Genomic DNA, 115,343 nt, shown 5'->3' with positions numbered 1-115,343 from the left:
GCCAGCGCGCTCGCGGCACCCATCGTGTGGCCGAGCATCGACTTCAACGAAACTGTCGGCGGTGGCCGGTCACCGTAGACGTCCAAGATCGCCGCCGTCTCGGTCACGTCGTTCGCCGTGGTCCCGGTGCCGTGCGCGGAGATGAGGTCGACTTCATGAGGTTTGACACCGGCATCGGCCAGGGCCAGTCGAATACATTCCTTGATGCTCGCCTGGTCGGGCGCCACGGGATGGTGCGCGTCGCAGTTGAGTGCATAACCGAGCACCTCGGCATAGATAGGCGCCCCTCGGCGCTTCGCGGAAGCGACACTTTCGAGCACGAGCATCCCGGCGCCCTCGCCGGTGAGAATCCCCTTGCGGTCTTTGTCGAACGGCCGGCAACAGTCGGGCGCCACGGTGCCGAGCCGATAGAACCCCGCGAAAGTCTTCCGGCACATGGCGTCCGCGCCACCACACAGGACGAAGTCCGCCTCACCCGCTCGAACCGCGTCGAGGCCGGTCCCGATCGCGTAGTTGCCCGCCGAGCAGGCCGTCGCCACCGTGAGGGCCTCCACGTCGGTCAGTGCCAGCTCACGGGCCACGGCGGCGGACAGCCGGCTGGCCGGGGAGCGCCGGGCCCGGACCGGGTCCATCGCCGCGGGGCCGTTGGCGATCTCCATTTCGACCAGGTGATCCAGGTCGTAGGCCTCGCCGTCAGTGGTACCGATACAGATCAGGCCCCGTCGCGCGCGCAAATCGTCTTCCGACAGCCCAGCGTCTTCGACCGCCATCCGAGAGGCGGCGATGGCGAACCGCGTGGCCCGCCCCGCCTCGTCTGGATCCCCTCTGCGGATCCAAGGTCGATGGTCGAAGTCCGCGACCTCGCACCCCATCGTGTGCTCGAAACCTTCGGTGTCGAACACGGTGATCGGACGCGCGCCACTGCGGCCGGCGCGCAAAGCGTCGGCGAACGCGACGCGGCCGATGCCAATGCTCGACACCACGCCGAGTCCGGTCACCACCACCCGGCTGTCCATCAGATGGATTTCGCCTCGGTGACGACCTGGTAAACGCCGTCGAGGGTCAGCATGATTTTCAGCTGTGCCTCTTCGATCTCAATTCCGTAGCGCTTCTCACAGAGCCCGACCAAGGCGATGATCGACAGCGAGTCGATCCCGTGATCGTCGACGAAAGAACTCGTCGCGGTGACCTCCTCCGGTTCCAGTTCGAGTACGTCACAAACAATGTCCTTGAGCTCGGTGTAGAGCTCGACACGCACGTGGGTCATGAGTAACTCCTATTCACTCATCGCGCGGACCAGGCTGGCCGGCCGCAAGTCGGTCCAATTTTCTTCAACGTAGGCAAGGGCGGCCTCTCGGCTCGCATCCCGCAGGACCACGTTCCACCCGGCGGGCACTTCGGCGAACGCGGGCCACAGCGAGTGCTGGTTTTCGTCGTTCACCAGCACTAGGAAAGTGCCGTCGGGGTCGTCGAACGGATTACTCATCATTCTCTCCTACGTCAAGGAATTTCACACACGAACCAGTGCGAGGTCAAGTATTTTGGCGATTTTTCCGAGCGATTCCGGCTGGGTCATGTCGGCATGCGCACAATCAACGGGGTGAACCTCGATCCCCGCGACGTGCGGCCCCCAGAAAGTGACCGGATCCTCGTTGTTGTCCGACGCGGCGAAATACACCATGCTGCCGTCGAAGGTCCCCGGGACATATCGCCGGGACAACTCGTCGTTGTTACGCCACACCCGGACCAGCCGCCGCAACTGGGCTTCGTCGAAGGCGACCGGCAGGCCGGACGAGGTGACGAGCGCCGCGACCTGCCCGGCGCTCAGCTCGCCCGGACCCGGCGGCACCCCGACGGCTCCGAGAATGGTCGCGTAGATCTCCTGCTCGCCGACCGCTTCGTCGTCGGAATCGCGTGGGCGGCTGTCAAGACTGGCCAGCAGGGCGACGTCTTCCCCCCGCTGCCGCAGCAGTTCGGCGATCCGATGCGCGACGAGGCCGCCGAACGACCAGCCGAGCAGATGGTAGGGGCCGACCGGCTGGATCCGCCGGATCCGCTCGAGGTAGTCCTCCGCCATCTCTTCGACGGACGTGGGCAGTGGCTCGTCCTCCTCCAGACCTCGGGCCTGCAGTCCGTACACCGGGCGATCCGGGTCGAGGTGCGGCACCAGTCCGATGTAGGACCAGCTCAGCGAACCGACCGGGTGCACGCAGAACAGCGGTGGCCGGGATCCACCGGGACGCAGAGGCAGCACGACGTCGAACGCGCTCTCGGCGGTCATGGGCTGGCTGAGGCGTTGCGCGAGCCCGGCCACCGTCGGCTGTTCGAACAACGCGCGGACGCCGATGTCGGTTCCCAGCACCGTTCGGATCCGGCTCACGAGCCGGGTCGCCGTGAGCGAGTGCCCTCCCAGGTGGAAGAAATCGTCGTCGACGCCGACTGACGGCAAGCCCAAGACCTCGGCGAACAACACGCTGAGGGTGTGTTCGGTCAACGTCCGGGGCTCCCCTCCTCTCGCCGTCGCGGCCGGAGCTGGCAGCGCCGCGCGGTCGAGTTTCCCGCTGGCGTTCACCGGGAAAGCATCGAGCACCACGTAGGCGGAGGGCAGCATGTAGGGCGGCAGCCGGTCAGCCGCGTGCGCCCGCAGCACCTCGGGGTCGCACCCGCCCAGCAAGTACGCCACGAGCTGGTAGTCACCGTCGGCGGCCGGCCGCGCCAGAACGACCACCTCGTCGACGCTGGGATGGCTCCGCAGCACCGCCTCGATCTCACCCGGCTCGACCCGAACACCCCGGACCTTGACCTGCTGGTCGACCCGCCCCAGGTACTCGACCTGCCCGTCACGGCTCCAGCGGGCCCGGTCACCGGTGCGGTACAGCCGTCCGCCGGACGAGCTGAACGGATCGGCGACGAACCGCTGCGCGCTCAACGCAGGCTGCCCCCAGTAACCTCGGGCGAGCTGCACCCCCGCGAGGTACAGCTCGCCCACCACTCCCGGTGGCACCGGACGCAGCCACTGGTCCAGCACGAACACCCGGGTGTTCCACACCGGCCGGCCGATGGGGACGACCGGCACATCGCCGGGCGGTGACGTCCACGACGTCACCTCGATCGCGGCCTCGGTCGGGCCGTACAAATTGTGGAGTTCGGCGTCGAGCGTCGAGTGGAATCGATCACGCAGCACCACGGGAAGCGCTTCACCGCTGCAGAACACGCGACGCAGCCCGGTGCACTCCCCCGCCTCGGAGAGGAACTCCCGCAACATCGACGGGACGAAGTGGACGTCGGTGACTTCGTACCGCCGGATGACGTCGGCGAGGTACCGCGGGTCCCGATGGCCTCCCGGGCGGGCGACCACCAAGGTGGCGCCGGTGATCAGCGGCCAGAAGAACTCCCACAAGGAGACATCGAACCCGCAGGAGGTCTTCTGCAGCACCCGCCCCGCCGCCGGCAGGTCGAACGTGTCCCGCATCCACAAGAGCCGGTTGACCAGGGCTTGGTGCGAAACGACCACTCCCTTCGGCTTGCCCGTAGAACCCGACGTGTACATCACATACGCCGCTCCCGAGCCGGAAACGGGGCCGAGCGGACTTGCCGATTCGCCGGTGATGTTCACCTCGTCGAGCAGGAGCACCGGCCGGGCGTCTTCGATCAGGTGGGCCACGCGTTCGGGCGGGTAGTCCGGGTCGATCGGCAGGAACGCCGCGCCGGTGCGCAGGACAGCCAGGAGCGCGACCACCAGATCGACCGAACGCGGGAGCTCTACCGCCACGACCCGCTCCGGGGCGGCGCCCAGGCGCGCCAGCCGGCCCGCCAGCCGCTCCACCCTGGCGTCCAGCTCGGCGTAACTGACCTGATCGTCCTCGAACAGGACCGCGACGGCGCCTGGGGTGGCAGCGCTCTGGGCACGGAACAGCTCCGGCACCGTGACCTTCGGTGTCACGTGGGCGGTGCTGTTCCACGAGCGCACCACCTGGCCGCGTTCGGTGTCGTCCACCAGCTCCAGCGCACCAACGCGCTGGGCCGGATCGGCGATGACGATCGCCAGCACCTTTCCCAGCCACCCGGCGATCCGCTCGGCGGTATCGCGATCGAACAGGTCGGTGCTGTACTCCACCGTCCCCGCGATCCCGGCCGGCGACCGCCCGTCATGGTGTTCCGCGTAATCGACGAGCAGGTCGAACTTCGCCGTCGCCATCTCCACCTCTTCCACCACCGCGTGGACGTCGGTGAAATCGTCGTCGCCCTGCGGCAGGTTCCGGGCCACGAGCATGACCTGGAAGAGCGGGTTCCGAGCCAGCGAGCGTGCCGGGTTCAAGGCGTCCACGACCAGCTCGAACGGCACGTCTTGGTGCGCAAACGCCGCGAGGTCGGCCACACGGACGCGGGAGACGAGATCCTCGAAAGCCAGATCGCCGGAGACATCCGTGCGCAGGACGAGCGTGTTGACGAAAAACCCGATCAGGTCGTCCAGTGCCGGCGCGGACCGTCCAGCGATCGCGGTGCCGATCGGGATGTCGGTGCCGGCCCCCAGCTTCGCCAGGGTCACCGCGAGCGCGGCTTGCACGACCATGAACACCGTCGCCCCCGCGCGGCGGGCCAGTTCGGTCAGCGCGACGTGTGTCCTGGCGTCGAGCTCGAACGGCACCCGGCCGCCCTTCAGCGACAAAGCGGGTGGCCGGGGCCGGTCGAACGGCAAGGTTAGTTCGTCGGGGACATCGGCCAGGGCCCGCCGCCAGAAGTCGAGCTGGGCAGTGACCGCGCTGTCCGGATCGGTCTCATCGCCCAGCCTCTCGAGCTGCCAGAGCGCGAAGTCGGCGTACTGGACGGGTAGCGCGGTCCAGTCGGGCGCGCTACCACCCGCACGGGCGCGGTACGCGACGGCGAAGTCGGCAGTGAGCGGCCCGAAGGACCACGCGTCGCCGGCGATGTGGTGAAGCACGATGGCGAGGACGTATTCGTCACCGTCCTGGAAGAGCCGGGCGCGGATCGGCAGGTCCGCGGCCAGGTCGAAGGTCTCTTCGGCGAAGGCCTCGACCGCGGGGGCCCCGGCGAGGTCGAAGCGCAGCCCGGCCAGCGCCTCGGCGGGTGAAAGGATCCGCTGGTACGGCGCGCCCTCGTGGAGCGGGAACACGGTACGAAGACTTTCGTGCCGGACGACCACATCCGCGAGTGCGACTCGCAGGGCGTCCAGCTCGACGACTCCGGAAAGCCGCACAGCCGTGGGAATGTTGTACGCCGAGCTCGATTCGCCGAGCTGGTCGAGGAACCACAACCGTTGCTGCGCGAACGAAAGCGGGATTCGCTCCGGCCGCTCGACGGCACGCAGGACGGCCCCGGCCGGGTGGCTGCCGGTGTCGATGAGCTGGGCGAGAGTGGCCGGTGTCGGCGCTTCGAACACGGCCGACACCGGCAGATCGACGCCGAACGTTTCGCGCACCAAGCCGGCCAGCCTGGTCCCCAGGAGGGAATGCCCGCCGAGGTCGAAGAAGCTCTGGTCGACGCCGATCCCGGACTGTCCCAGCACCTCTTCGAAGAGCCCGCACAGGATCTGTTCGCGCGGGGTGCGGGGCCGGTTGCCCGCTTGGCCCTTCAGCTGCCACGACGGTTCAGGGAGGGACTGACGGACGATCTTGCCGTTCGTGTCGAGGGGCAGCGCGGTCATCGCCACGAGCGCCGACGGCACCATGGCCGCGGGAAGCTTGGCCGTCAGCGCAGTTCGCGCCGCCACCGGGTCGAACTCGCCGTCCGGCACCACGTACCCGACAAGTGAGGGCTGACCGGCGGGATCGACGCGGACGGTGGCGACCGCTTCGCGGACCCCGTCCAGGGCATGCAGCGCGGCCTCGACTTCACCGAGCTCGATCCTTACCCCACGCACCTTCACCTGGTCGTCGACCCGCCCGAAGTATTCGAGCTCGCCGTCGCGGCCCCAGCGGACACGGTCGCCGGTCCGGTACACCCGCGATCCGGGCGGCCCGAACAGGCCCGCGACGAAACGCTCGGCCGTACCACCGGCCCGGCCCACGTACCCGCGTGCCAGACCCGCACCACCGACGTACAGCTCGCCGATCACCCCCGGGGGCACGGGCTGCAGGTCGGCGCCCAGTACGTAGAGCCGGGTGTTCCGTACCGGCCGTCCGATCAGGACTGGCCCGTCGACGCCGACGAACGCGTGCGTCACGTCGTCGGAGCATTCTGTCGGCCCGTAAGCGTTGATCAGTTCGATGCCGGGGAAGCGCGCGAACCAGGCGTCACGCAGGTCGGGAGGAAAGGCTTCACCGGTGACGAGCAGCCGGCGCGTACCGGGCAGCGTCAGCCGCTCGTCCCATTCTTCCAGGGCGGCCCGAAGCAGTGACGGGACGACTTCGACCACGGACAGCCGCTCCGCGTCGACCACTTCGAACAGGCGGCGGGGGTCCGCCCGCAGATCGGCTCCCACGACCCGGACGGTCCCCCCGGTCACCAACGGCGCGAACATCTGCCACACCGAGATGTCGAAGGTGAGCGGCGCGTTCTGCAGCACAGTGTCTGCGTAGGACAGATCCACATCCTCGACCTTCGCGAGCAAGTGGTTCACCATGCCGCCGTCGCAAACGACGACGCCCTTGGGACGTCCGGTGGAACCGGAGGTGAACAGCACGTACGCGGCATCATCCGGTCGCCGCGGCACCAGCGGGAGATCGGGCACACCGGTCTCGGGGGTCACCACCAGCAGTCCGGGCACCGCCGCCACGATTTCGTCGGCCAGCGCAAGACGGCGCGGGGACGCGACCAGCCACGTGGCACCGGCGTCGGCAAGCATTCCGGTGATCCGTTCCAGGGGAGCCCGCGGATCCAGCGGCACGTAAGCGCCGCCCGCGGCCCAGATCCCGAGCACGGATCCAACGAACTCCCGGCCAGGGTCGGCGAGGACGCCGACGACGGCGGCGCGCTCTCGCAGCGGCGCGGCGACGCCGCAAGCGAACTTCCACAGCTCGCCGTAGGACCACTCCCCCTCGTCGTCGGAGACGGCGACGCGATCCGGGGTGGACCGGGCGATCTGCCGCACCCTGGCCACGACGTCGACGAACTCGACGTCGCGTGTCGTGTCGTTCCACGAGGTCAGCACCTGGTGTTCTTCCACCGCGTCGAGCAGTGTGAAGGAACTGATCGGGCGGTCCGGTGTCGTGGCCAGCTCTTCGAGCAGCCGGCCGAGACGTTCGGCGATCCGGCGGGTGGTGTCCTTGTCGAACAGGTCGGCGCCGGCTTCCAGGAACGACCTGATCCCGATCGGCTGTCCGGTTTCATCGTGCTGTTCCCGCATGATGAACATGAGGTCGTAGTCCATCGCCTCCAAGGCCTGCTGTTCCAAGCCACCTTCGAGGTCCTCGAACTCGAAATGGGCTTCGTCGAGGTTCTCGAACTCGAGCATCACCTGGAACAGGGGGTGCCGGGCCGGCGATCGCACCGGGTTCAGTGCGTCGACCACCCGTTGGAAGGGCACGTCCTGGTGGCCGAAGGCAGCGAGGTCGGTCTTGCGGACGCGGTCAAGCAGCTCTCGGAAGGTCGGATCGCCGCCCAGATCGGTGCGCAGCACGAGAACGTTGACGAAGTTGCCGATGACGTCGTCGAGTGCTTCGTCAGTACGGCCGGCCACGGCGGTGCCGAGCGGGATGTCCGAACCCGCGCCGAGCTTGCTCAGCAACACGGTGAGGGCCGCCTGCACCACCATGAACGCCGTCGTACCGGTCTGCCGGGAGACCGCGGTGATCGCCTGGTGGGTTCCTTCGCCGATTTCGAAGTCGAAGCCATGGCCGCGGTAGGTCGGCACCGCGGGCCGGGGGCGATCGACCGGAAGCGTCAGTTCCTCCGGCAGACCCGCGAGCGTTTCCGTCCAGTAGCCGAGTTGGCGCGCGATACCACTGTCCGGGTCGGCTTCGTCGCCGAGAACGACCCGTTGCCAGAGTGTGTAGTCGGCGTACTGCACCGGCAGCGGGGACCACGACGGTTCGCTTCCGGTGTGACGCGCGTGATAGGCCTCCGTGAAGTCGCGCGCCAGCGGGACCAGGGACCAGCCGTCCACCGCGATCTGGTGCAACACCAGGACGAACACGTGTTCGTCCTGAGCAACTTTGAACAGGACCGCGCGCAAAGGGAGTTCCGTCGCGGTGTCGAACCGCTTGTTCACCGCGCTGATGGCCTTGTCGACGTCGTAACCTTCGACCTCGGCGATCTCCAAGCGGGCCAGCTCACGAGCCGGGTCAACGTCCAGGACGAGCTGGCGAGGTTGTCCTTCGACAACCGGGAACAAGGTGCGAAGCGCTTCGTGCCGTTCGACGATGTCCGCCAGCGCCGCGTCGAACGCCTCGACATCCAGCTCGCCGCGCAGGCGGATCGCGAGCGGTGGCATTTCGATCGAGTCTTCCGTTCCGGCCAATTCGTCCAGGAACCAGAATCGCTCTTGGACGTAGGACAACGGCAGGTGCGTCGCGGGCCGCGCCATGGGCGTCAGCGCGAGGCGTTCGCCGGACGAGTCCGAGATCCTCGACGCCAGCTCGGTGACGGTCGGGGCCTCGAAGATCGTCCTCACGTTGAGATCGGCCCCGAGAGTCGATCGGATGCGCCCGGTGAGCCGGGTGGCCAGGATCGAATGTCCACCGAGGTGGAAGAAGTTGTCACCGACGCCCACCACGGGGGTCTTCAGCACCTCGGCGAAGAGCCCGCACAGGATTTCCTCAAGAGCGGTTCGCGCGTGCTTGCCTCGCTCGCTGGAGATGTCCGGATCGGGCAACGCCCGGCGGTCCACTTTCCCGCTCGGTGTGAACGGGAAGTTGTCCACCACGACGAACGCCGAAGGCACGTGCGACATCGGGAGCCTGCTGGCCAGTCGCTCGCGCAGCTCGTCGGGCTCGGTGGTCCCGGTCACGTAGGCAACCAGACGTCGATCTCCCTCATCACCCCAAGCGAGGACGAGTGCGCCGGTCACGCCGTCCAAGGCGCCGAGTTCCGCTTCGACCTCCCCGAGCTCGATGCGGAAGCCGCGGACCTTCACCTGCTCGTCCGTGCGACCGCGGTACTCCAGCTCACCGTTCTGCCACCGGACCAGATCACCGGTGCGGTACATGCGGCTGCCCGGCGGGCCGAAGAGATCCGGCACAAAGCGCTGGGCCGTCAGGCCAGGACGGTGCAGATAGCCGCGCGCGACCTGGGTGCCGGCGACGTAGAGCTCGCCGGGAACGCCGGGGGGCACCGGCCGCAGCGCGTCGTCGAGCACGTAGGCGGCGGTGTTGGCGATCGGCCTGCCGATGGGCGGTGCCTGCTCCCGATCCTCCGAAATCCCGAACACCGTGGCGTTGATCGTCGTTTCGGTGGGTCCGTAGTAGTTGACGACTCCGCGGGCCGCCGCGCGCAGCCGGGCCGCGAGGCCGGAACCGACAGCCTCCCCGCCCACGAGTGCCAGCACCGCGCCCAGCGCGGTCGGGTCCTCGTCCAGCACGTAGCGCCACAACGTGGGGCTGGCGTCCATGATCGTGATGCCCGCGTCCCGGATGAGTGCTACCAGCTCCGCGGGGTCACGGACGACGTCCCGGTCGGCGATGACGACCGTGGCACCGGCGACAAGCGGCGCGAACAGCTCCTCGATCGACGCGTCGAACGTCGGCGACACGACGGCCAGCACCCTGTCACCCGGGGCGTGACCGCAGGTCCGGACGACTTCGCTGATCGCGTTGACGAACGCGCGTACCGGGACCACGACCCCCTTGGGGCGGCCGGTCGAGCCCGAGGTGGTGATCAGGTAGGCCGACTGCTCCGGCGAGGCCGTCCGGCCAGGGTTGCTTTCCGACCAGCCTCCCTCGGCCTCGGCGTCTCGCAGCGTCACCAACGGCCGGGTGTCCTCGACGAGGGCCGCGAACCGGGCCGGTGGGTACTCGGGGTCCATCGGAAAGTACACCGCGCCCGCCTTGGCCACCGCGAGCGCGGCGACGACGAGCTCCGCGCAGCGTGGCAGCACCACGGCGACCACTTCCTCCGGCCCGGCGCCCGCGTCGATCAGCCGATGGGCCAGCCGGTTCGCCTGCGCGTTGAGCTGCCGGTAGGTCAGCGAGACGCCGTGGTGCTCGACCGCGGGCGCGTTCGGTGTCCGGCCGGCTTGCGCCTCGAACAGTTCCACCACAGAGGCGGCGGTGGAGTGCGGTGGACCACGGCGGGTCGCCCGGACGGCTTCCTCCTCGGCCGGGGAAAGGAGTTCGAGCCCTGCCAGCGGGCGATCGGAGTCGGCGACCACGGTGTGCAGCAGGTGGATCAGCCGGTCGAGGGTACGGCGGGCGAGATCGGCGTCGAGGACGTCGTCGCGGTACTCGAAGCGCAGGTGCAGGCACCGGTCGGGGACCGCGGTCAGGCTCAGCGCGTAGTGGGTCGCATCCCGGGCCTCGGCGGCGCTCAACCGCACCCCGTCGATCACTTCGTCGACGCCTTCGGACGCGAGCGGGTAGCTCTCGAACACGAACGCCGAATCGAACAGTTCCCCGAGGCCGGCCTGGTGCTGGATCTCCCACAGCGCGAGGTGCTGGTGCGGGAGGAGGTCGAACTGCGCGTGCTGCAGCCGGACCAACGTTTCGGCGAGCGTCGAGGCCGGGTCGAGCCGGACCCGGACGGGAATAGTGTTGATGAACAAACCGACCATGTCCGAGATGCCCGGGACCTCGGGCGGTCGGCCCGCGGTCACCGCGCCGAACACGACGTCGGACCGTTCGCTCAGCTGCCCCAGCACGATCGCCCAGCACCCTTGCAAGACAGTGTTCAGGGTCATCCCGTTGGCTCTCGCCCACGCGGTCAGCTCGTCAGTCAGCTTTTCGGGCACCTGGGTGACCAGCGCGTCGGGCAGCTTCGGCGTGCGGAGCAGACCCGGCCGGGCGACCAACGTCGGCTCGGCGAGGCCGTCGAGGACGGCCCGCCACGCGTACTCGGCCGCTGCGCGGTCCTGCCCGCGAAGCCACTCGTAGTACCGGTGGTGGTCGGGCACCGGCCCCACCAGGTTGCCGCTGTAGAGAGCGAACAGATCACGCAGGATGAGCGGCATCGACCAGCCGTCCGCCAGCACGTGATGATTCGTCGACACCAGCCGGTACCGCCGCTCGTCCAACCTGAGCAGCAAGAACCGCATGAGGGGTGGCTTTTCCATGTCGAACCGGAGTAGACGTTCCTCGTCGACGACGTCCTCCGCTTCGGACTCCGGGCGGTCGCGGAGATCCACCTCTCGCCAGGGCAGCAGGGCGCGGGCCGGGATGACCTGCACCGGCTCGCCCGAACGGAGCCGCCGGAAACAAGCGCGCAGCTGCGGATGCCGGTCCAGCACGGCCTGCGCGGCCGCGTGCAGCGCGTCTACGTCCACCTCACCTTCCAGGTCGACCACGAGCTGAACGTTGTAAACGTCCACCCCGTCGAGTGCCGCGTGGTAGAGCAAGCCCTCCTGAAGCGGGGTCAGGGGGAGGACGTCCTGCAGTCCCTTGTTCGTCACAGCGTTTCCTCCGATGCGAGGCCGAAAGCGAGCTCTTCCAGCTCGTCCTCGGCGAGTGCGGTGAAGGTCAGTTCGGCGGTCCTCGGTTCGGGACCGGCCGATCGGGCGATCAGGTTTTCCACCGCGCGAAGCCACCGCGTGGCGAGACGCCGCGCATCGGCGTCCGCCAAGACGTCGCCGGCCCAGATCCATTCGGCGACGAGCCGATCGTCTTCGATCGCGGCGTTCACCACCAGCACATGGGGCAACGGCATGTCCGGATCGGCTTCCGCGACCGAGACGGCTTCCGGAGTCCAGTCGCCGACCGCGTTCGCGCCGAACCGGCCCAGATAGTTGAAGCAGATCTGGGGTACCGGACGGCCGGCCAGGCCGGATTCCGGGTCGAAGTGCCGGAGGATGCCGTAGCCGATCCCGTTGCCCGGCACCGCCCGCAGCAAGTCCTTCACCCGGCGCAGGGCGTTGTCACCGGCTTCGAGCCGCACGGGGTAGACGCTGGTGAACCAGCCCACCGTGCGGGACAGGTCGACACCGTCGACGACCGGCTCGCGCCCGTGTCCTTCCAGGGCGACGAGGCGCGGCCGGCCGAGCGCTTCGGCGAGACCGGCCAGCAGGATGTCCCGGACACCAGCTCGCAGCTTCACGACCGCGGTGTCGAGAAGCTCGGCCGTCTTGCGCGGGGACAACTCGAGCCGGGTACGTCGTGCCGTGAGTGTGGTGTCGTGAGCCGGGTCGAGTGGGCGGCGGCCCAGGAGCGGGTCGGGACCTTCGTGGACCTTGAGCCAGTACTCGGATTCACTGGGACGCTGCGCCGCGAGCAGCAGGGACCACTGCCGCAGCGACGTGCCGACCGGTTCCAGAGTCTCACTCCGCCACGCCGTGGCGAGGTCTTCCGTGAGGATGCGCCAAGACACGCCGTCGACGACGAGGTGATGCAGCACCAGCAGCAACCGTCCGGGTTCGTCCGGGCCCGCGTCGAACCACACGGCCCGCAGCACGTCACCCTTGACCGGGTCCAGCTCCGCCCTCGCCGCCGCGCCGTATCGTTCGATCTCGGCGTGGAGTTCGTCCGCCGCGGCCGTCACCCGGCGGACGTCCACGTCGACCGAACCCCTTGGCCGAACGTAGATCTCCCAGCTGTCCGTCAGCTGCAGCCGCAGGGCGTCGTGGTGGTCCGCCAAGCTCCGCAGCACTTCCCGGAGCCGAGCCGTGGTGGCACCGAGCGGGGTGGTGAACACCATCGCCTGGTTGTACCCGGCGAACGGGCCGCCGTGGTCACGCAGCCACGCGACGATCGGAGTCGGTTCGACACGGCCTACGCCGTCCACCTGGGGAAGTTTCGCCGCGCTGCCGACCGGGAGCGCGAGCTCCGCTATGGCGCGTGGTGTCCGGCTCATCAGGATGTCGCGAGGCGTGATGACCCACCCCGCCTGCCTCGCCCTGGCGACGACCTTGAGCGCGATGATGCTGTCGCCACCGAGGTCGAAGAAGCTGTCGTCGGCCCCGACCGCGGATAGGCCCAGGACATCCGCGAGCACGTCGCAGACGGCACGTTCAACCTCCGTGCCGGGCAACGCCGAGCCGGCCACGAAAGTGGGGTCGGGCAGGGCCGCGCGGTCCAGCTTCCCGTTCGGAGTGAGCGGGAAGGCCGCCACTGTCGTGATGGCGGCGGGAACCAGGTGTTCGGGCAGCCTGCCACGCAGGTACTCGCGCAACTCGTCCGGCTCGGCGCCGCCGATGACGTAGGCCAGCAGCCTTCCGTCACGTGCGGTCGCGGCGGCGTGGGACACACCGGGGTGCCCGCCGAGCACGGATTCGACCTCACCCAGCTCCACCCGGAACCCGCGAATCTTGACCTGCTGATCAGCGCGTCCGAGATACCGCAGTTCGTGGTCCGCGGTCCACGCGGCGAGGTCCCCGCTGCGGTAGAGCCGTGCGCCGGCGGGCCCGAACGGATCGGCGACGAACCGGTCGGCAGTTCGCGCCGGGTCGCGGTACCCACGTGCGACCTGCGCGCCGCCGAGGTACAGCTCACCGGAAACGCCCGGTGGCACCGGCCGCAACCACGGGTCCAGGACATAGGCGGAGGTGTTGTCGAGCGGTCGGCCGATGGTCGGTTTCGTGCCGGGTTCCAGTGCGCCGGTGATCGTCGCCGTCACCGTCACCTCCGTCGGCCCGTACGCGTTGATCATCCGCCGCCCAGACGCCCAGCGGTCGACCAGCTCCGGCGTGCACTCCTCACCTCCCACGATCAGCGTGATCCCTTGGGGCAGGCCATCGTCGGGCAACGTGGCGAGCACGGTCGGCGGAAGCACCACGAGATTCGCCTTCGTGTCGGCGACCAGCCGGGCGAGCGACTCACCGGGGAGACGCTCGTGCGCCTGCGGCAGCACCAGCGTCGATCCGCTGAGCAGCGCCACCAGGATCTCGCCGAGCGCGGCGTCGAAGCTCAGTGGCGCGAACTGGAGCAGCCGGGTGCCCGGACCCGCGTCGAACCTGCGGTGGTGGTCGGCGGCCAGCGCGATCACGTTGCGGTGCTGGACGACGACGCCCTTCGGGGTTCCCGTCGAACCGGACGTGTAGACGACATACGCGGCGTTGTCCGGGGACAACGGGGCCGACCTGTCGTTGTCGGTCGGAGCGATCGGTGAGGCAGCGTCGAACTCCGGGCCGATCTCGTCAAAGACGAGGACCGGCGTATCGAAAACGCGCTGGACGCCGGAGGTGACGAGGGTGAGGACCGGGCGGGCATCCCGGATCAGGTGGGCGATGCGGTCCCGCGGGTAAGTGGGGTCCACGGTCAGCACCGCCGCGCCGGCCTTGAGCACCGCGAGCAGCGCCACCACCAAATCGGTCGACGGCGGCATCATCAGCGCGACCACGGCTTCGGGCCCGGCGCCCGCTTTGATGAGCACGTGGGCCAACTGGTTCGCGAGCTTGTCCAGTTCGAGGTAGCTGGTCTCGACGCCATCGCACAGGACCGCAGGCAACCGGGTCCGCAGACGCGTCTGGTATTCGAAGACCTCGGGCACCGCGGCCTTCGGCAAATGCCGGCTTTCGCCGTGCTGACCGACGTTTTCGCTGACGTCGAGCGTGCCCAACACGGTGTCCGGCGCGGCGGTGCCCTTGGCCAGGAGATCGATGAGGCGATCGGCCAGTGACCGTGCGGTCGCCTGGTCGAAAAGGTCGGTGTCGAACTCAAGGTAGCCCTGCATACCTTCGCTGTCCGGCGTGAAGGAGAACGACAGGTCGAACTTGGCCGTGCCCGTGGGAACGGGAGTGACGGCCGCGACCAGACCGGGCAGGCCGAGGTGCGCCTCCGGAACGTTCTGGAACGCCAGCAACACCTGGAACCTCGCCGCCATGCGTTCGAAGGGCAGGTCCTGGTGGGCGAAGGCGCTCAGGTCGGCCTCACGCACCCGAGCCAGGACCTCGCGGAAGGTGGGGTTCCCCGACAGATCAGTCCGGAGCACGAGGGTATTGACGAACAGCCCGACGAGGTCGTCGAGCCCGCTGCCCGACCGACCGGCCGTGGGCGTGCCGATCGGGATGTCAGTGCCCGCGCCGTGTTTGGCGAGCAACCCGGCGAGCACGGCCTGGACGACCATGAACTCGGTCGCACCGCTCGCTTCGGCGAGACTCGCGACGTTCTCCCGCAGTGCGCGGTCGACGCGGAACGCGACGACCGCACCTCGCCGGGTGGGCGCGGCCGGGCGCGGCCGGTCGATCGGCAGCTCGATCTCTTCCGGGAGACCGGCCAGTGTGGTGTTCCAGAACTCCTGCTGCTCTCGCATCTCGAGAGTTCGTTGCCAGCAGGCGTACTCGGCGTACTGGAGCGGCAGTGCAGGCCAGTCCGGACTGATCCCCCGGAGGCGCGCCGAGTACGCGTGGGAGAGGTCGCGTGCCAGCGGGCCGAACGACCAGCCGTCGGCCGCGGCGTGGTGCACGACGAGCAGCAGGACGTGCTCGTTCTCGCCAGACTCGTACAGCTTCAGGCGGATCGGGAGGTCGACGCCGAGGTCGAAGGGTTCGCTGGCGTTCCCGACCAGCTCCACTTCGATCGGCTCCCTCCCGACCACCGTCAGTTCGGGAGCGGCTTCGAGAATGACCTGGTGAGGTACGCCGTCGGTCTCGGTGAAGATCGTGCGCAGACTCTCGTGCCGGGTGACGAGGTCGACAAAGGCGGCGTGCAGCGCGCGCCGGGCCAAACTCCCCGTCAGCCGGATCGCGACAGCGATGTTGTATGTGCCCGACGGACCCGAGATCCGCTGCTCGACCCACATCCTCTGCTGCGCGTAAGACAGTGGCAGCCGGTCCGGCCGGGGGGTGTCCGCGTCCAGTCGCGGAGCCTCGGGCTTCACGGCCAGGAATTCGGCGAGGCCTGCCGGGGTCGGGCTGTCGAAGACAGCGCGGATCGGCAGCTCGGCGTTCAGGCGGGTCCGGACCCCGTTGATCAGCCGGGTCGCCGTCAGCGAGTGTCCTCCCAAATGGAAGAAGTCGTCGTCGACGCCCACGAACGGTACTCGGAGAACGTCGGCGAACAGTTCGCACAAAGCCGCTTCGGCAGCCGTCCCAGGCGGTCGCCCGCTGCTGGTCACCGCCGGCGCCGGCAGCGCACGCCGGTCAAGTTTTCCGTGCGGCGAGAGGGGAAGACTTTCGATGGACACGAAGAACGCGGGCACCAGGGCGCGAGGCAGGTTCGCGACCGCGTGCGCTCGCAGCGCACTCGGGTCGACGTCGCCTATCACGTAGGCGACGAGCTGAAGATCGCCAACCGCCGAGGGACGGGCCAACACCACCGCTTCCGTGACGTCCCGGTGTTCCCGCAGCACCGCCTCGATCTCGGCGGGCTCGACCCGGACCCCGCGGATCTTGACCTGCTCATCGACCCGGCCGTGGTAGCGCAGGTCGCCACCGTTCCAGCTGGCGCGGTCACCAGTGCGGTACATTCGCGCGCCCGCGGCGCCGAACGGACAGGCGACGAACCGCTCGGCACTGAGGTCGACCCGGCCGAGATAACCACGGGCCAGCTGGGCACCGCCGAGGTACAACTCGCCCACGATGCCCGGTGGGACCGGCCGGAGCCACTGGTCGAGAACGTACACCTGGGTGTTCCAGACAGGACGCCCGATCGGCACGACCGCGGCCGGACCAGGAGGTGAAGTCCACGCGGTCACGTCGATGGCGGCCTCGGTCGGGCCGTAGAGATTGTGCAGTTCGGCGTCCAGCGTTCGATGGAAGTCGTCGCGCAGCACTGGCGAGAGTGCCTCGCCACTGGTGAACACCCGGCGCAGCTCCAGTCCCTTGGCCTCGGGCAGGAACTCCCGCAGCATCGAGGGCACGAAGTGGACGGCCGTGATCCCTTCCCGGCGCACCAAGTCAGCCAGGTAGGCCGGATCCCGATGCCCACCGGGTCGCGCCACCACCAGGGTCGCACCCGTGATCAGCGGCAGGAAGAACTCCCAGACGGACACGTCGAAACCGCAGGACGTCTTCTGCAGCACCCGGTCCGAAGACGACAAGCCGTAGGTCTCCTGCATCCACAAGAGACGGTTGACCAGCGCCGCGTGGGACACGACCACGCCCTTGGGGTTCCCCGTCGAACCCGAGGTGTAGAGCACGTAGGCGGCGTTCGACCCGTGAAGGCGTGGGATGAACGGCGCCAGCGGGGTGCCGGCGGGTGCGGCACCTTCGAAGGGGGGCACCAGCGGCTCGATGTCTGGAGGCAAGAGGCTGGACATCTCGGCGTTGGTCACCACGACCACCGGAGCGGCGTCGCCGAGGAGGTGAACGATCCGTCCTTCGGGATAGTCTGGATCGATCGGCAGAAAAGCCGCGCCGCAGCGCACGACGGCGAGCAGCGCGACGATGAGCTCCACCGAACGCGGCAGCAGCACCGCCACCACGCGTTCGGGCCCGGCGCCCCTGGCCGCGAGTTCGCCGGCCAGCCGATCAGCCCGCGCCGCGAGGTCGGCATAGGTGAGGCACTCGTCCTCGAAGACGACCGCGGTGGCGTCCGGGATCGAAGCCACGCGGGCGTACACGAGATCCGAAACCGTCAACGCCGGCACCGGGAAGTCCGTCGAGTTCCATTCGTCCACGACGAGAGCGCGCTCGGCGGGTTGCAGAACATCGATTTCCGCGATCGGCCGCCGGGGATCCGCCATGACGTCATGGATGAGTGAGCGCAGCCGTGCGACGAGCATTTCCACCGTCGCACGGTCGAAAAGATCGGAACTGTACTCGACAGCGGCCGAGACACCCGTGGGAACCCCAGCGGCGTATCGCTCGACGTACTCGACGAGCAGATCGAATTTCGCCGTTCCCGTGTCGATTCGCTCGACCGGCACTCCAGCCAGTTTCTGTTCGAACTGAGCGGCGAGCATGACCTGGAAAAGCGGGTTCCGTGACATCGAACGGGTGGGGTTCAGCGTGTCGACGACGAGTTCGAAGGGCACATCCTGGTGCGCGAAGGCCGACAAGTCGGTCTCACGCACCCTGGCGACCAGTTCTTCGAAAGTCGGCGCCCCCGACAGATCGTTGCGCAACACGACCGAATTGACGAAGAATCCGGCCAGCTCATCGAGAACAGGATCGGGGCGGCCACTGACGGGTGTTCCGATCGGGATGTCGTTCCCTGCGCCGACCTTCGCCAGCAGCAGCGCCAGAGCTGCTTGGAGGACCATGAACACTGTCGACCCAGTCGCACGAGAGACGTCCACAAGGGACGCATGGGTTTCCGGGTCGAGTTCGAACGTCACCCGGTCACCGGCGAGGGACGGCCCGGCCCGGCGCGGCCGGTCGAACGGCAGAGCCAGCTCGTCGGGGACTCCGGCGAGCGTCCTTCGCCAGAACTCCAGCTGGGTATGGGCGACGCTACCGGAATCGGACTCCTCCCCCAGCAGATTCCGCTGCCACAGGGTGAAATCGGCGTACTGGACCGGCAACGCCGACTGATCGGGGGCCGTGCCGGCGACGCGAGCTTCGTACGCCGCCGCGAGATCCCGCGCGACGGGTTGCCATGACAACGCGTCCGCGGCGATATGGTGGACCACGAGCGCCAGGGCGTGCCCCCCGTCCTGGCCCGGCAACAGGCGGGCGCGGACCGGTAGGTCGACGGCCAGGTCGAAGGGCTCGTGGGCGAATGAGGCGGCCGCGGCCGCGGGATCTTCTTCCGGACCGGGCGCGACGTCGAAGCTGAAGCACTCGCGGGCCTCCGACGGGTCCATGACGCGCTGGTGCGGCACCCCCTCGTCGACAGGGAACACCGTGCGGAGGCTTTCGTGCCGCGCCATCAGGTCGCACAGAGCCTCACGCAGGGCGTCACACAGAGCCGGCTCGTCGAGGCTTCCTGGCAGCCTCAGCAGCATCGGCACGTGGTACGCCGCGCCGACCTCCCCGAGCTGGTTCAAAAACCACAGTCGCCGCTGCGCGAACGAAAGCGGGATCCGCTCGGGCCGGATGGCCGGGCGCACGGGCGGCCTGGCGGTGTCCCCCGTGGCGAGTGCGGGTGCCAATCCGGCGACCGTCGGATTTTCGAACACCGTCGACACCGGTAGCTCGATCCCGAAAGCGAGCCGGATCTCGCCGACCAACCGGTTAGCCAGCAGCGAATGGCCACCCAACGCGAAGAAGTCGTCCCCGATGCCGATGCCGGGCAGCTCGAGAACCTTGGCGAAAAGACCACAGAGGATCTCTTCCCGAGGATCGCGTGGCTGCTCGCCGTGCGCGCGCCAGACCGGATCCGGCAACTCCGCCCGCTTGACCTTCCCGTTGCCGTCCAGTGGGATGCCCTCGACCACGATGAGCGTCGCCGGGACCAACGCGGCCGGCAGCCTTTCGGCCAGGTCCCTGCGCGCGGCCGCGGCGTCGAACGCACCGTCCGGGAGCACGTAGCCGATCAGGCACGACTGGCCCGTCGGGTCGGGCCGGACCGCCGCCACGGCGTCGACGACGTCGCTCAACGCGCGGATCGCGGCCTCGACCTCGCCGAGTTCGATCCGGACGCCGCGCACCTTGACCTGGTCATCGGCGCGGCCGAGGTATTCGAGTTCCCCCGTCCAGCGCACCCGGTCACCGGTGCGGTACATGCGCGTGCCCGGCGGCCCGAACGGATCCGCCACGAACCGTTCGGCCGTCCGGCCGAACCGACCGGCGTATCCACGGGACACACCCGTGCCGGCGACGTACAGCTCCCCCGCCACGCCCGGCGGAACCGGCCGCAACTCCGGGCCCAACACGTACAGGCGGGTGTTCCGCACGGGACGGCCGATCGGCACCGGGCCACCCGCCCGCAGGACGGCGTGCGTCACGTCGTCGGAGCACTCCGTCGGGCCGTAGGCGTTCATCAGGCCACTGCCGGGGAACCGCGCCTTCCAGGAGTCGCGCAGATCGGCCGGGAACGCCTCACCCGTCACCACGAGCCACCGGGGGGCGGGTACTTCCGCGTCCCATAGGTCGAGGGCGACACGCAGCACGGACGGGACGACCTCGACCACGGACACGCCCTCGGCAGCCGCGAGCCGGAACAGCGCGGCGGGGTCCGACCTGAGTCCGGCACCCACGACCCGCACCCGGCCGCCGAGCAGGAGCGGTGCGAACATCTGCCACACGGAAATGTCGAACGTCAACGGCGCGTTCTGCACCACGCCGTCCGTGGCCGAAAGGTCGAGATCCTCGACCTTCGCCCAGAGGTGGTTGACCAGCCCGCCGTCGCAGACGACCACGCCTTTCGGACGGCCGGTCGAGCCCGAGGTGAACAGCACGTAGGCCGCGTCATCAGGCCGGCGCGACACCAGGGGGAAGTCGTTACCTGGAGCACGCTCGACGACCACGCGAAGGCCCGCGACCGCCGCGGCGATTTCCTTCGCCAGGGCGAGCGATCGGGTCGGACTCACGAGCCACCCGGCACCGCTGTCGGCGAGCATCCCGGCCAGCTGATCCAGCGGCATCGACGGGTCCACCGGAACGTACGCCCCGCCGGCACCCCACACCCCGAGAACCGACCCGATGAACTCACGGCCCGGCTCTCCGATGATGCCCACCACGCCGCCCCGCCGCAGGCCTGCGTTCACCAGGCCAGCCCCCGACGCGGCGGCGAAGGTCCACAGGTCCGAGTAAGACCAGGTCCCTTCATCGTCCGTGACGGCGACCATCGACGGTGCGACGTCCGCGAGGTCCCCTATCCGCGCCAAGACTTCGTCGATGCTGCCGGGATCATCGTGCGAGGTACCCGCGTGCACGTTGGCGGGCGCGACGTCGATGCGCGCGAGCCGATCCTGCGCGCCCAGGCCGGCGAAGTCCGTCAGGTACCGCACGAGTTGCGACACGTGCTTGACAAGGTCTTGTTCCGAGTAGAGCGCAGGATTCGCATACACGTGCAGCGTGAAGTCGCCCGCCGCGTTTTCGCCGAACATGAACTCGATGTCGTCGACCGGACCGGAAGTAAGGTCGTGCGCGGTGGCCACGCAGTTGGCAAACGAATACTCGCCGCCAAGGCCGAGAATGTTCACCGTGGGCCCGAAGGGGCGTGAGTCACCGGGTAAGCCCATGTGGTTGCGAACGAGCGCCACCGGATAGCGCTGGTGCCGGACCGTCTGCTTGATCTCGTCCGCAGCGTGCGCGAAAAGATCGGCGCGGGTCATGTCCGGCCGGATGACCATCGGCAACGGCAGGGAGTTCGCGACCATACCGGGCACAGTCCTCATCACCGCGCCTTTGCGCGCGCTCGCGATCATGTTCACCAGCACGTCCGACGTGCCGGTCATTCGCTGCACGTACGCCACGGTGGCGGCGATGAGCGCCTCCGGAACGGCGATCCGTGCCGCCCAGGCCGCGGCCTCGAACTTTTCCCGGACCGAACGCGGGAGGATGCCGCACTCACGGATGAAGTCCGTCGCCGGTACGGCCGCACGACCGGAAAAGCCGGCCAGTTCCGGGGTGACCGGAAAGCGCTCGCTCCACATCGCGCGATCACGCTGATACTGGGCGGACCCGTCGTGGTACGCCACATCGTCGTCGATCAGCAACCGCAACGACCGCAACGCACCCTCAGACAGCGGCTGGTCGCCGTCGATCGCGGCGTACACCTCCGTGAACCGCCGGAAGAGGAGGCCGTGGCTGAAACCGTCAGCGCTGATGTGGTGGAAGGCCCCGTAGAAGAGGTGGTGCTCGGCGGAGAGCCGGATCAAGGTGAAGCGCGGCAGCATCGGCGCGTACAGGTCGAACGGCTTGCGGGCGTCGGCCCACATCCAGTCCTCGGCTGACGTGCGGCTGAGCTCCAGGATCTGGACGTCCGGCTCGGCGGGCACGATCAGCTGCCGCGGTTCGCCGTCGTCGAAAACGAAGTGGGTGCGCAGGCACTCCGCCTCTTGGCACACCGAGTTGACAGCGGTGATCCAGCGCGTGGCGTCGAGGGGGCCACGGATGTCGTAGTAGCCGGCGATGTTGAACACGGCGCTGTCCGGCTGGCTGGCGCAGCGTTGCCACATCGCCCGTTGCGCGGAGGTCAGCGGCAACGCAATTTCCGACATCGCGGCACTCCTGTTCGTGGTGGGGACCAGAACAGCCAGTATTCGCAGCGACTGACTGGCAATCCGCAAAAAACCTGTTGGCCCTGTGCCAAGGCGGATAGCGCGAAGCTCCCGTCGTCTGCCAACATCAGGAAGGAGGCTGGCGTGGACGCGGTCGTGGAAACCCACCAGTTACGCAAGCGCTACCGAGGCCACGAGGCTCTCCGAGGTGTCGATCTCACCGTGCCCGCCGGTACGGTACTGGGCCTGCTGGGCCACAACGGTGCCGGTAAGACCACAACGGTCGGCATCCTCACGACGCTGCTGCGGCCCGATGGAGGGTTCGCCCGGGTCGCCGGCTTCGACGTGGCCCGCCAGCCACACGAGGTCAGGAGCAGAATCGCCGTCGCCGGGCAGTACGCCGCGCTCGACACTCGGCTCACCGGCCGGGAAAACCTCGTCCTTCTCGGCAAGCTGTGGCACCTCGGTGCGCGGAAAAGCCGTCAACGCGCCGAGGAGCTGCTGCAGCGCTTCGATCTCGGGCAGGCCGCGAACCGGATGGTCGAGACGTACTCAGGTGGCATGCGCCGCCGGCTCGACCTCGCCTGCTGCCTGGTGACGCGCCCGGCGGTGCTCTTCCTCGATGAGCCGAGCGCCGGCCTGGACCCGAGCAGCAGGCAGCTGTTGTGGGACGAGGTGAGGGAACAGGCACGCGACGGCATCACCGTGGTGCTCACCACCCAGTACCTCGAGGAAGCCGATGAACTCGCCGATCGGATAGTCGTCCTCGACTCCGGTGCGGTCATCGCGGAGGGCACGCCAGAAGAGCTGAAATCCAAGGTCGGCGGCGAATGGCTCGGTATCTCGCTGGAGATCCCGGCTCAGGTCCCGGCCGCGCTGGCGGCGCTCGCGCACATCGCCGCCGACAATCCTGAGGTGGACCGCGACGGCGGGCGCATCTCGCTCCCCCTGGCCGACGGCATGGCCACGATCGCCGCGGCGGCGGCCGCGCTCGACCGCGCCGGTCTGGCCGTGACGGAATTCGCCGTTCGCCGCCCTTCACTCGACGACGTCTTCCTGACCCTCACCGGCAAGAGCAAATCGGAGCGTCCCGCATGATCTTCACCGAAACAATCGCGCTGACCGGACGGCGGTTGCAACGGCTCCGTCGCTCTCCTGGCGAACTGCTGGCCGTCACGCTCACCCCCGTGACGATGGTCTTCGTGCTGGGTTACCTGCTCGACAAGACGATCGTGCTGCCGGGCGGTGTCGGCTACCTCGACTTCATGATGGCCGGGGTGGGTGCGCAGGTCGCACTGACCTGCTTCGGAACGAGCGCTATCGCCATGTCGGACGACCTGCGTGGCGGCATGCTCGTCCGGTTCCGCTCGCTGCCCATCAAAAGAATCCCGGTGCTGATGGCGCAGTCTCTCTGTGACCTGCTGCTCACGGCGGCCGGAATGGTCGTCGCCTCCGGGGTCGGCTGGTTCCTCGGCTGGCGCATCCACACCGGGTTTCTGCCGGCGCTGGGCGGATTCTGCCTGCTGCTCATGTTGACGTTTCTCATGTCGTGGGCGGGCATTCTGGCCGGGCTGTGGTTCCGGGGACCGTCGACGGTCAACTCGTTGTCCGGTCTGGTGCTGGTCGCGGGCTCCTTTCTTTCGACTGCCTTCGTCCCGCCGGACGGCCTTCCGCCGTGGCTCCGGGTTCTGGCGTCATGGAGCCCGGTGAGCACAGTCGCGACCACCTGCCGGCGGTTGTGGGGCAATCCCGTGGCCGACAGCGGATCAAGTCTTGCCGTGGTTCACCCGGCGCCGGTCGCGCTGGTGATGATGAGTGTCTTGCTGGCTGTCGCGATGATCTTCGCCCGGCACGTTTTCGGGTCGACTTCGGAGCGGGCCGGCTGAGACGGCCGCGGCGACTACCCCCGAGGACACACCAATTCCACGTTCAGTTCGGCGAGCACTCGCCGACGGAGCTCGGCATCGACCGGTCCGCCCATGATGAACAGCAGGCGCAGCGACGTGCAGGACCCGAAAGACGGCTGAGCGACCAGCTGTCTTAGCGCGTCGGGCACCACCCGCAACACCGTCACCTGGTGCCGCAGGACGCTGTCGATCGTCCCCACCGGGTCCTGCGCCGCTCTGGGCGCATCGAAGACGAAGCGCCCTCCGGTGACAAGCGATGCGAAGACCTCCCAGAAGAAGGTGTGTGAGTCGCCCGAGGTGAGGTGCAACAGGCCGTCCGCAGCGCCGAGCCGGTAGCCCTCAGCCGTCACACGCACCCGGCCGGCGATGCGTCGGTGGTCCAGCGCCACGGCCTTGGAACGGCCGTCCGAGTTGTAGGTGCGGCGGACGTAGGCGGCGTCACCAGGCTCGACCGGCGCCAAGGGCACGCGCACACCGAGCGCGACGTATGCCCTGACCAGCGGTTCGTCGAGCACCAAGTCGACATCGGCGTCGGTGCGGTTCTCCATCCCGGCGGCATCGACTCCGCGGGACCGGATGGGCAGCATGGCAGCCCCGGCCTTCCAGATGCCCAGGATGCCGACGATCAGGCCCACCCCGCGGGCCATGGCGGTCCCCACAACGCTGCCGGCACCGTATCCCTCGGTGAGTAATACGGTGGCGACGGCATCAGAAGCCCGGTCGAGGGCTGCGTAGCCGATTTGTTCCGTACCGCAAGCGACGGCAACGGCGTTCGGGCTCTCGGTCACTCGTGTGGCGAACTCTTTGAACAGAACAGCACGCATCTTCGGCTCCTCACTCAAGGCGCGCAAGCTGATGACGTCCCGTCTCGAGTTTCGCCAGCAACGGCGCAAGAGTAGAATTACAACTCCTTGCCCAAGAGTTGGCTATCCGCCGAACTTGAGTACTCGGCCACGCGACTGCGGGCTCCCCCGCGCAACCGAGGAACTCCGCTCGACGCTGGACGTTCTTCCACCGAGAATTTAGGCAGCAGACTTGGCGCACGACATTTCACCGCGTTCTACCAGTGGGGGCGCCTGATGATTTCGACATCCCCAGCCAGTTTGGTCGACGACAGGATCGCAGTCACGTGAATTTCGTCAGAACCGAGAGTCCGGCCGAGCACCATGTGCCCAACGAGCCCGCTTCACGGACGGCTGGCCGCGTGGTGGTGGTTTCCCTGCAACGATCAGGAACACATTTGCTCAAAGAAGCGATGACCGCGCTCGGGTATTCGCTCATCGGCCGACTCGGCCGACAACCTGGGAAATTCGTGGAGAATCCGGCCTTCACCAGGAGGATCGAACGAAAACTTCTGCGGGCGGTCTACCCGGAAGACGAACTGAGCAACCCGGTCGACTCAAGGGACGAGACCCTGATCGAGCGAACGACCGCTCAGGCCGGAGACGCTCTTCTGGAAAGCTGGAAAATCCATTTGGGGCTAAGGGAACGCCCATCCGCGGTAACCGACGATTCCCTCACGGCGCTGACAACCCACGCTCTGACATCCGACGCCGCTCACAGGTTCCGCGACACCCCGGCAGGCCTTTGCTGGTTCCTGCCGGAGCTCGCCCTGAACCGCGTAGATCGAGTGTTCCTGGACGAGTGGATCGAGACCGGAGAGCCAAGGATCGTATTCAACTACCGAGATCCCAGGGACATGGTGCTGTCCATGGTCAATTTCTTGGCCACGCATCGCCGGGCGGACCTGGTCGAACTGCCGATCCACCAGGCGTACGCCGAACTCCTGCAGAAAATCCCCACCACCGCGGAACGTTTGGCGTTCGCGTTGCGCGACTCGTCTTTTCCCGGCATAGACGGACTTGAGCGTGCACTATGGCTCCGGTATCATCCGAAGGTTTGCGCACTTTCGTTCGAAGATCTGGTGGGCTCCGCAGGTGGCGGCTCCGAAGTGGCGCAACTCGCCGGCGTCACCCGGCTGGTCGAATTTCTCGGCACCGACATCAATCCTTCTGTTGTCGCTTCCCGCCTCTTCAATCCCCGCTCTTTCACCTTCCATCGGGGGCAAACAGGTTCCTGGCGCAAGGAGTTCACTGCGGACCACGAGAAGCTGTTCTCCGAGCGCTACGGAAATCTTGCCGCCCTGTACGGCTACCGATGAGCGCGGACGTCGACTTTCGAAAGCTATGAGTGGTCGACGATCTTCAGAAATTTCTTGACTATCTTTTGGGCTTCCGGACGCGCAAGGTTCTCCGCCGCCAACCTGCGTGCGGCGATGGTATACTTGGCGTTGAGAATTACTTCGAAGACAGCTTCGCGAATGCGCGTGGGATTTGCCTCGCTCCGCGGCACGACTACCCCGGCGCCACTCTCGAAGACCGCCGCACCGTTCATGACGTCATCCGCGGCACAGGGGATGACTACCTGTGGAACCGCGGCGGCCATTGCGTCGAACGTCACGCTCGTGCCGCCGTCGTGCACCACGACGGCGCACGTGGGCAACACGCGCGCGAGAGAGAGCCACGGAACCGCGATCACGGACTGAGGAATCCCGCCGGTGCCGCAGTTGCCCGTCTCCATGACGACTTCCATTTCCGAGCCGGCCAGTGCCAGACCGGCCATGCGCAGCAACCGGGGCTGCAGCGGCCCCGCACCAAGCACCACGCACACACGGGGTTTCTCGAACTGTGCCGGCGGTCCCGGGATGCCCGCGGAGGACACGCTGCACGGGGTGTAACGCATGGCCCAGTTGTCGTCGTGGGATCGGCCCGCCAGCCCGCCGGGGCAGATCGAAATCGTGGCGGTCGGAGACGCACCAGCGATACCCCGCTCCATCACAGCCAGCGCGCCGCCGAATGTCGGCATCGGCAGACCAGTACCGTGGAGCACCGATGGGACACCGCTGAGCACCGAAGAAACCAGGCCAGCGACGTGATAAGGCTCGTAGATCACCACGTCCGGACGATGGCGCTCGATCACTTCCAGCATGCCGTCCAAGGTGAGGTCCGCGATCTTCGCCCATCCGGCCGCTCGCCGCTCACTCCAGTCCTGCGACGACAAACCGGGCATATTTCTTTCTTCGATCAGCCGCCGGTGCACGCCCGCCACATCCCTGCCAGGAGCCATGTCGACGACAGTGAGCCCGTAGTGGCACAGACGTTCGAGATTTCTCTCAGTCGAGGCGAAAGTGACCTGGTGCCCGGAACGTTCGGCCGCAAGCGCGGTCGGAACGAGCGTCCGTATGTTGGCCTCACCGATCGCGGCCGCGAAAACAATCTTCATCTGAACCACCAAGAGTTTCTGACAAAACAGTTCACGCAGCACGCTGGGCCGCAGGTACTGGACAGGTTATCCGAAAGGGTTCAACAAACCAGAAGATTCATTCAATTGCGAAGATTGTTCCGCGACAAGTGGCATGACAACCAGCTAGTGCTATCCGTCACCAAATCGATTCAGATCGGAGAAGAAGCCAGGGACGGTCCTGAGGTTACCCTCTTTCGTCAGGTAGTCGTAAACGTGCTTGGCGACGGCCAAGTCAAGGATTCCCAGACCGAACGGTGAAAAAATCACGGTTTGATCAGCGGGCAAGCTGACTTCTTTGTCCAGCACTTGACATAAAGTCCCATGAACGAAGTGGCGATCTCCGATATCCTGTTCCGCGAGATGCAATGATGTACCGGCCTTCAGACAGTGATCGACGTCATCCACGATGTTGCGCGCCCTCAAGACGACTGCCGGCGACAGATCCCGGAGAGAGATGTGCAACACCAACGGGGCATGCCCGAACCATCCTGGTTCGGATACGTGCGGGACCCCGGCAACCGTGGCGAAGACGATCATGTCGGAGTTCTCGACGATGGATCGAGGATTTGAGTGCCGCACGATCGTTCCCGGCGACTCACTCCGCTCGAGATAGGACTGGAAGCCGTCGAGTGACCGAGCGTCGGTGTCGTAGAGACCGATCTCATCGAATTGCCAGCCCGTGCGCTCGAGGTACGTGTGAATGTAACGGGCGATCAATCCGTTGCCAAAGAAGCCGATCCGCTTGGGCCACACATTGCGAGCCCGGGATATTTGGTCGGCCGCCAGTGCCGCGGAGGCAGCCGTGCGCGTGGCACTGATCACCGATGCTTCCAGGACGGCAAGGGGGTATCCAGTTTCAGGATCATTCAAGAGTTGCACCGCAGAGGCCCTGGGGATTCCGGCCGCGGTATTTCCCGGATAGCTGGCGATCCACTTTATTCCATTTACCGCGGCGTTTCCTCCCAGCGATGCCGGCAATGCGATGATCCGGTCCGACGGACGATCCGGGAAACGCAGGAAATACGACGGAGGATTCACCGTCTTGCCCGCACCGTGCAAGCGATAGGCGCCTTCGATAATCGAGACGACCGATTGTTCGTCGCCTTCGAGAACCGCACGCACTTGAGTGCCGGTGATCACGGCGAACGACGGCTCGCTGACCGATTCAGACAACAGATGTCCCTTCACTATCGCATACGTCAGTATCGGGTTGCCGGTGCGACCGGAGTCAGCTCACAACGCCGGTGCACCGGCTGCGCACCTCCGCGAGCCGGTGCAGGGCGGACGCCGTCGCGAGCACTCGCAGGCCACGGATGGTGCACGGAGAATGGCCGGTCTGCTGCGCGATCCGCTGCAGCCGGTAGTCGACGGTGCTGCGGTGCAGCACCAGGCGATCGGCGACCCGGCCGCGGTTACCGTTCTCTTCGATGATGGCTTGCAGCGTCTCCCACAACAACGGCTGGGAGAGCAAGGGGTCGATCACCTTCAGGAGGACGTTGGCGATCAGGGGGTCGCGAGCGACCGCGAACTCGAGCAAGACGTCGTCGAGCAAGTGCAGCCCAGGCTCGCGACCGAGGGCTTGCGTCTCCGCGAGCACGTCGTCGGCGACTGCCCGCGACTCCGCGACACCTCGTTCTCCCGACCAGACCAAAGCCGCCCTGCTGATTGGCTCGAGCGCGGCCAAAGCTCGCCGGCCCCGGCCGATCGCGTCAGCTTCGTCAGTTGCGTGCAGCAGTACGTGGCCGCCTTCTTCGGCGAGAAAGCTGAGCGTGTGCTCACCACCTTCGGCCTGAAACGCCGCGTCGACCCGGGTCGGATCCTGACCGCCGGTCGATAGGGCGACCACCGCGTAGCCGATACCGGCCGGAAAGCCGGCCTCTCCGGCCAGCAACAGCTGGGCGCGCCGGCGTTGGGTGAGCTCCTCGTCGGCCCGCGGCGCCACGCAGGCCTGACGGAAACCCTGCGTAAGCTCAATCAGCACTTGACTGCCCACGCGACTGAACTTCTGAACAGCCGCGCAATAGCGTTCCGGCACTTGAAGATCACAGTGGTTCAAAGCCCGGTCCACCAGATCGGCGGTCAGCGAACTCGTCGCCTCGAGCATACGGGCAAGGGTGCGGCCCGACTCGGCCCAAGCGGCCCCAACCTTGCGAGCGGTGAGCACGTCGAGTTCGAATTCCGCGGACAATACGTCCGAATAGAGCGGTAGCACGTGACGCACCACAGCCCGCCGTGAACCATCGGACTCCCGCGTGCGCTCGGCAGAGCTTGCCCGCCTGGCCGAGGTGGCAGCGCGCCCTGGCCCGCGAGATTCGGCGGCGGTGACTACAGTATCCACACCCAGATCCGCACCGGAAAGAGTCATGTCAAGTCCCAATCGTCACTGTCCGTGAGCATTTCCGCGAAGAGTCGCCATCTTGCTCACCCATCCTGACTCGACTGTGGTACCTCGAACCTCGTAAGTTGCTCAAAGTTGAAATTCACATTTCATAGTTCCGGTACGGCGCCGAGCGCCAGGCGATCATGGCATCTGACCAGATTCTCAAGGGATTTACTTCGTTGTTTCGCGGATGTTCACCTGCGCTGTGCCGTGCGAGTCTCATCGGGATGGGACCACCGTCCGCTGCGACAGGGCGCTGAGCGAGATGGGATTTTTGCGTGATCTGCCTCGGAACGATGAACTTCGGGACTGTCGTCGGGCCGGAGACAGCTTTCGGCATCATGGATCGCTTCGTCGACGCCGGTGGGGTCGCCTTCGATACGGCCAACTGCTACGCGAGCTGGCTCGGAACGGGCGACGAAAGTGAGCTGGTGATCGGTGAGTGGCTGAGGCGACGTAAAACCCGTGGCCTCATCCGTCTCGCCAGCAAGGTCGGAGCACGACCAGCACCCGACTCAGGACGCCCTGACGGTGAAGGGCTCGCCGCGAAAACCATCCGAGCGGCCGCGACTGAGACTTTGAATAGGCTCGGGACTGACTACCTGGACATCTACTACGCACACATGATCGACACGTCGGTGCGGCTGGAAGAGTCCTTGGGAGCGTTGGACGACCTGGTTACGTCGGGGAAGACACGGGAAGTCGGCCTCAGCAACCACGACCTCGACAGAGTGCGGCAGTCCCGCTCGATCACGGCTGAGCGCGGGTGGACCCCGGTGACCTGGCTCCAACAGCGTCACAGTTACCTCCGTCCGCAAGAAGGCACGTCCTTCGGGCCGCAAATCGCCCTCACGCCGGAAACAGCCGACTGGGCCGAGGCGCAACCGAACCTGACCCTCCAGGGGTACTCGCCGTTACTCTCGGGGGCGTACACGCGGAACGATCGCGAATTCTGGCCCCACTACCGGACCTCCTCGAACTCCTCTCGGCTCGTCGCACTCCGAGAGGTCGCCGATCAGCTTCGTGTTTCACCGAACCAGGTGGTCATCGCCTGGATGCTGGGATCCGTACCTTCAGTCGAACCGGTAGTCGGTGTCAGCTCGGTCGGCCAGCTGGAGGAAGCACTGGCCGCCACTCACCTTGTACTGCACGAAGACCACTGGCGCCGTCTCGAATCGCCATGCTGAGCTCACTCGCCAGAGGATCGCACAGACGATCAGCTGTCGTGCTGGGCGTCTCGGTGACCTCGACGGCTGTCACGGTCGCGACAGCCGGCGACGACCTGATACCCCGGGTCGTCGTCGAACAGCAGATCGGTTCCCGTTTCTCGCGCCCGGCCACGGCCCGCGTCCGCCCCGCGGTTGTCCTCCACGCGGTGGTGTCCGCCGTGCGCGAGGCCGCCGGTATTTCGGCCGCCTTCGGTGAGCACGTGCTGGCGCTCTCGATAACCTGCGAAGGGCGTGGGCTGATCCGGCTCGACGAGGACGGTTGCCCTCTCACCGATGACCTCGCCCGCGACTCGGCGCCCCTGGCTGTGGAACGCGCAGCGGACCAGGGACCGGTTCGACGACCGCGGACCGGACCCGCGCCCGGTGCGGGCTCACCGATGATCGAAATGATCACCCTCGCCGCGGACTTTCCGGACGCGTTCCGGGACACGTATCGCTGGACCAACCTCAAGGGCTTCCTCGTCGGGCAGTTGACGGGCGAGATGGTGGCCGACACCTCGACGTGGTCCGGCAGTGGCCTGCTCGACGAGCATGATCTGGATTGGGCCGAAACCACACTCGACGAAGTCGGCGTGCGACGGGCACAATTGCCGGAGCTGACCTCGGCGTTGACGGTCATCCCGCTCACCACTTCGTCTGTCGTCGCGCTTGACGTGCCCTGGGGAACGCAGCTGATCGTCGGCGGGTCCGCGCAGGTGACCACCCACCTCGGTACCGGAGCGGGTGCTCCCGGCACGATCGCGTTGGACATGCGTCGCGTCGCGGCACTGAGCGTCCTGGGCGATCGCACGGCGGAGAACGGACCCGGTCGGCCATCGTCGCACATCTTTGCCGACGGCCTCTGGTTCAAGCGACTGACTCTCGGCCACGCACACGACGACGGCCCGAACTTCGCGACGGAGCCGCTGGGCGCGCCCAGCCCGCGGCTTCCCGGATACCATCCGGATGAACCGCAAGGGCACTGGATCTCTGAGAATTTCGGCCAGACCACGATAACCGAGCCGCTCTTCGAAACGACCAGGACGACTGCCGCCAGAAGCCGGATCGAAAGCATTGCGCGCCGGATCGCGAGGTTGCGTGACGAGCTCACGCCGACCGGCGAACTGCCCGCGACAGTTCACGCGACAGGGAACATCCTGGGTTCTCCGCTGTGGAGCGAGTCCGTCGCCGCGGCTCTCGACGCCCCGCTGGCAGTCGTGGCGTCCAGCACCGTCCCGGCACTGGGCGCGACGCTGGTGGCCCGTCGAGGGCTCGGCCTCCTGCCTAACTTTGCCGAGCCGGCGCGGCAATCGGTCCACCTGGTACAACCGGATCCGGTGACAGTGGCGTTCTTGGCGGCGACACGAGTGCTGACCGAGCGGCAAAGCCGGCCATGGTGGTGATCACTGCCGCACACCGAGGACATAGCCGACATTGCGCGTCGTGCTGATGAAAGTCTCCCTGGACTCCCCCAGCTTGCGTCGTAAGTAGTACACATAGGTTTCCACGACTCCGAAGTCCCCGCTGGCGGCGTAACCCCAGACACCCGCTAGCAACTCGGACTTGGACACCGGTGTTCCGGCCCGGACCATCAGATATTCAAGAACCTCGAACTCGGTTGTGGAGAGCCGGATCACCGCGCCGTCTTTCCAGACGTCCCGCGTGCTCCGGTCGAGTTCGAGGCGACCGACTCTCAGCCTTCTGCTGAACGCCCGCGGTTGCGCTCCCCGACGAAGGAGCACTTCGACCCTTGCTACAAGCTCCTCGACTTCAAAAGGCTTACAAACGAAGTCGTCGCCACCCAGGGCCAGCCCTTTCACCAAGTCATCCGTAGAACGACGTTTGCTCAAGAACAGCACCGGCGCGGTCACGGAGGCCCCACGAAGGCTCTCGTAGACGTCGAATCCACTGACGTCGGGGAGAGCTACTTCGAGTACGACGACGTCCGGCCGCGCACTGGTGGCCATCCGAATGGCCTTCCGGCCGGTTCGAGCCGTCGCGACATCGAAGCCCAGGAATCGAAGTGTCGTGAACAGCGTAGCTGCCACGCTGACGTCGTCGTCGACCACGAGGATCCGCCCGCGCGGTACCTGTTCCCGGCCTGCGTCAGCGAGTGCTTCCATCTGGTTTCCTTCGCGCGACGAAGAATCAGTTCTTTCTTCGTTCATCGTTTTTCCGTGATCGCGAGCACGAGCTCCACGCCGCCGCAATGAGGCCGGCGGCAAACTCGACTCCTCGTCGCCGTGGTTTCCGGCCATGGTGACGCGGGCAAGCCGAAAGTTTTCACTCAGCCGATGACAGGCGCTCGGACCACGCCGAAATTACGTGCGCCGCGACAGCGGTGCTGAGAATATTGATTCCTCGAACGCCACCGGGATGGAAGCCCGTCAGCTGTTCGATTCGCTGAACCCGATAGTCCAATGTGCTACGATGAATTATCAATTTTTCCGCTGCCTGACTTCGGTTTCCGTCGGTGGCTATCAGCACCTTGAGAGTATCAAGTAGAGCTGCATGCACTATCAACGGTTCGATGATTTTTCCGAGTTTTTGAGTGACAACGGATTGCCGGACCACTGCGTATTCCACCAGCACGTCGTTGATGCGGTAGGCACCAGGCTGACGCTCCGTCGCCAAGACCAACGAGAGAATCTTGCTCGCTTCCCGCCTGCCGAGCACGATCTCGGCTGTCGTTCGCCAGGAGACCGCCATCCAGGCCGGTTCGGAGAACGACCCGTGCACGCGCTCGGTGAGTTGGTACGCCCGCGCTTCATCTTCGGCTGGCAGCAGCACGAATCCACCGGACGATCCCAACGCACTGAGCACGCCCTCACCACAGAACTGGGCAAAGTTGAGATCGACTTGAGCGACCTCCATGCCCGTGAAGCGGGTAGCGATGACAGCGTAAGCGGGCGCAAGGTCATAGGTATCCTCAAGGGCGATCTTTTCGCCGTTAAGCAGCTCACGCGCTCGCTCAAGACGTCCTTTCGCGCCAACCCCTTGGAGTGTGGTACCCCGTGCCGCGTGTGCGCCTGCCAGCAAACTGGACAGAAGTCTGCCTCCGGTGGCGCTGACCTCACGCAGGGCTTCGTTGAACTCGCCGTGGGAATCTTCCGACAGCAAGCGTAGTAGATCGGCCACAACCTCACGTAGCCCGCGGACGAGGGAATCCACTCCCGGTTCGACCACGGCGATCTGAGCGGAAAGGTCACGGATCCGTGCGCTGGCATCGGACAGCCAGGTGAACTCGCCCGCCGCGGCGGCGGTCAGGACTGAAATGCTAGTGTCCAACAGTTCCCGGCACGCCGCCTGGGTGGCGGCAGAGACAGTCGTGAGCATCGGGGCTATCGATGCACGCAAGCGTGCTGTAGCTCTCTCCTGCGAGAACGCCGACGTCATTTGGACTCCCGGTTCGCCTAGTCGTATATCCGGGCTGGGTTGCCGCCACTATAAGCAAACCTGCTGCCATGCGAATACCAGCACTATGCGGAAAGGGTTCAGCACTCCGCGTACCGACCTGGAATAGCCGGAGCTAGATCGATTCAGCCCGCGAAAATCGTATAATACCCATACTTTCGCCGCGACCGGCGACGGGGCCGGTGTTCCACCGGAGGAGCTGGTCATCGCCGGCTTTCCGCGTTGTGCGGATAAGTTCCCTCAAAGCGCGACACCACCTGCCCTTGCACCTAACCTCATGCTCCGGAGCCCGAACCGGACACCGTCGTAAGTGCGAGAAGACCGAATTCGGTCAGCGTCGCGGTGACCCGTTCGCCGAGCACGCCCAGCCGAGCCGGCGCTATCAGCCCCTGCCGCGCCAGGCTGTGGGCGGCATCCTGGTGGCAGCACGGCATCCCGTCGACATAGAAATCGGGTTCGCAACTGAGCGTGATCTGAGCCCTGCCATCTCTGACAGCGCGTAGCATGTTCAACGCACGGAAACTCAATTTCTCGTTTCGGAAAGCCGTTTCTTCGGCACGGTGCATGATTAAGCCTTCCTCTGAGGAAACTCGATCGACGCCCCCGCCACCGGTGACAAAGTAACCGTCAATGACGATGTCACGTCATCCGTATCGACCAGAACTCACCTCCTCATCCGGCGGAGAGCCGCGGAGTCCTCCCTGACCGATCACCCTGCCGAACTGCTTGCGGACAGTGCCGAAAGATGGAGCCCCCGTCTGCCTGCGGTAAGACTTCAAAAGACCACCGCGATGCGGTTTGCGAGTCTTACTAACATACGATCGATGCTTCACGACTCGCATCTCTTGGATAAATGGCGAGGCGGACGCCGATCTGCTCGGTCTGCCGCAGGCGGTACTGATGCCGTGGAGCTCCTTCGCCAAGGACCAGTGCCCGTTCGTCACCGTGCTGTCGCACCTGGGCGTGCCCGCCACGGGCGGCGTGCCGAACCTGGCCGTGCCCACCGCGGCGAGCCGGCCGGACCGGCCGTCAGAGCTTCAGTGCGCGCCGGTCGTGTTGATCCGCCGACGGACGGTGTCCAGGTGCTCCAGCCCCTCCAGCACCTTGTCGGCCGGCAGGCCGAAATCGATCAGGCAAGCGATCTCGTCGACACCGGAGCCGCGTAACCGCCCGACCGTCTCCACCGCGCGGTCGACGGAACCGAACAGGCCCACCGTGCGGAAATACCGCTCGACACTCACGTCGATCATCCGCTCGCGCATCTGCGGGGTGATCGGCCTGCCCGTTCCCGGCCCCCGCGTTTGGGCGGAACCGAAAAGTCCGAGAGAGTTGGCCACATACCGCCTCAACGGCTCGCGTGCCTCTTCGAGCACGCTGTCATCGGCGCCCACGTAGGCGTGCATCATGAGCGTGACCTGGCCGGGTGCGGCGATACCCCCTTCGGACGGACGAAACCTACTGCGGTATTCGACGATGTTTTTCGCGAGAACGTCGACCCCTTGCTTGACCAGGTGGGTCAGCAGACCGGCGCCCGCCGCTCCCGCGGCTCGGCAGGTTTCCGGAGTTCCAGCGCTGGTCAGCCACACCGGCAACGCACGTTGTACCGGCGGCGGATACACCCGCGTCAGGATTTCCTCCCCCCTGCCGTTCATCCGTGGCACGGGTTCGCCACGCCACAGCGTGCGGACGGTTTCCATGGTCGACAAAACGACGTTCCGGCGGTCCGCGTACCGAGCGGGGTCGAACACGAAGTCATGCGGATGCCAGCCCGACCCGAACGACACCGCCGCGCGGCCACCGGAAAGATTGTCGACCACGGACCACTCCTCAGCGATCCGGAGGGGGTCGTGCAGTGGTCCGATCACGCTGCCTGCCCGGATGCCCACGCGGCTGGTGACCGCGGCGATCGCGGCGCCGGTGACCGCGGGGTTGGGGTAGAGGCCGCCGAAGGGGTCGAAGTGGCGCTCAGGTGTCCACACGGCACTGAACCCATGACTGTCGGCGAATCGCGCGGCCTCGAGGAGCAGCCGGTACCGGCTGCCGGCCGCGACGGCTTCGGACGTGCTGTCATCGGCGAAGAAGAAGAGGCTGAATTCCACGTCGGACGGCTTTCTCTGGAAGTGCGATGCCGGAGGTCCACGCTCGGTGACACGGGGCACCGCTACACATCGGGGGCATCCGGGGACCCGACGAACAGCGTTGTTCCCGAAGGTGGCAATGCGCCTGCCGCGACGTCCGCCACGGCCGAAGCGAAGTCGTCGACGGTGAGCAGCTCACCGACCTGCGCCCGCCGCCGCGCCAGCAGGCCCGGATACTTCCGCTCCAGCAGAACCGCGGTGACCGTGCGGTCGATCACGTCACCGCTGACGACCACGAGGCTGATGCCCTGGTCCGCGAGTACCGGGATCCGTGCTCGCAGCGCGTCTTCACCGGCTCTCTTACTGGCGGCGACGGGCTCGTAGGCCTTCAGGGTGGATCGCCGGCCGTAGAAGTGCGCCTCGTGACTGGTGACGAAGATGATGCGGCCACCGTCGGGCATCAGCGGCGTCGCGAGATCGACCGCGCGGACCTGGCCTTCGACGTTCAGTCGTGTCACGTAGTCGGCGGGCTTGCCCTCTTCCAGCCCACCACTGGCGTTGAGGATGAGCGCGTCCAGTTTTCCGAAGGCGTCCGCGGTCTTGTCGAACATGCTCCGGACCGCGTCGGCGTCGGTGAGGTCCGCCTGGACGGTCATCACCGTGCCGCCCAGCGCGGTCGCGGACGCGGACGTGCGTTCGGCCAGTTTCGCCCGCTGGCGGTAGTTGATCACCACGTTGGCCTTGGCCTTGGCCAGCAGGGTGGCGACTTTGGCGCCGACTCCGCGTGACGCACCGGTTACGAGGACCGTCTTGCCCATCATGGGTGCCACTCCATCAGTTGCTGACCGCTCAGATCGAATGCTCGGGAATCGTGGTACCGGCGAAGCAGTTCGCCGAACAGGTGGGACTGGACGTGGTCGGGGATCGCCTGACGTGGTCGTCCGAGACGAGCCGCCAGCCGGGTCAGGACAGCGATCAGCCATGAGGGATGCCGGAGGAACGGGTCGGCGCCATCCTGGCTCTCGAGCCAGACGCCGACACAGCAGCCCGCGGCCAGTAGCAGGGCATAACGATCGGCCAGCCGGTAGCTGAGCGGACTCGCGGTCACGGTCAGCTCCCGGGGTGGCAGGCCGGAACAGGCTTCGCTGAGCCGCGACCACTCACCGGCGAAAAGATCGACCAACGACTGAACTTCCCGGTGCGCCGCCGAGCCGCCGGGCAGCTTGCCGGCCAAAGCAAGCAGGGAGGCCCCGAGATGGTCCTGTCCCCTCGAAGAAAGCGAAAGCTCTTCGAACCGCAGTGGCGGAAGGGAGCCACCCGGACGGAACACCTGAGCCGGGGCGGGCACGCCGGACGACCAGCCGCGTCTGGCCAGCAACGGCAGCTGCGGCAGGATGCTCATCCGGCACGCGGAGCGCGAGGCGTGCACGAACGCACTGGGCTGGCTGTCGCGTACCAGCTTCTGCATCATCGAGTACTCCCCGGAACGCAGGTAGAATTGGGCGCCGAGCAGCGCCGACAGTCGCTTCGTCGCCTCCACCAGTACGGTCGGGACGAGCAGCTTCACCGCTGCGGTCGGCGTACTTCCCTCGCCGGGCAGCACGTGCAGTGCGCGGGTGACGCTCATGGCGAAGCAGTCGCTCACCAGCAGGTCCGCGAACGCATCACCGAGAATTCCCCGCGGATACGGCAAGTCGGCGACCTTGCGGCCGTACAGCCTCCGGCCGAGCGTGAAACGCACCGCCGTGCGGAGAGCGGTGTCCAGGATCCCGGCCGAACTACCCGGCAAAGCCACCTTGGTGATCTGAAAAGCACGGAGGGCGGTCTCCAGCGCATGACCCTCGACGCCGACGACGGAACTTGCGGGAACTGGACAGTTCAGGAACTCGATGCCGCCCAGCGCCATCCCCCGCAGGCCCGAGGTGTGAAACCGCGGCAGGTAGCGGTAACCGTCCCGGGGCAGAGTGGCCATGTCGAGCAGTAGCAGCGAATGACTCCGGCTACCCGGCCCCTGACCAGTGCGGGCGAACAGGACAATGGCGTCGGCGCGTTCGACGTTGCCGATGACCTGCTTGCGGCCGGAGAGCACGAAGGAGTCGGCACCGGGGGCTCCCGATGGTGTCGCCACGAACTCCGCGCGCGCCAGGTCGTTACCGTGCTCCAGTTCGTGGAAGGCGCAGGCCAGCTTCCGGTTGCCGAGCAACAGTTCGGCGACCCGCTCCTGTTGCCTTCTGCTCCCCGAAGTCCACACGTTCACCGCGGCCATCAGGGAACTCATGCCGTAGCCCAAGCCCAGAACCGGGTCCCGGCGGCACGCCGTGCGAAGCACGTACACCATGCGGTCCAGTCCGCTCAGTCTGCCACCGTGCCCAGCCGGCACGAATTCGGCGTTGAGACCGTAGTCGTCCAGCACCCGCTCGCCGGCTTCGAGCACCTCGGCAAGTTCGTCGGCAGCGAGCACAGCGGTGAAACCGAGCGGGTTGTCCTCGGCCATCGGGAGACCGAGGCGGTGTTCCAGGTCGTCCGGCAGCGGCGGGAAGACGCCGCGCCGCGGCGGGTTCCGCCCGGCCCCGGTGGTCACGCTCGTACCCTCGGCTCAGCTGTCGGGACGTCGGTCAGAATACTCGGCACCGCCCCGCCCTCGGTCGCCAGCAGAACCTCCGCCAAGCTCTCGTAGGCGCGTGCGGCGTCGGCTTCTTGCCCGGCGCCGAGAAGAGCCAGCACGCGCGCCAGGCATCCCGACAGCCAAGTCGCGTCACGCCAGAGTGTGGCCCGGTCAGTCGCCACACCGACGTTGTGCAGCCACAACCTGAGGCAAGCGGCACCGGCGAAGCACGCTTCGTAGCGTTGAGCCAGTGCGAACGCGCCGGCCGGGACGTCGTGCCGCTCCGGGCGATGCTCGGCCAGCTCGGCGAGCACCCCGTCGACAGCCTCGCCGAATTCCCGCGCCTGCCGGACGACCGAGTCCGGCGCCGCCTCCTGTGCCCCGAGCCGCCGGATCTCGGCCACGGCCTTGGGCACGCTCTGCACCACACTGCACCCGGCTTTCGACAGCAACGTGAGCGCGCTCGTGTCGAGCTCGGGCAAGGAGCCGGTGAGGTCGGCCGCACGATTCAGCCCGGGTTCGTCGTAGCCGCCTTTTCGATACCGGCGATCGAGTACGGGGAACTGGTTGATCAACGCGTTCCGGTTGACGGTCGTGCTGCCGTCGAAGATCGCGACGATGCGGTGATCCCGGTCGAGCTTCTGGAACAGACCGTCCGCATACTCGTCGATGAGCTGACCCCGGGCGCCGAGCAACTCGCCGACGGCCGTGATCAGGTCTTCCACCAGCTCGGGCACCAGCGCCTTCACGATCGCCGAAATCACGCTCATCTCACCGGTCAGGGTGTGGATCGAACGCGTCGCCACCACCGTGACCACTTCCGCGAGCAAAGCGCCGGCGATGGCCTCGCCGAGTACCCAGCGGACACCGGGCAGCTCGCTCAGTCTCCGGCCGTACACCATTCGCCCCTGGGTGAAATCCGCGGCGAGCCGCAGCGCGTGGTCCGCCGCGCCCAACGACAACGCGGTGCAGACCGTCCTGGTCACCTGCAAGGACTTCAGGACGATCTCGAATCCGGTGCCCGCGGCGTTCACGACGGCGTCAGCGGGCAGTTTCGCCTCGTGGAAGTCGATGCCGCTGATGTCGGCCCCGCGGATTCCGTGCAGCGGTTCCTTGGGCAAGCAGGTGTAGCTGCCTGGTTCCAGGGAGCGCTTGTCGACCAGGAAGAGGCTGAAACCGCGCGGGCCGCCGCCGGCGTCGGTCCGGGCGAGCAGCAAGACCAACGGGGCACGGGTGGCGTTGTTGATCAGCCACTTGGCTCCGTCGAGCTGCCAGCCGTCCGCCGTGCGAGTCGCGCCGACCTCACCGGACATCAGGTCGGCGCCGTGGCCCCGCTCCGTCAGCGCCCAGGTCACCATGGCGTTCTCCAGTACTTGCCTGGCGAGCCACGCCGACTGCTCGCTGGTCCCGCCCGCCCAGACGGGCGTCACACCGAGGAACGTCTTGCCGTAGGCGATCGCGACCGTGAGGTCCCGGCGTGCCACGGCACGAAGCAGGTCCACCACCTCGGGCAGCTCGGCTTGCCGGCCACCGAATCTCGCGGGGACGAAGTACCGGTGCACGCCGAACTCGTCGAGGACGCGGACGGCCTCGGCAGGAAACTCTTCCGTTCGATCCAGGCGGGCGCTGTAGGACGGCGAGAACGGGCCACCATGGCACGCTGCGGCGTCCATCAGCCGGTCCAGTTCGGCCACCGACGAGACGCTCCCATCTCGCGGAAGCCGAGCCACCCCGGTCATGTCACCGTCCATGTCACCGTCAGTTCAGCCTGGCGGGCCGGCTTGAGCTCGCCTGCCAGGTAAGCCTCCCGCATCGCGGCACGGCGGACCTTTCCGCTCGTGGTGCGCAGCACGGTGTTCGGCCGGACCAGGACCACGGGCGCCACTCGCACGCCGAATTCCCGGGCGACGGTGGCTCTGATGGCGATCGCCATCAGAGCCACCAGCTCGGCGTCGTTGCTCCGGATCTCCTGGACGACGACGATCTGCTCGCGGTCGGTCCCGTCGACGGCGAAAACCGCGCCGGCGAGAGAGGCGAGTTCTTCGTGCTGGGCAACGATTTCGTACTCGATATCCTGGGGGTACAGGTTGCGCCCGTTGACGAGCAGCATGTCCTTCAGCCGACCGGTGACGTAGAGTTCGCCGTCGAACATCGCGCCCAGGTCACCAGTCCGCAGGAAACCTGTTTCGCCCCCCGAGGTGACCACGTCGAAAGTCGCGGCGGTGGCGGCCGGATTTCTCCAGTAACCCCGAGCGACACTGTCACCCCGTACCCAGATCTCGCCGACTCGATCGGGCGGCAATACTTGCCGGGTCTCGGGGTCGACGATCCGGATCTCAAGCCCTTGCTGAGCTCCGAGGCCGACCAGTTCACGTTCCGGAACGTGAGAGGTCGACGGAACGAAAACGTGGTCTTCCAGCAAATCGCTGACGACCCGCTGAGTCACCGGTGCGCGTCCTGCTTCTCCCGTGACGAGCAGGGTCGCCTCGGCCAGCCCGTAACAAGGGAAAAAGGAGGTAGCCCGGAATCCGGCAGGGGCGAGCCGTTCCACGAAGTCGCGCAAAGTCGAGGCTCGTACCGGTTCGGAGCCACAGCAGGCGAACTCCCAGCGCGAAAGGTCCAGGCTCGAGACTTGGGCGTCGGTCAGCTGGCGCGCGCATCTTTCGTAGCCGAAGGTCGGCGCCGCGGAGACAACGACGTCGTGCTCGTCGATCACCTGCAACCAGCGGAACGGCCGCTTGAGGAAGGCGGTGGGGTTGATCAGGGCGCTGCCGCCCCCCAACAGCAGTCCGGGCAGCATGAGCCCGATCAGGCCCATGTCGTGGTACATCGGGATCCAGCCCCCGAAACGCACCGGCTCCGCCGCACCGAACGCGTTCATGAGGCTGTCGATGTTGTGCAGCAGGTTCCGGTGACTCACCGCGACAGCCTTCGGCTCGCTGGTCGAGCCCGAGGTGTACTGGAGCAAGGCCAGTGCTTCCCGTGGCGTGCCGGGATCACTCCAGGCCTCCGGGTCGGCCGCGCCGCGGTCGTCGGTAGCGAGCAGCGCGCACTCGGCAAGACCATGGTCGCGAGCCCACTGGGCCACCGACGACAGCTCGGCGGATTCGGTCAGGACAGCGGCGATGCCGGCGTCGTGCGCGATGCGGATCAGCCTCCGCTGCTGGCTCTGATACCGGCCGGGCATCGGCGCCGGCACCGCGATCATCCCCGCGTACAGACAGCCGATGAAGGCAGCACCGAACTCCACGCCGCCCGGCTGGAGCACCAGGACACGGGCACCAGGTCGGCAGCGTTCCTGCAGCCAGGACGCGATCCGCCGGGCCGCCTCGTCCAGCTCGCGGAACGTCAGCGAGACGTCCGCGTCGGCCGCGGTCTCGCCGGCGACGAGCAGCGCCGGACGGGTGGACCGGGCCGCAGCCTGCTCGCGGACGAGTTCGATCATGTTCGCTGCGCGGCCGAGATTCGGAAACGGCAAATTGTCCAGCCCTTCTGTTCGCGTGCTGCCGAATCAGACGGCCACGGCACGTCAGCTGAGACGTGCGGGTGGGGTCAGATAGCCGGTGGCGGCGAGGTGACCCAGGTAGAGTCCGAGCAGCTCCTGGTCCACCGCCCGGCAGGTGATACCGGTGGCGTGCAACGCTCCCGCCATGGCCGCGGTCTCGACCCGAGGGTGGTGTCCGCCGGTAGCGAGGTCCGCGCTGGGCGCGTCGGCTCCGAACAGCGGCAGGTAGGGCGCCATCGCGTTCGCCGGGCCCGCGTCCCGCACCTGGCGCAGCCAGTCTCGGTACAGGACCCGGCGCACCGGGTACCCGCACGCGGTCAGCATCCCGATGACGTCATGCCAAGGGACCGGCCTGGCGCCGGGCAAGTGGTACACGCGTCCGTGCGCCCTCCCCGCCAGAGCGTTGTGCGCGGTGGCCGCGGCGAAAAAGTCGACCGGCACCAGCAAAAGCTGGATATCCCACTCCGGTGCGACGCCAAGCTGGAGACAACCCTTCAGCAACGCGTTGACGATCTGATCAGGTCCCACGACACCCGTGGTCTGGGCGCCCATGATGTTGCCGGGGCGGTAGATCGAAACAGGGAGCCCGCGCTCCCCTGCGGCACTGACGAGCCGGTCCGCGACCCACTTCGACTGCCGATAGCCACCGACCAGGCAACCGGGATCCTCCGGGAGTGGGGCCTCGGGGTAGTGGTGGACGCCCTCGGGTTCGGCGTGCACGCCCATCGACGAAACGAAGTGCACCGGCTTCATCCTGCCCCGGCAGGCCAGGCGCAGGATTTCCGTCGTCCCCAGCACGTTTGCCGGCTTGAGCTGATCGTAGGACTGCACGAAACTCACCACAGCCCCGTTGTGCACGATCATCTCGATCTGTTCGGACAGCTTTTCGTAGTCTTGGTCGGACACGCCGAGACGTGGCAGCGCCAGATCACCGGCCACACCCGTCAACCGGCTCTCGAAAGAGTCGTCCCACAAGCCGTACGAGTCGAGATTCTTACGCACCCGGTTCAGCGCGTCCGTCCCGTCCTGGGCCCTGACCAGCGTGAACACCACAGCGGACGAACGAGTCAGCAACTCGTGCAGCAAGAATCCGCCCGCGAACCCGGTCGCGCCCGTGACCAAGATCGCCTGGTAAGGCGGCTGCGCCACGGGTGCGCCAACGACGCCGGGCACGATGTCGGCGGGCAGGGCGGCCGCCTCCTGAGCCAGCCTGCCCGCCGGCAGGCTGCGCGCCTCACCGATCGCTCCCGGGGACCGTCCGCCAAGTCCGCCCGCGATAAGGCCGACCAGTAGATCGGCCAAGGCATCCACCGTCGGGTAGTCCCACATGATCACCGGATCAAGGGACAGTTCGAACCTGTCTTCGATCGCGGCGCAGACCGCCAAGGCGTAGACCGAGTCAAGGCCGTATTCGGAAAGGAGAATATCACACTTGATCTCACTCGGTGGAGTTTCGAGATAGGACGCGATTTCTTGGACCAGCAGGCCCCGGACCAAGTCCGGGGTCAGCAGTTCACTACCGCTCTTCAAGGCTCGTTCAACCTCTCCGCCGCTCGTAAGGACACAAGATCAATAACCACGAAGATTCACTACAAACGACACGATAGCAAGGTGCACGCCACCATTTCAGCACTTTGCTGACACATTTCCGGAAACTACGGAAGAGACCGACGGCGTGCCAATCCGCCAGAGCAACTCGATGAAAGGTCCAGAAAGGGTCCACAACGGTGTCACCGGAGATGACACTCGCCGCTTTTCGAACTAGGGTGACCTTATGACGACTTCCGTGGAGCACACTGGCGCCGGTGACACAAGGCCGGTGACCCTGATCAACGCTTTCTCGGTGCCGTTGACGCAAGCGGAACTGTTCCTGCGCAGGTGGCGGGACAACGCGCGTTTGATGGCCGCGGCAGAGGGGTTTGTCCGAGCCCGGATGTTCCAGGCCGTGAGCGATCGTGCGGAACTGACTTTCGTCAACGTCGCGGAGTGGTCCAACGGCACCGCTCTCGACTCGGCTCGGACGAATCCAGCGTGGGTTGCTTCGATCCAGCGAATGATCGGAGATCCGGAGCTGGATGTGACAGCGCGCCCCATGGTCTACAACACAGCTCTCGATGTCGCTCCCGGCGATCTGCTGCCCTAGCGTCGCGTGATCGATCGTGCGCGACTCGAGAGCAACCGTCAGACACGTCACGCCGAATCCGAACTCAAGTCACCTCCGGCCACACTGATTTCATCTACGGCCCCAAACCGAGAAGAGAAGCATGGCTACGTCCTGCATCTCCGGCGTATCCACCGATTCGATGAACTCGGCGACATCCGCTTCGGCCACCAGTTCGCTCTCCACGAACGAGCGCCCCAGCAGTTTCATCCGTGCGCGGATCAGTTCATTCCCCTCCGCGCTCTGCCCTGGCCCCAGGGGGCGGACACGATGTTTGACATCTTTGAATCCGGTTCGTGCCAGAGTTGACGGCAACTGTCGCGCGAATCGCCAGTTGACGCCCGCGCCGGCGGCGGCCTTGACGTACCCGTCGACGACTCGTCGAGCCAGTGGAGTGGCGGAGTCCTCGCTCGGCAGGTGGTAGAAGTCTTCGACGATCAGCTGCCCTCCAGGCGCGAGCCACTCGTACGCCCGCGCGACCACAGCCTCTGGGTCGGGCAGGTAGGACAGCGCCGCCCGGGCTACGACGAGATCAAACGAGCCTGGAGGGAAGTCGACCGCGACGAGATCCGCGCGGCGGACGGTGAGGTTCGAGGACCAGGTGTTCTCCAGATAACGAACGTCCTGGTCGAGCGCTATGACCCAGCCGTCCGGGACCTTGTCGGCCAGCCAGCGCGACGTCGAACCGTGTCCTGCCCCGAGTTCGATGCATCTCCAGTCAGCCCGGACTGGTAAACCATCGAGGATTTCGCGGGTGCCAGGGTCGTAGATACGTTCCCACAACCGGGCGATTTCCAACTCGGCTTTCTCTCGCCGGTCCTCGGCATCTTCGGCCATCAGGCGCTCCTTTCTTGGTCTGCGGCAGAGATCCGCAACGGACGCTGTCAACCCGGCGGAATAATTTCACCGTGACGGTCATTCTCGATTTCCACTCGACCGGGCTACCTCGGAGCGAAAATAACAGGGCAGTATCTCGGGTTCGGCGGCTTCGAGACGGGCGATGTCCGGCTGGCCCGCGGCATTGCGCGGATCGGCCACGAACGCTTCGAAGACATTCTTGCTCGTCCATTGCGGATAGTTGATGAACGTCGCACCGTCCGCGCTGATGGCCACCTGCGCCGAGATGAACCCACTGAAGTCGTGTTTCCACACCCGGGTGTTCTCCAGCGTTTCAAGCAGCGCCAGCGCGTTCCGGCGGTTGCCGACGTGACGGACCGCCAGCACCACGACCTCAGGTGAACGGCCGGCGTCCGGGCCGCAAAGGGGTGCCAAAAGCTCGCCGCCGCAGCAGCGCGGGTCAGTTACCCCCGCCCGGCCGTCCAGGAGGCGCAACCGCTGGGCGAATTCGCTTTCGCGGAACGAGTCGTGGGCCTGGGAACTGCTCCACTCCAGCCGGAGCAGCACCGTCGTGGTGTCGAAGCCGACATGCAGGCGAGCGGAGCGGAAGCCGGCGGTAGCGAGCACCTCTGGAAACTCACCGTGGAGCCGGCCGATCAGCGAGTCCGCCGCGGCGGCGTTCACGGTGGGCAGTGTCCAGAACTCGACGTATCCACGGGTGTTGGTCATCACGGCAACCTCACTGGAAGAGGGACGCATTCTCACTGACCCAAGAGCGGAAAGTCCGGGCTGACCGGCCGAGCACCTCGGCGACGGTGTCCGTTCGTGTCTCGGGCTGCTCCGTCAGAGCCGCGAAGTAGTCGAGGGCACCATCCGCGTACGCGGGTGGCCAGCCGCTCTCGACCATCGTGCCGCGCGCGGCACCGTGCGGAAGCTCAATCCACTTCAGCTTTCGACCGAGCACCTCGCCGATGATACCGAGCTGCTCCGCCTGGGCCAGCTGCTCGGGCCCGGTGACGACGTATCGTCGATTCTCGTGTCCCTGCTCGGTCAGCGCGCGAACCGCGACCGCGGCCACGTCACCCTCATGGATCGGAGAGCGGACGGCGGCGCCGTAGGGGAATCGCACGGAATCACCGTCGGCGATCTGGCGAGCCCAGCCGGCCGCGTTGCAGGCGAACCCCGTGGTCTGGAGGAAGGTCCAGGTCAGATCGGCCTTTTCGATCTGCTGTTCAAGGTACGCGTGGCAGTTGTTGTCAACCGGCTCCAGCCCGATGTGCACGCCGATCGACGAGACGAAGGCGATTCGCTTGGTGTACCGGCTGATCACTTCCAGCACCTGCGGCACGGTAGTCACATCGAGAGTGAAGAACGGCCACATGAGGAACACGCCGGTGACCCCGCGGAGAGCAGGGACCAGGCTTTCCGGGTCGGCGAGGTCCCCGGAGAAGATCTCGACGCCCGCCGGCACGCGGTCGGCCGCCGGGTCACCCGGCCGAACCAGCGCGCGGGCGGTCACCCCCGCACCGAGAAGCTGGGTCAGGGCGTGGGGGCCGACATTGCCGGTGGGGCCGATGACAAGGATGGTATGAGAACTCGTCGGCACGGTGTTCCTTTCTCTGGAAGATCAGGTCGCGCGGGGTCGGTACCGTCGTCGCACACGGAGACGACCCGTCGCCGTGCACCTGAGACGTCTAGCCTGTCGATCAAGACGCGGTGGATCCTGCTGAAGGACACCACACCCAATTCGCCGTCAGCGAAGCGGAGATCGTGAGCCCAGGTATGCACCGGCCTCCCAGCCATTGAACCAAGCACGGTGAGCACGCCCTCCCCATACTCCAACCCGCCGAAAGTGGCGTGATTCAGCAGCGAGGTGACCCACTTCCGTGATGAAGTGATCGGGGGTCTGTTGGCTTATCCGATTCCTCCTCGATTCTCGGCCGTTGGGAAATTGCGCACGCCGACGAGCGCGGCGTAGGCACCCGCCGCACCCACGGCCGTAATGACCATCCACAACGGACCGTCAAGACCGACCATCGCGACCACCCCGACCAGCAACGCCACGGCCCCGAACTGGACGCAACTCTGGTAGAGCGGCACGACCCGGCCGCGGTCGGCGGCCGGGACCGCGGCCAGTACCTGCATGTTGAGCGCGCCGAACGAAAGTGCGAACCCGAGGCCGACCAGCAGCAATGTCGGAAGCAGCCGTGAATAGCCCATGTCGATCGACGGCGATAGTTGCCACGCGTACCCGGTCACGGTGGCCACGGCCCCAAGCGCGATCAGCCGCGCCGTCCCGGCGACGGCGACGAGGCGCGCGGCGAACGGGGAGACGAGAGCGACCGGCAAGCACGCCGGCAGACAGCCGGCCGCAACGGCGAGAGGGCTCCAGCCCTGCCGTTCGTGCAACGCGTAGGTCGTCGTCACCAGGGTGGCCAGGTAGGTTCCGTTGAGCGTGGCCGCGCCGAACGCCGATCTCAGGAACACCCCCTCGCGCGCAGACCTCCACGAGAGCTGCGCTACCGGGACGCGCAAGCCATCCGCCGGCACCACCGCGATGGCGCACGCCAAAAGCACGAGTGCGGCCGGAGCCGGAAACAGCAGGACCCACCGCGTACCCGAGCCGGCGAGAATTCCGGACGCCAGCAGCCCCGCGGTGAACCCCGCCGCACCGAACGCGGCGTACTGGGCTACCACCCGGCGTTGTCGCGGCCCGTCCGGCACCGCGGCCGCCAGGACGGCCAGACCTCCGGACGCCGTCAGCGCCGCGCACGCGCCCTTGATCAGCCGGCAAGCGATCAGCACACCGAAGTCGCCGGTCACTCCGGCGACTGTCGAGGCGACGGTGAAGCAGACGAGCGCGGCCAGGTAGACCCGCCGTCTGCCATACCGGGCGGCCAGCCGCGGACCGGCTGGCAGGACGAGGCCGAAGCCTAGTGCGAACCCGCTCATCAACCACTGTGCCTCCCCCGGCGCTACATCGAACTGCGGGAGCACCGGCAGCAGCACGGAGACTTCCAGCGCGTCCAGCAACATGGTGCCGGCGAGCACGACGACCAGCAGTCTCGACGTTCCCGACCGTCCGCGGCGGAACCGTTGGGCCACAGTGCTCACCCACCCAGCAGGGTGCCGCCGCTGGCGTCCACATAGGACCCGGTGATCCACCGGGCGCCGGCGCCGGCGAGAAATTCGACCACGGCAGCTACGTCGTCGCTTTGGCCCACCCGGTTGAACACCGAGAGAGCACTCATCTGCGCAACCGCTTCGGCGTTGTCGAAGACCGGCGAGCCGTTGTCGGTGATCCCGGGGCCGACGCTGTTCACCGTGATCCCTCGCGGTCCCAGGTGCTTGGCGAAGTGCAGGGTGAGCTGATCGACCGCGCCCTTGGTCATCGCGTAAGCCACCTCCTGCGGGTTCGCGAACCGGGTGAGCCCGGACGAGATGTTCACGATCCGACCCCCGTCGGTCAGGTTCCGGAGGGCGCGTTGGATGATGAAGAAAGGCGCCTTGGCGTTCACCGCATACAGGCGGTCGAACTGCTCCGGCGTGATCTCCTCGGGAGCGACACCGCCCATCACCCCGGCGTTGTTGACCAGGATATCGAGTTCGGTTCCGCCCGTCCGCTCCTTCAAGCCCAGCTCCAGGCCGAGGAAAAGCTCGTGCACACCACCCGCCTCGGCGAGGTCGGCGCGCACCGGGAACGCCCGTCCGCCATCACTCTCGATCGCGGCCACGACCTCGGCGACCGCGTTCTCGTTCTCCGCGTAGTGCACGGCGACCAGCGCGCCCGCGCGAGCCAGCCGTACGGCCGTCGCCCGTCCGATGCCGCGGCTGGACCCGGTCACCAGCGCGGTCTTACCGCTGAGCTGAACCATGTCACTCCTTCTTCGTGTCAGACCAGCGTGAGAGGGCCGGCCGTGGGGTGTCGAGCGAACTGATCGTGGAAGCGAGATGTGCCCGGACCGCGCCCAGTTCCAGGAGTTCGCCGAACACTTCGCGCAGCGCCTCGACCTCGGGACCGCCGAACAGCAGATGGGCCTGGGCATCGATGTTCGCCAGGACCCGCCGCCCGACCGCGTGCCGCACGTCGTGGTAGCCGTCCAGCACCGAGTCGTCAGGCCGTTCACCGAACTGCGCGGCCAGGCGAGGTGCGAGCTCCGCGGCGTCCTGCAGGCCGAGGTTCATCGCCTGGCCACCCACGGGAAGCTGGGCGTGTGCCGCGTCGCCCGCCAGCAGGATCCGGTCTTTGCGGTAGCGCTCGACCTGACGTCGTGCATCACCAAAAGCATTGACCCACAGGGGTTGTCCGTGGTCGACGTCCTCCCCGGTGACTCGCCGCCACACCTCGGCGAACTCGGCGTAGTCCGGATCGCCGGGTCGTTCCCGGGGGCCGCGGCCGTACTCGTGGACCATCAGGCGGGTCGTCCCGTCCGGCCAGCGCGAAGCGATCGCCAGCCCGTTCGGCCGTCGTTCGAAGCGCCGGTTCGGCACGTCGACGCCACGGACGTCAGCCCTCAGCAGCTCCCGGCCCGCGTCGCGTCCGGGGAACTCGAAGCTGGCCAGCCGGCGGACGGTGCTGCTCTCGCCATCGCAACCGACGACGTAGGAAGCCCGCAACCGGCGTTTCCGGCCTGGGCCAGACACCTCGACCTCGACGTGGGTCGGCGACTCGACGATCCCAGTGACGCGGTGACCACGACGCACGATCGCCCCGTCCACCATCGCACGCTGGGCGAGAACCGCCTCCAGCATGGTCTGCGGTACTTTCCATTGCCCGGCGTACGGATGGGAGGGATCAGCCTCCGCCAGGTCGAGCGCAATGCCGCCGAAGTGCCCTGCCCCACCTTTCGGCGGCGGCCCCAGTTCCTCGAGCAGGCCGCGTTCGGCGAACAGTTCCATCGTGCGGGCGTGCACAGTGGACGCGCGGGACTCGGAGTGCGGCTCGAGCCGTTGTTCCACGATGACTACGCCGACACCGGCAGCGCGCAGGTCGTGCGCGAGGAGCAGGCCGACCGGACCGGCACCGACGATGATCACATCGGCGGACGGCGTGGGATCACTGTGCACCGCCATGGTTTAACGCCGCGCTTCCGCGTAGTCCTTGGCGTGACCGAGCGTTGCCCGGCTGTTGGTGCCCAGCGCTTCCCGGATGAACTTCCGTGCTTCCGGGATACCTGCGTCGTTTCCGAGTACCTTGCCGATATTCGCGGTCTTCAGGACCACGGTGTGCTCCGAGGACGCGGTCGTGCTCCCATCTGCCTCCTCGATGAATTCCCAGCACCCGGTGTGCACCGCCATCAGGTCCGGCAGCGTGGTCTGCTTGTAGACGATCTTCCGGTGCGGAAAACAGACCCGCACGGACTCGGTGGTGTGAAGGGATCCGTCCTTCGTGCGGGTGTCCATCCTGAGCACTTGCACTCCGGGCGTCGGCTCGCGCAAATCCACAGTCGCCACGTGCGGCAACCGATCTGTCCACGCTCCGGCTTGGTTGATGAAGTCGTAGACGTCCTTGGCCGGGGCGGCGATCCATATGCTGTCGACAAAAGAAATCGTCCGGTCCGGGTCCGCCGCCATTTCGATGTTCTGCTTGAGCGCGGCCAATTCCGCACGGCTGTTCCGGTCCACGGCGCGGTCGATCCAAGCCAGACCGGCCGGATCGTCCTCCACCGCGCGGTAAGTGTGCTGCAACCGCACCTTCGCTGTGGTGGGCGATACCGGTTCGACGGACCAGACACCGCTCATCTCGGCGACCGGCGGCACCGGCACTTCCTGGCGGAAAACGATCCGGCGCGCGGCCGGGTCCAGATTCCTGTGTGATGTCCAGTTCTTGGGCTCGCCGTTGGCGGTGGCCCAGATCCGGATCCTCTCGGTTGCCGTTGTGGTTCCCCGTTCGAGGTGATCGACGAACACCGTAGGCGGGAAGATCCGCGGCCAACTGGCCACGTCGTCGATGAGCCAGTAGATGTCGTCGGCCGGAGCCTGGACGAGGATGTCGTGCTCCACGTCGCGCCTGGTCACGATCGAGTTCCTTTCCCTGCTTCAGAAGTTTCCAAGTCCGCCGCAGACGTTGATGGCCTGGGCGGTGATCGAGGCCGCGGTGTCGGTCACGAGGTAACCGACGAGCCCGGCGACCTCTTCGGGCGTCGAGTAACGACCGAGCGGGATCTTCGACTCGAACTTCTTCAGCACTTCGTCCTCGGAAGTCCCGTACGCGGTCGCGTAACCCTGACGTACCCGCCCGGCCATCGGAGTTTCGACATAGCCTGGGCATACCGCGTTCACGGTGATCCCGGTCGGTGCCAGCTCGTTTCCGAGCGCCTTGGTGAATCCGACGACACCGTGCTTCGACGCCGAATAAGGGGCCCCGAGGACGACCCCCTGCTTACCCGCCGTCGACGCGATGTTGACGATGCGCCCGCGGCCGGCCGCCAGCATGCCACCGGCCGTGAGCACTTCTCGCGTCATCCGGAAGACACTGTGCAGATTCGTGTCGATGACGTCGAGCCAGAGCTCGTCAGTCAGTTCCGCCGTGACGCCACCGCCCGACCGGCCCGCGTTGTTGACGAGCACGTCGACCGAACCGAACCGGTCGACTGCCGCGTGGACAAAGGCGGTCACGTCGCCGCCGGAACGCACATCGCAGGCCACCCCATCGACGTCATACCCGGCGGCGCTCAGCTGCCTCACCGAAGTAGCGACGTTCTCGGCGGTCCGGGCGCCGAGGAAGACCCGATAGCCCTGCTGAGCTAGCAGCTTGCTCGCGGCGAGCCCGATCCCGCTGGTGGCGCCGGTGACCAGCGCGGTGCGCCGTTCCTGCTCGTTCATGTCTGTTCCCGTCGTCGTGAATCTCTTTCAGGCGGCGGAATCGGCCGTCGCCAGGTGGTCGTTCACCAGGTCGACCAGCGCTCGCGGGGTGATCGCCTCGGCCAGCGCCACCTCGTCGAGACTGATTCCGTACTCCCGTTCGATCCGCCCGCTGGTCTCCAGGAGAGCCAGCGAGTCGTAGCCCAGATCGGCGAACTCGGTGTCGCCGGCCGCGGACACGGAGGGTGCACCTTCTGCGGTACCCGAGCCCTCCCGCAGGATCCGGGTGAGGTCTTCGATAGTGAACTCGTTGGCAGCCATTTCTTCCTTTCAGGTGAGGTCGCTATTCGGTTTCGCTGTGCATAGTGCGGATGAGCATGGCGGAGTTGAACCCCCCGTACCCCCTGGCGAGCACTAGGGCTGATCGCAGCGGTCCGGGGCGCGCGGTGGTGACCAGATCGAGGTCGTACTCTGCGGCCGGCCGGACGTTCGTGGTCGGCGGGATTGCGCCGTGTCGTAAAGCCAGGAACGCGGTGGCGAGGTCGAGCGCGGCGGCACCGGAGTTCAGCCGGCCGGTCATTGTCTTGGGAGCGGTCACCGGAACCCCGCGCGGCCCGAACACCTCACGGATCACCCTGGCCTCCTCCCGATCGAGCTCCGGCAGTGCTGCCGCGTCCGCGAACACGACATCAACCTCCCCTGGCGACACGCCGGCGTCGGCCAGCGCGAGCTCGGCAGCCTGGCGCAGACGTGGTTCGCCGTTACTGTCCGGTGCCGGATCGAAGGTTGACGCGTACCCGGCTATTTCGCCGTAGACCTCGGCACCCCGGGCCCGCGCGTGCTCGAGGCTTTCCATGATCAGCAAGGCGCCGCCCTCACCGGACACCTGGCCGGCCGCCGCCGCGTCGAACGGCAGGTATGCCCGTCGCGGGTCGTCGCAGGTGCTCAGCCGGCCGCTCGCCAGCTGAGCGGCCCAACCCCAGGAACAGATCGACGCATCCATCCCGCCGGAGACCACCAGGGCGGTGCCCTTCCGGATCTGACGGCGTGCCTGGGCGACGGCGTCCAGCCCGCCCGCCTGGTCGCTCACGATGACGCCGCTAGGGCCGCGCATCCCGTGCCGGATCGAGATCTGCCCGCTGTTGACGGCGTAGAACCAGGCGAAGGACTGGTAGGCACTGACGTACTTGCCACCGCGCGACCACAGGTTGCGCAGCTCGTTCTGCCCGAACTCGAACCCGCCGGACGAGCTCGCCGTGACCACGCCCATGCTGTAGCTGGGCAGTTCATCGGGCCGCACCGCGGCATCCGCCAGCGCCTCGTCGGCCGCCATCAGTGCGAGCTGGGTCATGCGGTCGGTCTGCGGGAGGAGCCTCTCAGGCAAGTGCTTGGCCGGATCGAACCCGGCAATCTGCCCGGCCAGCCGCGCCGGGTAGCGGGTCGGGTCGAACCGCGTGATCCGGCCGATTCCGGTGACTCCACTCCTGGTCGCCGCCCAGTGAGAGGCTGAGCCGATCCCGGTGGGCGCCGCGACGCCCAGCCCGGTCACCACGACCGGCTCGGCGGCCGGCCGGCTCGGCAGGACCGCGGCCTGCTGGTTCACGATCGCAGTCACGCCGCCTCCCCCTGCGGACGTGCCAGCACAATCGCGCTCTGGAACCCGCCGAATCCGCTGCCGACCGAGAGCACTGTGTCGGTCCGGTGCTCTCGCGCGATCCGCGGAACGTAGTCCAGATCGCACTCGGGATCGGGGGTGTTCAGGTTCGCGGTCGGCGGAACGACGTTCTCCTGGATCGCGAGGATCGACGCGGCGATCTCGATCGAGCCAATCGCACCAAGGGAGTGACCGACCATCGACTTCACCGAGCTGATCGGCGTCCGGCGGGCGTGCTCACCGAGACTCAGCTTGAACGCGGCCGTCTCGTGCCGGTCGTTCTGCTTGGTACCCGAGCCGTGCGCGTTAACGTAGTCAATCGCCTCGGGCGGCAGGCGAGCCTCGTTCAGCGCGACCCGGATGGCCTCCGCCATCTCCTTGCCGTCGGGACGCAGGCCGGTCATGTGATAGGCGTTGCACCGAGACGCGAACCCTGAGATCTCGGCGTAGACCTTCGCACCGCGTCGCCGCGCGTTCTCGAACTCTTCGAGGACGAACATCGCCGAGCCTTCGCCGAGCACAAACCCGTTGCGCGTCCGGTCGAACGGACGTGAGGCGTGCTCGGGGTCGTCGTTGCGGGGCGTGGTGGCCTTGATCGCGTCGAAGCACGCCACCGTGATGGGACTGATCGGCGCTTCGGTGGCTCCCGCCACCATCACGTCCACGCTGCCCTCGCGAATCAGCTCGGTCGCGTGTCCGACCGCGTCGAGCCCAGAGGTGCAACCGGTCGACACGACCGCCACCGGACCACAGGCTCCAACCGTCCAGGCGACTTCCGCCGCGAACGAACTCGGAACGAAATAGTTGTACAGGTGACGCACGGCGTACTCGTGGTCGACGAGTTCCAGCCGGCCACCGTCGGAGACCGCGCGATACTCCTGGTCGAGCCCCATAGTGGCACCGACGGCACTACCGACGGTCACGCCGACCCGCTGTGGCGGCAGGTCGGCGAAAACCAGACCGCTGTCGGCGGCGGCTTCGCGCGCCGACACCACAGCCAACTGCGCGGCCCTGTCCATTCGCCGGATCTCCTGCGGTCCCAGACCGGCGAGCTCGGGGTCAAAGTCGATCTCCGCGGCCACCTGGGACCTGAACGGTGACGCGTCGAAGAAACTGATTCGCCGGGTCGCGGTGCGGCCCTCCGAGAGAAGACCCCAGAAGTCCTTTTTTCCGATCCCGCCCGGCGCGGTGACGCCGAGCCCCGTGATGACGACCCGCCGCCTTGTCACTGTGCGCTCCAGCGATAGAAGCATTCGGCCATGGCATCCTTGGGAGAGCGCCACGTCTCCGGATCGTAGGCGGTGATGTGGGGCAGGAGATCTTCACTGATCCGAACGAAGCGAGGATCGGTTTTGGCGGCCTCGATCCGCTCGCCGCCTTCGTCTGAGTCGAAGTCCTGCACGTGGAAGTACAGGCCTCGATAGCTGAACAACTGCCGCCGCCGAGTGCCCATGCGATGGGGCATGTCACCGGCGTCGAAGGCACCAAAGGCCTCGGCGACGTTTTGGTCCGCGCCCGGGTTCAGCCGGGCGACGATCAGAGTGCTGTGCATCGTATCTCTCCTTCTCCTTTCCGCTAAAGCTTCGCCGGGCCGAACCAGCGTTCCAGGGCCATCGGCAAGTCCCCGTGCGTTCCCGGCGCCGCCCAAGCGACATAACCATCCGGGCGAAGCAGAACCGCGGTAGTAGTGATGGTGGTCGGCAGCGGTCCCTTCGCCAGGCGCGCGGTCACGACATCGATCCGATCGATCCACGCTGCCGCCCGGTCGTGGAGCACCGGGTTACCGGCAAGGTCCAGCAGGACACCGCGCCCGGGGTGCAGCAGTTCGGCGGTGGATACCCCGCGGCCGTTCCGATCCAGGTCCATCCGAGGCAGGCGCCGTCCCAGGAGCGGGTGGCTGCCGCCACCGACGTCGTACCGAATCTCCAGGCCACTCACCATCCCGGCCAGGTGCCGGGCGACATCCGGGAATCCGCTGAGCTCCGCTACCAGCTCGCGCAGGGGTTGCATGTCCTCGCCATTGAGGAAGAGCAGCCCTTGCGCCCGGGTGTTCATCAGCAACCGCGCCCCGACCCGGTGCCGTTCGTCGTGGTAACTGTCCAGCAGGCCGACCGGCGCCGAGCCGCGTACTACCGCGGCCAGTTTCCAGCCGAGGTTCACCGAATCCTGGATGCTCACGTTCATGCCCTGCCCGCCGGCGGGCAGGTGGATGTGCGCCGCGTCGCCGACGAGCAAGATCCGGCCACGGCGGTACTCCGTAACCTGGCGGGTGGCATCGCCGAACGCGCTCGTCCAAACCGGCTCGGCATGTGAGATGTCAATCCCGGTGATGCGCTTCCAGGCGTCGGCCACTTCGTGGAACGGCGGCGCTTCGGTCCGGCGCCGCGGCGGCGCGTCCCGCTCGCAGACAATGATGCGAGTGATCCCGCCAGGCAACGGTCCGACCATCACCATCCCGCCCGGCAAGGTCTCACCGATCATCCGGGGCTCCAAGTCAACGCCCCGCAAGTCGGCCAGGAACATTTCCCGGGATGCAGCCGTACCCGGAAAGTCGAACCCCGCCAGCTTGCGCACGGTACTTCGGCCGCCGTCACAACCCACCAGCCAATCGGCTCGCAGGACATAAGTACTCGATGGACCACGCACAGTGATTTCCACACCATCGCCGAGGTCTCGAACATCCACCAGTTCGTGCCCCCGGCGAATGTCAGCTCCGAGCTCACCGACCCAGCCCTCGAGCACGGATTCAGTCACCGACTGCGGAATGGTCTTGGCGGCTTGGTGCGCACCGTCGAGCAGGCCGAAATCGACGGGAACTCCGCCGAAATGACCTTGGGCACTGGTTTCGATCTCACCGAAACGGCTCAGCAGCCCGCGTTGGTCGAATACTTCCATGCTCCTGGCCGTGAAGCCGAGCCCCCGCGACTCACCGGTGCGCTGGGGCAGGCGTTCGAGCACGATGACATCGACTCCGGTCAGGCGCAGTTCGCCTGCCAGCATGAGGCCCGCCGGACCCCCACCGGCGACGACCACAGGCGCGTCCATGTTCTCTCCTCGGTCCGATGACACGTAACAGTGATGCGCGGAATCTGGTGCGCAGACGGCTTTTGGCAGCACCTGCACAGTTCCAAGTTCTCAATCAGAGTGGACCGCTACTCACCATCAGTCAAGGAAAAAACAGCTTGCCGACCTGCGCAATAAAACGAACTTCTTCATGCAGATAACCAACTATCGATTTACCAGATCCGAAATAGTTGCACTACCGTCAGAGGCAAGGAATTGCAAGATGTTCTCGTGTGACCCTAAAAACATCAGTAAAGAACCTTTACTTGACGACTCGATTAACATGATCAGGAATACAAATAATATGACCTATGCCACAATTGCAATTTGCGGAACTGTGGCATAGGTCATATTAGACCGAGGGTTGACGAAGCGCCGGCGGCGGGGTGTCATGTTGTCGTGCATGACACCATGACCGCACTGAACAGGCCGGGCTGTCCAGTCACCTTAACCCGCTTTCAAGTTGGCGGCAGTGCGGACGCCTCTCATTAAGATCTGACGGAGTGCACCACCCTTCAACTTCTCGGCGTCACAGCCGGACCAACGACCGTACTGATGACAAAGGTTCCGAACTCGACAATCATTGGAGTGTAACCAGCCAGGCGCCGATCGTCGCCTCTCACGAGAGGAGTAAAACGATCAGCATTAGCTCGCGCGCAAGCCTCGACTCTTTTCATTCGCGCCTCCATATTTGCGATAAGTGATCCGTGACCGAACACTCCATCAGACATCGAAGGCGAATTCGATTCGTCACGTCAATTTTGCCACCTCGTGATCCAGGTCGATCCAGCGGCATTCTTCACCTGCGGGTACTAGTGCATGTGTTCGGTAAAGAAAATCGGTGACCACGAACATCTGCCCACGGAGCAACGTAGTTCCACTGCTTCCACCCAGTTCGAAGTTGATCCACCGTCGATCATCTGTCGGAGCGATGCGAACATCACCCCTGCCAGCCTCCGAGCGCATTCCTTCGTCAAGTAGTTCACGACTGAAAAGCCACCGCAAAGGACTGGTCGGACCGCCGATCACCAGGCTTAGCGCAAACGGATCCTTGCTGTTGTAGCTCAGATTGACGAGCGCCCAGCCTTGCGTAGGGAACAATCGCTCGAAGGTCTCCACCATGTAAACAGTGCTGTGCGCAAAAATTGCCAGCACCTCCTTAAATATTCCGCGTGCCCAAGCAACTTCGGCCAGTTCTCCGAACTGTCAACACAACCAGCGTGTCGGCAGTCGCAACACGCTGTCCAGTAGACGTGAAGAAATCTCGAAATTTTCGGATGGATTTCCGCAGGATTCAGTACAGAAGGATCCACCTTCTGCCGTGACACAGAATACCTTCATCAGCGGGGCTTCTTAGCAGCCGCAAACCACAAAGTAATAGGCCGGACAGCTCAGGTAAAACCATCAAATGGGCTACTGAAGGCCAGCTCGTATGCCCACTGGTCACAGAACGTGAGGCCGCTGCAGGGCTCATCTTGATCACGTCAAAAAAATTTGAACGGGCGAGGTTGCGCGTACCCGGAGGCCAGCGGATACTATCGCGCGACACTTCATGCCCGATGAAACTAAATAGCCACCGCTCTGATTCGATGAAGGGCCACTGTTCCATGGCGCGGAAAAACCAGTTTGAGATCGTTGATGATCTTGACGGCAGCGAGGCGACTCAGACCGTGCTGTTCGCACTGGACGGTGTCACATACCAGATCGATCTTTCCGACGGTAACGCCCAGGCACTGCGTCCCGGGTTCGCTCGCTACATCGAGGCCGGACGGCGAACCGGCGGGTGTTTCGCTCGAGTGTGGGACTCGGCTCCCTGGGTGTGGGACTCGCGGAGGAACTGCGCGCCGTGCGGCGAGTCCCACACTCAGGCGTGCGAGTTCCACATTCACGGGGACGAGTCCCACACTCGGACACACGAAAATCACCAAGACCCCCGAAGAACCTCCGAAACCAACCACTAAGACCGCGAGTCGCGGTTTACAACAAAAGGGTCCGTTCCTGGGCAAAGCCAACGGCCATCGCATCTCCGAGCGAGGCCGTATTCCCGATGAAGTCACCGAAGCGTCGCCGACAAGAGCTGGCGAGTTGAGCGCTGTGCAACGGACCTGTCGACGCACTTTCGACGACTAGTGCGCTCGATCCGAAGCGTGACTGCCGTGCAGGGCCCACTGTTCCAGGTACGTCGCCGCGGCGAGGCTCCCGCCAGCGGCGCGGAACGACGCTGAGAGGGTCTCTGCGGCCATGCGGTACGACGGCTCGGTCAGCACCTCGTCGACGGCCGCGCCGATACGGTCCGCGTCCGCGCGGCCGAACCGCAGGCGGACACCCGCGCCCGCCGCGACCACTTGGGCGGCCACGATCGGCTGGTCGTCGCGAATCGGCGCCACCACCAGCGGCAGGCCGTGCCAGAGCGTCTCGCAGACGGTGTTGTGCCCCGCGTGGCACAGGACAGCGTCGACGCGCGCGAGCAGCGGCAGTTGCGGAACGCGCGGGCGCACCAGGACGTTCGGGGGAACAGCCCCGAGCACTCCACCGGGATCGACGAGGATGGCTCGGGCTTCGCGGCCGGCGAACGCGTCCGCAGTGGCCGTCAGGAATACCGCGCCCGCGTCGGTGTTCGCGGTGCCGAGCGAAACGAGCACCGTGGGCCGCGGCGGCTCGAGCCACTCCCACGGGAACTCCGTTGTGGACGGACGGCCGGTGGTGGACGGCCCGACCAGCCGGACGTTCGGGGGCAACACGGCCGCACCGACCAATTCGCGGGTGGTGAAGGCGAGTACACCGAACGGCGAGAACCGGGGGTCCGCCGGGCCGCCGTCGATTCGCGCGCGCAGCCCGTCCAGGAGCCCGGCCACCCAAGCCGCGACCTTCGGCATCCCGGCGAGGGGGTCGACCAGTTCGGCCGACGTCGTCGCGGAGGTCACCCACGGCAGGCCACGGGCGTCGGCGAGCAGGCCGCCGGCGAGGGCCTGCTGGTCGGCGACGACCACGTGCGGCCGGAACGCGTCGATCGCCGAGGCGGCGCCGGGCGCCATCGCCTCGGCCAGTGGGACGAGGAAGTCCTGCCAGAGGAACCGCAGCGCGGCTGGCCCCTTCAGCTCGGGCGGCCGCTGCGGCGCGTCCGGCGGCAGGGCGCAGGAAAACACGAGCGCGTCCGGGCCCGCCAGGTGCCATAGCAGCTCGTCGTGCCCGGCCCAGGCGATCTCGTGACCGCGCGCCATGAGCTCCGCGGCCACCCCGGCGGCCGGGTTGACGTGCCCGACCAGCGGCGGGACGACGAACAGGAACCGGGCCACTACCGCACCTGGGCGGCGAGACGCGACGTATCGCGGACCCACTCGAAGATCAGCTCGATGGTCTCCGCGGTCCGCTCGACGAGGACAGAGTGCCCTTGGTCAGCCAGCACGACGGTGCGGCAGTCGGCCAAGTGATCGTGCAGATACTGCGCCTGGGGTGCCATGCCTGATTCATCACCGTAGATCGCGAACACCGGACAGCGCAGCGTGGAGAGATCGGTGCTGATGGTGGTACTGCTCAGGATGTCGTCGGCGATCGTGGTCGTCCGCAGGATGCGGTTACCCAACTTGATCAACCGGGCCGTGTGCGCACCGTGGTCTTCCTTGATCTGATCGTAGATTCCATCCCGGCCGAGGGTGTCGTGGGCAACCGCGAAGCCAGTGTCCATGCGTTGTTTCCACTCGGCGGTGGGCGGTTCGGCCTCGATCGCGATGACGCTGGCCACGCGGTCGGGCCGCGCGGCAGCCAGTCCGAAGGCCACCGAGCCGCCGAACGAGTTGCCGATGACGTGCACCGGCCGGGTGATCTCCAGCGTGTCGAGCACCGTGACCAGGTCGTCGATGAACGCTTCGAGACGGTAACCGCTCTCGGGGCGGGTCGTGCGGCCGTGCCCCCGCAGGTCGTACATCAGCACGTCGAGTCCGCGTTCGGCGAACGCCGGTCCCAGGGTGAAGTAGTAGCTGGCGAGGCTGTCGGTGAGCAGGCCATGGACGCACACCACGATCGGCGCGTCGCCGTCGAGCGGCACCTCGGGTGTCAGCCGCTGGACGTGCACGTCCAGCTCACCGGCCCGGATCCGGCTCACGGCCGTGCCCGCAGTGAGGCGACGATGTACCACACGAGCTCCCCGACGGTCAGGGCGATGATCTCATCGAGGTCGCGCTCGGCGATGAACGTCGCGAAGTTGACGCGGTCGCCGTAGTGCTCGCGCAGCTGCCCGGACAGCGCCACCAGGTCGACGCTCTCCAGTTCGAGGTCGTCGTGGAACATCGTGTCCATGGTGATTTCGGCGTCGTCGAGGCCGTACTCTTCGAGCAGCTCGCGCAGCATCGCGCCGAGCCGGGCGAGGACGGCCGCCTCATCTGTAGCCGTAGTCTCGATGCTCATCTCGTAGTCTCCTTCGTCTCCTCGGTCCAGGCCACGACGTACCGGCGCGGCAGTGCGCTCGGCAGGTTCGCGGTCCCGGTGCAGCGGACGTGGTGGTCTCGCCCTGCCACCCGGACGGTCAGCTCGTCAGGGGCGGCCGTGACGACCTCGAAGTCCCGGGGCTCGCCAAGCAGCCCGGTTCCGCGCAGTTTCGCGACGGCTTCCTTCGCGGTCCAGAACCGGGCAAACCAGAGTTCCGGATCACCGTCCTGGGCCTCGAAGAGGGCTCGTTCGGCCGTTCCGAAAGCCGCGTCCACAGTGGACTCAGTGCGGGGCGCGACCTCTTCGACGTCGATGCCGCACAGGCCGAACCGCGCGATCGCCACGCCGATCTCGGCGCGGTGCGCGACGGAGATCGTCAGCGGCGGCAGCTCTCGGCCGTACGCGCCGGTCGCGAGCGGGCGACCAGCGTCGTCGTTGCCGATGCGCAGTTCGGCCGGGAACATCTCGGGTTCGCCGCGAGCCCAGAGGAACTGGCGGACGGCGTCCTTCGCGGCGATCCGGCCGAGCAGCCATTGGCGGCGCCCGCGCGGCGGGCGGGCGCCGTAAACGTCGCGTTCCGGGCCGGCGAGGTAGTTGCGCATGATCAGCTCCCGGGTGGCGAGGTCGGGCCACTGCTCGTGCACCAGGGCCCAGCCCCCAGGCTGTTCCTTCGACAGCGTTGAGCGTTCGGGCGTCCGGTCGGCCTGGCGGATCTCCGGGTTACTGTCGAACCGGCGGTCGCGCCAGCCGGTGAACTCGGCCCAGACCTGTCCCTTGTGGACGAGCTGCATGTCGGCGTCGAGGAACTCGCCGGTCAGGGAGGTGATCTTGACCAGGCATTCCAGCCGCTCCCCCGGCGCCGGGTGCGGACCGTGGAACCGGATCTCACGCATGGCGACCGGAAACACGGTGGTGCGTTCGCGCAGCCGCGCCATGATCCAGTAACCCAGCACCTGGCCGACGTTGTCGAGCAGCGCGCCGGGCGCGGCCGGGGTGGTGAGCACGGCGCGGACGTGGCGTTCGCCGACGGCGGTCAGCTCGGTGACGCCCTGAAAGCACGGGCCGTGGAACATCCAGCGGTCGTCGTACAGTTCGGCCGCCTTGGTCTCGGGCACCTCCTCGGCCGATGCCGGGAAGCGCCAAGGCGCGGGAGCGTCCGCCGGGTAGGCCGCGGCCAACTCGACGACGGCCTGGGAATAGCTGCCGAGCGAGGCGAGCACGCCATCGCCTCGAGGCACGACACGCACCGGCACGGTGACCGCCGGGATCGCGGTGATCCACTGGTTGAACCGGACGTCGTGCACCGCGACGGCGGCCCGGCCCGGCGCGGCCTGCTCGGCGAAACCCATCAGGTGGTCGATCACCGTGGTGGCCGGTACGACGGGCCACCGGTCGCCCGGGTCGGCTTGCGGCGGCTGCTTGAAGAAGCAGTGGTCGAGCAGGTAGGGCATCGCGTCGACGGAGACGGCCAAAGTGGTGTTCAGCTCGACGGGCGGTGGCAGTCGGCGCGGCACCTCGGCCCGGCCACCGAGCACAGTGGACGCCAGGTCCGCGGTGTCCTGGAGCAGTGCGGCGAACTCGGCTCCGAGCGAACCCTTTCCGGCCACGACGTCCACAGTGGATCCCTGGGCGGGCCGCAACCGAGCCCCGACCTGCGCGCGGGTCCGATCGTCGAGGGAGATGACATGGCCGCCGAGGTCGAGCTTGACCGCCTTCCGGAGCGCCGCCCTGGTCTGACCTGGCAGCGCCATGCCGTCGACGGTCGCGCCGTCGGCCCACAGCGCGGTCACGACCCGCAGCAGCTGGGCGAGACCGGGCCGGTGCGGCGAGTGCGCCGCGACGACGAGGTGGTCTTTCCCGTGCAGGGTGTCGCTGATGAGCGAGCCGAGCTGACCGGCCCCGACCTGCACGAACGCCCGGAACCCGGCCGTGTGCAGCGCCTCCGCTAGCAAGCGGAACCGCACCGGCTCCAGAAGGTGCCGCACGAACAGCTCACGGACCTCGGCTTCGGTCGCCGGATACTCCGATACCGTCGTCGCCGACCAGACGGGGAGCCGTGGCTGATGCAAGGTGAACCGCTCGGCGGCCTCGCGAATCGGGCCGAGGTAGGGCCGCAGCATCGGGGTGTGGAAGCCGGAGCGGAACGGCAGGACCTGGGCGACGATCCCGGCTTCCCGGAAATGTGTCACGAGCGCTTCGACGGCCACGGCGGCGCCGCAGATCATCGCCTGGTTCGGCGAGTTGTCGTGGGAGAGCACGACGTCCGCGCGCCCGTTCAGCTCGGCGTGCACCTGGGGCGCGGGCGCGCCGATCACCGCGAAGGCAACGCCCGGCACGACCAGGCTGTCCGGATCGAATCCGGCGAGGAAGGCGTCGATCTCGGCCGGGGCGTACATCCCGGCCGCGGCCATGGCCGTCCATTCGCCGAGGCTGTGACCGGCAAGGGCGTCCGGCACCACGCCCAACCGGCGCAGAGCGGCTTCCAGGAGCCGCCCCAGTTCGAAGACCGCGGCGCCCTGGCGGCCGACGTCGCCGACCGCGGCATCGGAGTGGCTCCACGGCAGGCCGAAGTGGCGGGCTACGTCGCCGCAGTTCAGGCTCAACTCGGCTTCCAACCCGGGGAAGACGAAAGCGAGTTTGCCACCGCCGGGACCGAGCAATGGGCGATCGACGAACCAGACGTCGTTGCGACCGCGCCACGGACGACCGCGACCGACGGCCGTGCGGGCCAGCGCCAGGCGTTTCTCGGTCGGGTCGACGATGCCGAGTCGCACCGGCCCGGTGCCTGCCGGGGCGGTGAGCACCGCGCGATCCGATCCGGAAAGTACCTCCCGCAGCGCCTCGGCGGTCGGTGCCGCGAGCCGCAGCACGCGTTCGGCCTCGTGCACGCGGACCGGGGCGGCGCGGTCCGGCGCCTGCTCGACGACGACGTGGGCGTTGATCCCGCCGAACCCGAACGCGTTGACCCCGGCGCGGCGCACCGGTGCGTCCCACGGCCGGGCGGTGTCCACAGTCGAGAAACGGGTCTTCTCCAATGCGGGGTGCGGGTCGTCGCAGTGCAACGTCGGCAGCAGCACGCCGTGGTAGACCGCCAGCGCGGCCTTGACCAGCCCGGCCACACCGGCCGCGGGCATCGTGTGCCCGATCATCGACTTCACCGAGCCGAGCACCGCGCTGCCCTCCTGGCCGAACACTTCGGCGAGGGTGGCGAGCTCGGCGGCGTCCCCGGCTGGGGTCGCGGTGCCGTGCGCTTCGAGCAGGCCGAGCGAGTCCGGGGCGGCCGGATCCAGGCCCGCCGCGGCCCACGCCTGGCGGACGGCCCGGACCTGGCCGCCGGAGTCCGGGCTGGCCAGGCTGGCGGTCCGCCCGTCGGAGGCGACGCCGGTGCCGGTGACCACCGCGTAGACGCGGTCGCCGTCCCGCTGGGCGTCGGCGAGCCGTTTGAGCACGACGACGCCGGTGCCCTCGCCGATCAGGACGCCGTCGGCGTCGCGGTGGAACGGCCGGATGCGCTCGGACGGCGACAGCGCCCCGAGCTGGGTGAACACACTCCAGAACGTGATGTCGTGGCAGTGGTGCACTCCCCCGGCGAGCACGACGTCGCACCGGCCCGAGTCCAGTTCCCGCACGGCGTGGTCGACCGCGATCAGCGACGACGCGCACGCGGCGTCCACTGTGTACGCTGGGCCACGCAGATCAAGGCGGTTGGCCAGCCGGGACGCGGCCAGGTTGGGGACGAGCCCGATGGCGGACTCAGGTGCCTCGGGACCGAGCTGGTCGGTGAAGGCCTGCCGCACGGCTTCGAGGCGCGCGAAGTCCAGTTCCGGCATAAGTTCGCCGAGAGTACGCACGAGCTGGGTCGCGGTGCGGACGCGCTGGTCGAGCCGGACCAGGCCCGGCGTGAGATAGCCGCCGCGACCGAGGATGACGCCGACCCGGGCGCGGTCGGCGGGCAGCCGGTCCGGGCCGCCCGCGTCGGCGAGTGCCTTGGCCGCGACGTGCAGCGCGATCAGCTGATCAGGTTCGGTGGCGGGCACTGAGTTCGGCATGATCCCGAACCCGGTGACGTCCACCTCGGCCAGGTCGTCGACGAACCCGCCGCGTCGGCAGTAGATCCGGTCGGCGCGCCGTTCGGCGTCCGGTGCGTAGTGCGCGCCGTCCCACTTCCCCGGTGGCACCTCGGAGATCGCGTCGACGCCGCCGACGAGGTTGCGCCAGTACGTGTCCAGGTCCGGCGCGGCGGGCAGGAGCACCGACATCCCGACGATCGCGACAGGTCCAGGCGACGACACCGGCGTCACCAGCCCGAAGCAGTGTAGATGACGGCGTGGGTGTCCAGGCGGCCCCAAGCCAGCTCGCGCAACAGGCCGAGGGTGCCTTCCTCCGGGTCGATGAGCTCGATGCCACGGCGGGCATAGTCGCGCATCAGTTCGGGGGTGACCATGCCGTCGTTGGTCCCGGTGGGTGCCCAGGGTCCCCAGTGGACAGTCACCGCGCGCCCGGCGGGCCAGCGGCGGCCAAGGGATTCGAGGGCGTCGTTGGCGGCGGCGTAGTCGGACTGGCCGCGGTTGCCGAGGGCCGCGGCGATGCTGCCGAACAGTACGACGAACTTCGGCTCGTCGGGCAGGTCGGCGGTAGCTTCCAGCAGCGTCCGCGCACCATCCACTTTGGTCCCATAGACGCGGGCGAACGACTCCGGCGTTTTTTCGGCGACGAGCTTGTCCTCGATGACACCGGCCGCGTACACGATGCCGTCGAGCCTGCCGTGCTCGGCGTAGATCTCCTTGACCGCGCGGTGCACGGCCTCGGCGTCGAGCATGTCGACCGACTGATAGCGCACCGGGCTGCCGAGCTTTTCGAGCCGTTCCAGCGTCCCGCGGACTTCGCGTTCGCCAAGGACGCGGCGCACGGCGCGCTCGATCTCGGCGGGGCGCTTCAGCCCGCTCGCAATCAATGCGGCACGGAGGTCCTTGGCGTCTTTCGCCTGCGGGTGATCGTCCTCTGTGGACGGTACGAGCGTCCGGCCGACGAGTTCGAGGCGGCAATGGGACGCGGCGGCGAGCGTCGCGGCGAACCGGGCGGTGATGCCCTTGGCCCCGCCGACGAGCAGAACGACCGAGTCGCGGTCCAGCCCGGCCGCGGTGGCCTCGGCGGTGCCGTCCCCCGCCGGACCCGCGCCGCTGCTGCCGAGCAGCCCCAGACCCTGTTCCGTCAGCCGGAGGCCGCGTCGCTTCCCTCCGTCCCGGAGCACGACGGGCTCGCGGTCCACAGTGGACAACTCGGCGACCAGCGCGGCCGCTTGGGCGGCGACCGCGGCGCCCGGTGGATGCTCGACGACCCTGGCGATCATGTCGGGATACTCGCGGGAGACGCTGCGGTAGAAGCCGCGGAGTCCTTCGCCGGGGCCCGCGGTCAGCAGCCAGGTCGGGTTGCCGGCGAGGGCGTCGCGGTAGCGGGGGAAGGCGGCGGGCAGCGGCGAGTCGTCGTCCGGGAAGTCGAGCATGCCGTCGAACCCGGCTCGGACGTCATCGGCGATCTCGGCGATCGCGCCCAGTTCGGTCAGGAGGGTCTGGACGGCGTCGGCCAGCGGGCCGGAGCCAAGCAGAAGGAACTTCTGGCCGGTGACATCGGGGGCCACGGCGGGCGAGAGGTCGAACTCGGTCATGACCAGACGTTTCGGCGCGACGATGACGGGCTCGGGCTCCGTCGCTCGCTCGGCTCGCGGCTGTTCGCCGGGCCCGTCGAGCAGCCGGGCCATCGCGGCGGCGGTCGGGGCCTTGGCGAGTGCTTCGACGCCGTCGGCCGGATCGAGGTTCAGGCGCGTGACGAGTTCCCCGGCGATTTCGGCGCGCTTGATCGAGTCGATGCTCAGGTCGGCTTCGAGATCGAGGTCGGGCTCGATCATGTCCGCGGGATAGCCGGTCCGGTCCCCGATCACGTCGATGATGATCTCGAGCACCGACCGGTCCGGGGCCGTCGGTGCGTCAGACGCGACTAAGGCCGCCTTCGGGCGTTGGGCCTCGATCAGCTCGGCGATGGTGGCCGCCGTCTGGGCTCTGGCGAACACCTCCACGTCTGCACTGGCCGGAAGTCCCAGCCGGGTCGCCAGTTCCCCCGCGATCTCGGCACGCTTGATCGAATCCACACTCAGATCGGCCTCGAGATCCAGCTCCGGCTCGATCATGTCGACTGGATATCCGGTCCGCTCGCCAATCACCTCGATGACCATGTCCAGCACGGGCCGCTCGGACACCAGCACAGGGGCCACGACGGGAACGGGAATCGGCGCCGGGATCGCCTTGACGAGCGGAGCCGCCGTCGCCGGTGCCTCCGTGCCGAAGTAGCCCAGCAGTACGTCTCGCTGGGCCGCGATCATTTCGCGGCTCGTGTGCAGAAAGTCCGCCACCATCGCGTCCGGAGTGGCCGTCGCCGGTGAAGCAAGCACCTGCGGGAGACGTTCCGCGGGGCGGAGAGCGCCCGCCGGGATCGTGCCATCCGCGGTGCGGAGAAGGTGACCGTCCACCGTCCACCCGGGACGCTTCGGCCGCGGGACGGAAGCCGCGTCGACGGCGTCGCGACCGCGGAACAGCCAGCCGGTCTCCACCGCGACACCTGACACCGCCACCTGTGCCAGCGCCGCCAGGAAACCCGGCACACCGCGGCGGCCCCCCTGCTCGAACCCGACCATCCGGTGTGGACGGTCGCCGAGGATCGCCGTGACCTGCTTCGCCAGGATCGTGCCTGGACCGGCCTCGACGAACACGCGCGCGCCCGCGGCGTACATCGCTTCGACCTGCTCAACGAACCGGACCGGCGAACCGATCTGCGCGGCCAGTTCGCCGCGGACGTCGTCCGGATACGGCGCCGCGGTGCGGTTGCCGTACACCGGGACGTTCGGCCGCGCCACGGCGATCGCGGCGAGGGCCCGGCCGAAAGTCTCCCCTGCGGCCGCGACCAGCGGGCTGTGGAACGCGCAGGCCACCATGATCCGCTTCGCGCCGAACCCGGCGGCGCGCAGCAGCCCGACCGCCGTCTCGATGTCGGCGGTCGGCCCGGAGATGACCGTCTGGTCGGGCGAGTTGTGGTTCGCCAGCACGACTGTGCCCAGTCCGGCGATGACCTCGCCGACGTCGGCGGCCGACGCCGAGACCGCGGCCATGGCCCCCGGGTCCGACGACGGGATCGCGTCGAGGATCGCTTCGGCCCGGGCGTGGCTGGCGTGCAGCAGGGCTTCGGGGGTGAGCGCACCGGCCGCGGCCAGCGCGGTCAACTCGCCGTAGCTGTGCCCGCCGACCATCGCCGGCCGCACTCCAGCGCGCGTCAGCAGCCGGAACGCGGCTAGCCCCGCGAGACCGAGCGCAGGCTGCGCGACGCGGGTGTCGGTGACGCGGTCGGCCGCGGCCTGCCGTGCGGGCTCGCCGAACACAGCCGGGCTGAACACGGCGTCCGCGGTGGCAGGGTCGAGCCGCAAGTAGCGCTGCAGTTCGGGGAAGGTGACGAACAGGTCGGCGAACATGCCTGGCCGCTGGCTGCCCTGGCCGGGGAACAGCACCGCGACGGCGCCCGGGTCCTCGGTGTCCGCGCGATACACGCCGGATGCGTCCTGGCCGGACAGCGCCTGGCGCAACAGCCCGGTGAGTTCCTCCACGGTGGACGCGACGACGGCGGTCCGGATCCGCCCGGTGGCTTCAGCACGACGGGAGGCGCTCAGCGCGAGGTCCCGCAGGCGCCAAGACTGTTTCCCGGTGGGAACGTCCTCGGCGAGCGCGAGCAGATCGCGGACCGCCGCGTCCGTGGCGAAGGTGAACAGTTCGGCAGGCCACTCGTCGCCGACCTGGGCGGGCGGCACGCCGTCGTGCGCGCCGAGCACGACGTGGAAGTTGGTGCCCCCGAAGCCGAACGCGCTGACGCCGGCGATCCGTTCGGAGGGCGGCGCGGCCCACGGCTGCGGCGCCGACTGGAACACGAACGGGCTCCGCTCCGGATCCCACGCGGGGTTCGGCGTTTTCACGTGCAGGGTCGGCGGCTTGACGCCAGTGTGCAGGGCGAGCGCGGTCTTGATCAACCCGGCGAGTCCCGAGGCGCACTTGGTGTGGCCGATCTGAGACTTCACGGAGCCGATCGTGCAGCCGCCCGGCGCCGCCCCTGCCTCGGTGAACACCTTGGTCAGCGTGCCGAGTTCGGTCCGGTCGCCGACGAAGGTCCCGGTGCCGTGCGCCTCGACCAGCCCGACCTGCGCCGGCGAGATGTCGGCGTTCTGGTAGGCGCGGGTCAGCGCGTTCTGCTGGCCTTCGGGCCGGGGCGCCGTCAGGCCGAGCGCCCGCCCGTCCGAAGCCGCGCCGACGCCCTTGATCACGGCGTACACGCGGTCACCGTCGCGTTCGGCGTCGGCAAGCCGCTTCAGCGCGACGCACGCGACACCTTCGCCGAGCGCGATGCCGTCGGCCGCGCTGTCGAACGTCGCTGAGCGCCCAGTCGGGGAAAGGGCGTGCGCCGAAGCGAACAGCAGGTAGTCGTTGATGCCGTTGTGCAGGTCCGCGCCTCCGCACAGGACAAGGTCGCTGGTGCCGGCAGTCAGTTCCTTACAGGCGACGTCGACTGCGGTCAGTGACGACGCGCAGGCCGCGTCGACGGTGTAGTTCGCGCCGCCCAGGTCGAGCCGGTTGGCGATCCGGCCCGCGATCACGTTGGCGAGCACGCCCGGGAACGAGTCTTCGGTGATCCGAGGCAACCGCTCGTCGAGCGCGGGCGGCAGTTCGCTCGTATAGGACGGCAGCACGGTCCGCAGGCTCATAGCGGTGGACAGGTCGCTGCCCGCTTCGGCGCCGAACACGACCGACGTACGCGTCCGGTCGAACGTGCGGTCGGCGTAACCCGCGTCGGCGAGCGCGCGGTGCGCGGCTTCGAGGGCGAGCAGTTGCACCGGCTCGATGCTGGCCAGTGATGACGGCGGGATGCCATAGCTCAGCGGGTCGAAGCCGATCTCGGGCAGGAACCCGCCCCAGCGCGACGGTGTCTTCTCGCCCCGGCCCTCGGGGTCGTAGTAGAGGGACGTGTCCCAGCGCTGCGGCGGCACCTCGGTGACCGCGTCCGCGTTGGCCAGGACGTTCGCCCAGAACGCGGCCAGGTTCGGGGCCTGCGGGAACATGCAGGCCATCCCGACGATCGCGATGGCCAAGGGCTCGGGTGCGGGAGGCTCCGGTTTCGTGGCGCCGAACGCCGCGGCCCGCTCGCGCAGGAAGGCGTTCGCGCCTTCGCCGACAGCGGTGTGCAACTCGGCGATCGTGGTGACGGCTGAGCGCAGCACGGCGACCTCACCCGCCATGAACATGCCTTGGGCAAGCTGCCGGTCCTCGCTGACCTCGCGCAGGCCAGCGCCGACGCGCTCAATGCCCTTACTGGCCAAACGAAGTCTGCCTACGTTGAGGGTTTCCAGCTGCTCCCAGGCGTCACGGCTCGGCACACCCTGCTCAGCGAGGTCCGCCTTGAGCGTCGCGTACTCCGTGGTGAACGGGCTGCGGACGCAGCGGGTGGCATGTCCGGGCGCGGTTTCGAGCAGGTCGGTGTGCCGGGCTTCGAGCAGCTGCCGCTGGAACAGCGGCAGCACGGCCCCGGCGTCGACGGCCTCGTGGGTGAAGAGGTAGGCGGTGCCCATCAGCACGCCGATGGCGGCACCGCGCGCGGCGACTGGCGCGGCGAGGGCGGCGACCATCGCGGCCGAGCGCTCGTCGTGGATCCCGCCCGCGAATAGGATCTGCAGCGCCGTCGCGGCCTCCGGGGTGGTGGTGACGAAGTCGCCGAGGACGCCGAGCTGGGCCTCCCAGAGCGCGAAGCTGGTGCGCGGGCCGACGTGACCGCCGCACTCGGAGCCTTCGAAGACGAACTTGCGGGCACCAGCTTCAAGGAACTGCTTCAGCAGTCCGGGCGAAGGCACGTGCAGGAAGGTGGCGATGCCGACGGCTTCCAGCGCCGCCGCCTGGGCCGGGCGGCCACCGGCGATGATCGCGTGGGTGGGCCGCAGTTCGCGGATCACCTCAAGCTGCGCGGCTTTGACGTCGTCAGGGGCGAAGCCGAGCACGCCGACGCCCCAAGGCGCGCCGCCGACCGCTTCGCGCGTCCGCTCCAAGACTTCGCGGGTTTGCCCAGGGCCGGACAGCGCGAGGGCGATGAACGGCAGCGCCCCGCCCGCGGCAACCTCGGCGGCGAACGCGGCTTGGTCGCTCACGCGGGTCATCGGTCCCTGCACCACCGGCAACGCGGTGCCAAACGCACGGCTGCCCGCAGTGGCCGGGCCGAGCACCGGGATGTCCAGGCGCAGCGCGTCGCCGATGGCGTCGCGGAGACCGCGCACCGCCGCCGTGACCGTGCCCCAGCGCGCCAGGAACCGGGTGGCGAGGAAGACGTCCTGGCCGGCCTCGATTGGGGTGGACGTTGTCCCGCCGCGGCGGGACAACACACGGACGCCGTCGACGAACACGGTTTCCGAGCCGTCCAGGCCGGTGACCGCCGTGGTGAGCGCCGACGGCAGTTCCGACTCCGGCAAAAGGGCGAGCTGAGTGTCGACGACGACGCCGGCGGCACCGCCCGCGACCGCGGCCGCCGCGGTGTGCGGGCCGATCCCGCCCGCGGCCCACACCGGGAGCGCCTGCTCGGCCAGCAACGCTTGGAGAAAAACGAAAGTGCTCAGTTCACCCGCGCGGCCGCCGCTCTCGTGACCACGAGCAATCAGGCCGTGGGCGCCGCCGTCGCTTGCCCGCGCGGCCGACGCGCGACTAGTAACCTCGACTAACACCTGTCGTCCCGGGAAATCCTGCGCCGTGTGCGGCGAGTCTTCGGTCAGGAGGACCGTGTCAGCGGCTTTGGGGAGTTCCGAGCCCGCAGGCAGGCGCTTGACCCGGACTCCGAATGCCGGGATCGCCCATTCCGACAGCAGCATGAGCTCGTCCGCGGCCGCGTCGCCCGTGCCGGTCAGGTCGAGCACGCCGAGCCCACCGCCGCGCGCGGCAGCCGCGACCCCGCGTGCCGATGGCCACGCGAGCGGCGAGACGGCGACGACCGGCACGGCCGGATCGCGGTCGTCTTTCGAAACACGCATGGGAACTCCCGCTTCGCGCTAAAGGTTGATAGGTGGCAATGGGAAGTACTTAATCCGACCCATTGGCGCGAGTCAACAAATCACTTACTAATCATGAGACGTCGTTCGGAAAATTCTGAATCGCCACCGAGCGCAACATGCAGATTTAACGCGCTAGCTACTTGGGAAGCGAAAAACAAAGGAGGGAGCGGGCGGAGATCACGGCACCCGTTCCGCGTCGCCGACTTCCGGGCATTTCGGCAAGCGGGCGCGCGATTTGCCGAGCAAGGCCAGCACGGGGGCGGCAATGAGTGTGGTGACCAGCGTCATCACGACCATGATCGTATAAACGGTGTCCGTGATGATGCCCAGGTTCCGGCCGATGGTCAGTACGACGATCTCCGTCACGCCACGGGTGTTCATCAGTACCCCGAGAGCGGTGCCGTCACGCCAGCTCTCACCGGCCAGCCGGGCCGCGGCCAGCGACCCCCCGAACTTACCCAGCGACGCGACCATGATCGCCGCGAACGCGACAAGCCAGCCTCCCGTGGTCAGCTCCCCCATCCGCGTGGTCAAGCCGACGACGGCGAAGAACAACGGCATGAGCAACGCCGTCACCACAAACTCCAGCCTGCTGCGCACTCCGTCTCGCCACACGTGGCTTCGGGGCATCACGAGGCCGGCGACAAACGCTCCGATGATCGCATGGACGCCGATCTGCGCACTGATCCACGCGCAGAAAGCGGTGATCACCAGCACGGTCCACCAGGGTGGTCGCGCCCACCGTTTCAGCAAGGGCGCCACCACGAACGCCATGACCAGTGCGAATCCGGCCGTCAACAGGGAGGTCCGCACGATGCCCGCCGGTTGTCCGGCCCCGGCCAGCACGGTGGCGACACCGACGAGCAGCCAGGCCATGACGTCGTTGAGTGCGGCGCAGAGCAGACTGATGCGTCCGATACGGGTCTTTTCGAGTCCGACGTCCTGCAGGATGCGCGCGAGCACAGGTAAGGCCGTCACCGCCATGCTGGCGCCCAGGAAGACCGCGAATTCAACGGAGCCGGCGCCGCCGCCGAAAGTCGGATGGATAATCAGCGCGAACGCGAAAGCGAGACCGAACGGCACCACCACCGAGGCGTTGGCGACCAGGAACACCGTGCGGCCACTGCCGCGAAGGCCGGTCAGGTCGACTTCCAGGCCGACGAGCATGACGAACAGGACGAGCCCGAGCTGAGCGATGCTGTTCATCTGCTCGACGACCTGTTCCGGGAAAACGTAACTCTGGACCACGGGTGCGATGAGTCCGAGCAGGCTCGGTCCGAGCAGGATGCCGGCGACGAGTTCACCCAGTACGCGCGGCTGGCGCAGGCGGTTGAACAGCCAGCCCAGCGCCTGGACCCCCAGGATCACCACCGTCACCGCCAGCAGGAGGCGAACATGCCCCGCGGCTTCGGTCACCAGCGCACGCCGCTCAGAACAGGCACTTCGACTCCTGGGAGACGCGCAGGTTGCCCAGCTTGTCGTGCCACAAGTGCGTGGGGTCGTTTTCGACCGCCGCGAGAAACTCGCGCATCGCGACCAGCGCCTTGGGTTCTTCGTCGTCGTAAACGTCCCCCTGCAACAGCTTGAGCACGTCCAGCCGGTACCGCGGGTCTTGCACGAACGCGGTGAACAGGATGTTCAGCCGGTAGTAGATCGAAATGAACTCGTACCAGTTGGACACCCCACGCCGGAGTTTTCCAACGTAGGTGTCGAACCGGTGCGCGCGGAAGTCGCCGGTCTCGGCGGCCGCGATGATGTCGGTGCAGGCGAGACGAGCGCTGTTCATCGCCACCGACACACCGCTGGAAAAGATCGGGTCGACGAACCGGGCAGCGTCTCCGACCAGGAGCATCGAGTCGTCGGCGACCTTGCGCATGCCGTAGCTGTAGTCGCCCTCGGCCTTGAACGGACGCAGCCGCTTGGTCCGCTTGAGCGCCTCGAGCAACAATGGCCTACTCGCCACGGAGTTCCAGAAAAACCCTTCGAGGTCATCCTTGGCCTCCTTGAAACGGGACTTCTGGGTGACGACGCCGACAGAGGTGACGGTGTCGCTGATCGGGATCTGCCAGACCCAGGTGTCCTCCAGCGGGAGGAAGTGGACGAAAATGTAGTCGGCCTGGTGGTCGCTGTCGGTGAGCGCGGTCCGGTCGAGGCCCTCGAACCAGGTGTGCACGGCGTACTGGTTGAAATCCGGGTCGGGCACCTTGACCTTGAGCTGACGCGCGAGCAACGTCGAACGGCCGCTGGCGTCGACGACCATGCGAGCGCGGACCGTGGTCCGCGCCGGCCCCATCCCGACCTCGACGACCGGCCGGTCCTGCTCGGTGAAGTCGACTCCGCCCACTCGGACGCCGGAGAACACCTTCGCACCGAGGCTCTCGGCGTGCTTGAGCAGGATGAGGTCGAACCGGCCGCGATCGACGTGGAAGGTGTACTCGCGGTCGACGCCGGGCTGGGGGCGCTCGCCGAACAACACGTCGGCGGTGCCGAAACCGTGTTCGCTCACGCGGAACCCGAGTGGGTCGATCCCGCCTTCGTTGGCCGCCGTCCAGGCCGCACCGTACTTGCGGGGGAACCCAGCCGCCTCGATCTTGTCCATCGCCCCGATCTCGAGCAGGACCGGCGTGGTCGCCGGCACCAGCGACTCACCCACGTGCTCGCGCGGGAAGACCTCGCTCTCGAACACGGCCACGGACAGTCCGGCTTTGGCCAGGTAGGACGCCGCGGTCGAGCCGGCCGGCCCGCCGCCGATCACCACGACGTCGAAGTCGATGTCACGGCCTGTCACTGTATGGGTACTGGTCATCGTCGGTATTCCCTCCTCCTGAACTTGGTGACCTGGTCAGACGGTGGCGCGCAGGGCGACGACGAGGTCGGTGATGCGGTCCACGTCCCGGAAGTTCTTCCCGGTCATCTCCATCGGCGGCACCTTCACCCCCATCTCGACACGAAGCCAGGTGATCAGTTGCGTGGTGCCCAAGGAGTCGAGAATCCCGGCCTCCAGGAGCGGGGTCGTCGCCGTCACCCGGTCACGCTCGGTGGTACCGGCCAGCTCGTCGCGGACAAAGGCCATGATCCGGTCGCGGATCTTGGTGAATTCCTCGGTGCTAGCAGACATGCTTCTACTCCAGACGGTTCGGTTGTCGGCGGTCGTCGGTTCAGCTGAGCGGGTTGCGGGCCAGCGCCCAGGCGGTGGGCAGTTCGATGGGTGCGCCGTCAGCGTCGAGCTGGGTGGTCTGCAGCGTGTCGTCGCCCGACTCGATGACGTGCAGGCCGTGGCGGGTCAGGAGGACGTCGAGCTGCCGATCCTCGTCTTGCAGAGTCGCAGCACTCATGCCGAAGTGGCGTTGCAGCCGCGCGAACTTCACCGGCGCGGCCTCTTCGGATTCGATGAACGACCGGATCACCCAGCGGGTCAGCGTGGTCAGCTCGTGGACGATGAGGACACCGCGGTGCCCGAGGAGCACGGCGACACCACGCAGCACCCGTTGCTGCTGGTCCGATGACAGCTGGTGCAGCACACTCCGGACGTAAACGTTCACCTCGCCCAATTCGGTGGCCAAGGCCGCGACCGCGGCGTCCTCGAGGAGATCGACCTGCCGGTATTCGACATTGGCGGCGGCGTTGTCGCGCCGGGCGATCGCCAAAGCGGGCTCGGCGATGTCGACACCGATCACGCGGGTGAACGACTCGGCGAGCCGCACGGTCTGCCGTCCGCTGCCGCAACCGAGATCGATGATCGGAAGAGCGGGGTCGACATGGGGCATACAGCGCCGCAGGTGAACCGCGGCCGCCGTGGCCGACGGCGAATCGAAGAGCGCCGTTTCGCCCGCTTGAGCGACTTCGCCCCAATAGGCCTCCCAGCTTTGCCGCAATTCGGTCGTCATCCGACACCTCCGGTGGTAGAAGCAAGAAGCAGGTCGCGAGCCAACCCACGCCTGTCGACTTTCCCGTTCCCGTTGAGCGGCAGCTGATCAACGAGATGGACGGCGTCGATGAGCATGGAGCGAGGCAGCAGTTCTGCGCAGTGCCGGCGCAGCCCGGCGAGATCGGGCCGGCTCCCGCCGCGAGGGCGAACCGCCGCGTGAAGCCGCGCATCAGGCCCGTCGCCGACCACGAGGACCACGACTCGTTCGACGTCGTCGTGCAGCGACAACGCGGCTTCGACCTCGCCGGGCTCGACGCGGTGGCCGCGCACCTTCGCCAGGTCGTCACGCCGGCCCGAGTAGTGCAAGTTGCCGGTGGCATCGAACCGGCCGAGATCGCCGGTGCGATAGGGCCCGCGGTGTGGCTCGCGCCCCCAGTAGCCCAGCATCACGGTGGGGCCGGTGACGACGATTTCGTCGTCGCCGGCGAGCGCGACCGTGTCACCGCAGCAGGCGCGGCCGATGGGCAGCGGGTCAGCTCGCCGCAGGTCCGACCGGGTGACCTCGTAGGAGGTGCAGACGTTGGTTTCGGTTGGTCCGTACCAGTTGAACATCGCCACGGACGGCCAGGCGGCACGCAGCCGCTGCACAGCCCCGAGCGGGAACGGCTCGCCGGCGAAGACGCAGGCCCGCAATCCGGCTGGGCCCCGGTCGAGCAAGCCGCCCGACTCGATCATCTGCATCAGCACGGACGGCACCGAGTACCAGACGGTGATCTCGCGTTCGAGCACGAACTCGACCAGCAGCGGAGCGACCTGCGCCAGCGTTTCCGGGATCAGGTGGACACTCGCGCGCGCCCGGAACGCGGCGTAAAGGTCGAACACCGACAGGTCGAAGTTGAACGAAGCGTGGTTGGCCAAGCGGTCGTCACCCCGCACACCGACGGTAGCGGTCGCCCACTCCACGAAAGCCATCGCGTTGCGGTCAGAAAGGACCACGCCTTTGGGCACGCCGGTCGAACCGGACGTGTAGAGGATGTAAACGGGGCCGTCGGGGGTGACGGCCACCGCCGGCGGCGACGGATCGCCGCGGCGTTCGCAAAGCTCGGCCGGTCCGGCCACCCAGACTTCGGTGGCGAGGTCCCGGTCGGCGACCACCAGGACCGGCCGGCAGTCGTCGATGACCCGCCGCACCCGGTGGGGCGGGTTCGACGGTCCGACCGGCACGTAGACTGCGCCGATCCGCAACACCCCCTGCATGATCGCGACCAGGTCGACGGTCTTCTGGGCCCAGAGCAGCACACGGTCGCCGAGGCGGACACCGCGGGCGTACAGCGCCGCGGCGACGGCGTCGGCGCGCGCGTCGAGTTCGGCGTAGGTGAGCACGGTGGTCAAGTCGGCGACGGCCGACGAGTCAGGCTGACTCCGGGCGCCGTCCGACACGAGATCCCGAAGGTTCACAGGCCCAGCCCTCGCGCGATGACGCGGCGCTGAATATCCGAAGTACCGGAAAAAATGGTGGCGGGCAGACTGTCGCGCAGCACCAGCTCCACCAGCTCGTCGCGCAGGTAACCGGCACCACCGAACAGATTCACCGCGTCCAGCGCGGAGGCCACGACATCCTCGGAGATCGTGAGCTTGGCCATGGCGACCCAGCCGGCGACGTCCTCGGCACCGTCTGGTTCCTCGTCCAGAGCCGCACCGGCCCGCCGCAGCAGCAGCCGCCCGGTCTCGAGGCGCAGCTTCATCCCCACGATCCGGTCAGCGACCGCCTGGAAGTCGCCGATGGGCCGGCCGAACTGGCGCCTGCTCCTGGCGTGGGCCACGCAGCGGTCGACCAGGCGCTGCTGGAGACCGACGTAAATGGCGAAAAGGCAGGTGCGCTCCCACAGCATCGAGCGAGCGAACAGCGCGGCGCCCGCACCGGCCGGGCCCACCACGCGCTCATCCGGCACGAAACAGCTCCGCAAGTCCAGGGGGCCGGCCGGGCACGACCGCAGCCCGGCCTTTTCGTGGGCACGGCCGGGCCGCACACCGTCGTCAGTTCGCTCGACAAGAAACGCCGTGATACCCAGATGGCCCGCCGTCACGTCGGTTTTGGCGTAGACGAGATACACGTCGGCCACCGGGCCGTTGCTGACCCAGCTTTTCGTTCCCTCCAGCACATAGCCGCCTCCGACGCGGGTGGCGGTGGTCGCGATCCGCGAGGTGTCGGAACCGGCGTCCGCCTCGGTCATGGCGTTCCCGGCGATCGCGTCACCCGCGCACATCGCGGCCAGCCATCGCCCAATCACCTCGGTCGGGCGGGACTCGGCCAACGGCATCGCGCAAGCGAACAGCTGTGCGGCCGCGGCGAACAGCAAGCCGGTGTCGTGTCCGACCTCGCCGGCGACCGCGAACCGCTCCGCCGTCGCTTGGGCGTTCAGGCCGCCTCCGCCCAGCTTCGCCGGAACCGAGGCGCCCAGCAAGCCGAGCTGTCCGAGCAACAACCAGTCTTCCCGCGAATAGCTCGATCGATCGGAGGTCTTGGTGGCCGGGAAAGCCGCACTGAGCGCCTCCCGAAGGTCCTGCAGCGATACGCCGGCTACTGACGGCCTCGCGGCCATTGGCACGCCCTCTCCCCGTGCGGCCCTTCGAAGGGCCTCGTAACCATGATCCGACCAGGAACAAGATCGTCGCTCGGCGGAGCGGCCGCTGGGCCGCACCACCGAGCTCCGATGTCTCTATGCCGCACTACGCTTCAGTTCGATCAACGAGCTGCTCGACAACGCGCCGAGATCGGAAAATCCATCGCCCCGGGCCTGGTGTCCGCAGGCCCCGCCGCCCACGGTGACCGCGACCGCCGCGGTCGCGGCCCCGGCTGCCGCGTCGTCACCATCGAAGTACCCTGGCCGCACGAGAACTTCGAGCGGCTCCACCTCACCCGCGCCGATCTGTCCCAGCACCGATGTCGTCAAACGGCTTCGCATATTCCACCCTGTCAAACCCATCGAGGGCACCTCGAGTCGCGGACCGGGGACTTCTTCTCAAGCCACGGCCCGCGACCCGATGGCCGCCCACTTCATTGCCCCGGGACCGACTTCCGTCGCGTACCGGCTCGTCGTGAATCCGCAGACCGCCGTCGGCGACTACCCGGCAAATACGGAGCGCATCCCGTCGATCAAATCACCTGCGGACAGATTCTCCGCTCCGACCTGCTCTCGATTGACCTCGAGGTTCCGTTCGTCCATGTAGCCCGTACTGCAGTCCCGGACTGCGTAGTACGCACACGCCGCCGCGGCGACCGCGACCGCGGCGAGCGCGATAGGCGTACAGGAGACCGGCGTCACACCGGCACCGCATTCAAGCGGAGAAATGATTCCGGTCGGCACCAACTTCGCGGCGGATACTTCAACACGATTCACGGACTTCTCCTTTGCCACAATTCACTATTGTTACCGAGGAACAGATACCTCGGCTACCGTGCGGTGGAAGAACGCATCACATCGGTCAGGTCACCAACCGACATCTGGTCTGCTCCGCGCTCCATTCCGCCCATGTCGACGTTCCCGTCAAGCTCCATGTAGCCAGCGCCGCAGTCCCGGATTGCGTAGTACGCGCAAACCGCCGCAGCAAGCGAAATCGCGGCGAACGTGACGGGTGTACAGGCGACCGGGTCGATACCGGTACCCGGCTCAAGCGGGGTGATGGCTCCAGCGGAAACCTGACGCGAAACAGCGACCTCAATACGGTTCACGATGCTTCTCCTTCCCAACTGGCGACCGAATTCACCGAGCATGGCGTTTCCGTTGCAACAGCAATCAAATCAAGGAAACATTGACAGCAACGTTGCTGTCGACTCCGACTGGCCGCTGATCAGAACAGTAGCATCGTCACAAACCGTGGCGACTCCACCAAAATACCTAATTCAAAGGACAGTGCCCGCGTTGCGAAGATGCTGAAACGATTCACTTAGTGTTCGGCCGAATTCCGGCTCCACCCGCGAGCAGCACGGCCTCCGTTCTGTTGCGCGCACCCAGCTTGCGCAAGATCGCCAGCACATGAGTACGCACGGTCGATTCCGAGATGAACAGGTTCCGGCCGATCTCGGCGTTCGAGTGTCCGCGCGCCATGCCGCCGAGCACATCGAATTCCCGGCGCGTCAGCTTGCGACTGTTCACCAGGTCCCGCTTAACCGTGGGGAGGTCAGCGATCCTATCGGCGAGGAAATTCAACTGCCCGGCAGGCATGAAGACGTAACCACCGGCCACGGCACGGATCGCCGTGACGAACTGTTCGACCGGCCGATCGGCGCCGATGTAGCCGTACGCGCCGGCGTCAAGGGCGAACAGGCTCTCCGCTACCGCCTCCACCCCTTCACCGAAAACGATGACACCACCACGGGACTCCCGAACGGACGCGGCCAACCCCTCAATGGCCTTCCGGCCGGCACTGCGATGCACGACCGCAACGGTCTTCACTTCCGCAACTTCGTGCGGGGCGAATTCGAGCGTGTCCGTGACGCCGGTCACCGACACGATGTCGGGAGCCGATCGCAGCACCTGGCGCCAATTCTCCGCGTCCGCGTCGAGTGGCGCACAAAGAAGAACGCGCACCCGGATCGCGTCAGCCCCGCGGCACATCGACACGCCCTGCCTTAGTCAATCGGATGCAAGTTCGACAGGAACATCATCGTCGGCTCTTCCTGCTCCGCATAGCCATCCGAGGTGGCTATGAGAAACTGTGTGCGCTTGGCGTCCGGGTGGTGATCTATTCCGTGCGTGATGTAGTTCAGAAGAGTCAAGTACGGAATGGTCACCTGGATGGCTTCCTTCTTTTCCGTATTGTTCGCAGTGAACATCATCAAACCGGACGCGGCGTCCGTGATTGCCTTTTCACCACGTCGCCCGACGAACCAGACTGCGTCCAGCAGCTTGCGGTCCCGCGGGCTCGTCACCTCTCGCCATTCCGTCATGGAGGCGTCGGGCAGTTCGTCGCGCGTGAGCACGTGATTGTCGTGCATACCAGGACGAGGGGCGAAAAACCTCCAGTCCGGAATGATGGCGCCGGTCCGGTCCTGCTGCCGAATCTTCTCGAACTTGCGCCGCGGGTCCTGGGACAAGAACGTCGCTAAAAACCAAGACCCGAAGAAGGCACCCACGACCACTTCGGCAACACGCTTGCCAACCGAGTGTGTCATCCTATGCTCCTTGCTGCGACGGCTGCTTGCCCCCGAAAGACAGCACCATCTCTTCAATGACCTTTGCCACCAGGTGGCCGTTTTCACGATCAGTGAGCAGACCCATGTGCTCGGCGTTCGCCAGGATTTCGTGCTTGCTCCCGGTCACGAGCCCGGCGAGTTCCTCCTGAAGGACACCATGGATCGGGTCGGCCTCGACAGAGGCACCCGCCGTGACGACCGCCAGCCGGCAGTGCGCCGGCGTCACGACCTTGCGGATCTCCGGGTTGATGTGCTCCACCCAGGCGGTCATTTCCGCCGCGGTGCCTCGCCAGGTGCGGGCCGACCGCAAACGCGCCTTGGCCGGGGCGACCAGTTCCCCGGGCAACCCCTTGGTCAACGACGAGGTTTCTTCGGCAGACTTCTTCCTCGCCAAACCGAACGACATCAACATAGCGCGCTGGCGGGTGATGCTGAGCGTCGGCGAAAGTCCGAGCCGTTGTCGCGACGAGCGGTCGAACTGGTCTGGGTGGGCCGAATCGACCAACACCAGGCCGGCCACCTGGTCGGGCCTTCGATGAGCGAAGTGACGGATGAGCAGACCACCAAAGGAGTGGCCTACGAGAATGTAGGGCCCCGGGCAGTCCAAAACCTCGAGCAGCCGCTCGAGGTCGGTCGATACCTGTTCGGCGGTGGGCGATGACTTGTGAGAGGGAGTCCACCCGAGTCCCGCGCGGTCGTAGGCAACCGTGCGGGTGACCTCGGCGACCTCCGGCTGGATCCAGCCCCACAGTTCCAGCGGCGACGACATGCCGTTTTCGAACACCACCGTCGGCAGGCCGCGATGTTCTTGGCCGAGGACACGCACGTGCATCAGCAGATCGCCGACTTCGACCCGCGAGCCGATACCTGGAAACAGCTCGTCATCACGATGGTCCTGGCGAACCGCCGACCGCCGACCGCCGATCACCGCCGCCGCACCGGCAAGCGCGACCAGTCCGATCGCGGCGGGCATCTCGAAGGCGCGTTTCATGGCCCGACCTCACCTTCACTGCCGCTACACCGAGTACCGGAGACCGGCGCCCAGCCCACCTGTGGTCGGCTCACCGTGCCCCTCATCACTTGACCGCTGCTTTCGACAGGGCTCGAGCGTGGTAGCCGATACTCGGGTAACCCGCGCCGAAGCCCCAGACGAAGCGATTGAGCCCCATGAACACGGCGTTGCCGATGTGGAAGGCGGTTCCGGTGGCCAGCAGCGCCTTGGCTATCGGCTTGTTGGCCACCAGGACCAGGGGGAAGGAAAGCTCGCCGGCGATCACTCCCCAGCCGCCGACCTTGGCCAGCGCCGGATACTTGGCCAGCAGGTTGTGGGCAAGTCGGTGCCCATAGGTACGTGTTCGGAAGATCCCCGACATCGCCGTGCCATCACGCCAGTAGGGCGAAATCAGCTTCGCGGCACCGGCGGCGGCGTAGGACAGGCAAACCTGCGCGGCGAGGAAGAGTGTGGTGATCTCCTGGACGCGCTTGTCGTTGGGGAACCACCGCGCGACCGAGAGCGCGGAGTGCACCAGCACGTTCATGTGGTCGGATCCGTCGCCACCGTAGGAGTTGCGGACATGCATTGCCACGTTGGTCACCGCGAGATACGACGCAGCGGTGGCCCGCACCCGAGAACTCGTTCCGGGAACAGCCGAGAGAACCGCGGCGGTGAGCCGGAGAGCGACCAGCGCGTGGATCCCCGGGGGGTTGAACGCCGCGTCGAGGAAGTCCGCCCTGCGATGCGCTGTGGACCGCAAACGTGTACGGCCGACGTCCCAACTCAGCAACCCGCCCTTCTTTTCGAACACCTGGGGCTGGCACAGGTATTCCAAAGAACTGAGGATGATCCCGGTGGCCGCGACGACCTCTGTCTCTCGCAGCGTACGCTCGATCCGCTCAACGCTCTTGTTCGACAACCTTCACCTCACCTTAGCCGGACGCGATGGTGACCACCTGGTGTGCCGGAGGTGCCTGACACTCTCCGGCACACCAGGAAATTCGGCGATTCTCTCGTTGACTGTCGCGTCGGCACTTGGTCCCATCGCGCAGCCAAGCGTGGGTTCGGCCCTGCTGGCACCCTATGGCAGGAAACCCGTCCTGATGCTTGTGAAGCCGCGCCAACTAGATGCTGGCGACCGCGGCATGCCGGGTGTGCAGCAGGTCGCCCACCGGCATCCCGTTTTCGGCCACCTGTCCCGGCGAATCCGGCACGTTGGGGTCGACCGCCGCGAGAATGGCACGGCAAACGGCGTAACCGGCGGCGGTACCGACCAGGACAGCGAGCGCGACCGTGGGCGTGCAGCTCACTCCCGACGAAGGAAGCTGGGCTTCCATCAGCGTGAGGTCCGCAGCGTGCAGGCCGGCGGCACTTTCGATTCGGTTCATGTCATCTACCTTTTCTGAAATGGCTCTCTGCCAGGGATGGCAGAGAATTGGCCAGCTGTCAGGACAAATGTTCTCGTCAGCGCGACTCGCGGAGGACGTGCAGCAGGTCACCCACGGTCATCTGCTCGCTGCCGGGGTCGACAGCGTCGTGCTGGTCCGCCGCAGCGTCGTAGCCGGTCCGGAAGGCGACCGCCACGTAGGTGGCCGCCGCGAAAACCGCCGCGCCGACAAGGGCCGGCGTGCAGGCGATCAGCTGAGATCCATCGGCATAAACCAGGGGGCTGAGCTTATCGGCGTTGACCTTGGCAGAAGCTTCAATGGCCTTCATTATGGCATTCCCTTCGTGAACCTTTACCGGATTAAGAGTGGACTCAGGTTAGGTGAGTGATTTCCACGCCACATCCACCGAAAAGCTGAGGATTTCTTGATCGCAACCATGTCCGGCGCAGGCAGCACAATTGAACCCTGCCCAAGGCGCAAATTCGAACATAGCTCCCACTCCCGCCAGTGACCACAAGTACCCCGACCATCAGCAGACCGCATACCTGCACGTCCGCGCACTCCGCGATCTCCGGAAAACGAGCGCACAGTACATTCGGCGGCCGACATCGAACCTCAGGATGTGGCTGATTTTCGGACGCTGCCATAATCATCGGCAGCACGGATTGCCGAGGGCGGCCAGATTTCGGCTCGGCCAGCAGACGAAGGCGGATAATTCACGACCTCGTAACTTGGACGCCATGTTCACTGCGAACCTTGACTCAATACTGTCAAGTAAGCACAGGCGATGAAAATCCGCGCAATGGCAGGCGGCTGTCCGCTGTTTTACGGGAGCCCGTCCGCCGTTGGCGGAGCCGGTCTTGGGCGACTGCCGGTAGCTTCCCGGCAAACCTCGCGCGTAGCGTTACCGGCAGTCGGTGCCACCGGGCTTGAACCCAACCACACCGACCTGACCGCCGGCCCCGTGCGCGCGACGCCCCCAGAGACGCACGGGGCCAGCGTTCGACGTGCCTCAGCACGTCGGTGAAGCGCGGACGACGTGCCCGCTCCGCCTGCTAGCAGGGAACCGAGCCGCAGCCACTTCAGCCGATCCGCCGCAGATAGCGCAGCGCGGCTTCGGCGGCGTTCGCGCCGCACATCCCGTGTGCTCCCGGGCCTGGCGGAGTGGCCGCCGAGCAGAGGTACATACCGGGGATACGGACGTGGTATGGCCACAGGGTGGTGCGCGGACCGAACACGAGTTGCCGGATGTCCTTGGAGCCGGTCATGATGTCGCCACCGACGTAGTTCGGGTTGTACCGGGCCAGCTCTGTGGTCGAGCGGACCGCGGTCCCGACGATCCGGTCACGGAAGCCCGGGGCAGACCGTTCGATCCGGCGGATTATCGCCTCTGTGGCATCCCCGGTGTACCCGTGCGGGACGTGTGCGTAAGTCCACAAAGGATGGACGTCGCCCGCGGACCTTCCGGGGTCTGCCAGGTACTGCTGACCTACGAGGACGAAGGGCCGCTCGGGCATCCGGCCGCGGTGAATCTCCTGCTCGCCCGCCGCGACCTCTTCAAACGGTCCGCCGAGGTGGACCGTCCCGGCACGGTGCGTTTGGTCGTTCATCCACGGCACCCCGCTCTCGACGGCGAAGTCGACCTTGAACGCACCCGGGCCGTGCCGGTACGCGCGGTAAGCCTGGGCGACCCGCCGCGGCAGGCGATCACCGAGGATCTCCGCGACCGCATCCGGTGCGAGGTCGAACATCGTCAGATCGGTGGGGGGCAACTCGGCTGCCGACCGCACCCGGACGCCGGTCTCGATCCTCCCCCCGAGTTCCCGCAGCAGAAGAGCCAGTGCGGTGGTGATCGCGCCGGAGCCACCCACGGCGACCGGCCAGCCGTGACGGTGGCCCGCCGTGACGATGCCCAACCCGATCGCAGCGGTCATCGGATAGTGCAGTGGCCGGAACGCGTGCGCGGCGATGCCGCCGAACAGCGCTCGCGCTTTTTCGGTCGCGAAGAAGCGGGTGAAGACCGAGCCTGGCACCAGGGTCGGCAGCCCGAACCGTGCCAGTGTCAACGGGTTCTTGGGCACGCGCAGGAGAGGTCCCATGATGTTCTCGGCCAGCGTGTCGAACTTCGCCGACGGCCGGGCGAACGCACGCGACCAGCGAACGCCGTCGCCGGCAAGCCCCGCCGCCGTGGCTTCGACCGACCGGTACAGCAGAGCCGCGTCGTCACCATCGAGCGGATGTGCGCAGTCGATCTCGGGCCACGCCCAGGACAGCCCGTACTGGTCAAGTCCCAGTTCTCGCAAGAACGCCGAGCCCACGGCCATCGGGTGGAAGGCCGAGCAGTGGTCGTGCACCAGGCCGGGCATGATGGCCTCGCTCGACCGAGCGCCGCCGCCAACCTCGTCGGCGGCCTCGAGCACGGTGACGTCCACCCCTTCGCGAGCCAGGGCAACGGCCGCGGCCAGCCCGTTGGGCCCACCGCCGACCACGATCGCGCTGCTCATGCCATCCCTCCGTCGTCGTGCTCGTTCCGGCGGTGTCCGCGCCGTCGTGCGATCGCTGGCCGAAGAGCCACGGAAGCCGGTCGTGCGAAGAACCGCCTGGACCTTGCCGACCGGATCCTCACCAGCTGACCGGCAGTTCCACCGGGCCGCGGACCGCCATCCCGTGCCGCCAGCGCAGTTCGGTCTCCGGCACCGCCAGTCTCAACGCGGGAAACCTGCGCAGGAGCGTGACCAGGCCGACCGCCAGCATGGCGGCACCCAGCTGTGCGCCCAGGCAGTAATGGCGTCCGAAGCCGAAGCCGAAGTTCAAGTGCGGGTTCGCCGAGTCACCGGCACTCCTCTCGGGCGTTCCGCATCCGGCAGGACGACCGGGTAGGCGACCCCGCCGACCCGGCGAATGTTACCCAGCACCTCGCGCCGACCGACAGTTCGCTTTTGCCGAAGTGGGTGTCCGCAACATGCTGAAGGCGAGCAGGGCCCACCATGCTGGTTGACGTTCACTGTCAGGATGGGAGCATGGTTCACGACAGACCCTGGCACGCAAGTGGACAGACGATCACGGGGCGTCTCACTGACCGTGTCGAGGAGTTGTCTTCGGGCCGGCATCGGACCCCTGAACTCGCCACGGCCTCACTGCTCGGCAGTAATATGCGATCCGGTGCTGACGCGGGCGACCCCGCGGGCTTCGTGGGCACACGAGAACCGGCAACCGGCGAGATCGGCGGGTTCATCGGCTTGCTGACACTGCCCGGCAACACCACTGAATGCTTCCAGCAAACGAATTTACGGCAGCGGACATGTCTGATATGTACCGCCCCGCGGTGCCACGGGAGCAGAGACCAGGCCATCGGAACGAGCCACGGTCAAGAACCCCAATCAGAGTAGTAATGGTGAACTGCATTGTTTGCGCCCTCTTCCCGAAGCACTGAACAGAGGGTGCAAACGCTACTGTTGCGATGCGACCCGCGGGAGCGAGGCCCGTCGGGTCCGCGCCCGCAATACAGGCGGAGCAACAGATGAGCACAGTGAAGAAGAGGCTGAGTGCCGCCGTCTCGCTGGCTCAGCAGCGCGAAGCTCTCACCTGCCGGGATAACCGACCACTGCGACCACCAGACCGCAAGGAACACAAAAGCCCTGGCGTGCTTAAACGTACAAATCGCCCAATCATTACGAATAGGATTGCCGCCGGTCCAATCTCCAGCCGCCAATCCGAAATTTGCAGAAGTCTTTCCGCAATCATGATGCACGCCGACCGAAGAATCGCGCGGTGAGCAGTACGAACCGCGCCCATCGCAGCACACCCAGTACGATCACGGTCCCGGTGAAACCAGCAGTGTCCCGAACCCCGCCCGGGTTCCCGCACCGGCGACCCTCTTTCCCATGCATCCGGAGCGGAACCCGGCAGCGGATCTCGGGCTCGTGACCGTCACCCACCTCGGCACAGGTGACCCCAGTATCTTCGGCGCCAGCCACCTCAGCACACCTGGCGGACGATCTCACCGCGCCCAGACCCTCCACTGGCCGCGAGGTGCCGCACAGCCAATGCCGCCGAGAGGCGAGTCACTCGGACGCACACTGGTCGCCGTTGTCTTTCCGCAGGAAGGCCACGGTGCTCACCCAGTTACGGACGAGCATTGCGGACGCGGCCGAGAGGTCGCCCTCGCGCAGCGCCGCGGCGATCCGGCGATGCTCGCCGATGCTCTCCCCAGCGCGGGGCACGCCGCCGAAGTAACACCATTCGTACCGCTTGAGCAGCGGCTTGGTCTGCTCGATCAGCCGCAGCAGGTGCGGGTTCGGGCAGCGGGACAGCAGCAGCGCGTGCCACCGGTCGTCCACTTCGGACAGATCTGCGCCGCGTTCCAGCGCCGCGACCATCTCGTCGGCGACGGCGTCGACCGCGTCCGGCAGCCCGGCCAGCTCCAGCGGCGACGTCCAGCGCAGCGCGAGCGCTTCGAGCTCGGCCAGCAGCGTGTAGAGCCGCCGAGCCTCGTCCGGATCGAATGGCGGCACCAGGAACCCCCGACCCGGTTCGGCCGTCAGCAGACCGCGGCCGGCGAGCCCGATCAGCGCCTCCCGCAGCGGCGTTCGGCTGACGCTCAGCTCGCGGGCCAGGTGCACCTCGTTGACCCGGGCGCCGGCGGCGAGCCGGCCGTCTAGCACGCGGGTAGTGATCTCCTCGATGAGGTCGTTGCGCAGCGGTGGCCGGGCCATGGGCACAGTATTGCATGCAATCTGGCCATACTGTATTCAGTTTGCCTGACCTTCTACATTGACCGTGCCCGCCCCGATACCCTCGACCGACGAAGACAGCCGAGATGGCTCGCCGTGCAGTGGAGGCTGCACGCCGGGCCATCCCAGCCCGGCGGCACGGCATCCACTCACGCCCGCGCCCGCCGCCGGGTTCCACAGATCGCGGCACGCTCTTCGGTGGTGAGCGCCACCACCGAGCCCGGCATCCCCGGAACCACCTCGCGACAGAGACCTACTACAAGGCCTACAGGCGCGACGTGCGCGGCCTGGACACCGCAACAATCACGATATTAGCAATATAACTTACTCGAGCTTCGCTCGCGATCCTACCCATTTTGCGCAGATAAGTTCCGCAAAATGCGAATAGCGCGGAGTCGCGGGAACCTGGTCCGCCCACCTCCTCGAACGCAACCCGGACCGGATTCGGAAAACCCACGGATGCGGCAGCCGCTCAACAGCCTGTCCCGGTCGCCCGGTATGGCCGTGGTCATCGACCAGGAAAACAACGGCAGAATTTCTCATCGGCACGCTTCCCCCCACCAGCGGGAATTCACGGTGGGATCACCGTGTTGCCTGACAACGAGCCGTGGCCTGTTTCAGTAGTGAGAACCACGGCCCGTCGTCAGGCGTGCACTTAGCTGTTCACCTTGCCAGCCGCGAAGGTGGCCGCGGTCGTCGTACTGCCGTTCGAACCGTAAGTCAGGTGTGCCAAGAAGTTGACACCGGCACCACAGACCGGATCGCCGGTGTTGCACAGATCGATGGCTTTCGCACCGTACAGCGGGCTGTTCTGCGGAATGTTCTGCCGGAAGAGCCGCAACGGATTGCCGAACACGCCGACAGCCGCCACCCGTGATGCGAGTTCGGTCGGGATGACCTTGCCGCTGCCGAGGCTCGTCTGGATCCCTACCGCGATGTCGGTGACGCTGGCACCTTGCGAGTAACCGCCGATGACGAACCGCGTAGCCGGGCAGCTGGCAGCGGTGCTCGTCACGTGGTTCGTCATGTCGGTGGCCCCGGCTCCCGCACTGGTCTGTGCCAGGTCTGCGGCGTAGTTCACCGCGTAGGACGAGACGCTTTTACCTGCCAGTTGCGACTTGACCGAGTTCACAAAAGGCGTGCCGGTGATGCCGAGACCCGGAAATTCGCCGCTGCCACGTGCAAACACGACGTCGACGTCGGAGCACGCGGCGGACACGGCCGCTGCAGCGGGCACGGCGAACGCAACACCCGCGGCGCAGACGAGCGTCGCCGAGCATGTGAGCGTCGTAACGCATGTGCGAAGATCCATGATAATTTTCCTTTTCTCTTTGTCAGAATTTTCCGCAGTTCGATCTGGGCGTTTGCCCAGCAAACTGGGCGGCGAACCAGTTGGCACCGTCGGTCGCGGCGGCGGAGGCGGACAACGCGTGAGCGAAGAGCAGGAAGACACCGTGTGCCGCGATCACCGAGGCGCAGGGCTCCTGCGGAAGGTGAGCAGACACCGGCCTGCCGTCTAAGGTCAGCGTCACACTGTTCTTGAACGCTAAACCGAGTACCGCGACCAGAGTACAATAGCCACGGAATCGCTGGAGTGCCTGTTTGCTCTGCTCGTAGGTCATGTCAGCGAGATTCAACTCGGAATAGGCGGCGTTGACCCCGGCAATCGTGAACCCCTCGAAACCGGCGTGCCTACCGACGACGGTGAGCTCCGGTGCGTACCTCGATGCGAGTTCGGCCGCAGTGCCACCTCCCTGCGAAGAGCCGGCGATTCCCTCAGGCGCACTCGGCGACACACCTCCCGCAGCGCCGCCGCGACTGGTGTACGTCGAGGGCAAGGTCTTGACGACGTCACAGTTCTGCCCGGCCGGGAGCGAAGGCGCTGGAGCGTAAAAATCGTCGGCGGCGGCCTGGGCCGTCGGCTCGACGACCGACAGCGCGGTGATCACCGCGGCGACGGCGAGAGCTGCACTGAGCATGCAGGGGGAATGTGAGCCATCCAGCGCTCCAGGGGTGTTGTTCAGTTCTATCGAAGTCCATCATCAGCCTTCGATACGGAACAAGGTTTGGCACTCGGTGACGAATAACATCGTCAGGATCGCCGAAAATCCGGCTCGGGCCCCGAGCCCGCGAACAACACCTACGACACCACTTCGCGGGCTTCGCCGACGCGTCCAGCCAGATCGGCTCGACGACCCGTCGGAGCGCCTGGACATGCACCTCGTCCTGCACGTCCATCGGCTGCGCCGAACCCGGCCGGTGGCCGCAAGCGAGTCCATCCCCACTGAGCTTCCCGGCGCGCCGGGAAGCCGGGCCCCCGCGGCGCGACGGGGACCCGGCAAGCAAGCCTCAGGACGAAGTGTGGGGGCAGTTGCCGCGATAGTCGGAGATCGCCGTGTTCGCGGTCGGCAACGGGCATAGGAACTGCTCGTACCGGGTGTCGTTGTCAATGAACCGCTTGAACCAGGACAGCACGTACTTGCCGACGGTCGTGCTCGACCTGGTGGGAGCGGAGTGACTGGCGCCCCTCAGTTCCAGATACGCCTTGTCCAAAGTAGACGGAAGGCTGGTGTAGAACGGGATCGAGTGCGAGGACACCGGGGCGGTCGTGTCGGACTGGGCGCCGACGAGCAAGGTCGGGACCGACACGCTCGACCAGTTCTTCGTGGTGTCGTAGCCTGCCAGCGGCACAGCCGCCTGCAATGACGGCCGCGAGCGGGCCGCCTCCAGCGTTCCGCCCCCGCCCATGGAATGGCCACCCACACCGAGCCTCGTGCTGTCGATCCGAGACCGCACCGCGCTCTGCCCGGTCAGGTAGTCCAGTGCGGCGAGCAGTTGCTTGCCACGGCTGGCCGGCTGATCGAAGGGACTCGTCGTGTCGATGGTGAACACGACGAAACCCTGGGACGCCAGCCGCGGACCGAACCACGCGACGCTGGATTGTGAGGCGGTGAACCCCGGCGAAAGCGCCACCGCGCCGAAGGTGCCCTCGCTGGTGCTCGTGGGGTAATAGATCGTGCCGCCGCCGAAGCCCGACACACTCGAGCGCGAGACAGTGGCCGTCGCGATGGCGAACGTCCCCGTCGAGGCCTCGACGCTGGCGACGGTCGGCGCCGGTCCGCGTTCATACGGGTTGGCGGCGGCCTCCGCCGTCACCGTGCCCGTGCTCAGCGCCAGCGCCGCCGCGAAAAAGACGGTGAGGGTGGCGCGCCACCCCCTGGACAAGGAGTGCTGGTGGGGTTTCCTGGCTGGACCAGGCGGGTTGAGAAGTACGGTCATGGCTGACATTCGCCTTCCTCCAGGCTGGACGGACAGTGGCCGTGCGGGCAAAAAGAGAGGGCGCGGTCGTCACCGCTCCGCCGAGTTACGCCGACTCAGGGTTTTCCTCCCTGCTACCCGGACGACGTAACAAAGCCCTGGCGTGCGCCAGGCGAAAAGTCCGGCAGTGGGCGTCGTGCCCGAGACGGCCACGACCGACCTTTCCACCGAACGGGCTAACGGAGATAGAGAGCGCGTCGTACAAGAAAGGCGGCAATACTGTATCGGCGTGACAAAATTTCGACTTCGCCGAACCGAGGCTCACCACGGTGACAAAAGCCTCGCGGACCGGCCGTCGTGAGGTGACAAGAAGCCCGCGTCGAGCAGCTCCAACGCGCCGTACTGGGCGCCGCGCAGCAAGCCGGGCGCCTTCGGAAGGTGCGTGTCAGCCGGCACTGCGAACGCTCGACCGCCTCCACGAGTGGGCGTGGGACGTAACCTTTACGGCCCGTTTTCGAAGTCTCTGAAGGCCACCATGACGGCGTTAGACGCCGTCATGGTGGCCTTCAGGGACTTCCCGGAACCCGAGAGCGGGGGCGGCTTCGGGCGGGGGTGACCGGTGGGGCCGCGGAGCCGGTGACGACGGTGTTGGCGATGGTGCCGATGCCCTCGACCGTCATGGTCACGACGTCTCCCGGGCGCAGTGCCGGCGGCACCTGTGTCCCGCTCCGGCCCCAGAGCTCGGCGAGGCAGCCGCCGTTGCCGCAGGTGCCAGAGCCGAGCACATCGCCGGGACGCACCTCGGTGCCCCGGCTGGCGTAGGCGACCAGGTCTTCGAACGGCCAAGCCATGTTCGAAAGCAGGTCGCGGCCGATCTCGGTGCCGTTGACCCGCACGGTCATCCCCAGTTCCAGAAAGCCCTCAGCGGTAAGGAAAGGAGCCAGCTCGTCTGCGGTGACCAGCACCGGGCCGAGGGTGCTGGCGAAGTCTTTCCCCTTGCACGGGCCCAGGTTCACCTGCATCTCGCGGCGCTGGAGGTCGCGGGCGGACCAGTCGTTGAGGATCGTGTACCCCGCGATGTGCTCGCGGGCCGCTTCCGGTGTCAAGTCGGCTCCAGAGCGGCCGATCACCGCCGCGACCTCCAGTTCGAAGTCCAGCAGCGAGCACCCGGGCGGCACCGGGACGTCGTCGTGCGCGCCGATGAGCGCGTACGGGTTGGCGAAGTAGAACGTCGGCGCCTCGTACCAGGCCGGGGTGACCCCGGCGGCTCCGGACACAGACCGCACGACACCCTCGACGTGCTCTTCGAAGGCGACGAAGTCGCGCACGGTCGGGGCGGCCACCGGCGGCAACAGCCGGCGCGTGGCCAGCGCGACGGTGTCGCCCGAAACGAGCGCGGCCGCACCGGCGTCGGCCAGCCCGTCGCCACGCAGCAGGTCGAGCACCGTGACGCCGTGCGGACAGCGGTGGAGCACGCCGTCCATCACGACACCGCAGCGGAGAGAACCATCGGGCTCCTCGACGGTCGCGAACCTCACTTCGGCGCGTCCGGCTGTGCGGGGTCGAGAGACGTCACGTGCCTGAGCGGTTCGCCCGCGTGCCAGACCTCAGTGATCCGCACGTCGGTGAAGCGCCAGCCCCCAGCGGTCCGCCGCACCGCGCAGTCGTACCAGCCGGCACCGTCGGCGTGGTCGGCCGAACCGCCGCCGAGCAGGTGGAGGCCGTGCAGGTACGAACGGGTGGTGGCGGTGTCGCCGGTGATCGTGATCGCATGGTTCGACGAGCCTTGCCAGGTGCCCGCGTAGGCGCCGCAGCCCCGTTCGCTCACCGTCGCGGCCCGGATGGCCGAGCGCCCTTCAAGCCAGGCGGCGTCCCCGATCCGGAACACCCCGTCCTCGGCGTAGGTCGCCGCGTACGCGTCCCAGTCACGCTCGTCCAGCGCCCGCGCGAACTCGACGAGCAGGTCGGCGATCAGTGCCCGGTCGACAAGCCACACGACCTGGGCGGCGAGGTCGCCTGCGCCGCTCATACCGGCGGCGCCACGAACAGGCCCCGGTCGAGGTCGTTGAACGACTTGGCCGCCACGAACTCGTCCATCGCGTTGGCGGTGCCCCACTGGTCGGAGACCGCGGGATCGGAGAAGTCGTGCAGCCCCGGGTGCCAGCTGTCCTCGTCGAGCCGGTCCAGTTCTGTCGTGTACTCCACGGTGTTCCCGGTCGGGTCGAGGAAGTAGGTGAAGGTGTTGTTGCCCGCCTTGTGCCTGCCAGGGCCCCAGATCTTCGCCACTCCCGCGCGGAGCAGCCGTCCGGTCCCGCGCAGGTACTCGTCGATGCCCCGCAGTTCGAAACTGGCGTGGTGCAGCGACGGGTGCGGGCCCCTGGCGACGGCGAAGCTGTGATGCCAGTCGTTGCAGCGCAGGAACCACATCATGTTTCCCATTCTCGGGTGCATCAGCACGTCCGAGGTGACGAACGCCAGGTGCCGCTCGTAGAAGGCCACCGTGCCCTCCGGGTCGGCGGAGTTGACCACGACGTGCGACAACCGCACCGGGATCGACTCGGCCTCCTCGATCCGGCGATGGACGCGCAGCCCGACCTCGGCGGAAACCTCGACGGTCCGGCCCTCGTTGTCGAAGAACCGGAACCCGTATCCGCCGCCCGGGGTCTTCACCGCGCCGGGCTCGGACACCAGCGTGACGCCGTCGGCCGTGAGCCGGGCAGCCAACGTGTCGACGTCGGCACGGGTCGCGGCGCCGAAGGCGATGAGGTCGATCCGCTTGTCGGCGGTTTCGCGCAGCCGGACGACGTACTGCTCGGGCGAACCCTCCGCGGCGAGGAACGACAGGCCGCTGTCGGTCTCGACCTCGGTCAGCCCCCAGTTCCCGGTGTAGAACTCGCGCTGGCGGGCGAGATCGGGCACACCAAGGTCCACGTGGCGCAGATGGGTGATCAGGCGGTCCATCGGTTCACCTCTCCGGGCCGGAGCCCCAGTTTCACGGCGTTCCCGCCGGCGATCGCGCCGTACACCTCGGGACCGAGGTCCGCCGCGCCGAGCGCGGCCAGCGGGTCGGCCGCCCCCATGTCGAACGGATAGTCGGAGCCGAGCAGGACACGGTCGGGCCCGGCGGCTTCCACGAGCCCGCGCAACACCGACCGGGAGTGCACGAGCGAGTCGAACCACAGCCGCCGCAGGTAGTGCGACGGCGGCTCGGCACAGCGCCGGGCCTCCGGCCGGACCCGCCAGGCGTGGTCGGACCGGCCGAGGTGCCCTGGCAGGTAACCGCCGCCGTGCGCGGCCAGGATCTTCAACTCCGGGTGACGGTCCAGGACACCGGCGAAGATCACCTGGGACAGCGCCACGGCGTTTTCCACCGGCTGCCCGACCGTGTTGGACAGGTAGAACCGATCGAGGCGCTCGTCGAGGGAACAACCGAAGGGGTGCAGGAAAACCACGGCCCCGGTTTCGGCGGCGCGCGCCCAGAACGGCTCGAGCCGCTCGTCGGACAGCTCGACGCCGGGCGCGTACGACCCGATCTCGACCCCGGCCAGGCCCAGCCCCAGCGCGTCATCCAAGTTCTTCACGAGCAGATCCGGATGTTGCAGGGGTACCAGGCCGAACCCGCCGAGGCGCTGCGGCTCGGCGGCGGCCATCGCGGCCACCGCCCGGTTCGCCGCGTACGAGATCGCCCCGGCGAGTTCGGGGTCCGCCCAGTAGTGGTAGTGAGAGGGCGAAGGCGAGACCATCTGCACGTCGACGGCACAACCGTCCATATCGGACAGACGCCGCTCCGGTGACGTGAGCTTCGGGATCCGCTCGCGGATCATCTCCCCTGACACCGCAAGCGATTCGGGCCCGTTGCGCCGCGCCTCCAGCTCCTGCTGGTGCGCGAGCCCGGGAGCTCCCGCGACCAGGGCGTCGATCTCCCCGACGAAACAGTGGGCGTGCACGTCGACGGTCACCAGCCCGTTCACGCGGGCACCGCCACACGCTCGGAGATCCCGGCCATCAGCCCCGGCACGTCGCCCCGCTCGCCCGCGAGCAGCCACCGGCACAGCTGCACGGACGCGTCCACCACCGAACGGGCCCGGTCGAGGCGCCGGGCGGTGAACTCGGCCCACAACCCGTCGCCGACCTCGTCCGCGGCCAGCAGCAGTTCGGCGAGCACGGCTGCGTCTTCGAGCGCCTGCGCGGCGCCTTGGGCCAGCGTCGGCGGGCAGCAATGCACGGCGTCGCCGATCAGCACGACGCGGCCGCGGTGCCACGGCCCGTCGAGCAGGTGGAACTCGAACCAGGTGTAGTTGACCCTGGCGGGATCGGTGAGCGCGGCGCGGATCTCGTCCCAGGGGCCGTGGTAGTGCGAGGCGAGGTCCCGCAGGGTGGCGAGCCGCTCTCCGGCGTCAAGGCCGCTACGGTCCTGCGCGTCCTCGACGATGTAGGCGTAGAGCGAATCGGCGCCGGTCGGGCAGTAGCCCGCGATATGGCTCGCGCCGCCGTAGTACAGGTCGGTGCGGGTGACCGATTCCGGGCGCCGGGTGAACGCCCGCCAGATCCCCATGCCGACCGGCTCGGTACGCAGCCGCACGCCCACCGCCTCCCGCGTCCACGACCGCACCCCGTCCGCGCCGACCACGAGGTCGAAGCGGCCCCGCACACCGTCGGAGAAGATGACGTCGACCCCGGTGGTGTCCTGGGCCAGCGCCGTGGGCCGGGTTCCGGTCCGGATCCGCACCCCCACCGCCGCGGCCCGCTTCGTGAGCAGGGCGGCGAGGTCCGGCCGGTACATCCCGACGGTGGCGGGCAGCTCCGTGCCTCCGGTGCGCGCGTCGGGCAACTCGGCCAGCAGCGTCCCGTCCGGCGCACGCAGCCCGAGGGTGTCGAAGGCGTACCCGGCGCGTTGCACCCCGTCCCAGATCCCCAGCCGCCGGAGCACGCGCAAGGCGTTGCCCTGCAAGGTGATCCCCGAGCCGAGCGCGAGCACGTCCGGCTGGGCCTCGACCAGGTCGACGGCGACCCCGGCCTCGGCGAGCAGGATCGCGGTGGCGAATCCCGCGATCCCCCCGCCGATCACCGCGACGGAACCGGCTGCGGGCATCGTCGCCCTCCTGTCCTGCGGCCTCATTTGACCGCGAGCGGGTTGACCGGCGACCCGACGGCGCCGGTGAACGGAATGGGCGCGGCGGTGAGCCAGAACGCGTGGACGCCGTCGGCCGCGCAGTCCGCGGCGAGCGCGTCGAGGTCCCACATCTCGCCCACGTACAGCCCCAGATGCGGGATCACGACCTGGTGCAGTGGCTGGAAAGCGCCGTCGAACTCGTTGGGCCGCACCTCGAAACCCCAGGTGTCGGTGGCGATCGCGGCGAGCTCGGCCTGGTGTAGCCAGTCGGCGCAGGCGAACGACAGTCCCGGCGAGTCACCGCCCGCGTAGTCGCCCCAGCCTTCGCGCCGGGCACGGGCGAGACGGCCGGTGCGGACGCAGACGAGGTCTCCGCGCCGGACGGTGATCCCGTGGGCCTCGGCCGTGGCGTCGAGGTGTTCGGGCGTGATGGCGAACCCGTCCGGCAGCTCGGCGTTCCCGTCCGTGCCGAAGACCCGGCCGACGTCGAGCAGGACACCGCGGCCCGCGATCAGGGCGGCGGCCGTCTCGATCCCGGTGACGGCGTCACCGGCGCTGGTGACGACCTCGCTCGCGCGGCGTCCGTTGTAGGCGCGGCCGTGATCGAAGATGTGGCCGAGCCCGTCCCACTGCGTCGAGCACTGCAACGGCATCGACACCAGGTCGTCGGCTCCGCCGAAGCCGTGTGGGAAGCCCTGGTCGCCGTATTCGGCGTCGGTGCCGGTGTCGGTCATCGAGTGCACCGGGTTGGTCCGGCGCCGCCAGCCCTTCTGGGGCCCGTGTTCGTCGAAGGCCTGCGCCAGGGAGAACGACACACCGCGGCGGACCAGCGTGGCCGCGGCCACGCGCACTTCGGGCGTGAGGAAGTTCAGCGTGCCGTGCACGTCGTCCGCGCCCCACCTGCCCGCGTTCGAGCACCGGGCCGCCGCCTCGGCGATGGCGCCTTCCGGGTCCGTGCGGTCGAAGACGAGCGGTGGCGCGTTCACGGGGCCACGCAGCGGGTGGTCTGGGTGCCCAGGCCGGTGATGCTGCCGGTCATGACGTCGCCTGCGCGCAGCAGCCTGCCGTGGTGCAGGCCATTGCCCGCGGGGCTGCCGGTGAGCACGACATCGCCGGGCCGCAACGGCGTGGTCTGCGAGGCGGCCGAAACGAGCGCGGCGACGTCGAAGAGCATGTCCTTGGTGGACTCGTCCTGCATCAGCTCGCCGTTGAGCCGCAACGTGATCCGCGGGTGCTCCTCGACGAACTCCGCGGGCACCAGCCAGGGGCCCAGCGGGGTGAAGCCCGGTGCGTTCTTCGCGCGGAACCAGTCGCTGCCGATCTCCGGCATGTCCTTGCGGAACACCAGGTCGCGGGTCGTCAGGTCGTTGGCAATGGTGTAACCGGCGACGTGGGACAGGGCGTCGGCCCGGTCAACGCGGAACGCCTCGCGGCCGATCACCGCGGCCAGTTCCAGCTCCCAGTCGTGCTTCTCTGAGTAGGCGGGGAGCACGACGTCGTCGTACGGACCGGTGACGGCGGAGGTCAGGCCGATGAAGAAGTAGGGCTCGCCCCCGGCGACCCGGCGGTCCATCATCTCGGCGGTCTCCGCGCGCACGGCCGCCTCGTCGCGGTCCGGGTTGTGCTTGACGGCAAGGTCGATCACATGGGTGCGGTAGTTGGCGCCAGCCTGCAGAATCTGCCCAGGAATCAGCGGAGGCAGCACTCGCAGCCCCTCGAGCGGCCGCCAGGACCCCCCAGCCCTGAGCTCGCGCAACCGGGGCGACAACTCGTCCCAGCGCTGAAGCAGTTCGTGCACGGAGCCGGCGAACTCGGACAGGTCGCGGACCTGCTCGTCGGCGAGGAGTACCGGGAACGGGTCCCCCTGTGCGGCGGCCACGGTTCCGAGGGCGAGTGCGGGATTCACAGCCTGTCCTTTCGTCAACGTCGACGAGGACTACTCTCGACGCCGTCAGCGGTATCAGGGAAGCCGAAGATCCTGATACCTATCATCAGCTTCATGGATGGGCACCGGGTGAACCTCGCGAACCTCGACCTGAACCTGCTCGTGCCGCTCGACGTTCTGCTCGAAGAGCGGTCGGTGACACGGGCTGCCGCCCGGCTGGGGCTCTCGCAGCCCGCGCTGTCCGCCGCGCTCGCACGGCTGCGGCGCCACTTCGACGACGCTCTGCTCGCCCGCGTGGGCAACAGCTACGAACTGACTCCGCTCGCGGTACAGCTGCGTAGGCGCACTTCAGTGGCGCTCAACGGGGTGGAGCGGGTGTTCGCCAGCGAAGCGGCGTTCGACCCGTCGAGTTCGGAGCGGACGTTCACCGTCCTGACGTCGGACTATCCAATGGCCGTGGTCGGCCCGCCTGTCCTTGACCTCCTGCAGCGGCGATCGCCTGGCATCACGTTGCGCCTGGAGCAACATACGACCGCGCACATCGAGGCCGGCGCCGACGGCTTGCGAGGAGTGGACGCGATGGTTCTCCCGCACGGGTTCCTCTTCGAGCTGCCCTCGGCCGACCTGTTCACCGACTCATGGGTATGCCTGGCCGATCGGGCCAATCCGGTGGCCGGGCGCGGGCTGACGATGGCCGACCTGGCCGAGCTGCCCTGGGTCTTCACCTACCACGGGCCGTCGGCGTTCACGGCCGCCGGGCGGCAGTTGCAGCTGCTCGGACTCGCACCACAGGTGCAGGTGGTGGTGGAGAGCTTCCTGACGCTGCCTTTCTTCCTGGCCGGAACCGAACGCCTCGCCCTGGTGCAGGGTCTGCTCGCCGAACCTCTCACCCGCGACGGGCGGCTGGTCGCACTGCCCTGCCCGTTCGACGCGGTCCCCGTGGTGGAAGCCCTGTGGTGGCATCCCCTGCACACCCACGACCCCGAGCACGTGTGGCTGCGATCAGTCTTTGCCGAGGTGTGCGGGAATCTGAGTCGCTGATACGCCGTATCCGCTGGCGGGAAGTCGCGGGCCGGGGCGGAGGTACCCGGCGGTTCCGGACGAGGTCGGCCTGCTCATCGGCACGGAGATCCCGGTCGGCACGGCGATCGGTGACGACGTCGCCGGGTACGTCGCGGGCCTGGTGGTGACCAACGACATCTCCGCGCGCGACATCCAGCTGCCCAAGACCGAGTTCTACGAGGCCAAGTCCTACCCGGCGTTCACCCCCACCGGGCCAGCGCTGGTCCTGCTCGACGCCGACGAGCTCAGGCGGTTCACCGACCTGCGGCTGAAACTGAGCGTCAACGGCGAAACCCGTCAGGACCGGACGGTCGCCGACACGATCTACCGGCCCGCCGAGACCCTCCGGGCCCTTGCCCGCTTCCAGCGGCTCGACCCGGGCGACCTCGTCCTGACCGGCACCCCGGTCGGCACGGCGTCGCCCGCCCCGCCGAAACCCCTGGAAATCATCGGTTCCCTCCTGCCGCCGACGCTCAACTGGTCCGCGCCGCCGCCACCTGGCCGGACCGCACCACGATCACCGTGCTGCCGGAAGCCTCGCGCTGGCGCGAATCCGTGCGGCACACCTTCGCCGAACTGCTCGGCGACGTCCACCGATACGCGAACCTGCTGCATGAGATCGGCGTCCGCAGACAGAACGCGGTCGCGCTGATGTCGCCCAGAACGGGCACGTCGACTCCCCCCTGGTCCTGCGGCCCACCGGCACCGCCGGACCGGCCCCGGACCGGACCGCTGGGCTATCGCGACGTCCCGCTCTACGGCGAGTTCTGGAAGATCGTCGAGCACCACCGGATGGCCACGATGAGCGCGGTCCCCACCCGTTTTCGCGGTGCTCGCGCAGTGCCCGGTCAACACGGACAGCAGCAGCTTGCGCTTCGCCATGGTCGGGGCCTCTCCGCTGCTGGCCGCCGTCCGCGAAAGCTTCCAGGCCCGCCCGGCATCACGCTCGTCGAAGGCTACGGCCTGACCGAAGCGACCTGTGCCAGCGCGCGCAGCTTCCCCGACGCACCCCGGCCCGGCTCGGTCGGTCAGCGGTTGCCCTACCAGCGGATGAAGACCGTGCGCGTGCGCGAGGACGGCACCTGGGAAGACCTCCCACCCGGCCACACCGACGTTCTCGCGATCAGCGGCCCTGCGGTGTTCTCCGGCTACGTCACCGGCCAGGACGAGCACGGCCACGTCCTCGACGGCCTCGGCAAGCTCGTCGACGGCTGGCTGGACACCGGCGACCTCGCCCGCCTAGATGCCGACGGGTTCGCGTACCTCGCCGGCCGCGCCAAGGACTCATCATCCGCGGTGGCCACAACATCGACCCCGCACTCATCGAGGACGCCCTGCTCGCCCACCCCGCGGTCACCGCCGCGGGCGCGGTGGGCCGCCCTGACGCCAACTCCGGCGAGGTCCCCGTCGCCTACGTGACCATCGCTCCCGGCTCCGCCGTCATCGAGCAGGAACTGGGCGACTGGGCACGCGCCAAGCCCCCGAGTCCGCGGCCGCGCCGAAGACCGTCACGGTGCTCGACGCCCTGCCGCTCACTTCGGAACCCGCCAGCCGACACGACAGTCGGCCCACAACCCCTCCCACACAACAAGTTTCAAGCAAAGTCGTTACACGCAAGATCGAGGCTAGCGCCAACGGGTTCGGTCAGGTTCCGTTCGCTGCTGCGCTCGACGGCTTTTTGTGTGGTCTCCTTCGCCTCGCCACGCTTGATGCCGTTTATACTTTCGGTACTGGTCGCGTAGATACCGACAGCCCAAGCCACAGCGTCGGCATTGCGATCGAGAGCTTCGCGATTGATGTTGCCGAGGTTGTCACAAGCTTGGTGGAAACAGGAGTCGAACGGCGCACCGGCGATCCCACTCCACTTCGCGGCCTGCGCGGAGGTCTCGATCTCGTTCGCGCCGGTGAACAAACCTCCAACCGGAATCCCCACGGTACTGAACGGGAAGTAGTCCGAATCTCCTGACAGGTCCGTACCCTCAACGGAAACACCATGAGCGTTCTTCAGGAAATCGGTTAAGGTCCTCTCGATCTGAGCCGAGCCGTATGGACCGGGCCCTGCGCCAACTAGATCGGAGTTATCACCGTCATAGGTGAAGTAGCCGACGTTCGGCGAGCCGAGCATATCGAAGTTGAGGTACGCCGCGATGTCGAGCTGCTGCCCGAACGTCAGGGAACGAACGTAGTGAATTGAACCCTCTAAACCTATCGAGCCCGGGGGAGGCATCGCTCCGGATTCCTCTGCGCTCCAAAAGCCGAATCGGACGGCATTTTCGACCTTCGCGTTGCCGCCCAGTTGCAGAGCGGTCTCGAGGAGTGCCGCTGATCCTGTACCGTTATCGTTGAGTCCCGGTCCTCGCCAGCGGCTGTCGAGGTGCGAGCCGAGCATCACGATGTTGTCTTTCCGTCCGCCCTTGGTCTCGGCGATGACATTAAAGGTGGTCCTCTCTTCTACGACGACACGAAGCTCGAGTGTGACAGGCTGTCCCGCGAGCGCGGCCAGTCGCGCACCTGCTGCTGCGGTCACACCACCGGCGGGAATCATCCCGCCGGCCGGTTCTCCGAGTGAGGCGTCGAGATCGCCAACAGTGTTGTTGTAAATGACCACACCGACCGCACCCGATGCCTCTGCAGACACCTGCTTTTGCGCGAACGAGCAGCCGCCACGCTTGATCAGGGCGATCTTGCCGACGACGTCAGGCGTGTAGTCTGAAGTCCCGCAACCGCTGGTGTCATCTACGGCGACCACGTCGAGCGGCGCCGTGACGCCACCCGCCGATGTCGAAGGGGTGCCGTACATCCGGATGATCGGGATCTGGGTGCCGTCCACGCTCAGTCTGTCGACACGGGTGGAGTAGCTGAACGGAAACTCCTGTTTGCTTACCGCGAATCCAGCCGTGGTGAGTACGCTCGCGACGTAATCGGCAGACTTGGCGTGGCCCCCGCTTCCCGCCATCCGGGTTCCTTCATTTGCGTCAGCGAAACGCTGAAAAGCGACCAGATGTCGGTTAATTCCGTCAATACTGACTTTATTAGTCAAGTTTTCGGCTAGCGCAGGGCCGTCGACGTATTCAGTAGCGACTGCGGGAGACATGGAGAGAAAAAGTGACATGCACGCAGTAAATACCATCGATAGAGTCAACTTTTTCCTGAAGGAAATCATGTTAATGGAATCACTCCCAGCAAAGAGTTTAATCGGTTAAAATTCGCCATGCTCCACTTTCGCTATATTATTATTCCATACAATTTCGAGTGTACCGACACCAATAACCCTCCCCCGAATACGTGCTCGAGGTCAGCCGAGAGGCTATCGTTCTTGTCGGAGGAGCGATCCACCCTTCCCGGCTGTAGTCACTCCTAGTCAGACGGTCGAGTCTTTCTATTTGCCCGGAGTACCATTAATTTTATCCAAACGCAGCGAAAGACCCGACCGTCAAATTTGCCCAAATGCCTGAAAAAATTGAAACCAGCAGTAGCTAGTTTTGAGATAATCAGGTTTGATCAGGCTGGATAGAAATGCAACCTAAGGAGAATTCGAGAACCACTTACAGCACACTCGAATTCGCGCACGATGTAATACGACGCATTTGCGTCTCCATTGATGCCTGTACCGATGCTAGCTCGCCCACCCCCGAGACACTGGTCAATGTTTGCGTAATACGCCCAATTAATCCACTTGTCACCGCCAGCCGCATTTGCCAACGAAGAGGAAACGCCCAGCATCGAAAGAGCAGCCGAAAAAGTGAAGATCAGTTTGACGAAAAATCGCCGCATCAATTTTGGACATCCAATCTAATTATTTTGAATACATAAGCGAATCAATCAGAGCAACTAACATTGCTCGACTAGTCTTACCTTCCCTCAGCGTTGCCCGGACTCAGCCCCTAACCGATAGAAGCAGCGCCATCGCAATAGGAGCGGTGGATTGAACAATTTCAAGTGGGCAGAGCAAATTTTCGACAGCCGCTGATTCAACTCGGTTCATGATGACTCTCCGTCATGTCTACGCAGGGGTGCGACCCTGCGTCGGCGATTTTCAAACTGCACTGTACCCAGTGTGGCGAAGGTCTACCTCCACCAAAAAGCTGAGCTTCCTGCTCGCCAACGGCGGGCCACATTGATCCGAATCGCCCGCGACTTACGGCCACTGTCGGCCCAGCCACTCTCGCGTGGAACATAAGTTTCGGAGCAACTGAGGCAACTGGAGGTCGTCGCGGCGATAACGAAGGTCAGGTAGGCCCAGGGAGGCCGGGGGCGTCCAACCAGTCAACGGGTGGCTGCCTGGACGGCTTCGCTGGTCTGACCATTCATCTGACGTCCGCTACCGTCGGAACTTCGCCGAAGCGGCGATATCGACGTGAAAAACAGATCCGGGACACGTGCGTCTCGTCTGCGCAGTGGTTCGCGCGAGACGTGGTAAATGTGATCAAATCGCGGTCCGGCTACACAGTGGGATCACTTGCTTCACCGAGACGGCAAGCTCTACCGACAAGCACCTCGAGCTAGGCAGCTGCGTGGGATCGGTGACGCGCCGCTCGATGATCTCCGCGACCCAGTTCTGGGTCTGGCCCATGTGCGCGACCAGGTCAGCGGTGGTCCACTTCGGGGCAGTCGGCACGGCGGCGTCGGGTCCGGCCACAGCGGCCGACTCCGCCAGACGTCGAATGTGTTCGACCATCGCCCGCCGGGTGCGTTCCGCGTTCAGTTCGATCATGGGGTTGTCCTTGGTGTCTCGCTAGCCGGTGATAGTTCGCTGAGCCCCGCCCCTGCGGTGCCGTCGACTACGCGCCGAACGACGGTATCGGGGATCGACAAACCTCAAGCACAATCTTTCCTCTTTCAGGCTGACCGTGCCTGAGAGCCGTCGGTGCCTGTGCACCGCGCGTCCGTCGGCGGGCGCTCGTCGCGCGGGCCGTGACGGTGCCACGCGAGCACTGACCGACCCGATCCCATCCCACGGTCGGCGCAAGCGGCAGCGTCCCACCGTCGCTCGCCGCCAGCGCCGGGCTCAGCCACGAGGCTGCCGCACTGTCACGCCTGTCCGGGAGCCACCTGCCACGCAGCCGCGCTACCCGCGGCTGTCGGCCACGTCGGCGGCCGCCTGGACCTCAGCGTCACCGCTCGGCTGGCGCGTCGTGTCGCCGGGTATCTGTGCGCCCTGTAAGTCGGCGATGAGGGTAGGTCATCGGCCTCTTGATGGCGTCGGAAAACCGCGCGGCGACCGGATGTAGTCAAATGGGCACATGACGTTTCAGAAGTGGCGCGGCGCGGCGGCGGGTGCCGCGACCCTTGTGGTGCTGGGCGCGGTCGTGTGGTTCGTGGGCGTGCCGGTCTCCGAGTGGGCGGTGGGGCCGCAGGGGCCCGACCTTTCCCGCGTGGACCGGCTGGCCGCGGTCAACAATGTGCGGTCCGGGTTGTTGACCGGATTGAGCACGGTGGTCGGCCTCGTGGTCGCTGGGTTCGGTGTCCGTCGCTACTTCCTCGACCGCGACAAGCAGCGTCTGGAGGAGGACAAGCACCTGGTCGGCCAGTTCGACGCGGCTTGGGGGCGGCTGGCGTCGGAGGACCCTGTCATCAGGGCGAACGCGCTGCGGACGTTGTTCCGGTTGATGACCGATTCTGAACGCGATCGACCCCTGGTACTGCGCTCGGTGTGCGATCTGCTCAGGCAGCGATCCACGAACCAGGACGGCGCGGTGCAGCAGGGGCCGGACATCACGGCCGCGCTCGACGCCCTGCGTGAACGACGACGACGGGACGAACCGGATCCGCTGAACCTGGCCGACATCCACCTTCCGGCCGCGGACCTCGAGGGCGCCGGGCTGCGAGGTGCCCGGTTCGGTTCGAAATCAGTGTTGATCTCGGCGAAACTGTCCGGCTCGGATCTGCGCGACGCCGTCCTCACCAACGCCAACCTCACCGGCGCGGATCTGCGGAAAGCGGCGTTGGGCGGAGCCACACTCGACGGTGCCACCCTCACCTCAGCCGTGCTGATCGGCGCGGACGCGGCGGGGACACTCCTTGCTGGCGCGTCCCTGCGCGGTGCGGATCTCTCCGGCGCCGATCTGCGTGGTGCGGATCTCCGGCGAGCGGTTTTGCGCGAGGCGAAACTCGACCAGACCACGTTGACGGGCGCCGACCTCACCGACGCCGACCTGATCGGCACCGACCTGAGCACGACGATCGGTCTGACCCGCGAAGCCGTGACGGCGGCGGTGACCGACAAGGCCACGGCCCTCCCGCCTGCGCTGCGGGGATGAACCGACGGCCGACCGTCGCGGTCGCCGTCCACGACGGGTTCTACGGCTGTGGCACCGGAGCCGGCTACGCGAACCACGGCTACCTCGAAACAGTGGTCCCGTTACTGCCGCCGGAGGTCCGGCTCGTGGTACTCCCGCTGCGGCTTCGTCCCGGGAGTCACGAACATCACCCGGGCTGGCACCGCCGCTCGCGTGACCTGTTTCGCGGTGCCGAAATCATCCCGGTCGACAACGGTACCGGCGGCCTCGACCGGTGGGGTGGTCTCGACCGGTTCGAACGCCTGGTGGCCGCCACGGCGGTCCATCTCCGGGCTCTGCGCGAGTCGTCCAGTGACCTGCTGATCTTGGCCTTCGACGCGCCGTTCCTAGGTCTCGGAACCGCGCTCCCGGCGTCGGTACTGCGCCACCTCGTGCTCGTTCCCCGCTCCAGCGCGGTGATCCACGCACCGGACGAGCACGCCCGCATCTCCTGGGAGCGCGCCGGCCTGCTGGCCGGAGCCGGCGGCGGGGCGCGGATCGCCACCATCTCGCCGTTCATGGCCGAGCACCTGCACGATGCCTACGCCGTCCCGCGAGAAGCGATGATCCCGCTGCGCGACGGTCTCACCCACGGCGACTGGACGCGCTTCGACGCGCCTTTCGCCGGTGTGGCGGAGCGGGAGTTCGTCTTCGCCATGGGGCGCGCCGAGCCGTATAAAGGGTTCGACGATCTTCTCGATGCCTGGCGGCTGCTCCAGGCCAGTGACCGCCCACTGCCGAATCTGGTGGTCGCGGCGACCAGCGAAAGTCGTGAGCCGACGCCGTATCAGCGGACACTGCTGCGCAAGGCGCATCACCTCGGCCCGGCAGTTCGCCTGCTCACCCGGTTCACCCCGGCGGTCGCCGATCTACTCCGGCGGCCGGGTCTGCTCGCGACCGTGGTTCCCTCACACGCCGAGCCGTTCGGCCGGATCCCCATGGAGGCCTTCGCCGCCGGTGCCGGACCCGTGATCACGACCACAAGTCAGGGACTCGGCGGACAGGTGCTCGACGGACAGACGGGGTTCCTCAGCTGTGCCGGTTCGCCGCGGTCCTTGGCCGTCGCGCTCCAGCGCGCCCTTGATCTGTCCCCTGACCAGCGGTTTGTCATGCGGCATCGCGCGCGTCAAGTCGCGTTGCGGGACTACGACCACGCGGCCGCGGTGCGCACCTTCCTGACCGTCGCCGCGCCCTGGCTGCGACTTCCGCCCACCGATGATCGGTTACGGTGGCTGAACGCCTCCGCACCCCTCACCAGCCCAGGGAGCTTCGTGTCCACCGTGCCTCCGGTCAAGGTCCCGATCGGCCTCCAGGCACCCCACTGGACGACCATCCGTCCCGAACGCCAGGTGCTCGTAGTCGCCCACCACGTCACCTCCCTGCTGCGGCTGCTCGACGTACTTCCGGTGTTCGACTCCGACACCCGGATCCAGGTCGTGTTCAGCTGGAACGGATCGGACCCGTTCTCCCACGGCCTGCAGCAGTACCTCAACCACCTGGGAACCATCGTCATTCCATGGTCGCAGGCAATCAACACCGAATTCGACCTGGTAATCGCCGCCAATCACGGCGGACTCACCGAAATAACATCACCCCTCGTCATTCTCCCCCACGGCGTGGGCTATACTAAACAATCTCCCGGAAACCGGAAACCGGAAACCGGAAACCGGAAACCGGAAACCGGAAACCGGAAACCGGAAACCGGAAACCGGAAACCGGACGGTTTTCGGTTTATCGCCGGAATGGCTGCTTTACGACGGCCTGCCCATCGCGTCCTCGCTGGTATTGGCGCACGACGCGGAGCTCGAGCGACTGTCCGCACTCACCCCCGCGGTCGTGGAGACCGCGGTGGTCGCCGGGGACCCCGCGTATGACCGGATGGTGCGCAGCAAGCACCTTCGCCATCGATACCGTGAAGCACTGGGAATCGCGCCGCACCAGAGGCTGGTGACCATCTCCACGACCTGGTGGCAACGTTCGCTCATGGGGAGTTGGCCGTCGCTGTTCCGGGAGATCGTCGGCTGCCTCGACCGTGACCTCTACCGGGTCGCCGCGCTCGTCCACCCCAACATCTGGCATGGGCACGGCCCCTGGCAAGTGCACACCTGGCTCGCCGACTGCCTACGCGCGGGCATGCTCCTCCCCAGTCCGGTCGAGGGCTGGCAGGCGACGCTGCTGGCCTCCGACCTCGTAGTGGGCGATCACGGCGCCACGACCGCCTACGGGGCGTGTCTGGACGTACCGGTACTCCTGGCGGCCTTCCCGGAGACCGACGTAGCGCCCGGCTCGGTCGGCGAGGTACTCGGCTCCACAGCACCTCGTCTCAACCGGCACGAACCGCTCCGAGTCCAGCTGGAGCGAGCACTAGGTTCGTACCAGTCAGGCAGCCTCGACGCGATCGCCGCACTGGTCACTTCGTGCCCCGGCGAAGCGATGGCTCGGCTACGCCGCTTGTTCTACGAGCATCTGCGGCTGACCGAACCCACGACCGGCCCCATCGTGCCGGTGGTGCCCGCGGACGCCGTCGCCGGGCTCGAACCACCACCTGTCCGGGCGGACCTCATCGCGTGCCGACAGCGAGAACAGCCCGATCGCTACGAGCTCAGCCGATACCCAGCCGACGTGCACATAGATCGAACCGGTTCCGCGGAGTTCGACGACACGGTCCTGGTCGTCCATGAAGACCATCCCGACGAAAACCTGCGCCGGAGCGCGGCCGGGGTCCTCGGCGGGTCGAGCGCCGAACTCGCCGACGTGCTACGCCGCCACCCTCAGGCCAAGGTGGCGGCGAGGACACAGGGAGCGGGGAGTCTCGTCGCCACTCGATCCGGTCAACTCGTCGAACTGTCGCTCGCCGATCCAGGGATCGCCGCGGCCGTGGTGTTCGAACAACTGCTACAGCACCGCGACGCCAGCGCCCTGCCAGGCGAGGTCACCGTCGCCTTCGGCGGCGAGGTCACCCTGGTCCGCCTCCGGTCAGCCGGATTCGTCCAGCCGAGCACGTAACGCCTCGCCACGCCGATCGGCGAGCAGCTCGTACAGCTTCGCCGCCCGCACGAGCAACAGTTGCCCCTCCTCGGTGTCACCTTCGCGGTTGAGCAGGGTGCCGAGCAGCTCGCAGGTGCAGGCCTCGAAGTCAGGAATGCCGATCTCCTCCTCAAGGAGGAGGGCCGCGCGCAGGAGCGACTCGGCTCGCGGGCGATGCTCCCCGCCCGCGCCGGCGAGCACTTCGCCCAGGTTCGCCACCGATTTCGCGTGGTTGGCCCGGTCCGCGTCCCGTTCGAAGTGGGCCACCGCCCGTTCCCCGGCGTCGATCGCCTCCGCGATACGTCCGACCGCGGCGAGGATCGGGGCGCCGTTCATGTCGAGGAGCCGTTCCTCCCGCACCCGCAGCCGCTCGGGGAACCGTGGGTCAGACACCAGCGCGGCCGAGCGTTCCATCGCCGCGATGGCCGCGTCCTGCTCGTCGAGCCGACGGTGGACCAGGCCTTTCCACACGAACATTTTCGCCAGCGTGGCCAGCACAGCGGGATCGGCACCGAGCTGGGAGGCCAGCTCCGCCGCCTGGTCGAAATGCTCAGCGGCCTCCGCGTGCCGGTGCACGGCGAAGTACGCGGTGCCGAGCTCAGCGTGCATCTTCAGCAGCGGCCGCGCGTCACCGGACTTGTGGACTTCGGTCGCCGCGGCCAAGCCGTAGCTGTGGACCGCGATGGCGTCGGCGTAATGCCCGCGGTGGAACAGAAAGGTCACCAGCGCCTCCGCCAGCTGCCAGACCAGCTCGACGAAGCCCGCTTCCGACGCCATCGCGACGATCCGGTGCAGGTTCGCCCGTTCGGCCCCAAGATCGGCCATCGCCTTCGAGTACGCGTCCACACCCGCGTAAGCGGGACGGACGACACCGTCAAACAGCGGCCCGAACCGCAAGCGGCTCGACAGCACCAGCTCACGACCCACCACGAACTCGAGATATGCCTCGGCCAGGCTCCGCTGCGCCCGCCGGACATCCGCGGCGTGCTCGTGCTCGGGCTGGCACACCAGCCCCCGGGCGTGCCGCTGGATGAGGGAATGCATCTCGTAACGACGAGAGGCAACCCCAGGAGCCGTGATCTCGCTGATCAGCGTTTCCCGCACCAGCGACCACAGCGTGCCCGGGGCATCACCGCGCTCGTCCTCGTCGAGCAGCGCCGCGGCAGCCCATTCCGGGAACCGGCTGCCCGGGTGCAATCCCAGCCGCCGATACAGTTTTCGTTCGCGCTCCCCCAGCTTCGTGTACGACGTCTCGTACACGAACTGCAGCTCCAACTTCTCGTCCACCACGAACTCGGCCAGCAAGCTCTTCGCAGACCTCAACCTGCCCAGCAGCTCGGCAGGCCCGCCATGACGGCGGGACCGCAACTGCGCACGCACGATGGCCAGCGCCAACGGCAGGTTCCCGCACAACTCGGCAATGGCCTCAAGATCGTCGGACGCCTCCGCGACCACCGCCGAGTCCAGTTTGTGGGTCAGCAGCTCGACGCCGAAACCCTTCCCGAGAACGTCAACCGTGATCCCCGTGAAGCCCGCCAGCTCGAACGCCTCGAGCCGCTGCCGGCTTGTCGCCAGCACAACACTGCCAGTCGACGCCGGCAACAACTCCTCCAGCGACTCCGCCGTGTCCACATCGTCGATCACGACCAGCACATTCCGGCGTGCCGTCTCAGCCCGGTACACCACCTGCTTGCCATCACGCGTCGGCGGAACCATCGGCGCACCAAGCTTCAGCAGGAACAGGTCCAGAATCTCCTCGACCGTCTTCGCCTCCGCCGACGCGCCCATCGAAACATCCAGCACGACGTCAAACGAGGACACGAGCTGCTGCACACACCACAACATCAAGGCGGTCTTACCCACCCCGCCAATGCCCTGGAAAACAAAAACACCCTGCTCACCGGCCGCCCGAGCAGTCTCGACCTCGCCTAGGACCTGGTCACGCTCGTCTTGACGGTCGATGAACGGCCGCGGCACGGACATCACCACGCCGACCTCCGGTCCTGTCGCACAGCTTCACCCCTCGGTCCCAAGCCAGTACCCCGCCACCCTACCCACGAACGCTCTCGCCGCCACCGCTCGTCACCGGCCGATCACCAGCTGCACGCCGAACGGCCGGACGTCAGAGACGCTCCAGCTCGACGACCGGGATGAGCCGGGTAACGTTGGCCTGGTACTCGGCAAACTGCGGGCGTTGTTCGGCGTTCTTGGCATAGATCTCGTCCCGCTCGGGTCCCTTGACCTCCGTCGCCCGCACGGAGAACCTCTCCTCGCCGAGCTCGGCGGTGACCTCGGGTCGAGCCATCAAATTGTGGTACCACCCCGGATTCTCTGGCAGACCGGCTTTGCTTGCGAAGACGAACAAGCGCTCACCTTCGACATAACAGGCCAGTGGCGCGACGCGTTCGATTCCCGACCGGGCACCGAAGTGGTGCACCAGGATGAGGATCTCACCGGCGAACCCGCCACCGACCTCGCCGCCGTTCGCGCGGAACTCGTCGATGACTTTGGCGTTCATCTCGTCGAAATCAGGCATGACTCCCTTTCCTTGATACGCACATTCTGCCGCCAAAGTGAACAGTGCTGCAATGTGCGCGAACATGTTATCCCCTGACGGAGGTGCGTTCGAGACGGACCTTGATCCCGGTGGTGGCTGATCGTTAGTCGTGGCGGTTGTCGACGCTTCGGGAACCTGGGACTGCCGGAGCCGACCAGCTATGAGTGCCTGCTGTGCGCCTTGAAGAAACCCGAGAATTCCCGTCGAACCCGGGACTGTTCCTACCAAGGCCAGGTGGAGGTTAGGACAAGCCCGCCGCAGGCGTCAGCCGTGGCGGCGCAGCCGGTTGGCAGCGGCCAGGACGGGGGTGGCCGCTGCTGTGGCGGCCGCACCGAAGGTGGTGTCGGTGGCGAGGATCCAGCGGACGGTTTTCATGGCCAGCGTGAGAACCTCGCCGCCGCGTTCGCGCATACCTGCCTCGAACCGGCTCACAGCCGCGGTGAGCGCGGTGGTTCCGTCGCCGACTTCACGGAGGTGTTCAACCAGGCTCGCGGCGTCGCGGATGGCAGCGCCCGCGCCCATCCCGGCCGTCGGTGGCGTCGCATGGACCGCGTCGCCGAGTGCCGTGATCCGGCCCGCGGGCCATGGCGCGAGATCCTGGGCCCGCGTGGACGCGGCGTTGAAGCGGAACGCGGCCACGCTGCGCGGATCGGCGCGGTCGATCACCTCGAGCATGTGCTCGGCCCAGCCTCGCTCGCGGAATCCGGTCTGAAGCGCCGTCTGGAGCTCGCCGCCGCGCAGTTCGCGGATCGCGTCGGTGGCGGCGGACTCGGGGAACATGGCACCCCAGATGTAGGTGGGACCGGTCGTGACCGCCGCCCGCAGAGCGGGCGCGTCGAGCGCGGCATTGCCTACCGGGTCCAGAAAGCCGACGTAGAGCGCGGCGCCCCGCGGTCCGATCGCCAGCCCGGATCGCGGTCCGAGCCGCTGTTGCTCGTCTCGGCTCAGGTCCTCGAGGGAGGTCCTCCCGGAGAAGCCGATGATGCCTGCCGGTGCATTGGTCGGACCGCCCGCCAGCTGCCGGGCGACCAGGGAGTGGGTACCGTCCGCGCCCACCAGCAGATCACCCGTGACCGGCGCGGCGTCGGCGAACAGCACCCGGGGCGTGCCGTCCTCATCGTGGTCGATCCCGGTGACCGCGCGGCCCAGGCGCAGATCGTCGCCGACCGCCGCTGCCAGCACCGTCCGCAAGGTGATGCGGTCGATGTCCACACTGGGATCCTCACGCAGGTCCGGGCCGCGCCCCAGTAACCGGCCGCGCCGGTCCCAGAACGCGTCACGGTCCCGTAGCCGCAGCGCCGACGCGGACGCCAGCAGCCGCTCGACGACCTCGGGGGCGACCAGCTCTCGCAGCGCCGACTGCGCGCGCCCGTCCAAGGTGATGTGGTAACCACCGGTCGCCGCCACCTCGGTGTCGCGATCGAACACCACTACCTCGAACCCCGCTCGACGCAGCCCGGCACCCACAGCGAGACCGCCGATACCACCGCCGACAACGACAACCCGCATCCTGTTCCAGCTCCTCACCAACCGTTGGTCATCTCTCACCGACGACACTGGCAGCAGTGGTGGACACCGAATGGCCACTATCGGTCATGATGGACGAGTGGCACATACCTCACGACGGGCTCTGCGGTTGCTCTCGCTGCTCGCGGCGCGGCGGCAGTGGTCCCTCCACGAGCTCGCCGAACGACTCGGCGTCAGCGAACGCACGGTCCGCCGCGACGTGGAAACCCTGCGCCAGCTCGACTACCCGGTCACCACCGTGCACGGCCCGGACGGCGGATACCGGCTCGGCGCCGACCACACCCTGCCGCCTCTGCAGTTCGACGACGAGCAGGCACTCGCGGTCGCCGTGGCCCTGCAGACCGCCCCCAGCACCGTGTTCGGCCTGCAAGACGACGCCGCCCGAGCGCTGGAAACCCTCAAGCAGGTCATGCCGGCGAAGTTGCAGGTGGCCATGGAATCCCTGCGCCTGACCCGGTTGCAGAACTACTGGGAATTCCCGGCACCACCCATCGACTCGACCGCGCTCAGCACCGTGGGTGGCGCGGTACGGCACCGGCACGTCCTCATCGTCGACACCCTCCGCGCGGACAGCTCGCGCCGCGAGCCCGGAGATGCCGATTTCTCCCCTGCCCGCCGGATCGAACCCCACCACCTGGTCGTCTGGGCCGGACGGTGGTACCTGGTCGCCTACGACCTCGCCGACGACACCTGGCAGGTTCACCGCGTCGACCGGCTCCACCCCCGCACGACGACACTCCCGTTCGCGGCCCGCGAGCTACCCGGAGATGACGTCGCCCAGTTCGTCATGACCAGCCACGACCGAGGCGACACCCCAGCCACCTGGCAATGCACCGGAACCGCGCGCCTGAACCTGCCCGCCCACACCGTCGCCCGCTGGGCCCCCGGCGGCTCCGTCGTCGAACACCTCGACCCTGACCACTGCCTGCTCACCCTCGGAGCGTGGTCCTGGGCCGGTATCGCGGGAATCCTCGCCACCTTCGACACCGACCTCACAGACCTGCAACCACCAGAACTCATCCAAGCCTGCCGTCGCCTCGCGCACCGCTGGAACACCATCGAGCACACCTGAAGAAAACGACCCTGGCACCGTCATCGAGAAGACCGAAAGGGGGAGACCGAGCAGGTGCCTGGTCGCGCGATCACCGGCCATCGGTGACACGCTTCGGGCCGGACTCGTGGCTACCGTTCCCGTTGGCGCGGGCACGCGCCAACGCGGCGGTCTCCTCGACGGGGTCGGCCACCCACACCGAGCCGGGCAAGGGATGCCCGGCGGAGCCCAGCTTGTTCATCTTCTTGGGTACCGGCGCGCCCTGGTACGCCAGCGGGATCGCGTGACCGTGGTCGTCGACCGGGCCCAGCGGCTGGTGGAGTTCGATGAACTCGCCGCTCGGCAGGCGTTTGATGATGCCCGTCTCGACGCCGTGTTCCAGCACCTCGCGGTCGCCCCGCTGCAGGCCGAGGCAAAGCCGGTAGGTGATCAGGTAGGCCAGCGGCGGCACGATCAACACACCGATGCGGCCCGCCCAGGTCGTCGCGTTGAGGGACAGGTCGAACTTCAGCGCGATGATGTCGTTGAAACTCGACAGCGTCAGCACGGTGAAGAACCCGAGCGCCATCGCGCCGATCGACGTGCGAACCGGCACGTCGCGCGGGCGCTGCAACAGGTTGTGGTGCGCGGTGTCCTTCGACAGTTTCCGCTCCAACCAGGGATAGGAGATCAGCGCGCCGATCAGGATCGCGATCCCCATGGCCCCGGCGAAGAACACCGGCGGAACGGTGTAGTCGCCCAAATAGAGCTCCCACGCGGGCCAGATCCGCAGCAGCCCGTCCGCCCAGCCCATGTAGAAGTCGGGCTGGGACCCGGCGGACACCTGCGACGGGTTGTACGGGCCGATGTTCCAGATCGGGTTGATCTGGAACAACCCCGACATCAGTGCGATGACACCCATCGTCAGCGCGAAGAA

Annotated in this window: 81 protein-coding genes and 5 pseudogenes (1 of these 86 running past the window's edge); 15 read left to right on the top strand and 71 right to left on the bottom strand. The window is 67.2% G+C overall.

Annotated elements, in window-relative coordinates; translation table 11 throughout:
* The 5 genes in view from QMK34_RS09665 to QMK34_RS09645 are tightly spaced (at most 24 nt apart) and all read right to left on the bottom strand, a layout consistent with a single transcriptional unit that may run on beyond the window.
* Positions 1 to 1,016, bottom strand: the 5' portion of a protein-coding gene (locus QMK34_RS09665; protein ID WP_326413362.1) for a beta-ketoacyl-[acyl-carrier-protein] synthase family protein. It extends 208 nt beyond the left edge of the window; 1,016 of the gene's 1,224 nt are visible here — the first part of the coding sequence; its start codon is at positions 1,014 to 1,016; its stop codon lies off the left edge, out of view.
* Positions 1,016 to 1,267, bottom strand: coding sequence for an acyl carrier protein (locus QMK34_RS09660; protein ID WP_326413361.1), 252 nt, complete (start codon positions 1,265 to 1,267; stop codon positions 1,016 to 1,018). Before QMK34_RS09660 ends, QMK34_RS09665 begins: the two co-directional genes overlap by 1 nt.
* Before the next feature lie 9 nt (positions 1,268 to 1,276).
* Positions 1,277 to 1,486 (bottom strand): MbtH family protein, encoded by a 210-nt coding sequence (locus tag QMK34_RS09655; RefSeq protein ID WP_326413360.1) that lies wholly within the window; start codon positions 1,484 to 1,486, stop codon positions 1,277 to 1,279.
* Between the two features lie 24 nt (positions 1,487 to 1,510).
* The gene (locus QMK34_RS09650; RefSeq protein ID WP_326413359.1) at positions 1,511 to 11,500 is read right to left on the bottom strand and encodes a non-ribosomal peptide synthetase; all 9,990 of its coding nucleotides are present in this window, start codon (positions 11,498 to 11,500) and stop codon (positions 1,511 to 1,513) included.
* Positions 11,497 to 22,029 (bottom strand): non-ribosomal peptide synthetase, encoded by a 10,533-nt coding sequence (locus QMK34_RS09645; protein WP_326413358.1) that lies wholly within the window; start codon positions 22,027 to 22,029, stop codon positions 11,497 to 11,499. Before QMK34_RS09645 ends, QMK34_RS09650 begins: the two co-directional genes overlap by 4 nt.
* Positions 22,030 to 22,173: 144 nt before the next feature.
* Between QMK34_RS09645 and QMK34_RS09640 the strand changes: the two genes are divergently transcribed.
* Complete coding sequence (locus QMK34_RS09640; protein ID WP_326413357.1) at positions 22,174 to 23,127, top strand: ATP-binding cassette domain-containing protein; 954 nt, start codon at positions 22,174 to 22,176, stop codon at positions 23,125 to 23,127.
* The gene (locus tag QMK34_RS09635; RefSeq protein WP_326413356.1) at positions 23,124 to 23,915 is read left to right on the top strand and encodes an ABC transporter permease; all 792 of its coding nucleotides are present in this window, start codon (positions 23,124 to 23,126) and stop codon (positions 23,913 to 23,915) included. The genes QMK34_RS09640 and QMK34_RS09635 overlap by 4 nt, the downstream gene beginning before the upstream one ends.
* Before the next feature lie 14 nt (positions 23,916 to 23,929).
* Here the strand turns inward: QMK34_RS09635 and QMK34_RS09630 are convergent, their stop codons facing one another.
* Complete coding sequence (locus tag QMK34_RS09630; protein ID WP_326413355.1) at positions 23,930 to 24,760, bottom strand: AMP-binding protein; 831 nt, start codon at positions 24,758 to 24,760, stop codon at positions 23,930 to 23,932.
* A 305-nt stretch (positions 24,761 to 25,065) separates the two neighbouring features.
* On the opposite strand from QMK34_RS09630, the gene QMK34_RS09625 reads away from it, so the two are divergent.
* Positions 25,066 to 26,097, top strand: a complete 1,032-nt coding sequence (locus QMK34_RS09625; RefSeq protein WP_326413354.1) for a hypothetical protein — start codon at positions 25,066 to 25,068, stop codon at positions 26,095 to 26,097.
* Positions 26,098 to 26,120: 23 nt separating this feature from the next.
* Here QMK34_RS09625 and QMK34_RS09620 read toward each other — a convergent pair whose 3' ends face one another.
* From QMK34_RS09620 to QMK34_RS09610, 3 genes are all read right to left on the bottom strand, one after another.
* Positions 26,121 to 27,218 (bottom strand): glycosyltransferase, encoded by a 1,098-nt coding sequence (locus tag QMK34_RS09620; RefSeq protein WP_326413353.1) that lies wholly within the window; start codon positions 27,216 to 27,218, stop codon positions 26,121 to 26,123.
* Positions 27,219 to 27,368: 150 nt separating this feature from the next.
* Positions 27,369 to 28,412: a 2,3-diaminopropionate biosynthesis protein SbnB gene (gene sbnB / locus QMK34_RS09615; RefSeq protein WP_326413352.1), complete on the bottom strand. Its 1,044-nt coding sequence runs from the start codon at positions 28,410 to 28,412 to the stop codon at positions 27,369 to 27,371.
* Between the two features lie 55 nt (positions 28,413 to 28,467).
* Complete coding sequence (locus tag QMK34_RS09610) at positions 28,468 to 29,451, bottom strand: helix-turn-helix domain-containing protein (RefSeq protein ID WP_326413351.1); 984 nt, start codon at positions 29,449 to 29,451, stop codon at positions 28,468 to 28,470.
* 446 nt (positions 29,452 to 29,897) lie between these two features.
* Between QMK34_RS09610 and QMK34_RS09605 the strand changes: the two genes are divergently transcribed.
* Both QMK34_RS09605 and QMK34_RS09600 read left to right on the top strand, forming a co-directional pair.
* Positions 29,898 to 30,806: an aldo/keto reductase gene (locus tag QMK34_RS09605; protein ID WP_326413350.1), complete on the top strand. Its 909-nt coding sequence runs from the start codon at positions 29,898 to 29,900 to the stop codon at positions 30,804 to 30,806.
* Positions 30,800 to 32,230 carry an FGGY family carbohydrate kinase gene (locus QMK34_RS09600; protein WP_326413349.1) on the top strand — a complete coding sequence of 477 codons (1,431 nt, stop codon included), beginning with the start codon at positions 30,800 to 30,802 and terminating at the stop codon, positions 32,228 to 32,230. Before QMK34_RS09605 ends, QMK34_RS09600 begins: the two co-directional genes overlap by 7 nt.
* Here the strand turns inward: QMK34_RS09600 and QMK34_RS09595 are convergent, their stop codons facing one another.
* The 9 genes from QMK34_RS09595 to QMK34_RS09555 all read right to left on the bottom strand — a co-directional run bounded on the left by QMK34_RS09595 (position 32,231) and on the right by QMK34_RS09555 (position 43,959).
* A complete protein-coding gene (locus QMK34_RS09595) occupies positions 32,231 to 32,950 on the bottom strand; it encodes a response regulator transcription factor (protein ID WP_326413348.1) in 720 nt (239 codons plus the stop codon).
* 160 nt (positions 32,951 to 33,110) lie between these two features.
* Entirely contained in the window at positions 33,111 to 34,223 is a 1,113-nt protein-coding gene (locus tag QMK34_RS09590; protein ID WP_326413347.1) for a PucR family transcriptional regulator, read from the bottom strand.
* A gap of 293 nt (positions 34,224 to 34,516) precedes the next feature.
* On the bottom strand, positions 34,517 to 34,807 hold the full coding sequence (locus QMK34_RS09585; protein WP_326413346.1) for a hypothetical protein: 291 nt from the start codon (positions 34,805 to 34,807) through the stop codon (positions 34,517 to 34,519).
* A gap of 471 nt (positions 34,808 to 35,278) precedes the next feature.
* Positions 35,279 to 36,340: a MupA/Atu3671 family FMN-dependent luciferase-like monooxygenase gene (locus QMK34_RS09580; RefSeq protein WP_326413345.1), complete on the bottom strand. Its 1,062-nt coding sequence runs from the start codon at positions 36,338 to 36,340 to the stop codon at positions 35,279 to 35,281.
* Between the two features lie 62 nt (positions 36,341 to 36,402).
* Positions 36,403 to 37,140: an SDR family oxidoreductase gene (locus QMK34_RS09575; protein ID WP_326413344.1), complete on the bottom strand. Its 738-nt coding sequence runs from the start codon at positions 37,138 to 37,140 to the stop codon at positions 36,403 to 36,405.
* Entirely contained in the window at positions 37,137 to 38,900 is a 1,764-nt protein-coding gene (locus QMK34_RS09570) for an acyl-CoA dehydrogenase (protein WP_326413343.1), read from the bottom strand. The genes QMK34_RS09575 and QMK34_RS09570 overlap by 4 nt, the downstream gene beginning before the upstream one ends.
* Positions 38,897 to 40,663, bottom strand: coding sequence for an acyl-CoA dehydrogenase family protein (locus tag QMK34_RS09565; RefSeq protein WP_326413342.1), 1,767 nt, complete (start codon positions 40,661 to 40,663; stop codon positions 38,897 to 38,899). The genes QMK34_RS09570 and QMK34_RS09565 overlap by 4 nt, the downstream gene beginning before the upstream one ends.
* Entirely contained in the window at positions 40,660 to 42,369 is a 1,710-nt protein-coding gene (locus QMK34_RS09560) for a fatty acyl-AMP ligase (RefSeq protein WP_326413341.1), read from the bottom strand. Before QMK34_RS09560 ends, QMK34_RS09565 begins: the two co-directional genes overlap by 4 nt.
* Positions 42,370 to 42,453: 84 nt before the next feature.
* On the bottom strand, positions 42,454 to 43,959 hold the full coding sequence (locus QMK34_RS09555; RefSeq protein ID WP_326413340.1) for a thioester reductase domain-containing protein: 1,506 nt from the start codon (positions 43,957 to 43,959) through the stop codon (positions 42,454 to 42,456).
* Between the two features lie 289 nt (positions 43,960 to 44,248).
* Between QMK34_RS09555 and QMK34_RS09550 the strand changes: the two genes are divergently transcribed.
* Complete coding sequence (locus QMK34_RS09550; protein ID WP_326413339.1) at positions 44,249 to 44,572, top strand: antibiotic biosynthesis monooxygenase family protein; 324 nt, start codon at positions 44,249 to 44,251, stop codon at positions 44,570 to 44,572.
* A 90-nt stretch (positions 44,573 to 44,662) separates the two neighbouring features.
* Here QMK34_RS09550 and QMK34_RS09545 read toward each other — a convergent pair whose 3' ends face one another.
* The 14 genes from QMK34_RS09545 to QMK34_RS09480 all read right to left on the bottom strand — a co-directional run bounded on the left by QMK34_RS09545 (position 44,663) and on the right by QMK34_RS09480 (position 58,103).
* Positions 44,663 to 45,427 carry a class I SAM-dependent methyltransferase gene (locus QMK34_RS09545; RefSeq protein WP_326413338.1) on the bottom strand — a complete coding sequence of 255 codons (765 nt, stop codon included), beginning with the start codon at positions 45,425 to 45,427 and terminating at the stop codon, positions 44,663 to 44,665.
* A 78-nt stretch (positions 45,428 to 45,505) separates the two neighbouring features.
* Positions 45,506 to 46,156, bottom strand: coding sequence for a hypothetical protein (locus QMK34_RS09540; RefSeq protein WP_326413337.1), 651 nt, complete (start codon positions 46,154 to 46,156; stop codon positions 45,506 to 45,508).
* A gap of 10 nt (positions 46,157 to 46,166) precedes the next feature.
* The gene (locus QMK34_RS09535; protein ID WP_326413336.1) at positions 46,167 to 47,033 is read right to left on the bottom strand and encodes an SDR family oxidoreductase; all 867 of its coding nucleotides are present in this window, start codon (positions 47,031 to 47,033) and stop codon (positions 46,167 to 46,169) included.
* 308 nt (positions 47,034 to 47,341) lie between these two features.
* Positions 47,342 to 48,541: an MFS transporter gene (locus tag QMK34_RS09530; protein WP_326413335.1), complete on the bottom strand. Its 1,200-nt coding sequence runs from the start codon at positions 48,539 to 48,541 to the stop codon at positions 47,342 to 47,344.
* Positions 48,538 to 49,302 carry an SDR family NAD(P)-dependent oxidoreductase gene (locus QMK34_RS09525; protein ID WP_326413334.1) on the bottom strand — a complete coding sequence of 255 codons (765 nt, stop codon included), beginning with the start codon at positions 49,300 to 49,302 and terminating at the stop codon, positions 48,538 to 48,540. Before QMK34_RS09525 ends, QMK34_RS09530 begins: the two co-directional genes overlap by 4 nt.
* Position 49,303: 1 nt before the next feature.
* A complete protein-coding gene (locus tag QMK34_RS09520; RefSeq protein WP_326413333.1) occupies positions 49,304 to 50,494 on the bottom strand; it encodes an FAD-dependent monooxygenase in 1,191 nt (396 codons plus the stop codon).
* A 9-nt stretch (positions 50,495 to 50,503) separates the two neighbouring features.
* Positions 50,504 to 51,430: an aromatase/cyclase gene (locus tag QMK34_RS09515; RefSeq protein ID WP_326413332.1), complete on the bottom strand. Its 927-nt coding sequence runs from the start codon at positions 51,428 to 51,430 to the stop codon at positions 50,504 to 50,506.
* 36 nt (positions 51,431 to 51,466) lie between these two features.
* Positions 51,467 to 52,252, bottom strand: coding sequence for an SDR family NAD(P)-dependent oxidoreductase (locus QMK34_RS09510; RefSeq protein WP_326413331.1), 786 nt, complete (start codon positions 52,250 to 52,252; stop codon positions 51,467 to 51,469).
* Positions 52,253 to 52,279: 27 nt separating this feature from the next.
* Complete coding sequence (locus tag QMK34_RS09505; protein ID WP_326413330.1) at positions 52,280 to 52,552, bottom strand: acyl carrier protein; 273 nt, start codon at positions 52,550 to 52,552, stop codon at positions 52,280 to 52,282.
* Positions 52,553 to 52,574: 22 nt separating this feature from the next.
* Positions 52,575 to 53,837 (bottom strand): ketosynthase chain-length factor, encoded by a 1,263-nt coding sequence (locus QMK34_RS09500; protein WP_326413396.1) that lies wholly within the window; start codon positions 53,835 to 53,837, stop codon positions 52,575 to 52,577.
* 5 nt (positions 53,838 to 53,842) lie between these two features.
* Positions 53,843 to 55,138 carry a beta-ketoacyl-[acyl-carrier-protein] synthase family protein gene (locus QMK34_RS09495; RefSeq protein ID WP_326413329.1) on the bottom strand — a complete coding sequence of 432 codons (1,296 nt, stop codon included), beginning with the start codon at positions 55,136 to 55,138 and terminating at the stop codon, positions 53,843 to 53,845.
* On the bottom strand, positions 55,111 to 55,437 hold the full coding sequence (locus tag QMK34_RS09490) for a TcmI family type II polyketide cyclase (protein WP_326413328.1): 327 nt from the start codon (positions 55,435 to 55,437) through the stop codon (positions 55,111 to 55,113). Before QMK34_RS09490 ends, QMK34_RS09495 begins: the two co-directional genes overlap by 28 nt.
* Positions 55,438 to 55,460: 23 nt before the next feature.
* A complete protein-coding gene (locus QMK34_RS09485) occupies positions 55,461 to 56,918 on the bottom strand; it encodes an FAD-dependent monooxygenase (protein WP_326413327.1) in 1,458 nt (485 codons plus the stop codon).
* A 780-nt stretch (positions 56,919 to 57,698) separates the two neighbouring features.
* Entirely contained in the window at positions 57,699 to 58,103 is a 405-nt protein-coding gene (locus QMK34_RS09480) for an SsgA family sporulation/cell division regulator (protein ID WP_326413326.1), read from the bottom strand.
* A gap of 452 nt (positions 58,104 to 58,555) precedes the next feature.
* Here QMK34_RS09480 and QMK34_RS09475 point away from each other — a divergent pair.
* A pseudogene (locus QMK34_RS09475) lies at positions 58,556 to 58,747 on the top strand (histone-like nucleoid-structuring protein Lsr2); the annotation flags it as partial.
* A gap of 327 nt (positions 58,748 to 59,074) precedes the next feature.
* Here the strand turns inward: QMK34_RS09475 and QMK34_RS09470 are convergent.
* From QMK34_RS09470 to QMK34_RS09305, 33 genes and pseudogenes are all read right to left on the bottom strand, one after another.
* On the bottom strand, positions 59,075 to 60,244 hold the full coding sequence (locus QMK34_RS09470; protein WP_326413325.1) for a glycosyltransferase: 1,170 nt from the start codon (positions 60,242 to 60,244) through the stop codon (positions 59,075 to 59,077).
* Positions 60,244 to 61,083 (bottom strand): alpha/beta fold hydrolase, encoded by an 840-nt coding sequence (locus QMK34_RS09465; protein WP_442785122.1) that lies wholly within the window; start codon positions 61,081 to 61,083, stop codon positions 60,244 to 60,246. Before QMK34_RS09465 ends, QMK34_RS09470 begins: the two co-directional genes overlap by 1 nt.
* Positions 61,047 to 61,352: an acyl carrier protein gene (locus QMK34_RS09460; protein WP_326413324.1), complete on the bottom strand. Its 306-nt coding sequence runs from the start codon at positions 61,350 to 61,352 to the stop codon at positions 61,047 to 61,049. The genes QMK34_RS09465 and QMK34_RS09460 overlap by 37 nt, the downstream gene beginning before the upstream one ends.
* Entirely contained in the window at positions 61,349 to 65,665 is a 4,317-nt protein-coding gene (locus QMK34_RS09455) for a beta-ketoacyl synthase N-terminal-like domain-containing protein (protein ID WP_326413323.1), read from the bottom strand. The genes QMK34_RS09460 and QMK34_RS09455 overlap by 4 nt, the downstream gene beginning before the upstream one ends.
* Before the next feature lie 5 nt (positions 65,666 to 65,670).
* Positions 65,671 to 72,468 carry an SDR family NAD(P)-dependent oxidoreductase gene (locus QMK34_RS09450; protein WP_326413322.1) on the bottom strand — a complete coding sequence of 2,266 codons (6,798 nt, stop codon included), beginning with the start codon at positions 72,466 to 72,468 and terminating at the stop codon, positions 65,671 to 65,673.
* Positions 72,469 to 72,666: 198 nt separating this feature from the next.
* The gene (locus tag QMK34_RS09445; protein WP_326413321.1) at positions 72,667 to 73,905 is read right to left on the bottom strand and encodes a cation:proton antiporter domain-containing protein; all 1,239 of its coding nucleotides are present in this window, start codon (positions 73,903 to 73,905) and stop codon (positions 72,667 to 72,669) included.
* Positions 73,906 to 73,918: 13 nt separating this feature from the next.
* Positions 73,919 to 75,295, bottom strand: a complete 1,377-nt coding sequence (locus QMK34_RS09440) for an NAD(P)/FAD-dependent oxidoreductase (protein WP_326413320.1) — start codon at positions 75,293 to 75,295, stop codon at positions 73,919 to 73,921.
* A 36-nt stretch (positions 75,296 to 75,331) separates the two neighbouring features.
* On the bottom strand, positions 75,332 to 75,607 hold the full coding sequence (locus tag QMK34_RS09435) for an acyl carrier protein (protein ID WP_326413319.1): 276 nt from the start codon (positions 75,605 to 75,607) through the stop codon (positions 75,332 to 75,334).
* 40 nt (positions 75,608 to 75,647) lie between these two features.
* Positions 75,648 to 76,376 (bottom strand): class I SAM-dependent methyltransferase, encoded by a 729-nt coding sequence (locus tag QMK34_RS09430; protein WP_326413318.1) that lies wholly within the window; start codon positions 76,374 to 76,376, stop codon positions 75,648 to 75,650.
* The gene (locus QMK34_RS09425) at positions 76,373 to 77,797 is read right to left on the bottom strand and encodes an AMP-binding protein (RefSeq protein WP_326413394.1); all 1,425 of its coding nucleotides are present in this window, start codon (positions 77,795 to 77,797) and stop codon (positions 76,373 to 76,375) included. Before QMK34_RS09425 ends, QMK34_RS09430 begins: the two co-directional genes overlap by 4 nt.
* 14 nt (positions 77,798 to 77,811) lie before the next feature.
* Complete coding sequence (locus QMK34_RS09420; RefSeq protein WP_326413317.1) at positions 77,812 to 79,062, bottom strand: acyl-CoA dehydrogenase family protein; 1,251 nt, start codon at positions 79,060 to 79,062, stop codon at positions 77,812 to 77,814.
* A gap of 15 nt (positions 79,063 to 79,077) precedes the next feature.
* Complete coding sequence (locus QMK34_RS09415; RefSeq protein WP_326413316.1) at positions 79,078 to 79,344, bottom strand: hypothetical protein; 267 nt, start codon at positions 79,342 to 79,344, stop codon at positions 79,078 to 79,080.
* Positions 79,345 to 79,482: 138 nt separating this feature from the next.
* Positions 79,483 to 79,758, bottom strand: coding sequence for a hypothetical protein (locus QMK34_RS09410; RefSeq protein WP_326413315.1), 276 nt, complete (start codon positions 79,756 to 79,758; stop codon positions 79,483 to 79,485).
* A 53-nt stretch (positions 79,759 to 79,811) separates the two neighbouring features.
* The gene (locus tag QMK34_RS09405; RefSeq protein ID WP_326413314.1) at positions 79,812 to 80,090 is read right to left on the bottom strand and encodes a hypothetical protein; all 279 of its coding nucleotides are present in this window, start codon (positions 80,088 to 80,090) and stop codon (positions 79,812 to 79,814) included.
* Positions 80,091 to 80,301: 211 nt separating this feature from the next.
* Complete coding sequence (locus QMK34_RS09400; protein ID WP_326413313.1) at positions 80,302 to 80,949, bottom strand: response regulator transcription factor; 648 nt, start codon at positions 80,947 to 80,949, stop codon at positions 80,302 to 80,304.
* 41 nt (positions 80,950 to 80,990) lie between these two features.
* Positions 80,991 to 81,533, bottom strand: coding sequence for a hypothetical protein (locus QMK34_RS09395; protein WP_326413312.1), 543 nt, complete (start codon positions 81,531 to 81,533; stop codon positions 80,991 to 80,993).
* Position 81,534: 1 nt separating this feature from the next.
* A complete protein-coding gene (locus QMK34_RS09390; RefSeq protein WP_326413311.1) occupies positions 81,535 to 82,545 on the bottom strand; it encodes an alpha/beta hydrolase in 1,011 nt (336 codons plus the stop codon).
* 85 nt (positions 82,546 to 82,630) lie between these two features.
* Positions 82,631 to 83,467 carry a hypothetical protein gene (locus QMK34_RS09385; protein WP_326413310.1) on the bottom strand — a complete coding sequence of 279 codons (837 nt, stop codon included), beginning with the start codon at positions 83,465 to 83,467 and terminating at the stop codon, positions 82,631 to 82,633.
* A gap of 205 nt (positions 83,468 to 83,672) precedes the next feature.
* A complete protein-coding gene (locus QMK34_RS09380) occupies positions 83,673 to 83,936 on the bottom strand; it encodes a hypothetical protein (protein ID WP_326413309.1) in 264 nt (87 codons plus the stop codon).
* Positions 83,937 to 84,012: 76 nt separating this feature from the next.
* Positions 84,013 to 84,264: a hypothetical protein gene (locus tag QMK34_RS09375; RefSeq protein ID WP_326413308.1), complete on the bottom strand. Its 252-nt coding sequence runs from the start codon at positions 84,262 to 84,264 to the stop codon at positions 84,013 to 84,015.
* A gap of 754 nt (positions 84,265 to 85,018) precedes the next feature.
* Positions 85,019 to 86,440 (bottom strand): phytoene desaturase family protein, encoded by a 1,422-nt coding sequence (locus tag QMK34_RS09370; RefSeq protein ID WP_326413307.1) that lies wholly within the window; start codon positions 86,438 to 86,440, stop codon positions 85,019 to 85,021.
* Between the two features lie 118 nt (positions 86,441 to 86,558).
* Positions 86,559 to 86,753 (bottom strand): annotated as a pseudogene (locus QMK34_RS09365) (cytochrome P450); the annotation flags it as partial.
* Positions 86,754 to 88,000: 1,247 nt separating this feature from the next.
* Entirely contained in the window at positions 88,001 to 88,651 is a 651-nt protein-coding gene (locus tag QMK34_RS09355; RefSeq protein WP_326413306.1) for a GntR family transcriptional regulator, read from the bottom strand.
* Positions 88,652 to 89,324: 673 nt separating this feature from the next.
* Positions 89,325 to 89,981, bottom strand: a complete 657-nt coding sequence (locus tag QMK34_RS09350; protein WP_326413305.1) for a cutinase family protein — start codon at positions 89,979 to 89,981, stop codon at positions 89,325 to 89,327.
* 22 nt (positions 89,982 to 90,003) lie between these two features.
* Entirely contained in the window at positions 90,004 to 90,618 is a 615-nt protein-coding gene (locus tag QMK34_RS09345) for a hypothetical protein (RefSeq protein WP_326413304.1), read from the bottom strand.
* Between the two features lie 400 nt (positions 90,619 to 91,018).
* Positions 91,019 to 91,948 (bottom strand): poly(ethylene terephthalate) hydrolase family protein, encoded by a 930-nt coding sequence (locus QMK34_RS09340; RefSeq protein WP_326413303.1) that lies wholly within the window; start codon positions 91,946 to 91,948, stop codon positions 91,019 to 91,021.
* A gap of 545 nt (positions 91,949 to 92,493) precedes the next feature.
* A complete protein-coding gene (locus QMK34_RS09335; protein ID WP_326413302.1) occupies positions 92,494 to 93,465 on the bottom strand; it encodes a fumarylacetoacetate hydrolase family protein in 972 nt (323 codons plus the stop codon).
* Entirely contained in the window at positions 93,462 to 93,956 is a 495-nt protein-coding gene (locus tag QMK34_RS09330; protein WP_326413301.1) for a nuclear transport factor 2 family protein, read from the bottom strand. Before QMK34_RS09330 ends, QMK34_RS09335 begins: the two co-directional genes overlap by 4 nt.
* The gene (locus QMK34_RS09325) at positions 93,953 to 94,888 is read right to left on the bottom strand and encodes a VOC family protein (protein WP_326413300.1); all 936 of its coding nucleotides are present in this window, start codon (positions 94,886 to 94,888) and stop codon (positions 93,953 to 93,955) included. Before QMK34_RS09325 ends, QMK34_RS09330 begins: the two co-directional genes overlap by 4 nt.
* Positions 94,876 to 95,898: an amidohydrolase family protein gene (locus QMK34_RS09320; protein ID WP_326413299.1), complete on the bottom strand. Its 1,023-nt coding sequence runs from the start codon at positions 95,896 to 95,898 to the stop codon at positions 94,876 to 94,878. The genes QMK34_RS09325 and QMK34_RS09320 overlap by 13 nt, the downstream gene beginning before the upstream one ends.
* Positions 95,895 to 97,019 (bottom strand): FAD-dependent monooxygenase, encoded by a 1,125-nt coding sequence (locus QMK34_RS09315; protein ID WP_326413298.1) that lies wholly within the window; start codon positions 97,017 to 97,019, stop codon positions 95,895 to 95,897. The genes QMK34_RS09320 and QMK34_RS09315 overlap by 4 nt, the downstream gene beginning before the upstream one ends.
* A gap of 23 nt (positions 97,020 to 97,042) precedes the next feature.
* A complete protein-coding gene (locus tag QMK34_RS09310) occupies positions 97,043 to 98,026 on the bottom strand; it encodes a cyclase family protein (protein ID WP_326413297.1) in 984 nt (327 codons plus the stop codon).
* The gene (locus QMK34_RS09305; protein ID WP_326413296.1) at positions 98,023 to 98,946 is read right to left on the bottom strand and encodes a fumarylacetoacetate hydrolase family protein; all 924 of its coding nucleotides are present in this window, start codon (positions 98,944 to 98,946) and stop codon (positions 98,023 to 98,025) included. Before QMK34_RS09305 ends, QMK34_RS09310 begins: the two co-directional genes overlap by 4 nt.
* 93 nt (positions 98,947 to 99,039) lie before the next feature.
* Here QMK34_RS09305 and QMK34_RS09300 point away from each other — a divergent pair, with 93 nt between their 5' ends.
* The 4 genes and pseudogenes from QMK34_RS09300 to QMK34_RS09285 all read left to right on the top strand — a co-directional run.
* Complete coding sequence (locus tag QMK34_RS09300) at positions 99,040 to 99,966, top strand: LysR family transcriptional regulator (RefSeq protein ID WP_326413295.1); 927 nt, start codon at positions 99,040 to 99,042, stop codon at positions 99,964 to 99,966.
* A 13-nt stretch (positions 99,967 to 99,979) separates the two neighbouring features.
* Positions 99,980 to 100,639, top strand: coding sequence for a fumarylacetoacetate hydrolase family protein (locus QMK34_RS09295; protein WP_326413393.1), 660 nt, complete (start codon positions 99,980 to 99,982; stop codon positions 100,637 to 100,639).
* A pseudogene (locus QMK34_RS09290) lies at positions 100,639 to 101,079 on the top strand (AMP-binding protein); the annotation flags it as partial. The gene QMK34_RS09295 and the pseudogene QMK34_RS09290, both read left to right, overlap by 1 nt.
* Before the next feature lie 278 nt (positions 101,080 to 101,357).
* A pseudogene (locus QMK34_RS09285) lies at positions 101,358 to 101,405 on the top strand (hypothetical protein); the annotation flags it as partial.
* 176 nt (positions 101,406 to 101,581) lie between these two features.
* On the opposite strand, the gene QMK34_RS09280 reads toward QMK34_RS09285, so the two are convergent.
* Together QMK34_RS09280 and QMK34_RS09275 are read right to left on the bottom strand one after the other, a co-directional pair.
* Positions 101,582 to 103,099, bottom strand: coding sequence for a M28 family peptidase (locus QMK34_RS09280; RefSeq protein ID WP_326413294.1), 1,518 nt, complete (start codon positions 103,097 to 103,099; stop codon positions 101,582 to 101,584).
* 1,314 nt (positions 103,100 to 104,413) lie between these two features.
* Positions 104,414 to 104,701, bottom strand: coding sequence for a maleylpyruvate isomerase N-terminal domain-containing protein (locus tag QMK34_RS09275; RefSeq protein ID WP_326413293.1), 288 nt, complete (start codon positions 104,699 to 104,701; stop codon positions 104,414 to 104,416).
* 529 nt (positions 104,702 to 105,230) lie between these two features.
* On the opposite strand from QMK34_RS09275, the gene QMK34_RS09270 reads away from it, so the two are divergent.
* Genes QMK34_RS09270 through QMK34_RS09260 form a run of 3 tightly spaced genes read left to right on the top strand, consistent with a single transcriptional unit; the run spans position 105,231 to position 109,271 of the window.
* Positions 105,231 to 106,247 carry a pentapeptide repeat-containing protein gene (locus tag QMK34_RS09270; RefSeq protein WP_326413292.1) on the top strand — a complete coding sequence of 339 codons (1,017 nt, stop codon included), beginning with the start codon at positions 105,231 to 105,233 and terminating at the stop codon, positions 106,245 to 106,247.
* The gene (locus QMK34_RS09265) at positions 106,244 to 108,139 is read left to right on the top strand and encodes a glycosyltransferase family 4 protein (protein WP_326413291.1); all 1,896 of its coding nucleotides are present in this window, start codon (positions 106,244 to 106,246) and stop codon (positions 108,137 to 108,139) included. Before QMK34_RS09270 ends, QMK34_RS09265 begins: the two co-directional genes overlap by 4 nt.
* Complete coding sequence (locus QMK34_RS09260) at positions 108,102 to 109,271, top strand: hypothetical protein (protein WP_326413290.1); 1,170 nt, start codon at positions 108,102 to 108,104, stop codon at positions 109,269 to 109,271. Before QMK34_RS09265 ends, QMK34_RS09260 begins: the two co-directional genes overlap by 38 nt.
* Here QMK34_RS09260 and QMK34_RS09255 read toward each other — a convergent pair.
* The 3 genes from QMK34_RS09255 to QMK34_RS09245 all read right to left on the bottom strand — a co-directional run bounded on the left by QMK34_RS09255 (position 109,242) and on the right by QMK34_RS09245 (position 113,358).
* Complete coding sequence (locus QMK34_RS09255; protein WP_326413289.1) at positions 109,242 to 111,275, bottom strand: NB-ARC domain-containing protein; 2,034 nt, start codon at positions 111,273 to 111,275, stop codon at positions 109,242 to 109,244. The genes QMK34_RS09260 and QMK34_RS09255 overlap by 30 nt on opposite strands.
* A gap of 139 nt (positions 111,276 to 111,414) precedes the next feature.
* A complete protein-coding gene (locus QMK34_RS09250; protein WP_326413288.1) occupies positions 111,415 to 111,894 on the bottom strand; it encodes a nitroreductase/quinone reductase family protein in 480 nt (159 codons plus the stop codon).
* A gap of 219 nt (positions 111,895 to 112,113) precedes the next feature.
* Positions 112,114 to 113,358 (bottom strand): FAD-dependent oxidoreductase, encoded by a 1,245-nt coding sequence (locus QMK34_RS09245; RefSeq protein WP_326413287.1) that lies wholly within the window; start codon positions 113,356 to 113,358, stop codon positions 112,114 to 112,116.
* Between the two features lie 97 nt (positions 113,359 to 113,455).
* Here QMK34_RS09245 and QMK34_RS09240 point away from each other — a divergent pair, with 97 nt between their 5' ends.
* On the top strand, positions 113,456 to 114,448 hold the full coding sequence (locus QMK34_RS09240; RefSeq protein WP_326413286.1) for a helix-turn-helix transcriptional regulator: 993 nt from the start codon (positions 113,456 to 113,458) through the stop codon (positions 114,446 to 114,448).
* 70 nt (positions 114,449 to 114,518) lie between these two features.
* Here the strand turns inward: QMK34_RS09240 and QMK34_RS09235 are convergent.
* A pseudogene (locus QMK34_RS09235) lies at positions 114,519 to 115,343 on the bottom strand (cytochrome b); the annotation flags it as partial.

The organism is Amycolatopsis sp. H20-H5, from assembly GCF_035828755.1.
Classification (GTDB): domain Bacteria; phylum Actinomycetota; class Actinomycetes; order Mycobacteriales; family Pseudonocardiaceae; genus Amycolatopsis.
This window is presented reverse-complemented; position numbering and strand designations above follow the sequence as displayed.

What these genes read in the sequence shown, in the direction of transcription:
- QMK34_RS09660 (WP_326413361.1), bottom strand. Translation starts at nt 1,267, where the DNA reads ATGACCCACGTGCGTGTCGAGCTCTACACCGAGCTCAAGGACATTGTT.
- QMK34_RS09655 (WP_326413360.1), bottom strand. Translation starts at nt 1,486, where the DNA reads ATGAGTAATCCGTTCGACGACCCCGACGGCACTTTCCTAGTGCTGGTG.
- QMK34_RS09645 (WP_326413358.1), bottom strand. Translation starts at nt 22,029, where the DNA reads ATGTCGGAAATTGCGTTGCCGCTGACCTCCGCGCAACGGGCGATGTGG.
- QMK34_RS09635 (WP_326413356.1), top strand. Translation starts at nt 23,124, where the DNA reads ATGATCTTCACCGAAACAATCGCGCTGACCGGACGGCGGTTGCAACGG.
- QMK34_RS09630 (WP_326413355.1), bottom strand. Translation starts at nt 24,760, where the DNA reads ATGCGTGCTGTTCTGTTCAAAGAGTTCGCCACACGAGTGACCGAGAGC.
- QMK34_RS09620 (WP_326413353.1), bottom strand. Translation starts at nt 27,218, where the DNA reads ATGAAGATTGTTTTCGCGGCCGCGATCGGTGAGGCCAACATACGGACG.
- QMK34_RS09600 (WP_326413349.1), top strand. Translation starts at nt 30,800, where the DNA reads ATGCTGAGCTCACTCGCCAGAGGATCGCACAGACGATCAGCTGTCGTG.
- QMK34_RS09595 (WP_326413348.1), bottom strand. Translation starts at nt 32,950, where the DNA reads ATGGAAGCACTCGCTGACGCAGGCCGGGAACAGGTACCGCGCGGGCGG.
- QMK34_RS09590 (WP_326413347.1), bottom strand. Translation starts at nt 34,223, where the DNA reads ATGACGTCGGCGTTCTCGCAGGAGAGAGCTACAGCACGCTTGCGTGCA.
- QMK34_RS09585 (WP_326413346.1), bottom strand. Translation starts at nt 34,807, where the DNA reads ATGCACCGTGCCGAAGAAACGGCTTTCCGAAACGAGAAATTGAGTTTC.
- QMK34_RS09575 (WP_326413344.1), bottom strand. Translation starts at nt 37,140, where the DNA reads ATGATGGGCAAGACGGTCCTCGTAACCGGTGCGTCACGCGGAGTCGGC.
- QMK34_RS09565 (WP_326413342.1), bottom strand. Translation starts at nt 40,663, where the DNA reads ATGACCGGGGTGGCTCGGCTTCCGCGAGATGGGAGCGTCTCGTCGGTG.
- QMK34_RS09560 (WP_326413341.1), bottom strand. Translation starts at nt 42,369, where the DNA reads ATGATCGAACTCGTCCGCGAGCAGGCTGCGGCCCGGTCCACCCGTCCG.
- QMK34_RS09545 (WP_326413338.1), bottom strand. Translation starts at nt 45,427, where the DNA reads ATGGCCGAAGATGCCGAGGACCGGCGAGAGAAAGCCGAGTTGGAAATC.
- QMK34_RS09540 (WP_326413337.1), bottom strand. Translation starts at nt 46,156, where the DNA reads ATGACCAACACCCGTGGATACGTCGAGTTCTGGACACTGCCCACCGTG.
- QMK34_RS09525 (WP_326413334.1), bottom strand. Translation starts at nt 49,302, where the DNA reads ATGGTTCAGCTCAGCGGTAAGACCGCGCTGGTGACCGGGTCCAGCCGC.
- QMK34_RS09510 (WP_326413331.1), bottom strand. Translation starts at nt 52,252, where the DNA reads ATGAACGAGCAGGAACGGCGCACCGCGCTGGTCACCGGCGCCACCAGC.
- QMK34_RS09505 (WP_326413330.1), bottom strand. Translation starts at nt 52,552, where the DNA reads ATGGCTGCCAACGAGTTCACTATCGAAGACCTCACCCGGATCCTGCGG.
- QMK34_RS09495 (WP_326413329.1), bottom strand. Translation starts at nt 55,138, where the DNA reads ATGCTTCTATCGCTGGAGCGCACAGTGACAAGGCGGCGGGTCGTCATC.
- QMK34_RS09490 (WP_326413328.1), bottom strand. Translation starts at nt 55,437, where the DNA reads ATGCACAGCACTCTGATCGTCGCCCGGCTGAACCCGGGCGCGGACCAA.
- QMK34_RS09460 (WP_326413324.1), bottom strand. Translation starts at nt 61,352, where the DNA reads ATGAGCATCGAGACTACGGCTACAGATGAGGCGGCCGTCCTCGCCCGG.
- QMK34_RS09450 (WP_326413322.1), bottom strand. Translation starts at nt 72,468, where the DNA reads ATGCGTGTTTCGAAAGACGACCGCGATCCGGCCGTGCCGGTCGTCGCC.
- QMK34_RS09440 (WP_326413320.1), bottom strand. Translation starts at nt 75,295, where the DNA reads ATGACCAGTACCCATACAGTGACAGGCCGTGACATCGACTTCGACGTC.
- QMK34_RS09435 (WP_326413319.1), bottom strand. Translation starts at nt 75,607, where the DNA reads ATGTCTGCTAGCACCGAGGAATTCACCAAGATCCGCGACCGGATCATG.
- QMK34_RS09430 (WP_326413318.1), bottom strand. Translation starts at nt 76,376, where the DNA reads ATGACGACCGAATTGCGGCAAAGCTGGGAGGCCTATTGGGGCGAAGTC.
- QMK34_RS09415 (WP_326413316.1), bottom strand. Translation starts at nt 79,344, where the DNA reads ATGGGTTTGACAGGGTGGAATATGCGAAGCCGTTTGACGACATCGGTG.
- QMK34_RS09395 (WP_326413312.1), bottom strand. Translation starts at nt 81,533, where the DNA reads ATGACACACTCGGTTGGCAAGCGTGTTGCCGAAGTGGTCGTGGGTGCC.
- QMK34_RS09390 (WP_326413311.1), bottom strand. Translation starts at nt 82,545, where the DNA reads ATGAAACGCGCCTTCGAGATGCCCGCCGCGATCGGACTGGTCGCGCTT.
- QMK34_RS09380 (WP_326413309.1), bottom strand. Translation starts at nt 83,936, where the DNA reads ATGAACCGAATCGAAAGTGCCGCCGGCCTGCACGCTGCGGACCTCACG.
- QMK34_RS09375 (WP_326413308.1), bottom strand. Translation starts at nt 84,264, where the DNA reads ATGAAGGCCATTGAAGCTTCTGCCAAGGTCAACGCCGATAAGCTCAGC.
- QMK34_RS09370 (WP_326413307.1), bottom strand. Translation starts at nt 86,440, where the DNA reads ATGAGCAGCGCGATCGTGGTCGGCGGTGGGCCCAACGGGCTGGCCGCG.
- QMK34_RS09355 (WP_326413306.1), bottom strand. Translation starts at nt 88,651, where the DNA reads ATGGCCCGGCCACCGCTGCGCAACGACCTCATCGAGGAGATCACTACC.
- QMK34_RS09350 (WP_326413305.1), bottom strand. Translation starts at nt 89,981, where the DNA reads ATGGATCTTCGCACATGCGTTACGACGCTCACATGCTCGGCGACGCTC.
- QMK34_RS09340 (WP_326413303.1), bottom strand. Translation starts at nt 91,948, where the DNA reads ATGACCGTACTTCTCAACCCGCCTGGTCCAGCCAGGAAACCCCACCAG.
- QMK34_RS09330 (WP_326413301.1), bottom strand. Translation starts at nt 93,956, where the DNA reads ATGAGCGGCGCAGGCGACCTCGCCGCCCAGGTCGTGTGGCTTGTCGAC.
- QMK34_RS09325 (WP_326413300.1), bottom strand. Translation starts at nt 94,888, where the DNA reads ATGGACCGCCTGATCACCCATCTGCGCCACGTGGACCTTGGTGTGCCC.
- QMK34_RS09315 (WP_326413298.1), bottom strand. Translation starts at nt 97,019, where the DNA reads ATGCCCGCAGCCGGTTCCGTCGCGGTGATCGGCGGGGGGATCGCGGGA.
- QMK34_RS09300 (WP_326413295.1), top strand. Translation starts at nt 99,040, where the DNA reads ATGGATGGGCACCGGGTGAACCTCGCGAACCTCGACCTGAACCTGCTC.
- QMK34_RS09280 (WP_326413294.1), bottom strand. Translation starts at nt 103,099, where the DNA reads ATGTCACTTTTTCTCTCCATGTCTCCCGCAGTCGCTACTGAATACGTC.
- QMK34_RS09275 (WP_326413293.1), bottom strand. Translation starts at nt 104,701, where the DNA reads ATGATCGAACTGAACGCGGAACGCACCCGGCGGGCGATGGTCGAACAC.
- QMK34_RS09270 (WP_326413292.1), top strand. Translation starts at nt 105,231, where the DNA reads ATGACGTTTCAGAAGTGGCGCGGCGCGGCGGCGGGTGCCGCGACCCTT.
- QMK34_RS09265 (WP_326413291.1), top strand. Translation starts at nt 106,244, where the DNA reads ATGAACCGACGGCCGACCGTCGCGGTCGCCGTCCACGACGGGTTCTAC.
- QMK34_RS09255 (WP_326413289.1), bottom strand. Translation starts at nt 111,275, where the DNA reads ATGTCCGTGCCGCGGCCGTTCATCGACCGTCAAGACGAGCGTGACCAG.
- QMK34_RS09250 (WP_326413288.1), bottom strand. Translation starts at nt 111,894, where the DNA reads ATGTTCGCGCACATTGCAGCACTGTTCACTTTGGCGGCAGAATGTGCG.
- QMK34_RS09245 (WP_326413287.1), bottom strand. Translation starts at nt 113,358, where the DNA reads ATGCGGGTTGTCGTTGTCGGCGGTGGTATCGGCGGTCTCGCTGTGGGT.